Annotated in this window: 89 protein-coding genes, 1 pseudogene and 1 other annotated feature (2 of these 91 running past the window's edge); of the genes and pseudogenes, 48 read left to right on the top strand and 42 right to left on the bottom strand. The window is 41.8% G+C overall.

All coding sequences use genetic code 11. The features are described 5' to 3' along the window. Positions 1-11, bottom strand: partial view of a histidinol dehydrogenase gene (gene hisD / locus QS795_RS05200; protein ID WP_318626988.1) — the beginning only. The gene continues 1,306 nt to the left of window position 1, outside the view; 11 of the gene's 1,317 nt are visible here — the first part of the coding sequence; the start codon lies at positions 9-11; the stop codon falls past the left edge of the window. Between the two features lie 6 nt (positions 12-17). Continuing rightward, complete coding sequence (gene hisG / locus QS795_RS05205; protein ID WP_036952018.1) at positions 18-917, bottom strand: ATP phosphoribosyltransferase; 900 nt, start codon at positions 915-917, stop codon at positions 18-20. 40 nt (positions 918-957) lie between these two features. Continuing rightward, positions 958-1,085, bottom strand: a sequence feature (His leader region). Between the two features lie 252 nt (positions 1,086-1,337). On the opposite strand from hisG, the gene QS795_RS05210 reads away from it, so the two are divergent. Continuing rightward, the gene (locus QS795_RS05210; RefSeq protein WP_286272186.1) at positions 1,338-2,162 is read left to right on the top strand and encodes an SDR family oxidoreductase; all 825 of its coding nucleotides are present in this window, start codon (positions 1,338-1,340) and stop codon (positions 2,160-2,162) included. Positions 2,163-2,203: 41 nt separating this feature from the next. Here the strand turns inward: QS795_RS05210 and QS795_RS05215 are convergent, their stop codons facing one another. After that, entirely contained in the window at positions 2,204-2,827 is a 624-nt protein-coding gene (locus QS795_RS05215) for a glutathione S-transferase family protein (protein WP_154604335.1), read from the bottom strand. Between the two features lie 277 nt (positions 2,828-3,104). Here QS795_RS05215 and QS795_RS05220 point away from each other — a divergent pair, with 277 nt between their 5' ends. Further along, positions 3,105-4,310 carry a serine hydrolase gene (locus tag QS795_RS05220; RefSeq protein WP_318626991.1) on the top strand — a complete coding sequence of 402 codons (1,206 nt, stop codon included), beginning with the start codon at positions 3,105-3,107 and terminating at the stop codon, positions 4,308-4,310. 270 nt (positions 4,311-4,580) lie between these two features. Continuing rightward, a complete protein-coding gene (locus tag QS795_RS05225) occupies positions 4,581-6,155 on the top strand; it encodes a coiled-coil domain-containing protein (RefSeq protein WP_286272191.1) in 1,575 nt (524 codons plus the stop codon). A gap of 107 nt (positions 6,156-6,262) precedes the next feature. On the opposite strand, the gene QS795_RS05230 is transcribed toward QS795_RS05225, so the two are convergent. From QS795_RS05230 to QS795_RS05245, 4 genes are all read right to left on the bottom strand, one after another. Next, positions 6,263-7,630 carry an L-serine ammonia-lyase gene (locus QS795_RS05230; protein ID WP_286272193.1) on the bottom strand — a complete coding sequence of 456 codons (1,368 nt, stop codon included), beginning with the start codon at positions 7,628-7,630 and terminating at the stop codon, positions 6,263-6,265. A 154-nt stretch (positions 7,631-7,784) separates the two neighbouring features. Next, on the bottom strand, positions 7,785-9,101 hold the full coding sequence (locus QS795_RS05235; protein WP_286272195.1) for a serine/threonine transporter: 1,317 nt from the start codon (positions 9,099-9,101) through the stop codon (positions 7,785-7,787). A 904-nt stretch (positions 9,102-10,005) separates the two neighbouring features. Further along, positions 10,006-10,614: an undecaprenyl-diphosphate phosphatase gene (gene ybjG / locus QS795_RS05240; protein ID WP_181478191.1), complete on the bottom strand. Its 609-nt coding sequence runs from the start codon at positions 10,612-10,614 to the stop codon at positions 10,006-10,008. 418 nt (positions 10,615-11,032) lie between these two features. Beyond that, the gene (locus QS795_RS05245) at positions 11,033-11,296 is read right to left on the bottom strand and encodes a GrxA family glutaredoxin (protein WP_006657693.1); all 264 of its coding nucleotides are present in this window, start codon (positions 11,294-11,296) and stop codon (positions 11,033-11,035) included. Between the two features lie 192 nt (positions 11,297-11,488). On the opposite strand from QS795_RS05245, the gene QS795_RS05250 reads away from it, so the two are divergent. From QS795_RS05250 to rlmC, 3 genes are all read left to right on the top strand, one after another. After that, positions 11,489-11,845, top strand: a complete 357-nt coding sequence (locus QS795_RS05250) for a YbjC family protein (protein ID WP_154604330.1) — start codon at positions 11,489-11,491, stop codon at positions 11,843-11,845. Positions 11,846-12,013: 168 nt separating this feature from the next. Beyond that, entirely contained in the window at positions 12,014-12,532 is a 519-nt protein-coding gene (locus tag QS795_RS05255) for a YbjN domain-containing protein (protein WP_286272202.1), read from the top strand. Between the two features lie 7 nt (positions 12,533-12,539). Further along, positions 12,540-13,667, top strand: a complete 1,128-nt coding sequence (gene rlmC, locus QS795_RS05260; RefSeq protein WP_286272204.1) for a 23S rRNA (uracil(747)-C(5))-methyltransferase RlmC — start codon at positions 12,540-12,542, stop codon at positions 13,665-13,667. A gap of 24 nt (positions 13,668-13,691) precedes the next feature. Here the strand turns inward: rlmC and QS795_RS05265 are convergent, their stop codons facing one another. The 7 genes from QS795_RS05265 to QS795_RS05295 all read right to left on the bottom strand — a co-directional run bounded on the left by QS795_RS05265 (position 13,692) and on the right by QS795_RS05295 (position 20,727). Then, positions 13,692-15,092: a hypothetical protein gene (locus QS795_RS05265; protein WP_286272206.1), complete on the bottom strand. Its 1,401-nt coding sequence runs from the start codon at positions 15,090-15,092 to the stop codon at positions 13,692-13,694. 194 nt (positions 15,093-15,286) lie between these two features. After that, on the bottom strand, positions 15,287-15,955 hold the full coding sequence (artM, locus tag QS795_RS05270) for an arginine ABC transporter permease ArtM (protein WP_036951879.1): 669 nt from the start codon (positions 15,953-15,955) through the stop codon (positions 15,287-15,289). Then, positions 15,952-16,692: an arginine ABC transporter permease ArtQ gene (gene artQ / locus QS795_RS05275; RefSeq protein ID WP_036951876.1), complete on the bottom strand. Its 741-nt coding sequence runs from the start codon at positions 16,690-16,692 to the stop codon at positions 15,952-15,954. The genes artM and artQ overlap by 4 nt, the downstream gene beginning before the upstream one ends. Positions 16,693-16,704: 12 nt before the next feature. Continuing rightward, the gene (artJ, locus tag QS795_RS05280; protein ID WP_132494435.1) at positions 16,705-17,448 is read right to left on the bottom strand and encodes an arginine ABC transporter substrate-binding protein; all 744 of its coding nucleotides are present in this window, start codon (positions 17,446-17,448) and stop codon (positions 16,705-16,707) included. An 18-nt stretch (positions 17,449-17,466) separates the two neighbouring features. Continuing rightward, complete coding sequence (gene artP / locus QS795_RS05285) at positions 17,467-18,195, bottom strand: arginine ABC transporter ATP-binding protein ArtP (protein WP_154604327.1); 729 nt, start codon at positions 18,193-18,195, stop codon at positions 17,467-17,469. A 99-nt stretch (positions 18,196-18,294) separates the two neighbouring features. After that, the gene (locus tag QS795_RS05290) at positions 18,295-19,776 is read right to left on the bottom strand and encodes a DUF2867 domain-containing protein (RefSeq protein WP_286272213.1); all 1,482 of its coding nucleotides are present in this window, start codon (positions 19,774-19,776) and stop codon (positions 18,295-18,297) included. A gap of 51 nt (positions 19,777-19,827) precedes the next feature. Then, positions 19,828-20,727, bottom strand: coding sequence for a LysO family transporter (locus QS795_RS05295; RefSeq protein WP_036951864.1), 900 nt, complete (start codon positions 20,725-20,727; stop codon positions 19,828-19,830). A 428-nt stretch (positions 20,728-21,155) separates the two neighbouring features. Here QS795_RS05295 and QS795_RS05300 point away from each other — a divergent pair, with 428 nt between their 5' ends. The 7 genes from QS795_RS05300 (at position 21,156) to QS795_RS05330 (ending at position 30,535) form a co-directional block, all read left to right on the top strand. Continuing rightward, a complete protein-coding gene (locus QS795_RS05300) occupies positions 21,156-22,820 on the top strand; it encodes a DUF2813 domain-containing protein (protein WP_154638967.1) in 1,665 nt (554 codons plus the stop codon). A gap of 108 nt (positions 22,821-22,928) precedes the next feature. Then, positions 22,929-24,038, top strand: a complete 1,110-nt coding sequence (macA, locus tag QS795_RS05305) for a macrolide transporter subunit MacA (protein WP_154604324.1) — start codon at positions 22,929-22,931, stop codon at positions 24,036-24,038. A gap of 2 nt (positions 24,039-24,040) precedes the next feature. After that, complete coding sequence (macB, locus tag QS795_RS05310) at positions 24,041-25,984, top strand: macrolide ABC transporter ATP-binding protein/permease MacB (protein WP_154604453.1); 1,944 nt, start codon at positions 24,041-24,043, stop codon at positions 25,982-25,984. Positions 25,985-26,446: 462 nt separating this feature from the next. Continuing rightward, positions 26,447-27,793, top strand: coding sequence for a purine-cytosine permease family protein (locus tag QS795_RS05315; RefSeq protein ID WP_318626994.1), 1,347 nt, complete (start codon positions 26,447-26,449; stop codon positions 27,791-27,793). Between the two features lie 10 nt (positions 27,794-27,803). After that, on the top strand, positions 27,804-28,637 hold the full coding sequence (locus QS795_RS05320) for a nitrilase-related carbon-nitrogen hydrolase (RefSeq protein WP_154604322.1): 834 nt from the start codon (positions 27,804-27,806) through the stop codon (positions 28,635-28,637). After that, positions 28,634-29,380: an IclR family transcriptional regulator gene (locus QS795_RS05325; RefSeq protein WP_154604321.1), complete on the top strand. Its 747-nt coding sequence runs from the start codon at positions 28,634-28,636 to the stop codon at positions 29,378-29,380. The genes QS795_RS05320 and QS795_RS05325 overlap by 4 nt, the downstream gene beginning before the upstream one ends. A gap of 222 nt (positions 29,381-29,602) precedes the next feature. Then, positions 29,603-30,535, top strand: coding sequence for a DUF1177 domain-containing protein (locus tag QS795_RS05330; protein WP_154604320.1), 933 nt, complete (start codon positions 29,603-29,605; stop codon positions 30,533-30,535). 122 nt (positions 30,536-30,657) lie between these two features. On the opposite strand, the gene cspD is transcribed toward QS795_RS05330, so the two are convergent. Further along, a complete protein-coding gene (gene cspD / locus QS795_RS05335) occupies positions 30,658-30,891 on the bottom strand; it encodes a cold shock domain-containing protein CspD (RefSeq protein WP_154604319.1) in 234 nt (77 codons plus the stop codon). A 409-nt stretch (positions 30,892-31,300) separates the two neighbouring features. On the opposite strand from cspD, the gene clpS reads away from it, so the two are divergent. Next, positions 31,301-31,621 carry an ATP-dependent Clp protease adapter ClpS gene (clpS, locus tag QS795_RS05340; protein ID WP_036951847.1) on the top strand — a complete coding sequence of 107 codons (321 nt, stop codon included), beginning with the start codon at positions 31,301-31,303 and terminating at the stop codon, positions 31,619-31,621. 31 nt (positions 31,622-31,652) lie between these two features. Beyond that, positions 31,653-33,938, top strand: coding sequence for an ATP-dependent Clp protease ATP-binding subunit ClpA (gene clpA, locus QS795_RS05345; protein WP_154604273.1), 2,286 nt, complete (start codon positions 31,653-31,655; stop codon positions 33,936-33,938). A 67-nt stretch (positions 33,939-34,005) separates the two neighbouring features. Here the strand turns inward: clpA and infA are convergent, their stop codons facing one another. The 6 genes from infA to trxB all read right to left on the bottom strand — a co-directional run bounded on the left by infA (position 34,006) and on the right by trxB (position 41,783). After that, positions 34,006-34,224: a translation initiation factor IF-1 gene (gene infA, locus QS795_RS05350; protein WP_004244560.1), complete on the bottom strand. Its 219-nt coding sequence runs from the start codon at positions 34,222-34,224 to the stop codon at positions 34,006-34,008. A 139-nt stretch (positions 34,225-34,363) separates the two neighbouring features. Then, positions 34,364-35,086 (bottom strand): leucyl/phenylalanyl-tRNA--protein transferase, encoded by a 723-nt coding sequence (gene aat / locus QS795_RS05355; protein WP_286272226.1) that lies wholly within the window; start codon positions 35,084-35,086, stop codon positions 34,364-34,366. A gap of 8 nt (positions 35,087-35,094) precedes the next feature. Further along, the gene (gene cydC, locus QS795_RS05360) at positions 35,095-36,837 is read right to left on the bottom strand and encodes a heme ABC transporter ATP-binding protein/permease CydC (protein WP_318626995.1); all 1,743 of its coding nucleotides are present in this window, start codon (positions 36,835-36,837) and stop codon (positions 35,095-35,097) included. Positions 36,838-36,839: 2 nt separating this feature from the next. After that, positions 36,840-38,606 (bottom strand): heme ABC transporter permease/ATP-binding protein CydD, encoded by a 1,767-nt coding sequence (gene cydD / locus QS795_RS05365; protein WP_318626997.1) that lies wholly within the window; start codon positions 38,604-38,606, stop codon positions 36,840-36,842. A 321-nt stretch (positions 38,607-38,927) separates the two neighbouring features. Beyond that, positions 38,928-40,601, bottom strand: coding sequence for a DUF7057 domain-containing protein (locus QS795_RS05370; RefSeq protein WP_286272231.1), 1,674 nt, complete (start codon positions 40,599-40,601; stop codon positions 38,928-38,930). Positions 40,602-40,820: 219 nt separating this feature from the next. After that, positions 40,821-41,783 (bottom strand): thioredoxin-disulfide reductase, encoded by a 963-nt coding sequence (gene trxB, locus QS795_RS05375; protein WP_132494451.1) that lies wholly within the window; start codon positions 41,781-41,783, stop codon positions 40,821-40,823. 553 nt (positions 41,784-42,336) lie between these two features. On the opposite strand from trxB, the gene lrp reads away from it, so the two are divergent. The 5 genes from lrp (at position 42,337) to serS (ending at position 50,388) form a co-directional block, all read left to right on the top strand. After that, positions 42,337-42,831: a leucine-responsive transcriptional regulator Lrp gene (gene lrp / locus QS795_RS05380; protein ID WP_004918089.1), complete on the top strand. Its 495-nt coding sequence runs from the start codon at positions 42,337-42,339 to the stop codon at positions 42,829-42,831. Positions 42,832-43,243: 412 nt separating this feature from the next. Then, positions 43,244-46,915, top strand: a complete 3,672-nt coding sequence (locus tag QS795_RS05385; protein ID WP_286272243.1) for a DNA translocase FtsK 4TM domain-containing protein — start codon at positions 43,244-43,246, stop codon at positions 46,913-46,915. A gap of 86 nt (positions 46,916-47,001) precedes the next feature. Next, positions 47,002-47,622 (top strand): outer membrane lipoprotein periplasmic chaperone LolA, encoded by a 621-nt coding sequence (gene lolA / locus QS795_RS05390; protein ID WP_272521259.1) that lies wholly within the window; start codon positions 47,002-47,004, stop codon positions 47,620-47,622. 24 nt (positions 47,623-47,646) lie between these two features. After that, positions 47,647-48,990: a replication-associated recombination protein A gene (locus tag QS795_RS05395; RefSeq protein WP_181478275.1), complete on the top strand. Its 1,344-nt coding sequence runs from the start codon at positions 47,647-47,649 to the stop codon at positions 48,988-48,990. A gap of 105 nt (positions 48,991-49,095) precedes the next feature. Beyond that, positions 49,096-50,388 carry a serine--tRNA ligase gene (gene serS / locus QS795_RS05400; protein WP_154604265.1) on the top strand — a complete coding sequence of 431 codons (1,293 nt, stop codon included), beginning with the start codon at positions 49,096-49,098 and terminating at the stop codon, positions 50,386-50,388. A 137-nt stretch (positions 50,389-50,525) separates the two neighbouring features. Here the strand turns inward: serS and QS795_RS05405 are convergent, their stop codons facing one another. The 5 genes from QS795_RS05405 to ycaO form a co-directional block, all read right to left on the bottom strand. Further along, a complete protein-coding gene (locus QS795_RS05405; RefSeq protein WP_286272248.1) occupies positions 50,526-51,377 on the bottom strand; it encodes a BPSS1780 family membrane protein in 852 nt (283 codons plus the stop codon). A 206-nt stretch (positions 51,378-51,583) separates the two neighbouring features. Continuing rightward, entirely contained in the window at positions 51,584-52,318 is a 735-nt protein-coding gene (pflA, locus tag QS795_RS05410; RefSeq protein ID WP_286272266.1) for a pyruvate formate lyase 1-activating protein, read from the bottom strand. A 172-nt stretch (positions 52,319-52,490) separates the two neighbouring features. Then, positions 52,491-54,773, bottom strand: a complete 2,283-nt coding sequence (gene pflB / locus QS795_RS05415) for a formate C-acetyltransferase (protein WP_154604263.1) — start codon at positions 54,771-54,773, stop codon at positions 52,491-52,493. A gap of 88 nt (positions 54,774-54,861) precedes the next feature. Then, positions 54,862-55,719 carry a formate transporter FocA gene (gene focA / locus QS795_RS05420; protein WP_154604262.1) on the bottom strand — a complete coding sequence of 286 codons (858 nt, stop codon included), beginning with the start codon at positions 55,717-55,719 and terminating at the stop codon, positions 54,862-54,864. 374 nt (positions 55,720-56,093) lie between these two features. Continuing rightward, entirely contained in the window at positions 56,094-57,848 is a 1,755-nt protein-coding gene (gene ycaO / locus QS795_RS05425; RefSeq protein ID WP_154604261.1) for a 30S ribosomal protein S12 methylthiotransferase accessory factor YcaO, read from the bottom strand. 235 nt (positions 57,849-58,083) lie between these two features. Here ycaO and ansB point away from each other — a divergent pair, with 235 nt between their 5' ends. Beyond that, on the top strand, positions 58,084-59,127 hold the full coding sequence (gene ansB / locus QS795_RS05430) for an L-asparaginase 2 (RefSeq protein ID WP_154604260.1): 1,044 nt from the start codon (positions 58,084-58,086) through the stop codon (positions 59,125-59,127). A 176-nt stretch (positions 59,128-59,303) separates the two neighbouring features. On the opposite strand, the gene QS795_RS05435 is transcribed toward ansB, so the two are convergent. The 10 genes and pseudogenes from QS795_RS05435 to ybfF form a co-directional block, all read right to left on the bottom strand. Next, positions 59,304-59,825, bottom strand: coding sequence for a bactofilin family protein (locus tag QS795_RS05435; protein WP_230086708.1), 522 nt, complete (start codon positions 59,823-59,825; stop codon positions 59,304-59,306). A 432-nt stretch (positions 59,826-60,257) separates the two neighbouring features. Beyond that, positions 60,258-60,704 (bottom strand): ferric iron uptake transcriptional regulator, encoded by a 447-nt coding sequence (gene fur, locus QS795_RS05440; protein ID WP_154604258.1) that lies wholly within the window; start codon positions 60,702-60,704, stop codon positions 60,258-60,260. Between the two features lie 228 nt (positions 60,705-60,932). Then, on the bottom strand, positions 60,933-61,460 hold the full coding sequence (gene fldA, locus QS795_RS05445; protein ID WP_036951795.1) for a flavodoxin FldA: 528 nt from the start codon (positions 61,458-61,460) through the stop codon (positions 60,933-60,935). Between the two features lie 155 nt (positions 61,461-61,615). Continuing rightward, complete coding sequence (gene ybfE, locus QS795_RS05450) at positions 61,616-61,909, bottom strand: LexA regulated protein (RefSeq protein WP_036951793.1); 294 nt, start codon at positions 61,907-61,909, stop codon at positions 61,616-61,618. A gap of 173 nt (positions 61,910-62,082) precedes the next feature. After that, positions 62,083-64,173, bottom strand: a complete 2,091-nt coding sequence (locus tag QS795_RS05455; RefSeq protein ID WP_286272253.1) for a type I secretion system permease/ATPase — start codon at positions 64,171-64,173, stop codon at positions 62,083-62,085. 3 nt (positions 64,174-64,176) lie between these two features. After that, on the bottom strand, positions 64,177-65,505 hold the full coding sequence (locus QS795_RS05460) for an HlyD family type I secretion periplasmic adaptor subunit (protein ID WP_286272256.1): 1,329 nt from the start codon (positions 65,503-65,505) through the stop codon (positions 64,177-64,179). A 17-nt stretch (positions 65,506-65,522) separates the two neighbouring features. Beyond that, positions 65,523-66,509: pseudogene (locus tag QS795_RS05465) on the bottom strand (peptidase domain-containing ABC transporter); the annotation flags it as partial. A 9-nt stretch (positions 66,510-66,518) separates the two neighbouring features. Beyond that, positions 66,519-67,687 (bottom strand): IS3 family transposase gene (locus QS795_RS05470; RefSeq protein WP_166685554.1). Its coding sequence is split into 2 segments (ribosomal slippage): positions 66,519-67,438 and positions 67,438-67,687, totalling 1,170 coding nucleotides; the frame shifts between segments, so codons are not numbered across the junction. A 59-nt stretch (positions 67,688-67,746) separates the two neighbouring features. After that, on the bottom strand, positions 67,747-68,868 hold the full coding sequence (locus QS795_RS05475) for an ABC transporter transmembrane domain-containing protein (protein WP_286272710.1): 1,122 nt from the start codon (positions 68,866-68,868) through the stop codon (positions 67,747-67,749). Positions 68,869-69,089: 221 nt separating this feature from the next. Continuing rightward, positions 69,090-69,866: an esterase gene (gene ybfF / locus QS795_RS05480; RefSeq protein ID WP_318627009.1), complete on the bottom strand. Its 777-nt coding sequence runs from the start codon at positions 69,864-69,866 to the stop codon at positions 69,090-69,092. Between the two features lie 222 nt (positions 69,867-70,088). On the opposite strand from ybfF, the gene seqA reads away from it, so the two are divergent. The 13 genes from seqA to kdsB all read left to right on the top strand — a co-directional run bounded on the left by seqA (position 70,089) and on the right by kdsB (position 85,317). Beyond that, entirely contained in the window at positions 70,089-70,637 is a 549-nt protein-coding gene (gene seqA, locus QS795_RS05485; protein WP_154604253.1) for a replication initiation negative regulator SeqA, read from the top strand. A gap of 112 nt (positions 70,638-70,749) precedes the next feature. Beyond that, positions 70,750-72,384 carry a phosphoglucomutase (alpha-D-glucose-1,6-bisphosphate-dependent) gene (gene pgm / locus QS795_RS05490; RefSeq protein ID WP_286272715.1) on the top strand — a complete coding sequence of 545 codons (1,635 nt, stop codon included), beginning with the start codon at positions 70,750-70,752 and terminating at the stop codon, positions 72,382-72,384. Between the two features lie 292 nt (positions 72,385-72,676). Further along, positions 72,677-73,765: a 3-phosphoserine/phosphohydroxythreonine transaminase gene (serC, locus tag QS795_RS05495; protein WP_286272716.1), complete on the top strand. Its 1,089-nt coding sequence runs from the start codon at positions 72,677-72,679 to the stop codon at positions 73,763-73,765. Positions 73,766-73,873: 108 nt separating this feature from the next. Beyond that, complete coding sequence (gene aroA / locus QS795_RS05500) at positions 73,874-75,151, top strand: 3-phosphoshikimate 1-carboxyvinyltransferase (protein ID WP_286272718.1); 1,278 nt, start codon at positions 73,874-73,876, stop codon at positions 75,149-75,151. Positions 75,152-75,341: 190 nt separating this feature from the next. Then, complete coding sequence (gene cmk / locus QS795_RS05505; RefSeq protein WP_036951769.1) at positions 75,342-76,025, top strand: (d)CMP kinase; 684 nt, start codon at positions 75,342-75,344, stop codon at positions 76,023-76,025. A gap of 173 nt (positions 76,026-76,198) precedes the next feature. Beyond that, a complete protein-coding gene (rpsA, locus tag QS795_RS05510; protein WP_006662163.1) occupies positions 76,199-77,872 on the top strand; it encodes a 30S ribosomal protein S1 in 1,674 nt (557 codons plus the stop codon). A 54-nt stretch (positions 77,873-77,926) separates the two neighbouring features. Continuing rightward, positions 77,927-78,214: an integration host factor subunit beta gene (ihfB, locus tag QS795_RS05515; protein WP_006657810.1), complete on the top strand. Its 288-nt coding sequence runs from the start codon at positions 77,927-77,929 to the stop codon at positions 78,212-78,214. Between the two features lie 294 nt (positions 78,215-78,508). Further along, positions 78,509-80,821, top strand: coding sequence for a DNA internalization-related competence protein ComEC/Rec2 (locus QS795_RS05520; RefSeq protein ID WP_286272721.1), 2,313 nt, complete (start codon positions 78,509-78,511; stop codon positions 80,819-80,821). A 35-nt stretch (positions 80,822-80,856) separates the two neighbouring features. Beyond that, positions 80,857-82,605: a lipid A ABC transporter ATP-binding protein/permease MsbA gene (msbA, locus tag QS795_RS05525; protein ID WP_154639094.1), complete on the top strand. Its 1,749-nt coding sequence runs from the start codon at positions 80,857-80,859 to the stop codon at positions 82,603-82,605. Beyond that, positions 82,598-83,572: a tetraacyldisaccharide 4'-kinase gene (gene lpxK / locus QS795_RS05530; protein ID WP_318627012.1), complete on the top strand. Its 975-nt coding sequence runs from the start codon at positions 82,598-82,600 to the stop codon at positions 83,570-83,572. Before msbA ends, lpxK begins: the two co-directional genes overlap by 8 nt. A gap of 456 nt (positions 83,573-84,028) precedes the next feature. Further along, positions 84,029-84,244, top strand: a complete 216-nt coding sequence (locus tag QS795_RS05535; RefSeq protein WP_036951758.1) for a cold-shock protein — start codon at positions 84,029-84,031, stop codon at positions 84,242-84,244. Between the two features lie 142 nt (positions 84,245-84,386). After that, the gene (locus QS795_RS05540; RefSeq protein ID WP_036951756.1) at positions 84,387-84,566 is read left to right on the top strand and encodes a Trm112 family protein; all 180 of its coding nucleotides are present in this window, start codon (positions 84,387-84,389) and stop codon (positions 84,564-84,566) included. A 4-nt stretch (positions 84,567-84,570) separates the two neighbouring features. Beyond that, positions 84,571-85,317: a 3-deoxy-manno-octulosonate cytidylyltransferase gene (gene kdsB / locus QS795_RS05545; RefSeq protein WP_154639096.1), complete on the top strand. Its 747-nt coding sequence runs from the start codon at positions 84,571-84,573 to the stop codon at positions 85,315-85,317. A 62-nt stretch (positions 85,318-85,379) separates the two neighbouring features. Here the strand turns inward: kdsB and elyC are convergent, their stop codons facing one another. Further along, entirely contained in the window at positions 85,380-86,186 is an 807-nt protein-coding gene (elyC, locus tag QS795_RS05550; RefSeq protein ID WP_286272726.1) for an envelope biogenesis factor ElyC, read from the bottom strand. 183 nt (positions 86,187-86,369) lie between these two features. On the opposite strand from elyC, the gene cmoM reads away from it, so the two are divergent. The 13 genes from cmoM (at position 86,370) to QS795_RS05615 (ending at position 106,046) form a co-directional block, all read left to right on the top strand. After that, entirely contained in the window at positions 86,370-87,158 is a 789-nt protein-coding gene (gene cmoM, locus QS795_RS05555) for a tRNA uridine 5-oxyacetic acid(34) methyltransferase CmoM (RefSeq protein ID WP_108478905.1), read from the top strand. Next, the gene (gene mukF, locus QS795_RS05560) at positions 87,155-88,480 is read left to right on the top strand and encodes a chromosome partition protein MukF (RefSeq protein WP_132494492.1); all 1,326 of its coding nucleotides are present in this window, start codon (positions 87,155-87,157) and stop codon (positions 88,478-88,480) included. Before cmoM ends, mukF begins: the two co-directional genes overlap by 4 nt. Continuing rightward, on the top strand, positions 88,461-89,189 hold the full coding sequence (gene mukE, locus QS795_RS05565) for a chromosome partition protein MukE (protein WP_036951742.1): 729 nt from the start codon (positions 88,461-88,463) through the stop codon (positions 89,187-89,189). The genes mukF and mukE overlap by 20 nt, the downstream gene beginning before the upstream one ends. Next, positions 89,186-93,625, top strand: a complete 4,440-nt coding sequence (mukB, locus tag QS795_RS05570) for a chromosome partition protein MukB (protein WP_132494494.1) — start codon at positions 89,186-89,188, stop codon at positions 93,623-93,625. Before mukE ends, mukB begins: the two co-directional genes overlap by 4 nt. Before the next feature lie 197 nt (positions 93,626-93,822). After that, complete coding sequence (locus QS795_RS05575; RefSeq protein ID WP_318627017.1) at positions 93,823-95,040, top strand: Contact-dependent inhibition of growth factor CdiA; 1,218 nt, start codon at positions 93,823-93,825, stop codon at positions 95,038-95,040. Next, complete coding sequence (locus tag QS795_RS05580) at positions 95,037-95,276, top strand: hypothetical protein (protein ID WP_286272734.1); 240 nt, start codon at positions 95,037-95,039, stop codon at positions 95,274-95,276. The genes QS795_RS05575 and QS795_RS05580 overlap by 4 nt, the downstream gene beginning before the upstream one ends. Before the next feature lie 123 nt (positions 95,277-95,399). Then, positions 95,400-95,768: a hypothetical protein gene (locus QS795_RS05585; RefSeq protein WP_286272735.1), complete on the top strand. Its 369-nt coding sequence runs from the start codon at positions 95,400-95,402 to the stop codon at positions 95,766-95,768. After that, positions 95,769-96,050: a hypothetical protein gene (locus tag QS795_RS05590; protein WP_154604242.1), complete on the top strand. Its 282-nt coding sequence runs from the start codon at positions 95,769-95,771 to the stop codon at positions 96,048-96,050. It abuts the gene before it with no gap. Between the two features lie 331 nt (positions 96,051-96,381). Then, on the top strand, positions 96,382-97,095 hold the full coding sequence (aphA, locus tag QS795_RS05595; protein ID WP_154604241.1) for an acid phosphatase AphA: 714 nt from the start codon (positions 96,382-96,384) through the stop codon (positions 97,093-97,095). Positions 97,096-97,461: 366 nt separating this feature from the next. Further along, complete coding sequence (gene ldtD / locus QS795_RS05600; RefSeq protein WP_286272738.1) at positions 97,462-99,189, top strand: L,D-transpeptidase; 1,728 nt, start codon at positions 97,462-97,464, stop codon at positions 99,187-99,189. Between the two features lie 314 nt (positions 99,190-99,503). Then, a complete protein-coding gene (mepK, locus tag QS795_RS05605; RefSeq protein WP_286272740.1) occupies positions 99,504-100,052 on the top strand; it encodes a peptidoglycan L,D-endopeptidase MepK in 549 nt (182 codons plus the stop codon). Positions 100,053-100,091: 39 nt separating this feature from the next. Then, a complete protein-coding gene (locus QS795_RS05610) occupies positions 100,092-100,739 on the top strand; it encodes an MBL fold metallo-hydrolase (protein WP_132494500.1) in 648 nt (215 codons plus the stop codon). A 219-nt stretch (positions 100,740-100,958) separates the two neighbouring features. Continuing rightward, on the top strand, positions 100,959-106,046 hold the full coding sequence (locus QS795_RS05615; RefSeq protein WP_286272744.1) for an anthrax toxin-like adenylyl cyclase domain-containing protein: 5,088 nt from the start codon (positions 100,959-100,961) through the stop codon (positions 106,044-106,046). Positions 106,047-106,049: 3 nt separating this feature from the next. On the opposite strand, the gene QS795_RS05620 is transcribed toward QS795_RS05615, so the two are convergent. Next, a protein-coding gene (locus QS795_RS05620; RefSeq protein ID WP_166685554.1) for an IS3 family transposase occupies positions 106,050-107,218 on the bottom strand; the annotation gives its coding sequence in 2 pieces (ribosomal slippage) (positions 106,050-106,969 and positions 106,969-107,218; 1,170 coding nt in all). A gap of 46 nt (positions 107,219-107,264) precedes the next feature. Here QS795_RS05620 and QS795_RS05625 point away from each other — a divergent pair. Next, positions 107,265-109,265 (top strand): calcium-binding protein, encoded by a 2,001-nt coding sequence (locus QS795_RS05625; protein WP_318627020.1) that lies wholly within the window; start codon positions 107,265-107,267, stop codon positions 109,263-109,265. 66 nt (positions 109,266-109,331) lie between these two features. On the opposite strand, the gene QS795_RS05630 is transcribed toward QS795_RS05625, so the two are convergent. From QS795_RS05630 to pncB, 4 genes are all read right to left on the bottom strand, one after another. Beyond that, a complete protein-coding gene (locus tag QS795_RS05630) occupies positions 109,332-110,522 on the bottom strand; it encodes an amino acid aminotransferase (RefSeq protein WP_286272624.1) in 1,191 nt (396 codons plus the stop codon). Positions 110,523-110,848: 326 nt separating this feature from the next. Continuing rightward, on the bottom strand, positions 110,849-111,988 hold the full coding sequence (locus tag QS795_RS05635) for a porin (RefSeq protein WP_286272625.1): 1,140 nt from the start codon (positions 111,986-111,988) through the stop codon (positions 110,849-110,851). A gap of 610 nt (positions 111,989-112,598) precedes the next feature. Then, on the bottom strand, positions 112,599-113,999 hold the full coding sequence (gene asnS, locus QS795_RS05640) for an asparagine--tRNA ligase (protein ID WP_154639102.1): 1,401 nt from the start codon (positions 113,997-113,999) through the stop codon (positions 112,599-112,601). 234 nt (positions 114,000-114,233) lie between these two features. Then, on the bottom strand, positions 114,234-115,343 hold the 3' portion of the coding sequence (pncB, locus tag QS795_RS05645) for a nicotinate phosphoribosyltransferase (protein ID WP_286272626.1). The gene runs 105 nt beyond the window's last position; only the last 1,110 of its 1,215 coding nucleotides appear in the window; its start codon lies off the right edge, out of view — the gene reads right to left on this strand; its stop codon occupies positions 114,234-114,236.

Here is a 115,343-nt window from a genome sequence, read left to right on the forward strand (position 1 = left end):
CCCAGTTCCATGGCGAATTACTCCATCATTTTTTCAATTGGTAAAACAAGAATTGAACTTGCGCCCAAGGATTTCAGTTTTTCCATGGTTTCCCAGAATAGAGTTTCTGAGCTGACCATGTGCATGGCAACACGGCTTTGGTCACCTGCTAATGGCAGAATAGTTGGGCGCTCGGCTCCCGGCAGCAGTGCGATGATCTCTTCGAGTTTTTCACCTGGAGCATGCAACATAATGTATTTTGATTCGCGCGCTTGGATAACCCCTTGAATACGGGTCATCATGCGGTCAATTAACTGTTGTTTATCGGCGGACATTTCACCGTCACGCTGGATTAAGCATGCTTTTGAGCGGTAGATGACTTCCACTTCTTTTAAGCCGTTTGCTTCAAGGGTTGCGCCTGTAGAAACGAGGTCACAAATGGCATCGGCTAAACCAGCGCGTGGCGCGACTTCTACAGAACCGTTCAGTAAGCAAGATTTAAATGTCACGCCTTTTTCATCAAAATAGCGTTTTAGTAGGTATGGGTAAGAGGTGGCGACACGGGAACCATTCAAGCATTCTGCCCCGGTATAATTGAAGTCTAATGGCGCAGCTAGAGAGAGGCGGCAGCCACCAAAATCAAGGCGACGTAATGTTGTAAATTGTGGGTTTTCACCGCGAGCTTGGCGGCTTAATACTTCTTCTTCCAGTACGTTTTCACCAATAATACCGAGGTCAACAACACCGTCCATTACCAGCCCCGGGATATCGTCATCACGTACACGAAGTAAATCAATAGGCATATTTTCTGCATAAGCAATCAGTCGCTGCTGTTGTAAATTGATTTTAATGCCGCAGCGAGCGAGTAGCTCTCTTGACTCTTCGCTTAGACGTCCTGATTTCTGTATTGCGATACGTAAACGTGATTTGTCCAACATAATTTTGCTCCACATCCCAAAAATATCTTTTTGATTAATAATAAAAAAACCCTCGGAAGATAATCTTCCGAGGGTTTTCTCAATTCGCATTTCAGCCACCGGAAGAGTCGTTGATCGTCTTCCAGCACACATCGCCCGAAAGACTAATCAGGATGATGGTGATGATGATGGTTGCGTGAAATACGAGTCATAATAGCTTCCGTTTAGTTATTTGGATAATTGCTTAAACATTCAATACTAATCAAGCTATCCGATTTCATACTATGAATGCAACCCTTTTTTTCAAAATAACTCATAATAATTAGTTCCCGGTTTTTTATAGTGATTAATCCCTTGGAAAATAGCTTCGGAAGTTGAATGATTTTCAGCTAATCTATGAGGCAATGAAGTCATCACTTTCTCAGTATGCGGGACAGTAATATGAAAAAAATTGCCATTATTGGTTTAGGTTGGTTAGGCGTTCCTTTAGCGAGTCGTTTGATGGCGCAGGGAATGACGGTCGCGGGAACGAAAACGAGTTTGGACGGTGTTGAAGCTGCCAAAAGGGTTGGTATTGACTGTTATCAATTGCAACTGACGCCAGAATTACAATGCGATACTGATGATTTGAGCGAATTAATGGAGGGGGCGGATGTGATGGTAATTTTATTACCACCATCGAAAGTCAGTCTCTCAGAGTATATTGTCGCTATTGAGCAGTTAGTTGATAGCGCAATTAGTTATCAAATTCCTCGGGTTATTTTTACATCATCCACTTCTGTCTATGGTGATGTGGATGGTGTTATTGATGAAGGTGCGCCATTACTTGGCGAAACCGCCTCGGCACAAGCGTTAATTGCAGTTGAACAATGGCTTCATGACTTACCTAATATTCAAGTGGACGTGCTGCGATTAGCTGGTTTAGTGGGTGAAAAGCGTCATGCAGGACGATTCTTAGCCGGGAAACAGCAAGTCAAAGGGGCTAATCAGCCAGTTAATATGGTGCACCAAGATGATGTGATCGCCGCAATTCTGTTGTTGATCCAGCAATCCAATGGTGGGCATACTTATAATTTATGTGCTCCTGACCACCCGACTCGTCAGCAGTTTTATACCCAATCTGCAACGACTTTAGGCTTAACTCCACCTGAATTTGCGGTTGAAGAGAATGAAGCTGAAGGGAAAACAATCGATGGAAATCGTATTTGCCAAGAAATGGGTTTTGAGTATGAGTTTACCCACCCACTTTATATGCCGATGAGTTAAATAAAAGCCGTGGCGCTCAATACGAACGCCACGCTAAATGCTTATTTGATAGGTAACATCACAATTTCTTGGAATGCAGGGCGTTTGGCCAGTGTTTGATACCAGCGCTCTAAATGAGGAAATTCAGGGCGCTCTGTTACAATTTCATGCCATGGGTAGAACAGTGGCGCGATGGCGATATCCGCAATACCAAATTTATCTCCGCTAAAATAGGCCTGAGTCGCCAGAGCATCATCCGCAATTTTCAGCAGTTTTTCGATATTTTGATAAATGATTTTGGCTTGAGCTGGATCTCTATCCGCTTCAGGAACGCGAACGATTTTGTTCATCATCTGCTTGATATGGTCAAATAAATTAGCGCTACTCCAATCCATCCATTTATCTGCCGCCGCTTTTTCCTGTAAATCACGGGCTAACAATAGGTGAGAGTGATCATATTTTTCCGTAAGGTAACGTAAAATTGCATTGGATTCCCACAGGGTAAAGCCTTCATCCTGTAAAGTTGGAATTGTGCTGTTTGGATTCATTTTCTTATATTCAGGTGTATCAACACCACCGAATGGGCCACCAACATCTTTTTGATTATAAGGAATATTCAGCTCTTTCAAGCACCACAGTACTTTTTTTACGTTTGAAGAGTTAGTACGTCCCCAGACAGTTAACATTGGAATCTCCCATGACTATGTTTTAACTTAAAGACGGTATTTTTGACCTAAACAAGATAGATGAAATTAATGAATTGAGAAACTTTATTATTTATTAATTGCGGTGGTCATCATCACTTATTTTGTTTAGGGTATGGGGGGATTTTGATAAACGTAATATTTTGCAGTATCTCAATGAATTTGACTGCATTTTTGGTTTCTAGTGAATATTTTATTAAAAATGGTTTGATTGTGATGAACGCTTTGAATAGCACTACTAATAGTAAAGGAGTAACCAATGAATAAAACAACATTGTCCTCAGCAATTCGAGGAACAGGTATCGGGTTTAGTCTATTCGTTGTGATGAGCACCAGCAGTTATGCCGCTCAGACACCGGTTGCTCCACAAGTTGACGCAAAAGCGTTTGTATTAATGGATTATAACAGCGGTAAAATTTTGGCTTCAGGTAACCCTGATGAGCGTTTGGATCCTGCAAGTCTAACCAAGATCATGACTAGCTATGTGGTTGGGCAAGCGGTCAAAGCGGGAAAAATTACGCCGCAAGATATGGTGACAGTCAGTGAAGCTGCCTGGGCGACAGGCAATCCAATTTTAAAGGGTTCTTCCTTGATGTTCTTGAAACCGAAAGACCGCGTTTCGGTGTTGGATTTAAATAAAGGCGTGGTAATTCAATCTGGGAATGATGCCAGTATCGCCTTGGCTGAACACGTTGCTGGCAGCCAAGAATCTTTTGTTGACCTGATGAATGGTTACGTCCAAAAAATTGGTTTAACTAATACGCATTTTAAAACAGTACATGGTTTAGATTCTGAAGGACAGTACAGTACCGCTCGGGATATGGCTGTGTTAGCCCAAGCGCTGATCCGTGATGTGCCTGATGAATATGTATTGCACAAAGAGAAAGAGTTTACCTTCAATAATATCCGCCAACCTAACCGTAACCGTCTATTGTGGAGCCAAAACCTCCATGTCGATGGCGTGAAAACAGGGCATACCAGTGGGGCTGGTCATAACCTAGTGGCATCAGCAACTGATGGTCCTATGCGCTTGATTTCAGTCGTTTTGGGGGCGCCGAGTGACCGCGTTCGTTTTTCCGAAAGCGAAAAGTTACTCACTTGGGGCTTCCGTTTCTTCGAAACAGTGACTCCGATTAAAGGGGATGCAGTTTTACAGAAACAACGTGTTTGGTTTGGTGACATTTCAGAAGTGCCTTTAGGGGTCGAAAAAGATGTGGCAGTGACCATTCCAAAAGGTCAGTTACAGAATCTGAAAGTGGATATCAAATTGGATAATGATTCCCTTGAAGCGCCTTTAGCATTGAACCAAAAGGTGGGCACGATTAACTTTATTCTTAATGGTGAAGTGGTTGAGCAGCATCCACTGGTTGCAAAACAAGCCGTAGAGGAAGCGGGATTTGTAGGGCGTATTTGGGATTACATTATGAAAACCATTACTGGCTGGTGGAATGCTATTTTTGGATGATTAAAGCCTAATTATAAAATTAATATATATGGAGGCCTCTTTGTGAGGTCTCTTTTTTTTAGTAAATAACATTAAATAAACTTACAGATAAACTTCAATTGAAATGTTTTTAAATCAATTTAATAATCATTTTAATTGTTTGAGAGCTAACTATTTTATTGTTATTTAAATATCAATGACTGAAATTATCTCATTCAATTTCATAATGTATTTATTAATTTAATTAATTGAAATGGAGAATTATCAATGGGCATTTCCATGGAAGAAAGAATGCAACAGCTGTCCTTACAAAAAAATACGCAAGGGATTGGGGAAAACAGCGTTAATGGCGGTCGTGCAGATAACCGTGGTGAAAATAGTGGTGTGATGAAATCTGGCGATGCGACGGATTCTGGCAAAGGTGGTGGCTCTGTAACTGGTGGTAATACGTTAAACCTGCATACCAATAACCATATTATGGGCGGCGGTTCTGCGCGTAACGATGGCGATAATAATGGCGAAATTGAAGGGGGTCATAGCACCAACTTAGGTTTAAATAATAATGAGCTCAATGGGGGTTACGCAACGAATGAATTGGGTTCAGTGAACCATAAAAACTCCTTTATTAAAGGGGGTAATGCAGTTCGTGAATTACAAAGTGGTATTGAAAAATATCAAGGAATGCAAAAACAATTGGCGGATGCAAATAAAGAAATTATTCGTAAAAATAATGAATTATTAAACTTACAAAAGGAAATTGACTCTCAAAAACTAGAATTACAGAAGCAGCAGCAAGCGTTAGCAGAACAAGCTTTTCAATCGGAAGATATGCAAGGTAAATTGGATGTGGCGCAACAGCTTCTTGCACAAAGTGAAAAAGAAAAGCAGTCATTAAATAATGAACTGGTGAAGGCGAAAGGGGATGTGAGTCAACTTCGCTCAGATATGAAAGCGCAACGTGGCGAGATAGACAAACTCAAAGCTCAGGTTGATACGGGCAAGCAAGAGATCCAAGAGCTGGAAGTTAAATTAGATCAAGCGAATGGAGATAAAGAAAAGCTCGAAGAGCGTTTGAAAGTTCAGCAAGATCGTAATAAAAAGCAGGAAGAAAAAATTACTGAAATTCAAGGTAAGATTGATGGTAAGCAAAAAGAAGTAGTCGCTTTGAATGACAAGCTTGCAGATGAAGGAAAAAATCAAGCAGGTTTAAATGCAAAAGTTCAGCGTTTAGAAAAGGATATCGACAACTTAAAGGGCATTTTAAATAAGAAAGTTGAAAAAGAGTCGGAGTGCAGCTCTAAAGTCTCTCAACTGAAAGAAAAAATTGGTGTCTTAGAGATGGAGAAAAAAAAGCTAGATTCCTTATTGCAGCGCGAACTTCAATCTTATACCAAACTGGCTGAAGAATATCGTCTCTATAAGCTGTCCGTTAAAACAGACATGGAAACATTTAAACAGCTGAAACCGATGCTCACTAAAATAGGTGATTTAGCAAACCAAGGTGAAGATATCTTAAACGACCCATCTAAAGCGTCGACAGTGACATTTGAAGCAACCGTAAGCTCGCGTAAAACTGAACGCTCAGCAGGAAGCACATTAGGTGGTTCTGCACAAAATTCAGGGACTAATTTAGGTACAATTAATGGTGGAAATAGCACGAGCAACACTCAGATCACTGGCTTGGTTGTTGACGATAGTGCGGTTGAAGTTGCTGCAGATAAATTAATTGAAAATATGAGTAGTTTGATGGAAACCACCGAAGCCGTTATTAAAGATACGGGAGAGTCAGTAAAAGGAATGGTTGGAACGGCAGGGATGTTTGTTCAGACTCAAACGGCTCAACACATTAGCGGTATTGGTTTTTAAAATTTTGTATTAATTGATTATTGATTTTATTAGGAATAATAAAAGGCCTACGTAATATGTAGGCCTTTCTGGATAATGCTCACCAACGTTGCAATGTAAGCGATAAATTACTCGCAATGACCTAACTTAATCGCCAAACCGCCTTGAGAGGTTTCACGGTATTTTGCGTTGATATCTTTACCTGTTTCATACATGGTTTCGATCACTTTATCGAGACATACGCTTGGCGCACTCACACGGCGTAATGCCATACGAGCGGCGTTTACAGCCTTAACAGATGCAATCGCATTACGTTCGATACAAGGTACTTGGACTTGTCCGCCAACAGGGTCACAGGTTAAGCCTAAGTTGTGCTCCATGGCGATTTCTGCCGCGACACACACTTGCTCTGGGCTACCACCCATTAATTCTGCCAAACCAGCAGCAGCCATTGAACAGGCTACACCGACTTCACCTTGGCAACCGACTTCTGCACCCGAGATAGACGCATTCATTTTGTACAGCGTACCAATCACGCCTGAAACTAAGAAATAGCGGGTATAAGAGTTTTCGTTGACTGGGCGAATAAACTTATCGTAGTAAGCCAATACCGCAGGAATAATTCCGCAAGCACCGTTAGTTGGTGCAGTGACAACACGACCACCCGCGGCATTCTCTTCATTGACGGCAAGGGCATACATGTTGATCCAGTCAATTACCGCCATTGGGTCAATGTTGTTATTGTCAGAAGTCACTAATTGGCGACGCAGTGCCGCTGCACGGCGAGGAACACGCAGTGGACCTGGTAATAAACCTTCGGTGCTGACACCGCGTTCAATGCCCGCTTTCATGACATTCCACACCGCCGCAAGATATTCAGAAATTTCTTCTTTGCTGTGGAGGGCTAATTCGTTTTGCATCACTAATGCAGATAAAGATAGTCCCGTTTCTTTACAGTGTTTTTGTAAATCAGCCGCATATTTGTATGGGTAAGGGACTTGAACCGCATTTTCAGTCTCTTGACCGAAATGCTCTTCATCAACGATAAAGCCACCGCCAATGGAGTAATAATTTTTGGTATACAGAATGTTATCGCCATCAAATGCGGTAATTGTCATTCCATTTTCATGTAATGGTAAGTTGGTTGAATGGAAATTCATCCCACCTTCAGTTGGGAAATCAACTTCATGTTGGCCATTTGCCAGCATCAGCTTGCCTGTTTGCTCAACATTGCGCATAAATGCTGGGATAGCATCAATATCAATCGTATCGGGCAGATTACCCGCTAAACCCATAATAATCGCCATATCAGTGGCGTGGCCTTTACCTGTCAACGATAAAGAACCATAAACATCGACGGAAATACGCGTGGTTTTAGTGAGAAGATTTTGCTGGATGAGGTCATCGACAAACTGCTTACCGGCTTTCATAGGGCCGACAGTGTGTGAGCTGGATGGTCCGATACCGATTTTAAAAATGTCGAATACGCTAATCATATTCTGTCTTCCTATATTGAAGGATCCCCATCAAACTGCCAATTACAGGGTATTTGTTGTCAGTAAGATGATTATAGAAGATCCCTCAATTAACCAGATTGATATAGGTTAATTGAGGGCTTAGATTTACTTGATTATTTACTAATTTTTTTAATTAGAAGAATAACTTGTAAGTTGCAGCGGAGATAGCGACCAGACCCATGATGACAACGAAGATATTGCTGAGTTTACCGGAGTATTTACGCATCGCAGGAACTTTGCTGATTGCATACATTGGCATTAAGAACAGCAGGATTGCGATAACTGGGCCACCTAGACTTTCAATAATATCCAGTACACCAGGGTTCAGTGTTGCGACAAGCCAAGTCGTCACTAACATGAACAGTGCAGTACCACGGTTTAATTTTTTAACATCAATAGTTTTGCCTTTTGCACGATATGCTCGTTCAACTAAACCATTGAAACCTTCACGAGCACCTAAGTAGTGACCTAAGAATGATTTGATGATAGCGATAAAGGCGATGATTGCGGCAGCATACTTGATGAACGGCTGATCAAAGTAACCAGACAGGTAGTCAAGGATACTGATGTTTTGCGCTTTAGCAGCAGCAAGGTCCGCTGAAGACAGCGTGAATACACAGCTGATGACGAAGAACATGACAGTCAGAACCATCAGGATGTGCGCAGAAGCCAGAATGCGTGAACATTTTTTCTCAGCCGCTTCATCATACTCTTCACGTTTTGCCACAGAGAATGCAGAGATGATTGGTGAGTGGTTAAACGCGAACACCATCACTGGGATTGTTAGCCAGATAGTGATCCAAATGCTTTGTCCACCGGATGCTTTAGCTGCTTCAGTTACGCTGTCTAAAGATAATGTGCTCAGAACATCGGTGCTCCAATGTGGAACCATGTACAGAGAGAAAGCGACCAGTACGGCGATGAATGGGAACACCAGCATACTCATGACTTTAACAATGTATTTTTCACCGAATGCCACGATTGCCATGACGCCACCGACTAAAATCAGTGCCAGCAACCAACGTGGTGGAGCGCCAACGCCTAAAAGTTCAGTCAGGAATTTGTTGACGTTGTTCGTGATAGAAACACCATAAACTAACAGAATAGGATAAATAGCAAAGAAATAGAGCAGGGTGATCCAGTTACCTGCTGTACGACCAAAGTGTTCTTCTACAACTTCAGTGATGTCACCGTCTTTCTTTGAACCGGAAAGTACAAAGCGTGTTAAACCACGGTGAGCGAAAAATGTCATTGGGAAAGCAAGTACTAACATCAGTAATACTGGCAGTAATCCACTCATACCCGCATTGATAGGCAAGAATAAAACACCCGCGCCGATGGCTGTACCATAAAGGCCGAGCATCCACACGGTGTCTGTTTTACGCCAAGCGGTAGCATTCCCTGTTTGCGAGGCTGTTTTGTTGATGGAACCAACTTTTGTTGTATCCATAATAGTCTCCAAAAATAAAAGTCAAAAATAAAAATTGGGTGCCTATTTCACTAGGCTCTTAATCTTTTTGTACGATTAATCGACGGTTTAATCAGTGGTTAGTAAATAAACAATCGGTTAATACACTGTCTAGCCATTAATAATGGTTTTATACGTAACAATCTGATTGGAAATAAAACTAAGATGAATATGAAATTCATTTTCAATCAGTTTTGTAATTTTATAAGTAATTTTTAAAAGTGGATTTTGAGTGTGAGAATCTACATTTTAGCAGAACAAAATGCCGTGATCATTATCTCAAAAGAGAAATATCCCCCATCTTTATCAGGTCACAGTGAATTTTGTAAAATTGTTAATGGAATTTAACTTAGTGCTAGTTTTCATAGATTTTCGGCAATGTTCATAAAATGATTATTCGACAAATTTATTTATATAAAAATACAAAACATTAAAACCGTTATCATGTTAATAAAAAAATTAACGTCAATCAGATGATCAATGACTTGAAAATACGGATGAAAAAACCGCTTTATTCTTTAGAGAAATACCCAGCTGAATTTTATTTTAACATGTTGATATAAAATGGATTTATATCTTTACGTTAATTGATTAATAACGTGATTAATTTTTTTGGTTAATTAATGTTCTTGCGGAATATGTTAATTGTTTTAGGGGATTTAAGATTAGAAATAGAATACTTATTTTTTGTCGCAAAAAATAATAAGAAATAGTTACAAAATATTTGTTAATTAATTGTTTTAATATTTATTTGATAAATTCAAATAAAGTTATTACTGCTAAAAATAAATGAAAACAAACTTTGATTTAGCTCAATATTTAATGATGGGGAAAATGAAGGGAAAAGTACTGACACTGATAATAGGTCAGTACTTTAAATCACCAATTAAGGTTGCATCCATCCTTTACGAATGAGAGAACCAAATACGAGGTGGTAAAGACGAGTGATTGGTTGCTGAATAACACTGCCGCCCACAGCCCAAATCAGCTGAGATAAACCGCAAGAAATAGCACCTAAGATAAATGCACCGACCATGTCTAACGGCCAGTGAACACCAAGATAAATTCGAGACCATGCAATAACGATGGCAGGAACCATAAACACGAAGCCAACCCATGTTCTTAGCCAGAATAAGAAAGCAAAAACGAAAGTGAAGACAATAGTTCCATGGTTACTCGGGAAAGACGGAGTTGCGTCGTGATCTAAGAAATTAGAGCCAATGCCCATCACGAAAGGACGCTCATGGGGTGCAAAATAACCAATCAACCAAGAAATTACTAAGCCAATGACAATGGCGTAAGCCGTTTTGCAGGCAAAGGTACGTTGGCGAGTCATATTTGACTGCGCACCCCAAAACCAACACGCAACAGTAAATAGCGGGAAAATAAGGATCAAGCGTTTGGCGATCACTGTGGCTAACGCAATAGTACCACTTGCGGACTCAGGCGTTGCGTTGATCAGATTAAAAAGATCCAGATTTAGTTGTTCCAGCACGATCAGAGTACCTCGGACATTAGTTCTCAAGAAGACGGGACATAGCAATGGGAAGGGGTGAATTAAGACACGCTCTAGGCCTTGCTACTCAAGCTGACAAATTTACTTTTTGTTAAACATTAACTCAATCAATATTTGCTCAATAACAGTGATTTATCAGGGTAATGCAAAAGTTCTAGACACAAAAAACCCGATAGCATGAAAGAATCAAATGGCTATCGGGCTCCTCAATATGGGGACATCAAAGAAAAGCAGTGGCACTAATTAAGACTACAGCAAAGGAGGAAAGTTCTCTCGGTGATCAGAAAAAGTGCAATTTTTGATGAAAACATTTTTGCATAGCACAAAAAGAAAAAATAAAGCCCCAAATGAGAGGCTCATCTGGGGCTTTATAAAAGAAAATGTCTTGTAAGATTGATTACTTATACAGACTCAGATTTTCTTTAGCGTATGCTTCAAAATCGGTGCAACCACCGATGTGTTTTTCATCGATAAAGATTTGAGGAACGGTTTCTACAGTTTTACCAACGGTTTTGGATAAGTCTTCTTTAGAGATACCTTCCGCTTGGATATCAACATAGCGATAATCGAAGTCGTCACGTTCATTCTTCAGTTTTTCTGCAAGTTCTTTAGCACGAACACAGTATGGGCAACCAGGGCGACCAAAAATAACAGTGTACATAATATCTCCTTAAATTTAGAACTCAGATTCTAATGACTATTCAGATACAAAATAATAATGCCCAATACTATGCCAACATCAGCTTCTAAATAAAAGTTGAATTTTCCTTTCATAGCTATAGGCAGTCTATATAATTTGCTAGTGGTGGTGACGATACTGTCAATATAAGGTAATAAAACGAAGGAAAACATCATGGAACAACAGCAAAAACCCATAAAAGAGACTAAAGGGACGATGCGCTCACTAGCGGATATGCCAAAACCCGTTCTATTTCTTGAGGGTATCGGAATATTATTACTAATCACCGTATTACTTGCCACTAATGACTATATTACGCTGCCGGAATGGCTAGCCAGCTCTGGCGCGATTGTCTCAATGGTGCTGGTTGGAATGGGGTGTTTAATCCCAGCGATGATCAATATTATCTGGCGAGCCGTTCATGGCCTTACTTTTTTGGGCATTGATAATAAATCGGGTGGCGCGAGTCGTGATCGTCGTAATCAACCAAAAGAGGCGACACGAGATGATGATAAACCAGACGAAAAGTAGAGCAGGGCATGGTTTTACTGGTGTTTAGACTGGCTATGTGTGAAAATTGTCCGCTTTCTATTTGTTAGAATGAATTGTTAGAATGAATTGTTAGTATGAGTGCTTGGTTGGCACGAATATGGTTATTTTTGGTATATCGCTATTTTGAGTTGAAGAAGGTTATTGATCATGGATTCTATTTGTTACCCAGATATCTCACAACTGCGTGAGTGGTTAGACCAACTCAAAACCTCTTATTTCGAGTGTGATTCTTGTGCTGCTTTGCATCTCCCTCATATGCAAAATATTGATGGGATCTTTGATGCTAAATTAGACATTATTAATAATGTGTTAGTACTCTCAGCACTGGCGGAACTTAAACCTACCGCGATCATTACGCTGGTGGCAAATATTAGCCAAATTAACGCTAGCTCATTAACGGCAAAAGTTTTTCTCGAAATTAATAATGAAAACCTACCTAAGTTGGTGGTTAGTCAATCATTTTCGTTAGAGGCTGGGATTACCTATCGCCAATTTAGCCATTTCTTACAGCAAGCCGAAGAGCAAATTTCCGGTATTGTGTTTGAAATTTTCAGTAATAATCTGCTTTATGCTAATCAAGATGAGTATGAAGAGTTAGAGCCGGATGATAATGATGACGATACTGAATCCGACCTTGATGATAAACCTTCCGTGATTATTCACTAAATACCCTATGCATTGTGAAAAATATTTGGCAGGAGAATGTCGCTCCTGTCAGTGGCTAGAATTATCGCCAGAACAGCAAATTTCCCGTAAACAAGATAATCTGCAATCTTTATTGCCTTCTTTGGCGTCATTTTTATTTTTGACGCCAGTGACGGGGCCATTTGAAGGATTTCGCAATAAAGCCAAAATGGTTGTCAGTGGTAGTGTTGAAAAACCGATTTTGGGTATTGTTAACCGTGATGGAGATGCTGTTAGTTTAACGGAGTGCCCGTTATATCCCACTGAATTTTCAGAAATCTTCGCGCAGCTTATGCCTTTTATCGCGAGAGCTGGGTTAACCCCCTATAACATTGAACGTAAGCGCGGTGAGCTAAAATATATTTTGCTGACTCAAAGCTGGCATACCAAACAATTTATGTTGCGTTTTGTCTTGCGCTCCGATAAAAAAATTGAGCAATTACAAAAAGCATTACCTTGGTTACAAGAAAAATTGCCGCAATTGGCCGTGATCACTGCCAATATTCAGCCCGTACATATGGCTATTTTAGAAGGTGAGCAGGAAATTATGTTCACTGAGCAACATGTGCTGAGGGATGAGTTTAACCAAGTTCCTCTGTTTATTCGCCCGCAAAGTTTTTTCCAAACCAACCCTATTGTGGCTGCACAGCTATATCAAACAGCCAGAGAATGGGTCAAAGCGCTGAATATATCCAGCTTGTGGGATCTGTTTTGCGGTGTGGGTGGCTTTGGTTTGCATTGCGCGGATAAGACGATCAGGCTAACGGGAATTGAAATTAGTGCGCCCGCTATTGAGTGTGCTCGTCAGTCTGCCCAAGAGCTGGGTTTGCAGCATGTGGAATTCCAAGCATTAGATTCAACCAATTTTGCCACCAGTCGCCAAGATATTCCCGATTTAGTGCTGGTGAATCCACCTCGCCGCGGTATTGGTAAGAATTTATGCAATTATTTATCTGATATGCATCCTGAGTATATTCTCTATTCCAGCTGTAATGCCCAAACGATGGCGCAAGACTTTGAGTTATTATCAGGATACGAAGTTTGCAAAGTTCAACTGTTTGATATGTTCCCGCATACAGCACACTATGAAGTACTAAGCTTATTGAAGCGAAAATAGTGACTAAAATAGATAGGTTTGCGCCTATCTATGATGAATTTCTCCATATTCATCAATAGACAAATTACCTTTTTTGTTTTTTATTAATGGGAGCTTTTCAGCAACGGTTAATATCATCTTTTCAACATCCGTTTCAGTTGAGTAGATGTTCCATTTCCTCTTCAACCCCACAATCGACAATTGGGTTTCACTGTTTATTGAGTCATGGTGTTTTAGCTTCATTTTGAAATTCTCTGATAATGCAATTTCTATTTTGTTCTTTATTAGAGATTTTTTTATATTGTCTTGGATTTCATTATTGGTTAGTGAGAATAATTTTATTCTATTGTGACTATCAGTTTTTTTCTGAATAAGTCTGACATTAAGCAGAGTGTGACCAGCATAAGAACGCTCAGTTTCCCCATTGATATTAAACTCATTGAAAATTTGGAACAATTGATTGAAAAATTCGTAGCTATCTTCAGAAATTAAAATTCCTTCATTAGGATCAAAAAATTTATATATTACTTTTTGATGGCAACGCTGCGCTGATATGGCCATACAGTGATTTAGGCTAGCGAGAAGGCAGTAATAGTAGGCATTGTTTTTTATCGATTCATCGATATCAAGTTCAATTTGAGAGAGTGTTTTTAACTCGCCATCATGGTTAGTATTGTGTCTATCTTTTAGTGTATAGCTATTGTCATTGATTAATCCGGAATACACTTTCCTAGCCGCTGATATAAGGGTGATTTTGTCTACTTCATGTAGAAAAAACGAGGTTAGAATTAGCTTGGCGTCATTTATGGTTAATGGTTTTTTGTTCGATAATTTCTCGTTGATTTTTTCTACATTTTCACTGGATAAATATAAATGGTCAGTACTATCTTTATTCAATATTTTATTTATGTAATGCTCTATATTGGCAGAAAAATTATAGTCAGTGAGAAACGTATCGGGTTCATTTAATTTTTGAGTGATTTCGGGTATTTGAAGTAAGTTAACCAAATATTCAATATTTTCTTCCTGAGCACCTATCTCTCTAAGTGTGAAATTATTTATATCGATTGATAGATTATTTAATTCAGTGGCGTTCCCATAATCTATTTGCTCATTGATGGCTTGATGAATTAGAACGTTAAATTCTGCGAGTTTAATTTTTTTAGTTAAATTTAAAAGATATTCATCGAGTGTATCTTGAGGCTCTTCATAATGAGTTAGAGTATCGAAGGACTCATTTATCTTCTCTATATATTGCGTGCCACGGTTATTGTTCTCATGCATCAGAAAACAAGTGGAAAGACCACGGCAAATACCCGCTTGAATAGGACTAATATTTGAGACTTTGACAAGTTTATTTTCAAATAGACTGGGAATATTCGTTGCGATGTAATCAACAATAGACGCTTGTTGAAAAGGAATGGAAAATTTAACTTTTGTAATCATATAGATAACCTTATTTAATCAGTATTATTTTGCAATAATTCATGCTACCAATACAAAAAGGTTCTATCTTTCAAAAATCAATATATACAAAAGTAATTGGTTATGTATATTTTTCATATAAAAAAAGCTTGGTGTTGAATCAAGCTTTTTTATGTGTAAAAACAATGAGTTTATGGACGCAATGGTAAGCTAAATTAGCTACGATGTTCAAATGCCAGTGCTTTACGCTCAATCAGACGCATAATTAACGTCAGAATCGCGTTTACCACAAGATAGATAATCCCTGCCGCGACGAACGCCATGACATCCCATGTTTGCCCAAATACTTGGCTACTGTAGCCCATAATATCCAGCATCGTAATGGTACTGGCGAGAGAGGTACTTTTGAAAATCAGTACCACTTCGTTGGAATAGGATGAAAGTGAACGTTTAAACGCATAAGGGAGAATAATCCGCATGGTTTGCAGCTTATTCATACCCAGCGCTTGGCAAGATTGCCACTGACCCGACGGAATGGCTTTTACCGCACCATGGAATAACAGCGTGGAATATGCCGCACTGTTTAATGCCAGCGCCACCATCGCACAAACCCATGGCGTCGAAATAAACTCCCATAGCATTGGGTAATCTTGCAGTGACTTAAATTGGCTAGGCCCATTATAAATCAAGAAAAACTGCACCAATAACGGCGTACCGGTGAATAGGGTGATATACACCTTAACTGCTTGTGAAATGACGGGAGTTTTAAGGGATAAGATCAGCGTAAAGAAGATGGCTAAGATAAAAGCCACCAATAACGCACTGAAGGTCAGTGACAAGCTGGTCGGTAATCCCGGTAATATTTGTAGAATTAAATCGATCATTTCGCATCACTCCGTTCAAAACGTGTGGTGCGCAGTTCAATACGTTTTAGCACCAATTGGCTTAATAGGGTGATAGCAAGGTAAATCAGTCCCACAATGGCGTACCAAGTAAACGGTTCATGGGTACGGTTCACAATGGTTTTGGTCTGTAGCATTAAGTCATTGACGCTAATTAAGGAGACTAACGCGGTATCTTTGAGTAACACTAGCCATTGGTTACCTAAGCCCGGCAGGGCATGACGCCACATTTGCGGCATGATATAGCGAAAGAAAATGGTACGTTTGCTTAATCCAAGAGCCAATCCCGCTTCCCATTGACCATAAGGCACAGCTTTCAAGGCACCACGCAAGGTCTGTGAGGCGTAAGAAGCATATAACAGTGCAAGCGCAACCACACCACAGAAGAATGGCGTGTAGTCAAATTCGCCGCTGTCAGCAAAGAAAATGCTCGGATCAATTTGGAATGTACCTTGCCAGAAACCTAAGTTAATGGCGATACCATCACCTAACAGGTTAATGAGCTGGAGCGTTCCAAAATAGACAAACAGCACCACTAGTAGTTCAGGTAAACCACGGATCAGCGTGACCCAGCAGGTTCCTAAAAAGGCGAGAGGTTTGAACCGAACAGATTCCCATGCGGTAAATAGCATTGCGAGAACCAATCCAAGGACTAGCGCTAAAACGGCAAGGCCGACGGTAATACCGGCGGCACTTGCTAAAAAGAATAAATCATTCATTAATTATATCGACTACTGTTGAAACCATTTTTTATGGATAGCATCGTAGGTGCCATCGGCTTTAACTTCAGATAAGGCTTTGTTCATCTTATCAAGCAACTCTTTGTTGCCTTTACGAACCGCGATACCTAAACCAATACCAAAGTATTGTGGATCGGTCACTTTGTCGCCCACAGCCGCTAAGTTTTCATTACCTTTCGCTTTTAACCACTCATCAGCAACGGCAGTGTCACCGAAGACCGCATTAATACGACCGTTTTGCAGATCTAAAATGGCAGATTGGTAGTTATCATATGGGACAACCGTCATATCTTTATGTTGTTCCAGAATGTATTTCTGGTGTGTAGTACCGTTTTGTACCCCGATTTTTTTACCTTTTAACTGGTCAACAGCAGTAACTTTATCTTTTACCGCAATAAATTCAGCGGAGTTCGGATAGTAAGTTTCGGTGAAATCCACTTGTTGTTGACGCTCAGGGGTAATATCGATACCCGCCATTAACGCTTCAAAGCGACGGAATTTTAGGCTTGGGATTAAGCTATCAAAAGATTGGTGTGTGAATGTGCAGGTTGCATTCATTTTTTCACACATTGCATTTGCCAGATCCACGTCAAAACCTACGATTTGGTTGTTTTTATCAAACATTTCAAATGGGGCATAAGTGGCTTCAGTTGCAAAACGGATAGTCTCTTTTTCCGCCGCCGCCGCAGATAGGGTTACAGCGCCTAATAATGTAGCTAATAATAATTTTTTCATTGCTTAATCCTATATCTATTAGTGGGACAGATAATTTGCAAATGCTTCGGTTTGAGGTGCAGCGAAGTGGCTAGCATCTCCTTGCTCTACAATATGACCGTTTTCCATATAGACCACACGGCTTGCGGTTTTACGGGCAATTTCAACTTCATGGGTCACGATAACCTGGGTGATCCCCGTTGCTGAAAGTTCACGAATAATGTCCACCACTTGCGCTGTGATTTCAGGGTCAAGTGCGGCTGTTGGCTCATCAAATAACAGAACTTGTGGTTCCATCATTAAGGCGCGAGCAATCGCGACACGCTGTTGTTGGCCGCCGGATAAATGCAGGGGATAGCGGTCAGCAAATTGCGATAAACGTAAACGCTCTAATAGCTTAGCGGCTTTTTCTTGGGCTTGCTGTTTGGATAACTTCAAAACGCGGCATGGCGCTTCAATTAGGTTATCCATCACACTTAAGTGAGGCCAAAGATTATATTGCTGGAAAACCATGCCTACGTTTTGGCGCAGATCGCGAATAGCTTTCGCATCTGGTGCTTTGGCAAAATCAAAAGTATGGTTGGCAACATTGAGTTGACCTGAACGTGGCATTTCTAGCAGGTTAAGTACGCGCAGTAAGGAGCTTTTCCCTGCGCCGCTTGGCCCGAGTAATACCATGGTTTCACCAGCAGAGCACTCTAAGTTGATATCAAAGAGTGCCTGATGGTTACCGTAGAAACAGTTTATGTTTTTTAATTGAATGCTCATGCTTACCAATAATATCTAAATTAACTACCCGCGATATTAATCCTGCAAGCATATTTATGCAATGTTTTATGCATAAAAATTTGGTTTTTTACGCTAAATTTATTCTGGCTTATTGGAGCTATCTTCCGCTATCGGCGCTGTCACAAGCTTTTTGTCCCATTGAATCGCCAATTCACTAATACGCTTAGCCATGCCTTTAAAGATGAACAAATGAGCTGGCATCATCGCAAACCAATAGAGTAATCCGCTGAAACCCGCTGGGTGCCACCATGCACGAACATCAATTGAACGTAGATTTCCACTATCATGAATAGTGAAAGTCAATCGACCTAAACCGGGTGCTTTCATACCAAAAAGCAAGCTAAGTTGCTTATTTGGCTCCATATTAATGACTCGCCAGCCATCAACTTCATCACCAACCTGTAAGGTGTCACGATCAGGTCTGCCATATTTGACTTTATTCAACATCATATCATCCATAATGGCGCGTGTTTTCCAAAGGATATTGGCGTAAAAATATCCTTCTTTTCCACCAATTTGCTGGACGGTATGCCAGAGCGATTCTGTGGTTGCAGTGGTACTAAAAGTAAAGCCCGCTTGTTTAGGGTAGTAGCCGTAACCCGGTCTCCAGCGTTTTCTTACCTCCGGATCGTAACCCCAATCTGAGTTATCAATGGCGCTGGCTTCTTCCGCTAATGTGGTTCTGACCGCGTCATCAAATGAAATCAGCGTTTGCGGGATAAGTTCGCGAATGAGTTTATCGTCCGCAGGCAGGTCGTGTTGTAAGCCTTGGATCAACTCTTTGGCAATCGTGGGCGGCACAGAAGTTATCAAACTAATAAAGTGCACGGAGATCATACTGACAGGGATCGGAATTGGAATTAACAAACGGCGCTTTCCAGAGACTTTAATAAAGCGTTTGAAGAGCTCTTGGTAGCTTATGTATTCAGGGCCACCCGCATCTAATACTCGGCTTTCTGTAACGGGGAGTTGGGCTAATTGCGTGAGGTAATACAGGATATTTTCAAGGGCAATTGGGGATGACTTTGAACGAACCCAACGCGGCGGCGTCAAAATGGCGAGGTTATACACCATATCCCGCATAATTTCGAAGGCCGCAGAGCCTGAACCAACGATAATGGATGCACGGATCTCAGTCACAGGAATACCACTTTCGCGCAGAATTTCCCCTGTTAAGCGTCTGGCAATTAAATGCGGGGAATAAGTATGCCCGTGTTGCAGCGCGCTGAGATAAATCACCTGCTTGACGTTAGAGCCTTGTAGTGCATTTTGTACATTGCGCGCCGCTTCACGTTCACGTTCAATAAGGTTGGCTTGATCCGCCATGCTATGAACGAGGAAGTAAACAATATCCACCTCATCCATGATATTTTTCAGGGTTTCAGGCTGGTGTAAATCCACATAGATACAGCGAGTATCTGACCAACCTTGAGACAGCATCCAGTCTACACGTCGGGCAGCAGCAGTGACTTCATGACCTTCTTCCAATAATTTAGGAATTAAATTTTGCCCAATATAGCCACTGGCGCCTAGTACTAAAACTCGTTGTTTACCCGTCATGTTAATTTCCTGTGATACCTAAATTAACGGCTATTGTGACTGAAATTCTACTTATGTAAAGAAGGCCATAAGGATTGGCGTAATTAGACTTAAAACGAAGCCATGAACGATAGCGGCGGGGACAATCGACACGCCACCACTGCGCTGCAATACCGGTAAAGTAAAGTCCATAGACGTAGAGCCACAAATGCCCAATGCAGTAGAGCGATAGCGATTAATAATTAACGGGATCAACATGATGGCAGTCAATTCGCGCAATAGATCATTAAAAAATGCGGCGCTGCCCATCACGGGGCCATAGGCATCGGTAATTAAGATACCGGTGAGTGAATACCAACCAAATCCAGAGGCGATAGCTAACCCCATTTTGATAGGAAGCCCGAGGAAAAAGGCCGCGGCAGCCCCACCAATAAGGGCGCTAACTCCCATCACTAAGGCAATAGTGGTTCCTCGGCGGTTAATTAAAATTTGTCGAATATGCATTCCACTATTACGAAGCTGTACCCCAACCAGTAACAGCAGCAACATTAGCGCCACTTGGCTGCCTTTATCCGCATAATGTAAGAATTTAAATCCAGTTAATCCCACCAAAAAGCCAATGAGCAAAACACCACACAGTTGCAAGGATTCAAACACCATTTTGATACGTGAAGGTGGCTTTTCTTGCTTGTGCTGTGGAACTTTCCACGGATCAAGTTTATCCAGCAGAATTAAAGAAAGCGCATTGAGGCCAAAAATGCAGGCGAAGAAGGTCAGGGCATAAATTAAGATGGACACTAAATGTGCGCTAAGGTTTTCAAGCAAAGCAAGGGTAATACCCATTAAAAATAAAATGACGTATACCATCGAATTTAAAGACTGATGAACTCGATGAAGCACATTTTTATTTTTTATGGGTATCAAGTAACCCAGAAACAGAGGTAAAAGAATAATCAGCAAGCCAGAATACATGTTAGTGCCCTTTTATTTCATTTTGTTTTACTGCATTAACTACACTAATTTATGCAAATATAAACTTATGCCAATATAAACAACAGATTATATTTAAATATTCATGAACATTGCTATCGAAACATGAATATATTTAGCCTGTGATGCTAAATATCACGCAGGTGATAAATATTTTTCAATGGCTGATTAACTAAAAATAGGAGAAAAATGCTGGAAAATAAAGCATAAACATCCTATATCACCAAATAAATAAGCTCAATACAGGGACATGTATCGTAACGTGTTTTTTTTGTACTATGTTGACTCGTATAGTAATTAATCGGCTTAATGAGTAAGCTTTTATTTGCGATAGTTCAGGTTGTTTCACGGATCCTTGAGCGGTCAGGATGTTACAATCAAACTCAGTTTTCGATAGCAAGGAGAGAGATATGTATCTGGAACGTGTGGAAATATACGGATTTAGAGGGATCAACCGACTTTCTTTAGAACTCAATAATAATACCGTTCTCATCGGGGAAAACTCATGGGGTAAATCCAGTTTACTCGATGCTTTAGATATTTTGCTCTCTCCCGAACATCGCGAATACCAATTCACAGCTAATGATTTTCACCATCCAACAGGGGATGATGAAACACGTTTTCGTACTTTGCAGATTGTCTTAAAGTTCTGTGAGAGTCGCCCGGGTCGCCATCATTCATATCGTTTCCAAAATCTTGCTTCTGTTTGGGTTGATAATGGAGATGACTTAAAACATATTTTATTCCGAGTGAGTGCGGAGCTAAAAGACGATAACAGTGTTGCGGTAGATAAATGCTTCTTAAATTCCGGGGGAAATAAGTTATCCCTCGATAATGTGGGTAAGTATATTAAAGAAATTGTCCGTTTATATCCCGTAATCCGCTTACGAGATGCGCGTTTCTTAAATAGTATAAACCCCGAGACGATAGTCAGCGGAAGTAACAATTTCCGTGAAAACTTTAATCATCAGATTAAAGAATTGACCATGGCGCTGGTGAATAATCCGGAACGCTTAAGTGATAATGACCTTGAAGATGGGGTGGACGCGATGCAGCAATTGCTGAGCCACTACTTTTCAGGGAAAAGTGGTCATATGGTGAAAACGGATAATCCAATGATTAGTATCGAGCCTCGTAAGCGAGGTTGGCAGGCATTGGATAATATTAACCGATTAATTGCGAAGCCGAACCAGCGTAATATTCGCCTGATTATCCTAGGGATGTTTTCGTCATTACTGCAATCTAAAGGGAATATTGAGCTGGATAAACATGCTCGCCCAATTATTATTGTGGAAGACCCTGAAACACGGTTACATCCTATTATGTTGTCTATTGCGTGGGGGCTGTTTAGCTTGTTCTCCTTGCAGCGGATCACCACAACCAATTCTGGCGATTTACTTTCCCAAGCGCCAATTGATAGCTTATGCCGCCTTGTTCGTGATACGAATAAAGTATCTGCGTATCGTTTGAACCCGCAGGATTTAAGTGCTGAAGAGCTACGTAAAATCTCTTTCCATATTCGTTTTAATCGACCTTCCGCATTATTTGCCCGTTGTTGGCTACTGGTTGAGGGTGAAACGGAAATTTGGCTAATGAGTGAATTTGCGAGGCAGTGTAATTATTTCTTCGAAACAGAAGGAATTAAGGTAATTGCCTTTGCACAAAGTGGCTTAAAACCGTTATTAAAATTTGCCAATAAAATGGGCATTGAATGGCATGTATTAACTGATGGGGATGAAGCAGGGCGAAAATATGCCGCAACAGCGACGCATTATGCCAACAAAATTAATTCGCCAGATAGAGATCGGTTAACCATGTTACCAGCACCGGATATGGAACATTTTCTGTATCGCGAAGGGTTTCAAGGTTTGTATCATGAAATTGCAGAAATTCCTGAAAATGCCCGAGTATCCACTCGCCGTGTGATTTTAAAAGCGATTGCACGGACGTCAAAACCAGACTTAGCACTGGCGACCGTAAACCGTGCCGCTGAATTAGGCCCTGAAGCAGTACCATTGGCTCTGAGAAATATGTTCTCAAGAGTCGCATGGTTGGCGCGCGGTAAGGCGTATTGATATAAATTGCAGTTAATCTTAAATCTGTTTAGTGAAGAGTGATAATTATTCAGCTATCTTATTTTCAAGAGAGGGGAGGCCCTCTGATTGAAAATAGGAATAGAGTTAATGAAGGCAGTATCAAGAAAAAAATGGATTTATGGCATATTTGTCCTACTCGCGGCGCTGGTGACCGCATGGTTTTTTCTTGGTAACCAGCAGCCAGAGAGCTACCAAACAGTTGATGTGACTCGTGGTGACCTCGATAAGCGGGTTATGGCGACGGGTAAATTAGATGCTGTGCGTAAAGTGGATGTGGGGGCGCAGGTTAGTGGCCAGCTACAAACACTGTATGTCAAAGAAGGTGATACCGTTAAAAAAGGCGATCTGCTCGCCGTTATTGATCCGCAAAAAGCGCAAAACGAAGTCACTGAATCTCAAGAAACTATTCATGAGTTAGAATCCAATTTGGCATTGGCTCAGGCTGAACTAAAGCTTTCGCAAGTGACTTACCAACGTCATTTAAGCCTATCAAAAGTGCAAGCGGTGGCTCAGCAAGAGCTGGATAAAGCCAGAACTGATGTGGAAGTGAATAAAGCGAAAGTGGCTACGTATCAGTCGCAGATTAAACGTAATCGTGCCTCTTTAGATACCGCAAAAACGAATCTGAAATACACCCAAATTACAGCACCAATGGATGGAATTGTGACGTTTATCAAGACATTACAAGGGCAAACGGTGATTGCCGCTCAAGAGGCACCAACGATTTTGACGCTAGCTGATTTGGATACGATGTTGGTTAAAGCGGAAGTTTCCGAAGCGGATGTTATCTACCTCGAACCGGGACAAAGTGCGTCTTTTACCGTGTTAGGTGCCCCAGATAAAAAATTCGCGGGAAAACTGAAAGATATCCTCCCGACCCCTGAAAAAATTAACGATGCAATTTTCTACTATGCACGTTTTGAAGTGCCAAACCCTCAACATCTTTTAAAGCTACAAATGACCGCACAGGTGGTGATTGAGCTTGAATCCCATAAAAATGTGCTGCTCCTTCCATTATTGGCGTTAGGAAACGAAGTCACTCCACAAGTCTATGAAGTGGAAGTCTTGAATGACGGGATCCCGCAAAAGAGAAACGTTGAAATTGGCAGCCGCAATGATGTCTCTGTGGAAGTGATTAGTGGGTTAAAGGAAGGGGATAAGGTCATCGTCGGTCGCAGCAGCGAGACGGAATCGTAATGATGACGACTTTACTTGAGCTGCATAACATTACGCGGCGCTATCCTGCGGGTGAACAGGAGATCACGGTACTCAAAGATGTTTCGCTGAAAATAAATGCCGGTGAAATGGTGGCGATTATTGGGGCGTCGGGATCGGGAAAATCGACGTTGATGAATATTTTGGGATGCTTGGATAAACCCTCATCAGGGGAGTATTTCGTTGCAGGTCAAAATATTGCGACATTGGATAATGACCAATTGGCACAATTACGACGTGAACATTTTGGCTTTATCTTCCAGCGTTACCATTTACTGAGCCATTTGAGTGCTGAGCAAAATGTCGAAATCCCCGCTATTTATGCGGGAGCAGGCAAGTCTCAGCGCCAGGAACGAGCGGAACAATTACTTCAGCGTTTAGGCTTAGGTGAGCGAGTCAATTATCGCCCAAGCCAATTATCGGGTGGGCAGCAACAAAGAGTCAGTATTGCTCGCGCTCTGATGAATGGTGGACAGGTTATTTTGGCGGATGAGCCGACGGGTGCGCTGGATAGCCATTCGGGGGAAGAGGTCATGAAGATCTTAAAAGATCTTTGTGCCCAAGGGCATACGGTGATCATCGTTACCCATGACCCGAAAGTCGCGCAACAAGCGGAGCGGATCGTTGAAATCAAAGATGGCGAAATCATCAATGATTCTGGTGTGCTAGCAATGAAGAAAGTGGAGTTTCCGGCAAAAGTTGCGATGAAGAAAAATCCATTAGGGCAATGGATTAGTCGATTCAGTGAAGCCTTATTAATGGCGTGGCGCGCAATGGTGGTGAATAAAATGCGCACCTTGCTGACCATGCTGGGAATTGTGATTGGGATTGCTTCAGTGGTATCCATCATGGTGATTGGTGATGCGGCCAAAGGGATGGTATTGAATGATATTAAATCGATTGGTACCAATACAATTTCGGTGTATCCCGGAAAAGATTTTGGTAGTGATGACCCAGAAAATCGACAAGCGTTGAAAGCCTCTGATATTTCAGCCATTGCTCAGCAGCCTTATGTTCAGTCGGTGACGGGTTCCATTGATACCTCTGCTCGATTACGTAAAGGTAATTTAGATGCGGTGGCTAGAGTCGCAGGAGTGGGGGTAGGTTATTTCCAAGTTTATGGTAATAAATTCGCTGAAGGGATGGGATTTACTCAGGATATGCTTGATCGGCGTGCGCCTGTGGTGGTGATTGACGGTAATACGAAACGACGCTTTTTTCCGAACAAACAGAATGTCGTGGGTGAGATATTGCTTATCGGAAATATGCCCGCGACAGTAATTGGTGTCTTAGGGGAGCAAAAATCAATTTTTGGTTCCAGCAAAAGCCTAGAAGTGTTTTTACCCGATACAACCATTAACAGTAAGCTGATTAATCGTTCTTACTATGACAGTATTGTGGTGAGAGTGAAGGATGGTATTGATGCGAAAGTCGCTGAGCAGCAACTGACCCGTTTGCTGACATTGCGTCACGGTAAGAAGGATATTTTTACCTACAACATTGATACGTTGGTCAAAACAGCGGAAAAAACCACCCAGACTATGCAGCTCTTTTTGACTTTAGTCGCTGTCATTTCGCTCGTGGTTGGGGGGATTGGTGTGATGAATATTATGTTGGTGTCTGTCACGGAAAGAACTCGTGAAATTGGTATTCGTATGGCGGTAGGCGCCCGTACGATGGATGTGATGCAGCAATTTCTTATTGAAGCCGTGTTAGTGTGCCTTATTGGTGGCTTAATGGGAATTGGCTTATCTTATGGCGTCAGTTTGATTGCTCAAATGGCGCTGCCGGGTTGGACATTTGCTTTTGATCCTATTGCACTCGTCAGTGCATTTGCGTGTTCAACGGCGATTGGGATTATTTTTGGTTTCCTACCAGCAAGGAATGCGGCGAGATTAAACCCAATTGATGCATTAGCAAGAGAGTAATTTATCAATTCGTGATTATTTGAAAAGTTGTAGAGGGGATCTCTACAACTTTTTTCTCACCAAATACGCAATTTATTAAATAAAATAATCGGTGAATGGTTGTTTAGGTCGAATATTTTGTGCGATTAACTGCAATGAAAAGATAATTTACTCCATATTGGTGTGTCTAAATCAGAATTATCTATAGCTGATAACTCATTTTATGAAGTTTCTCTAATCAAATGCGGGATTTTTAACCTATTAATTTACAGCTTATTTTGTTTTTACTTCCTCCTATTTCTCCTCCTATTTAAATAACCGATAATAAAAAAGCTATCAAAAAGGTAAATTCTACTTGCGATTTGGTACCGATCGTGGATATTATTCGTCTTGTAGAATAAATGAAACCTAGTTCCACTAAATGGAACTTTAGCGAAAAGCCAAAAATCACAAGTAAAGACTCATACACAGCAGGCATAAAAAATGGCAAATAAAGCAGGTGAAGATTATTCTCTGACGCGGGTACCGCAAAGTGCTCGTCGACTGTTTTATGAAGTGTTGATCCTCCGTATCGGTTCACTCGCTTGCGTTTCGCAAGTGATGCTAGGTGCAGCGCTTGGTTATGGATTAACGTTTTGGCAGGCGTTTTGGGCCACAATGCTCGGTTCTGTAATTTTACAGGTCGTCAGTTGGGGGCTCGGAGCGGCAGCTTGCCGTGAAGGAATGTCAATCAGTCTACTGTCTCGGTGGTCTGGTTTTGGAAAACTAGGATCCGCATTAATTGGAGGAGCCATTGCTATCTCCTTAATGGGTTGGTTCGGTGTCCAAAATGGTTTCTTCGCGGATGGTATGTATAAAGCGACTAACGTGCTAACACCAGGGACCTGGTCGCTTATTACAGGCATTGCGGTGACAATTATTACGGTATATGGGTATCGCTTTTTATCTATTACCGCGAATATTTCAACACCGCTATTTTTATTCGCACTAGGTTGGGCAACTTATAATTTATTATCGGGACAGGACATTAGTTTATTAATTAATGCCACTGAACCTGCCGGGCCTTTAATGACAATGCCAGCTGCAATTACGATGGTTGCGGGTGGTTTTATTATCTCTGCTGTAACAACACCAGACATCAGCCGCTTTATGCATAAGCCGAAAGATGTGTTCTGGATGACATTGATTGGAACATTCTGTGGCGAGCTTTTCGTCAACATGATTGCGGTATTAATGGCTTTAGCATTACGTACAAGCCAAGTTTTTGATTTGATGATGGCGTTAACTGGGTTGCTAGGTGCATCGATTGTTATCTTCTCAACAATTAAAATGAATGATATCAATCTCTACTCTTCATCACTCGGCTTCTCCACACTGTTGAACGCTATTTTTAATAAGCGTTTTGACCGCCGTTATTTAACATGGATTATTGGTATTTTTGGTACCGTGGCTTCCATGTTAGGTATCTTAGATAACTTTATTAGTTTCTTAATTTATCTTGGTATTTCGATTCCGCCTGTCGCGGGTATTATGGTTGTTGATTATTACTTGTTAAAACGTGACAGAAAAGAGCTGGATATCACCCGAGAACAAGGCATTTTACCAACTCGCTGTGAAGCGTATAACCCTGTGACTTTAGTTGCATGGTGTTGTGCGGTTGTCGTCGGTTGGGGCACCTCTGCTCTGGGGCCTTTTGGTGCAGATATTGGCGTTCCAGCGTTGAACTCTTTACTGGTTGGTGCAGTGGCTTATTGGGTTGGTATGCGCTTATTAGCGGCATTCCGAGGCGAGAAAGGCACTCACTTCCGCCAAGTTTCTCATTTAGATTGAGGACAGATAGATGACCGATAACCAAGTGAAAGTAGCTCTGGCTCAGTTTGATTCTGAACTAGGGAATAAAATAGGTAACTTGCAGCGTATGGCGCAACTGTGCGAGCAGGCGGCATCTCAAGGCGCTAAGTTAATCTGTTTCCCAGAGCTGTCGACAACGGGTTATCGGGGCGATCTACTCTCCACTCAGTTATGGGATCTTAGTGATTTTGATGGCAGTGAAACATACTGCCTATTTAGCCAATTAGCTTCCCGTCTAGATATCACAATTGTGGCGGGATTTGCTGAGCGCGGTGAACGTCTTGGTGAAGTATATAACTCTGTAGGCGTTTGGAATCCGGGTTGTGAGAATATCAGCGGCGTATTTCGTAAAGTACATGCGTTTGGTATTGAAAAGCAGTGGTTCAAAAGCGGGGATACTTTCCCCGTGTTTGATACGCCAATCGGCAAAATTGGTGTGATGATTTGCTACGACATGGGCTTCCCTGAAGTGGCGCGGATCCTCACTCTGCAAGGCGCTGAATTGCTAATTGCACCTTCTGCGTGGTGTATTCAAGACCGAGATATGTGGAATATCAATACAGCGTGTCGTGCTTTAGAGAATGGCACGCATCTTCTAGCGGTGAATCGCTGGGGGCATGAAGAAGATTTACACCTATTTGGTGGCAGTAAAATTATGGGCCCGCGTGGGCAAGTTTTGTGTGAGGCATCTTGCGAACAAGAACAGTTGTTAGTTGGTGAGATTGATTTTCGTCTTCAGGCGCATACGCGTTTAAATGTGCCTTATTTAAGGGATAGAAAGCCTCTGGATTATGGCTTGCTGGTGCAGGAAACTCAGGTATGAGTATTTTAACAAGTGTTGTCGACGTGTATCGCTTATTTTTACGCTCAGGTAATGAGTTAACGGTAACCACGTTGGTCAATGAATTATCGATGCCGAAAAGCTCTGCTTCACGTCTGTTAAAGCAGATGGCAGAACTTGGGTTGCTCGAAAAGAAAAATAACGCGCCGATTTATCGTCCAGGTTTGTTGATTATGGAGATTGCCCACCGAGCTCGTGGCATGAACCATTTAATTGATATGGCGTTAGAAGCGTTAGACAGTTTGACGAAAGATACTGGGTTTACCAGTTATGTCTCTGCGTTAGATGAAGACAAAGTCCGTGTTGTTCATGCCAGAATTGGTAACAGTATGCTGCAAGTGATTACGCAGCCTGGAACGCGTTTACCTATTGGCGGTACATCAACGGGGCGCGCATTATTAGCACGATTGCCGATAAGTGAGCGCATAAACTTAATTAATTTAGAGCCTGAAGAGTCTCGAGCCAGTTTAAATGAGCGCATTAGCGTGATCAATGAACGCGGTTGGGAGTTTTCAGTCAATGAGTCAGTTGCCGGTGTCGCTTCTGTATCCAGTACAGTATATGACCCTTCACAAAATACATTATATGCGTTGTGTTTGAGTCTCCCAGAGTCACAAATGACCGATGAGATTATCGTGCAGCTGTCCCAAGATCTTTACCGTAAGGCTTCTTACCTAGGATGTATGGTTGGGGACCCTTACTGGTTAGAGCGTAGTACCAAGTAGTCAAAAAACCTTGTGATATAAAGCAGTATCAGCAGTAAAAGTTCAGTAATGAGTAGTTGCAGTAAATAATAATTAAATACCATTCAAAGTGCGTGAATACGCCTTCATCAGGAAATATACCCTTTGTCTTTAGTTAAGGGGTATTCAGAGTAAGCGGGTGCTCCTTTGGTGCCCGTTTACTCTAAAACTCTAAAAAAAATAATTAGAATTAAAGGAAGTACAATGACTCTAAAGCAAACTTTGTGCGTTTATGAGCTGCTCGATTGTGCGAATGTTAGTGGGCATGATGTTGTTCAGTTGTTCCAGGATTTCCCCGCAGTTCAAGTCATTTCAACGACTGTTGTCGATCAAAAAGGCCAAAGCGATTTCGTCAGAATCACCATTCCAGGCATACAAGGCAAGTCCCAAGGTAAGAATGCACCAACGCTAGGGATCATCGGGCGTTTAGGTGGTTTGGGTGCAAGACCTTCGCGCATTGGGGTTGTTTCTGATGCGGATGGCGCAATTGCTGCCATCACAACGGGATTAAAGTTGGCTCAAATGCAGCAAAGAGGGGACGCATTACAAGGGGATGTGATCATTACAACGCATATCTGCCCAAACGCGCCAACTCGTCCTCATACGCCAGTCGATTTTATGGATTCACCCCTTGAAGACGCTACGATGAATCTTCATGAAGGGATCCCAGAAGCGGATGCCATTTTATCGGTGGATACCACCAAAGGAAATCGCTTAATTAACCATAAAGGTTATGCGCTATCACCGACGGTTAAATCGGGATATATCCTACCTGTTTCTGAGGATCTATTGCGTTTAATGGAGTGGAGTAGCGGACAAAATGCGGTGACTTTCCCGTTATCTATCCAAGATATCACGCCTTATGGCAATGGGCTTCATCACCTCAATAGTATTATGCAGCCAGCGGTTTCAACAACAGTTCCGGTTGTTGGTGTCGCCATTTGCACTGAAACTGTTGTGCCGGGTTGCTCAACGGGAGCTAGCCATGAAGTGGACATTGCCGCGACTGTGAAATTCATGATTGAAGTCGCAAAAGCTTTCGGCGAAGGCCAATGCGCGTTCTATGATGAAGAGCAATATCAGCTATTAACTGAATTGTATGGTGATATGCATCATTTGCAGGCAACGGATGAGTAATAATATTTGTTGCAGACTGTCTTAATTTAGAGTGTTATTAACCTAAAATATCGCTAATTTGAAATAGCCACAGTTAATTATTTACCCCTTAAAAATAATTAACTGTGCTCTATTACCCTAACTTATTCTGCTTTTGCTTCACTACTTTCGATAATTGGAATAATGGCGGTAGCATGAGCGCCTTTAGGACCATCAATCATAAGCGTGTAGTTGACCTTTTGACCCGCTTTGAGAGTCCGGTAACCATCCATTTGGATTGTGGAATAATGTGCAAATACATCATCTCCGCCATCTTCTGGACAAATAAAACCAAAACCTTTGGCATTATTGAACCACTTAACCGTACCTGTATTCATATTTCCGTCCTTCAAGTTTGCTACTGACTGTTTATATACATGCATAAAATACACATGCAAACTAGGTATAAATACGAAGTTAATCGCGCGCATTTTATACTGTATTGAATAGGGATATCTGGTCAAGAGTCGGATTTTGGCTTTTTGAATAAACTGAAAATAATCCGATGAGCGTTTTTCGTGAATTTTTAAATTATTTGATGTTCGTCACAAAATTCAGGTGCTATAAGTTAGTCATCAGCCCATGGTACACTGAGATAAATTGAGAATTCAGTACCAAAATGAAGATAAAATATTTTTAATGGCTTAGCTTTATTGAATTGTTATTTAGTGAATAGATATCATTGATAATAAAGGCTATGCTTAAATTGAATTTCCACACTGAGTAATACGACTGAGCACGAAAGTAATGAGTGATTTTCTGGGCACATTTAAAACTGACACAATTTTTAAAGATGAAGTTGAAAAGACGCTGCAACCACCATCGATGTATAAAGTACTGTTAAATAATGATGATTATACGCCGATGGATTTTGTTGTTGAGGTGTTACAAAAATACTTTTCTTTTGATGAAGAACGCGCTACACAGATAATGTTAGATGTGCATTTTCAAGGTAAAGGTATTTGCGGTGTTTATACTGCTGAAGTTGCAGAAACTAAAGCCGCCCAAGTCAATGCTTTTGCAAGGGAACATGAATATCCTTTATTGTGTACTATAGAGAAAGTCTGAAGAGTCTTAATATCAATTTTGGGAGGTGCTTATGCTCAATCAAGAATTGGAGCTTAGTCTAAATGTTGCTTTTACCAGAGCGAAAGACAATCGCCATGAATTTATGACTGTGGAGCACCTATTGCTGGCATTATTGAGCAATATCTCTGCGCGTGAAGCTTTAGAGGCTTGTAAGGTCGACTTGGTTGCCTTGAGACAAGAACTCGAGCATTTTATTGCCCAAACCACGCCGCTATTGCCTGAGAATGATACGCGAGACACTCAACCGACTTTGAGTTTCCAGCGCGTACTGCAACGTGCTGTTTTTCATGTTCAATCATCAGGGCGCAGCGAAGTGACTGGCGCGAATGTGCTAGTGGCGATTTTTAGCGAACAAGAATCCCAAGCGGCTTATTTATTACGTAAGCATGATGTTAGCCGCCTCGATGTGGTTAATTATATTTCCCACGGTACCATTAAAGGTGAAGATTCTTCTTCATCGGAGGATGATGCCGCAAACAATACACCACCAAGTGAAGAGCAGCCAGTCTCAGAAGACCATATGGACAACTTCACCACCAATCTGAACCAACAGGCCAAGAAAGGGAATATCGACCCGCTGGTGGGACGTCAGGCTGAATTAGAGCGTACCATTCAAGTGTTGTGCCGTCGCCGTAAGAATAACCCACTATTGGTTGGGGAATCCGGCGTAGGTAAAACGGCGATTGCTGAGGGTTTAGCGTGGCGTATTGAGCAAAATGATGTGCCTGAAGTGATGAAAGATTGCACAATCTACTCACTGGATATCGGCTCATTGTTGGCTGGCACTAAATATCGTGGTGATTTTGAAAAACGTTTTAAAGCGCTGCTGAAAATGTTGGAAAAAGATCCGAAAAGCATTCTGTTTATCGATGAGATTCACACAATTATTGGTGCTGGTGCGGCATCGGGTGGACAGGTAGACGCCGCAAACTTGATTAAGCCGCTGTTATCAAGTGGTCGTATCCGTGTGATTGGTTCCACGACCTATCAAGAATTCAGCAATATCTTTGAGAAAGATAGAGCGTTGGCTCGACGTTTCCAAAAAATTGATATTGTGGAACCTACCCCTGAAGAAACCGTGCGTATCATTAATGGATTGAAACCGAAATATGAGTCTCACCATGATGTGCGCTACACCGCGAAAGCTATTCAGGCTGCAGTGGATTTATCGGTGAAATACATTACCGACCGCCATCTGCCGGATAAAGCCATTGATGTTATCGATGAAGCGGGAGCAAGAACCCGTTTAGTGGCGCCAAGTAAACGTAAGAAAACCATCGGTGTACCTGAAATCGAAACCGTGGTGGCGCGTATTGCGCGTATTCCAGAAAAAACCGTTTCCTCGAGCGATAAAGATCGTTTGAGAACCTTAGACTCACGCCTGAAGATGTTAGTCTTTGGACAAGATAAAGCGATTGAGGCACTGTCTGAGGCGATTAAAATGAATCGCGCAGGCTTAGGGTTAGATCATAAGCCCGTCGGCTCCTTCTTGTTTGCAGGGCCAACAGGCGTGGGTAAAACGGAAGTCACCGTGCAGCTGGCAAAAGCGTTAGATGTGAAACTGCTGCGCTTTGATATGTCTGAATATATGGAACGCCATACGGTTAGCCGACTGATTGGTGCACCTCCGGGGTATGTTGGTTTTGACCAAGGTGGATTGCTGACCGATGCCGTCATTAAGCATCCGCATTCCGTCGTGCTATTGGACGAAATTGAAAAAGCGCACCCAGATGTGTTTAACATTCTTCTGCAAGTAATGGATCACGGTACGCTAACGGATAATAACGGTCGCAAAGCAGACTTCCGTAATGTGATTGTGGTCATGACCACCAACGCAGGGGTGCAAGAAACTCAGCGCCGCTCGATTGGTTTTGCAGAGCAAGATAATAGTACGGATGCGATGTCTGAAATTAAAAAGACATTTTCACCGGAGTTCCGTAACCGTCTTGATGGCATTATTTGGTTTAATGCGCTGTCGATGGATATCATCACGCAAGTGGTGGATAAATTCATTGTTGAGCTGCAAGCACAGTTGGATGAGAAGGGTGTTTCGATTGAGGTAAGCCAAGCGGCTCGTCGTTGGTTGTGTGAGAAAGGGTATGACAAAGCAATGGGTGCCCGACCTATGGCGCGTGTCATTCAGGATAACCTGAAGAAACCATTGGCAAATGAACTGTTATTTGGTTCGTTAACGAATGGCGGCTCGGTGAGTATCGGGCTTGATGAAAAGAGTCACACACTGACATACAGCTTCAGTAGCGTACACAAGGCCTCTCCAGAGGATGCTGTAATCTGACAATAACTAGTACCACAGGTGTCTTAGGCACCTGTGGTCTTGTCAGGCCTTGCCTGAAAATCGAAAATCAGCGGCTACGGAAAATGATGCGGCCTTTGCTCAGGTCGTAAGGAGTTAACTCTACAGTTACCTTGTCGCCTGTCAGAATGCGGATGTAGTTTTTACGCATTTTACCAGAGATGTGCGCAGTCACGACGTGACCGTTTTCCAGTTCAACGCGGAACATTGTATTTGGCAGGGTATCCAAAACCGTTCCCTGCATTTCAATATTATCTTCTTTGGCCATCTAATCCTCTAAGTCTAATAACCGTGATTTTTTACGGGCAAGATAATGCCCAAAAACCCACACTAAGTAAAGAAGTGTCGCATTTTAAAGCGATCTTTCTTTAAAATAGTTGGGGATAAAATTACTGTATTGCCACTTTCTATCGCTTAAAAAGTGGTGATTTTTCAAATGATTGAGGTAAATCAATTGACTGTGGTAACCAGCATGCTGGGTCAATCCGCAGGTCACGCCACCGATAAAGAATATGCAGAAAATCCCTGCGGGAGATCTCCGTCGCGCCAAGTGAAGCGGTGTGGTGGTTAAGTACCTGACAATCAAAAAGTTGCCCATTATAGCGCAAAAAATGAAAATAGAATGTAATAAAAGCACATTTGGACGCATCATTCATTCTACTGAACATTGACTCCCCACAAAACAGGTGTCCCATGTTCACGCCATACAAACCGCCCACCAGCTGATCACCATGCCACGCCTCAATAGAGTGGGCGAGTCCCTCTTGGTGTAGTGCGAGATAACCCGCTTGTACAGAGGGCAGGATCCACGTGCCTTCTTTGCGTACAGCACAAGCCGCTATCACCTCTTTGAACGCATGATTTATGGTAATGTGATAAGGATATTTTTTTAATGTTTTGATCATGGAACGGCTGATATGCAAGTCGCCCACTCTCAAGACGGCTCGCGGATCGGGTGACCACCATAAAGGCACTTCACCGGGGTTAAACCACGGAAAAATGCCATCGTAGTATGCGGCTTGTAAGCGGCGAGATGATAAATCACCGCCGATCGCCAGTAACCCATTAGGTTCCCGCATCGCTTCAGACACGGGCGGGAACAGGTATGAATCATCGTCTAATTGGTACATGGTGCACCTCAGCGAGTTTGCTGAACCAAATGACGTTGACGGAATTGATAATAACGACCTTGCTCAGCTAACAATTGCGAGTGTGAGCCTTGTTCGATAATTTCGCCATTATCCATCACACAAATGGTATCCATCTGCTCTAAACCTTGCATACGATGGGTGATTACCAGCAGGGTTTTATCGGCACATTTTTGCTTGAGCAGGCTGAGAATTTGCTGTTCAGTGTGGGCATCTAACCCTTCTGTTGGCTCATCCATTAATACCAGCGGCGTATTGTGCAGAAGGGCGCGAGCGATACCTAAGCGGCGCTGCTCTCCTCCTGATAATTGACGACCGCCTTCACCCATCCATGCGTTTAATTTTAGCTGATTATCCAACAAATTATCTAAGCCAACTTGAGTCAGTACATCGCAAAGTTGCTCATCTGAGGCTTGTTCGTTGGCTAACAATAAATTGTTGCGCAGGGTATCGCTGAATACATGGACGCGTTGAGGAACCACGGACATCACGCCACGTAGCGCTTCTTCGCTGTAAGCTTGGATTGGCAGACCATTAATCGATATAACACCACTGTCCACATCCCAAGCGCGGGTGAGCAATTGCAGCAGCGTTGATTTACCGCAGCCCGTTTTTCCTAATAACGCGATGTGCTCGCCTTGTTTGATTGACAAAGTGACATTTTTTAGTACGGCGAAAGGCTGTTCTGGATAAGTGAACGTGACGTGATCAATGATTAAATTTTCTAGCGATTTTAGTTCATTACCTTGATTGACAAAGTTCACTTCCGGTTTCGCATGCATTAACTGAGAGACGCGGGTAGCCGATGCAATCACTTGCCCCATGTGTTGGAATGCGACGGCAACAGGCCCTAAAGCCTCAAACGAAGCTAATGCACAGAACACAAATAAGGCAATCAGCGCACCGGGTTGTGTGTTTCCGCCAACATGTTCAGCAGCCATCCATAGAAGCAAGGTTGCGGTAAGTCCTGATGCACACAGAATGATGGCTTGAGATAAACCTGTCAGTGCCGCTTGCTGCTGCTGGCGACCTTGCCATGAATTTTCGATGCTTGATAAGTGTTGACGAAAACGTTGAGTCGCGCCAAATAAGGCTAATTCGGCTTGGCCTTGTAATGCGGAAGTTAATACAGTGCGGTAATTTCCACGTAATTCAGTAAGCTCACGTCCAATCGGTTTACCGGCACGATAAAATACAAATGGCATCGTAAACAGCAGGAACAGCATGACGCCGCCTAATGTCCATGCAAGGCGAGGGTCAAGGAAGCTTAAACCAATGATCAGGACAAATGTGACAAAGAAAGCACTGACAATCGGCGAGAGAACACGCAAGTAAAGATGGTCTAGGGTCTCGACATCCGCCACCAGTCGATTTAATAGATCCCCTTGGCGGAAACGGCTGATCCCACCGGGAGATAGCGGTAACACCTTGCTGAAGGCGAACACGCGCAGATGGGCTAAGACTTTGAATGTCGCATCGTGGCTGACTAAGCGCTCGGCGTAACGTCCTGCGGTACGGAAAATAGCCGCACCACGAACCCCAGCCGCAGGCAGCATATAGTTAAAGAAAAAGATCCCCGGTGCACCCACGATAGCCGCACCGGCTAAGAACCATCCCGATAACGTGAGAAGGCCAATACTGGAAAGCAGCGTGACGATCGCCAGAATGATCCCTAAGGAAATCAAAAACCAATGACGGCGATAGAGGGCTAAGAAGGGGAGTAATACTTTCATTTTCAAAGCTCCTCTTGGCGATGAGCGAGTAATTGGGCAAAGGCACCTTCAGACTGGCTCAGTTGTTGGTAGTCACCACGCTGGATAATTTTCCCGTTAGACATCACCCAAATTTGGTCGTAATCCATGGTTTCTTCAAGTAAATGGGTCACTAATAACGTGGTTTGCTGCTCAGATAATTGATTCAATGTTTCCATCACGCGTTGCTCGCTGTGCGCATCTAAGCTGGCAGCTGGCTCATCTAATAGCAATAAGCGAGAAGGTTTTAAGAGTACGCGAGCGACAGCGACACGTTGGGCTTGCCCAACAGAAAGACGTGCGGCGAAATCACCTAAGCGGGTATTTAACCCATCCGGTAAGTTGGGCAGAAATTCCGCCACATAGGCTTTTTCGATAGCAGATTGAATTTCTGATTCAGTCGCATCGGGTTTACCTAGGCAAATATTTTCTTGCAACGTTTGTTCAGGCAAATGCGGGTTTTGCCCAACCCAGCCAACCAAAGCACGCCATTGTTCAGGGCATAATTGATTGAGCTCATTGCCATTAATAGTAATGGAGCCGCGATAAGGCAGGAAGCCAAGTAATAAGTTTAATAGGGAGCTTTTACCTGCACCACTTTGACCAACTAAGGCAATGCGTTGCTGCGGTTCAATGGTGAAATCGAGAGGACCTGCGAGGATAGTGCCATCATGGGAAAGAACTTCCAGTTGTTTGGCTTCAATGCGAATAGGTTGCTCATCAATCACCTTGTCGCCTTGTGGTAATTGTTCGTCACCTTGGCTTTCGAGTAAGGTCACCAGCGATTCCGCGGCGCCTACTGCTTGGGCTTTTGCGTGATAGTAAGTGCCTAGGTCGCGCAGAGGTTGGAAAAATTCCGGGGATAAAATCAGCGCAAGGAAACCTGCAAATAGTGTGACAGGTAGACCATAACTACCGAAACTTAACTCTCCAAGATAAGAGAATCCGAAATAAACAGCGACCACCGCAATGGAGATTGACGCGAAAAATTCTAAGACTCCCGACGATAAAAATGCCATACGCAGCACTTCCATGGTGCGAGAACGGAAGTCTTCAGTGGATTCACGAATTTGGGTGACTTCTGCTTTGCCACGGAAGAACAGGCGTAGGGTGTCTAATCCACGTAAACGGTCGAGGAAACTGCCACTCAAACGGCTTAAAGCAAGGAAGTTACGGCGGTTAGCATCGGCAGCACCCAGCCCAACCAGTGCCATGAAAATCGGAATTAACGGTGCGGTTGCAAATAAAATCAGCGCAGCTGCCCAGTTAAAAGGGAAGATGGCAATCAAGATCATGATTGGGATGATGGTGGCTAAATACATTTGCGGAAGATAGCGAGAATAGTAATCTTGCATATCTTCAATTTGCTCAAGAATAATCGTCGCCCAGCTTCCTGCTGGCTTACCTTTGACCCAAACAGGGCCTAATTCTTGCAGTTTATCTAACACCATGCCGCGGACTTGCTGTCTGACAACTTGTCCACAACGGTAGCCAGCGCGTTCACGAAGATAATGAACAACACCGCGTAAAATAAAGACACTAATTAATAACGCAAAGTCGGTGAGGAGTTGCTCGCGTGGAATACTCTCCATCATGAGTGCTTGTAGGATCACAGCGAGGAACCAAGCCTGCGCAATAATTAATAAACCGCTGACTATGCCTAATAGCATAGAAATTCGGAGCCAACGCTTAGCAGGAGCGCTGTGTTGCTTTAACCAACGCACCAATTCAGTCTGTCTTGATTTATCCATAATGATTTAGTTAGCAGGTGTAGTTTTCATGTTATTGAGTGCAGTTAAGATAGTTGACTTTGTCATCAAATCTAACCGAATTTTTGCCTATCATAACAGCTTCCATTCGATATGTTACATAATAAAAGCTAGTTATTTGAATAGAATAATTTTTGTTATCAATATGTTTTATAAAGGTAAATTATATTAAGCGTAATATAATTAAATTTGAACGAAGAGAGGATGTTACCGTTATTACAAAGAAAAAATAAGGTGGCTTAATTTATAATTGTTAAGCCACCTGCATTTTAGGTTGAAATAATTTTGGGGGAATTTCGTGTGTTATTCAGGAACAATTTGCAACCAGGTTTTTGGTTTCAATATAAACTGGTTGTTAAGTAGCTTATCCCATGCTGTTTTTTTGGATGGCATATCGTCGAATACCTCTCGTTGCGTATCGACTAATTTCCATGTGTTATCCATGGACTGCCAAATAGTACATTCATAATCAAGGGACTCGGGAATGGAGTAGCACATCACCACTTCGTTTGTTCCATCGTGGTTTGCATCGGCCATAAATCCAAGACATTCATAATTGCTGTAATAATTGGTGCAATTCCATGCATCGCGGATCCCGTCTTCCATATCAAACCAGTTTTGTGGCAATGGCTGGCTGCCTTTGGCGATGATAAGAACCTCTTTAAGCGGTTTAGGGACATCAGAGTAAGCGCCAACTTTGAGCTGTGCTTTCGTTTCAGGATCTTGCTCCAATTTTGCTAACGCTTCTTTTCCCCGCACTCCTAACTTCTCTAAGTCATAAGACAAATCGTAGTTAATTTTAATTTTGCCTTTCTCAACGGCCGCCATAATGCTGTTGACCGCAATACGTTGGAAATCACCAATAGGGCTGTTAATAACTAAGATAGTGGCGATTAAACCAAGAATAGCGACCTTATTGATAGCGCCGAGGGAGAATGCCCAGCGGTGTCGCTTTATAATGATTGCGATACTATAAGCTAAAATAATCAGGGTTAAGAATAGTGCAATAGTAAATGCATATAGCCTACTTACACTCCAGCTATATTGGCTAACACGAACGAAAATACCGTACAGAGAAAGTGCAGAAAATGCATTTAATAGAACGATGCTGATTAATACAAAGCCATTGATAATCGATTTAAATTGGAATTGTGTTGTGCCATCGCCATAAAGGGCATTAATAAAGATAATATTTAAAATCACAAAGCAGAGCATGGTGCCAGAACCCAGCTCTGAAGCCGTGTAATGCACACCAGTTAATATGGAAACCGCCAATCCGGCTAAGAAAATTACGGCGATTAAACTGAGTAAAGGCAGGAAAAACTGCGAGAAATATTTGGCGATGTTGTTCAGTTGCATCACCAATTTAGAACGCAAAAAGAGCAAGCTGGTATTAAAACCAACTAAAAAGGCCACCCAAAGGACAATGTAGTGACCAAGAAATTGGCTGAGTGTTGACAGATTGACAATGCCGAATAAAAAGCTGGCTTGTTTGACTATCAGGGCTAATAAGCCCCCAATGGCACAGGCGAAAAGACCAAATAAGGTGTTGCGGAAATAGTGCCCAACTAAGCAGCTGTAATTAGCTTTCCAAGTTCCTGTAGCCTGACGGTTTTGCATCCAAGGTAATATAAAAAAAATCAGGACAGTGAGCGTTGTAATCGAGAGGAATGCGTCATTGTTATCAGAAGTACCAATATCAAGGCTTTGCCAAGTATTGATCCAAAAAACAAGTACAACCGTTAGGATAATATTGAGATAAAACACGGCTTGCTTGGCATTGGTAATAAGAAAGCTGATAACCGAAGGGACAAAAATAGCCAATATTATGGGTAAATAAGCCCATGTAGGGCTTAATGGGATTTCTATGGAATAATCAAGAGTCGCAGTGATGACAATTCCTTGAATAACCGATAGCAAGATAACAATAAAATATGCCAGCTTATTAATGGGCTCTTTTTGCGTTTGAGGCTCCATGTCACTTCCTTATTTGAATGAACAAGATAATTAAATGAGTATAGGCATGGGATAAAAAGAGCAAAATAAACTTGCTCCTAATTCAGGAGGGAATAGCGCTTTATTTTTGAAACAGGAATAAATAAAAAGCCCCATTCTATTTCGCTGCGAACTTAATGAACGACAACGTAAAAATGAGGCTTCAAGGTATTTCAGATTAGCGATTTTTAGATTAAAAAACTATTTCTTGTCTGCTAACCCGTCTAGGTAACGCTCGGCATCTAATGCTGCCATGCAGCCAGTGCCGGCTGAGGTAATTGCTTGGCGGTAGATGTGATCCATCACATCGCCAGCCGCAAAGATCCCTTCAACAGATGTTTGAGTAGCGTTACCGTTGGTGCCGGATTGCACTTTAATATAGCCATTATTTAAGGCTAACTGACCGTCGAAAATCGCGGTATTAGGACTGTGACCGATAGCGATAAAGGCGCCCATGACAGCGACATCTTCGGTTTTATCGGTTTTGGTGCAACGTAAACGAACGCCTGTCACGCCCATATCATCGCCCAGAACTTCGTCTAATGTGTTGTCGGTATGTAGAACGATGTTCCCATTTTCAACTTTATCCATCAGGCGATTAACCAGAATTTTCTCTGCTCTAAAGCTATCGCGACGGTGAATCAAATGTACTTCAGACGCGATGTTAGAAAGATACAGCGCTTCTTCAACGGCAGTATTACCACCACCGACGACCGCAACTTTTTGGTTACGATAGAAGAAACCGTCACACGTTGCACAAGCAGAAACACCGCGACCTTTAAAGGCTTCTTCTGATGGTAGACCGATGTAACGAGCAGATGCGCCTGTCGCAATGATCAATGCGTCACAAGTATATTCTGTATCATCACCAAACAGGCGGAAAGGGCGCTGCTGAAAATCCACTTTTGTAATGTGGTCGTTGATGATTTCAGTTTCGAATTTTTCTGCATGGGCATGCATGCGTTCCATGAGTCCCGGGCCTGTTAAGCCTTCAGGATCACCCGGCCAGTTTTCAACTTCCGTGGTTGTGGTTAATTGGCCGCCTTTTTCCACCCCAGTAATCAGTGCAGGGTGTAAATTTGCGCGAGCTGCGTAAACGGCTGCGGTATAACCTGCAGGGCCTGAACCTAAAATGATTAACTTGCGATGTGTGGTTGTGCTCATGAATTCCTCTTTTTAGTCTCAAAAAAGCATAAGGACGATTGTAGGAGAAATAGGGGGGTAACAAAAGTGATTTAACCATTCATTGATGTGGAGGGAACAAATTTTTCTGATAGGCAATACCAATTAAGAGTTAAAAAATGAGAGGGAAAGTGCTTTAATCACGAAACGGTAATTTTAGGAATTATCTTGAATTGCGTCTGCGAAACGTTTTACTGAAAAAAAAACCGAAATCTTGTACTGATTTTTATTCATTTACTTTGACAATCGGCTGCGCATTTGCGAAAACATCTATCTAAGAGTTAATTATCTAGCAGGTCAATGGAAATGGCGCATTTTTGTTCTTACTGGAAAATTAACTTTACGTCACACATTCTGGCAATGTCGCGACGATTGTAAGCCGCTCCAAAGGTAAATATGTTTCGGTTTACGAGAACTTCAGTTATTACGAATAGAATAGGTTCCACGCCCGCTAGTCCGCTTAGGAAGACTGACGAATAGATGGCACCGTTTTATAAGATGTAGAAAATAACAATTAAAGAAAGAGAGATAAGAGATGATTGACAATAAAAAGCGTCCTGGTAAAGACCTTGACCGTATTGACAGGAATATACTGAACGAATTGCAAAAAGACGGGCGTATCTCTAACGTTGAGCTATCTAAGCGTGTTGGTTTATCTCCAACGCCATGTTTAGAGCGTGTTCGTCGTCTTGAAAGACAGGGTTTCATTTCTGGCTATACCGCACTGTTAAATCCACACTATTTAGATGCATCGCTGCTGGTTTTCGTTGAAATTACCTTAAACCGAGGAGCACCGGATGTATTCGAACAATTCAACACAGCAGTTCAAAAACTTGAAGAAATTCAAGAATGTCATCTCGTTTCCGGTGACTTTGACTATTTGTTGAAAACGCGTGTGCCAGATATGTCCGCATATCGTAAACTGCTAGGTGAAACTTTATTACGCCTTCCGGGTGTAAACGATACTCGTACCTACGTAGTTATGGAAGAAGTGAAACAAAGCAACCGTTTAGTGATTAAAACTCGCTAATTGTACTTTGTGTTCATCATTCCTGCACAGCAATCTGCATTGTTGTCGCACTGCTGTTTCAACGCTGGGTTTACTCAGCGTTGTTCCGTTTTTAAGTACTATAATTTTTCTCTTTAATTCTCCCAATGGTTCTTTTTCGAACATTCTCTCGTCACTGCCCGCGATAGACTCAAAATTAGTCAGAAATTTTCATTTCAATTTATTGATTTTAAAGCTATAAACAATTAAGAATTTTGACCTTAAATAGAGTTTGAAACCCTATTCGTAAGATGAAATACTGAGTCTTATGGTCTCTATGGTGTGATAATTTGTCTTAATCCCCTTAAAGCAGGCGCGTTTAGAGGATTAGTGTTAGAATAATCATAGGATAATCACGTATTAAGCAAGAACATCAGTCAGTAAAGAAACAATAATGAGCCAAGAATATACCGAAGATAAGTACATCAAATTTAAAAAGCTCAGTAGCGGAAGACGGCTATTAGAGGTGATTTTGTTGGCAATCTGCCTCTGTGCGATTTTTCTTATGGTCGCGCTATGGAGCTTTAATCCTTCTGACCCGAGTTGGTCACAAACTAACTGGGACGCCCCCGTTAAAAACTTAGGGGGAAGTATTGGCTCATGGAGTGCGGATATCCTATTTTCCGCATTTGGTATTCTCGCGTTTGCGATCCCGCCATTATTGTTACTCGGGTGTTGGGCAATTTATCACTATGAGAGCCAGCGCCGTTATATTGACTTTTTCTCGCTCTCTCTACGTCTCATTGGCGGGTTAGCGCTGATCCTTTCATCTTGTGGTTTGGCCGCGCTTAACTTTGATGATTTACCCAACTTCGCTTCTGGCGGGGTCATTGGTAGTGTATTCAGTAATGCAATTATGCCGTGGTTTAATTCATTGGGTGCAACCTTGGCGCTGTTGTTCCTCTGGGCAATCAGTTTTACCCTCTTCACGGGTTGGTCTTGGCTGACTATTGCAGAAAAAATAGGGGCAGGGATATTGCTTCCTATCACCTTGCTAACAAACCGTGCCCGTGGTGATGAGCTTGATGACTACGATTATGATGTTGAAGAGACCGAAGAGGCGCTGCAGCGTGCTCAAATCGCTGAGCATCAAGCAAATGATGAAAGCCAACAATTTGATGCGGATGATGTACTGTTTTCCGCGCCAACAGTCTCTGAGCTCGTTTCTGAAGATGTACAGCCTGCGGTTGAACCACTGGTTATGGCTGATCCTCTGTTAGCTTCTGAAGCGCAACCTGTTATTGAGCCAGTCCAGCCAAGCGCTTCTTTGGCAGAGCAGCCCACTTTTACTGCTCAACCAACGGAAAATACAGTTTTACCGACATTTTCCGCGACAGAAGAGCCTTCCGCAACTAAAGAGCCGCAAACTTACCATTTTGAAGTGCCTGATGATTATCAGCCCCAAGTGGCACCAACGCAGGCATTTTCTCCTGCACCTGTTATACCTCAAGAACCGACATTTACACCTGAGCCCGTTTTTGCTCCAGAACCTGTTTTTGAGTCCAAACCGGCAGCTCCAACATTTATATCGTCACAGTTTGCGCCTGTAGAGCCAACCATTGATATGGGAAGCCCTGACGTGAGTGAATCATCAGTAACTAGCCGTGTCGCCGACCCTGCTGCGCTAGCCGCTGCGGGCATTTCGATTGCAGCGATGGAACGCCACGCGCAAGTGAAAAAGAATCTGGAGCCAGAATTACCTCGTCCAAATCCGGTTCGCTTGCCGACTCGCCGTGAGCTGTATGGTATTCGTATTCCATCTCAGCGTGATGCAGAGCTTCAACGTCGTCAAGAAGAGGCATCTCAGCGTGAGCAGGTATATCAGCAATGGTCTGCGACTGAAGAACCTGAAAATGAAGTGAAAACTGATGATGAGCTAGAGCAAGAAAGGTTGTTGCGCGTTCAATTCTTAGAGCAGCAACGTCAACGCTACGGCGAGCCAGATACGGATATGCAGGAGTTTGACGCTGCATTCCAGGTTAACCAGCCTGCGGTTGATTCTGTTGCCGCTTCAGATATTGCGCCAGAGCCAGAAACTCATCAAGATTATATGCCTGCGAGTACGTTTACTCAGCCAGAAATTGAACATCGTTGGGCTTCTGCTCCTGCATTTACGCCAGCTTTTGAACCTACAAAACAAATAGAACCAACTTCATCTTCAGATATCCATCGCTTTACTGCCCATGCCGATGATGAGCATGAGCTGGATAATGATGCGGATGATTTTGAACCTAAAATTGATTTAAGTACGCCATTATCGGCATTTGAGCGTTTCTCGCCGGTAGATGATTTAGTTGATGATGAGCCAGCAGCGCCACTGTTTATGCCGTCATTTACCGAACCGCCAGTGCAAGCTCATTCGATAACGCAAGAACAGCCGATAGCGCCAGCACATAATGGAAATGAATTTGTTGCTCATTCTGCGGGGCAGCCTCAAACTGCAGCACAGCAGCCACAGCAGCCACAGCAGCCACAGCAGCCACAGCAGCCACAGCAGCCACAGCAGCCACAGCAGCCACAGCAGGATAGTTTATTCCACCCATTCTTAGTACGTAACGACCAACCGTTACCAAAACCGACGACGCCAATGCCATCTCTTGACCTGCTGGCGAGCCCACCGGAACAAGAAGAGCCAGTGGATATGTTCAAATTAGAGCAAACCGCAAGGCTAATTGAAGCACGTTTGAATGATTATCGGGTTAAGGCTGAAGTTGTTGGCTTCTCTCCGGGGCCGGTGATTACTCGCTTTGAGTTGGATCTTGCGCCGGGAGTTAAAGCGGCTCGAATTTCCACATTATCCCGAGATCTTGCGCGTTCATTGTCGACTACGGCGGTTCGTGTTGTTGAGGTGATCCCAGGTAAACCGTATGTTGGTCTAGAATTACCTAACGAAAAACGTCAAACCGTTTACTTGAGTGAAGTTTTAGATTGTGATGATTTTAGAAAAAATCCATCGCCATTGACAATAGTGTTAGGGAAAGATATTGAAGGTGAGCCTGTTGTTGCCGACTTGGCAAAAATGCCGCACTTACTAGTGGCGGGTACAACGGGGTCCGGTAAATCGGTTGGGGTCAACGCGATGATCCTCAGTATCTTATATAAAGCGAAACCTGAAGATGTTCGCTTTATTATGATTGACCCGAAAATGCTGGAACTTTCTATCTATGAAGGGATCCCGCATCTGTTAACTGAAGTTGTCACCGACATGAAAGACGCGGCGAATGCGCTGCGTTGGTGTGTCAATGAAATGGAACGCCGTTATAAACTGATGTCAGCTTTAGGTGTACGTAATCTCGCGGGTTACAACGATAAGATTAAAGCGGCAGCGGATATGAATCGCCCAATCCCAGACCCATTCTGGAAGCCGGGTGACAGTATGGATATGGAACATCCAATGCTGAAAAAAGAACCTTATATCGTGGTGATGGTGGACGAATTTGCGGACTTAATGATGACCGCAGGGAAGAAAGTGGAAGAGTTGATTGCTCGTTTAGCACAAAAAGCGCGTGCAGCGGGTATCCACCTCGTTTTAGCTACCCAGCGCCCATCCGTTGACATCATCACCGGGTTAATTAAAGCCAATATTCCAACGCGTATCGCCTTTACGGTATCGAGTAAAATTGACTCACGTACTATTCTTGACCAAGGTGGTGCAGAATCACTATTGGGTATGGGGGATATGCTGTATCTGCCACCAAACTCATCCATTCCTGTTCGTGTTCATGGTGCATTTGTCCGTGACCAAGAAGTTCACGCAGTTGTGAATGATTGGAAAGCGCGTGGAAAACCGCAATATATTGATAGCATCACAACGTGTAGCGATGATAGTGAAGGTGGCGGAAGTTCAGATAATGGTGATGAAGATCTTGACCCGTTATTTGACCAAGCTGTCGAATTTGTTGTTGAAAAACAAAGGGTATCTATCTCCGGTGTACAACGTCAATTCCGTATCGGTTACAACCGTGCAGCTCGGATTGTTGAGCAAATGGAAGACCAAGGAATTGTCAGTGAACCAGGGCATAACGGTAACCGAGAAGTATTAGCGCCACCATCAATGGGATATTAATATTTCATGTGCTAATTGCTGGTTTAATTCAAGGGGTGTATAAAGACATACGCCCTTTGTGGTATTAATTTTAAGGTCTTTTCTCGATGAAAAAAATGATGTTGTTAGGTGCATTAGCCCTGAGTTTAAACGTAGGTCAAGTATTGGCAGATGCGAGTCAAGACCTTCAAGATCGTCTGAGTAAAGTGAATAGCTTCCAAGCGAGCTTTTCTCAGAAAGTGACTAGTCCAGAAGGTGATCTTATCCAAGAGGGCGTTGGCGACTTGTGGATTGAACGCCCTAACTTATTTAACTGGAATATGACTTCGCCGGATGAAAGTGTTCTGGTATCAGACGGTAAAAATCTGTGGTTTTACAACCCTTTTGTTGAGCAAGTGACGGTGACAAATTTAGCCGATGCTACCCAAGATACGCCATTCCTGTTATTAACGCGCAATAACCCGAAGGATTGGAAGCAGTATTCTATTGTCCAACAAGGCAATACGTTTGATCTGAAACCAAAACAATCTAACGGTACATTAAAAAGCTTCTCTATTACGGTTAACCCACAAGGGACGATTGAGAAGTTTGCTGCGGTTGAACAAGACGGACAAACCAGCGCGTACCAATTAAAACAGCAGAAAAATGGCCCAGTAGATCCAAGTAAATTCAAATTTACGGTACCAAAAGGGGTCACATTGGATGACCAGCGTTCTCGCGCTCACTAATATCTAGGGGGTAAAGAGGGTCTCGTGGGTAACTTATCTCTCGATTTTTCACAAAATGAATTCCAACCTCTGGCTGCGCGTATGCGGCCGGAAACCCTTGAACAATATATCGGTCAAACGCATTTACTTGCCGAAGGTAAGCCATTACCTCGTGCGATTAAGGCGGGTCATTTACATTCAATGATCTTGTGGGGACCTCCGGGAACGGGGAAAACTACCTTGGCTGAAATTATTGGTCACTACGCACAAGCGGATATCGAGCGTATTTCGGCGGTAACTTCGGGGATCAAAGAGATCCGCGAATCTATCGAAAAAGCGCGCCAAAATCGCAGTGCGGGGCGAAGAACCATTTTGTTTGTGGATGAAGTTCACCGCTTTAATAAAAGTCAGCAAGACGCTTTTTTACCTCATATTGAAGACGGTACCATCACTTTTATTGGTGCGACTACCGAAAATCCTTCATTCGAACTCAACTCGGCACTGCTTTCTCGCGCAAGAGTTTATCTATTAAAATCCTTGGACAGCAGCGAAATTGAAAAAGTGTTATTACAAGCGCTGGGAGATAGTGTTCGAGGATTGGGTGGGCAAAATATCGTTCTCCCAGATAGCACCCGAAAATTAATTGCCGACTTGGTTAATGGGGATGCAAGGCGTTCATTAAATCTGTTGGAAATGATGTCGGATATGGCTGAAGCGGATAGTCAAGGCCAGCGAGTTCTAACCGCAGAGTTACTCAAAGAAGTGAGTGGCGAGCGTGCGGCGCGTTTCGATAATAAAGGTGACCGTTACTATGATTTGATTTCTGCGCTGCATAAATCAGTTCGTGGTTCAGCCCCTGATGCTGCGCTTTATTGGTATGCGCGAATTATTACTGCGGGTGGAGATCCTTTGTATGTAGCTCGTCGTTTATTAGCGATTGCCTCTGAAGATGTCGGAAATGCTGATCCTCGAGCCATGCAAGTGGCGATTTCAGCGTGGGATTGCTTTACTCGTGTAGGGCCAGCTGAAGGGGAGCGAGCGATTGCTCAAGCCATTGTTTATCTTGCGTGTGCACCGAAAAGTAATGCCGTGTATACCGCCTATAAAGCGGCTATCAAAGATGCTCAAATGCAGCCAGATTATGATGTGCCTGAACACTTAAGAAATGCCCCTACCAAATTAATGAAAGAGTTAGGCGTCGGTAAAGAGTATCGTTATGCTCACGACGAACCTAATGCTTACGCGGCAGGTGAAAACTATTTCCCAGAGCCGATGAAAGCGACGCAATATTATTATCCTACCGCGCGCGGGTTAGAAGGCAAAATTGCTGAAAAACTCGACTGGTTAGCCCAACAAGATCAAATTAGCACAACAAAACGCTATCGCTAATCGGGTCAATGCGGTAAGGTTATAACGCAATAAAATAATCTAAATATAACGCCGGAGCGCGTTATATTCGCTTTCACAATTGACTAACAAAATCACAGGACTAGCATGCTCGATCCAAATTTACTGCGTACGGAGCTAGACGCGGTTGCTACAAAACTGGCTCGCAGGGGTTTTACCCTTGATGTGGAAAAGCTGCGTGAATTAGAAGAACGCCGCAAAGTTTTACAAGTTGAAACTGAAACCCTGCAAGCAGACCGTAACTCGCGATCGAAAACAATTGGTGCAGCGAAAGCGCGTGGTGAAGACATTGAGCCATTACGTCTGGAAGTGAACCAATTAGGCGAAAAATTGGATGCTGCTAAAGCAGAGTTAGACAAACTGCAACAAGAAATCCGTGATATTGCATTAAGTATCCCGAATATGCCTGATGATGAAGTGCCTGACGGTAAAGATGACTCTGAAAACTTAGAAGTCTCTCGTTGGGGAACACCTCGCCAATATGATTTTGAAGTTAAAGATCATGTTAGCCTTGGTGAACTGGCTGGTGGTTTAGATTTTCCAGCGGCGGTGAAATTGACAGGTGCTCGTTTTGTTGTGATGAAAGGTCAAATCGCGCGTATGCACCGTGCATTAGCGCAATTTATGCTGGATTTACACACTGAACAGCACGGCTATCAAGAGCTGTATGTTCCTTATTTAGTCAACCATGACACGCTGTATGGTACTGGTCAGCTGCCGAAATTTGGTGAGGATTTATTCCACACTAAACCGTTGGAAGAAGAAGCGGATAGCAGCACTTATGCATTGATCCCAACTGCAGAAGTGCCAGTAACTAACTTAGTACGTGATGAAATTTTAGATGAAGATTCACTTCCTCTGAAAATGACGGCTCATACACCGTGTTTCCGTTCAGAAGCGGGCTCTTATGGTCGTGATACTCGTGGCCTTATCCGTATGCACCAATTTGATAAAGTTGAATTAGTGCAAATCGTGCATCCAGAAAAATCAATGGCGGCACTGGAAGAGTTAACCGGTCACGCGGAAAAAGTTCTGCAATTACTGGAACTGCCATACCGTAAAGTTCTGCTGTGCACTGGGGATATCGGCTTCGGTTCACGCAAGACTTACGATTTAGAAGTTTGGCTGCCGGCGCAAAATACATACCGTGAGATTTCTTCTTGCTCAAACATGTGGGACTTCCAAGCTCGCCGTATGCAAGCGCGTTTCCGTGGTAAGAGCGATAAGAAAACCCAACTGGTTCATACATTGAATGGTTCTGGTTTAGCTGTTGGCCGTACTCTGGTTGCTGTGTTAGAAAACTACCAGCAAGCAGATGGCCGTATTGAAGTTCCAGCAGTATTACGTCCGTATATGAATGGTTTAGAATATATCGGTTAATTGATATATTTGACGTTGAAGGCTGAGCTTGGTTTTAGACTGAGCTCAGCCTTTTTTATGAGCTCAACGTTATTGGCTATAATACAAATATTTGGAGCTAAATTTTCAAAGAAAAAATGGCTCCAAATCTGCCTTACTTACATAATCAATGAACTGGTCTGTGACTGTTTAGACTCGGTAAAAAAGATACTGCGGTACGTACTGTAGTAAGTTGCGTACATAATTGGCATTGAGATAAATAATCCTAAGCCGAATGGAATAATAGAAACAAACATGAGCACCATGGCAATCAGGAAGAATAAGAAACCGGGTAATAGGTTTTTCTTCACTGCCTGTAAGCTGGCGGAGATAGAGGTGCCAATTTTGAAATCATGATTCATGATAAGGGCAGGGGCAAACCACGTTAGTGCTGTGCCAAATAAGCTGGCTAATGCCATGACAATGCCTGCAAATACAAATGTTCCCGTTGATGCAAACAAGGCTGCATCTGAAATACCATCATATTGGTCAGCTTGCATCACTAAGCTAAAAATGGCCGAGCCAGCAATCAGAAATGCAATTAACATTCCGACCATATTGGCAGCAAAGTTTATGGCGCCGATGGCAAATAGCTCACCAAATTTCTTTTGGAACCCAGAAAAAAGTAAGCCGATATCCGCTTCGCCAGTTTTGCGTTGGTTTTCACAAATCGCAATGATCCCCCCGACGAAAACGGGAGTAACAAAACTCACAAACATGCTGACAAGTGGCAGAAAAGCCATGGCAAAGATAATCAGGAAAAAGACAATGTTGATCAGGATCCACATGCCTAATTTTTCTTTGACTAACGCCCACGCTTGGCTGATCCATTCAACGCCTTCTCCTGCTTGAACGGCGCGAGGTTCTGACGTAAATACGAAGCTATCAATGGGCTCTTGAGGTGATGATGTTTCAGGCGCTGGCGTTACAGGTGATATGTCGTTATCGACATGATCGTGTTCATTATTCATGGTAAATGACCTATTCGTAGTGATGAATCAGCAATGTTTATTATAGTGTTATGCTGCTATTGATTTATAAATTAAATTTAACTTGAGGATTATGCCTAAAAACTCAACATTATCAAAGCAGAGTAATCTGGTTGCTAGGAAATAGGTGGGATAATGTAGAAGGGGGGGATAATAAATGAGGCTCCCAAAGGAAGCCTCGTATTGAATTAGTACATGACTTTTTTGCCGTAGCTTTCGAGGATGCTTTTTACTCTTTCCATCACCTCTTTTGACGGTGGTCTCACACCATCAAGTTTGTATTCTTCACCCATGGTTTCCCATTTGTGTTTACCCAGCTCATGGTAAGGGAGCAGCTCAATTTTTTCGATATTATCCATATCTTTGACAAACTCACCGAGCATATGGACTGAGTGGTCATCGTCACTCCAGCCTGGAACGACGACATAGCGGATCCAAGTCTTTTGATTGCGCTTAGCGAGGTAGCGAGCAAATTCTAAGGTGCGATGATTGGAAACGCCAACGAGTTTTTGGTGGATCTCATCATCAAGCTGTTTTAAGTCAAGCATGACAAGATCAGTGACTTCCATCAGCTCATCAATGACTGGATCATAGCGACGAACAAACCCGTTAGTGTCTAAACAGGTATGGATGTTTTCTTTCTTACAAGCGCGGAACCAATCACGAACAAAATCAGCCTGTAAAATAGCTTCACCGCCGGATGCGGTTACGCCACCGCCCGTTGCATTCATAAAGTGGCGATAAGTGACGGCTTCTTTCATTAGCTCATCAACGGTGACCATGTTACCGGTATGGGTATCCCACGTATCACGGTTATGGCAATACAGGCAGCGCATTAGGCAGCCTTGGAAGAAGACAATAAAGCGGATCCCTGGTCCATCGACGGTACCACAGGATTCGAAGGAGTGAATTCGTCCAAACATCGCAGGTGGCGAAGTGGTTGAAATTTCAGTCGTTGGAATAGTCTTTTGCGTTGTTGACATAGCAGGAACTCACAGAATGTAGAATTATAATTTGTTATCTTTGACTAAGATAGAAAGGCCCCAATGGGAGGGGCCTTTTATTTATTTTACGTTATAGAATCTTAGCAAAGTCTTACAGAGTACTGGTGAAAGTACGAGTAATAACGTCTTGCTGCTGTTCTTTAGTCAGAGAGTTAAAGCGCACTGCATATCCTGATACACGGATAGTCAGCTGTGGATATTTCTCTGGGTTTTCCATTGCGTCTAACAGCATTTCGCGGTTCATAACGTTCACGTTTAAGTGCTGGCCACCTTCGATAGAGGATTCATGGTGGAAGTAACCATCCATCAGACCCGCTAAGTTAGTTTTACGCACTTCGTCGTCTTTACCTAATGCATTTGGAACGATAGAGAAGGTATAAGAAATACCATCTTTCGCGTAAGCAAACGGCAGTTTAGCCACTGAAGTCAGTGATGCAACCGCACCTTTTTGGTCACGACCGTGCATTGGGTTAGCACCTGGTCCGAATGGTGCACCAGCACGACGACCATCTGGGGTGTTACCTGTTTTCTTACCATACACAACGTTAGAAGTGATGGTCAGAACTGACTGAGTTGGTACCGCGTTACGGTAAGTAGGCAGTTTCTGGATTTTCTTCATGAAACGTTCTACTAAGTCACAAGCGATGTCATCAACACGTGGGTCGTTGTTACCGAATTGTGGGTATTCACCTTCGATTTCGAAGTCGATAGCAATACCATCTTCGTCACGAATTGGTTTAACTTTGGCGTATTTGATTGCAGACAGTGAGTCAGCTGCAACAGACAGACCTGCAATACCACATGCCATTGTACGGTAAACATCACGGTCATGAAGTGCCATCAGTGCTGCTTCATAGCTGTATTTATCGTGCATGAAGTGGATGCAGTTCAGCGCAGTGACATACTGAGTTGCTAACCAATCCATGAAGTGGTCCATTTTGTCCATCACGGTATCGAAATCAAGAACTTCGTCCATGATTGGAGCATGTTTAGGGCCGACTTGCATTTTCAGTTTTTCGTCCACACCACCGTTGATGGTGTACAGCATAGTTTTCGCTAAGTTTGCACGAGCACCGAAGAACTGCATTTGTTTACCAACAATCATTGGGCTCACGCAACATGCGATTGCGTAGTCATCATTGTTGAAGTCAGGGCGCATTAAGTCATCGTTTTCATACTGTACAGATGAAGTATCGATAGACACTTTTGCTGCGAACTTTTTGAAGTTCATTGGCAGTTTTTCTGACCACAGGATAGTCATGTTAGGCTCTGGAGATGGGCCCATGGTATACAGTGTGTTCAGGAAACGGAAGGTGTTTTTAGTCACCATAGTACGGCCATCAAGACCCATACCAGCCAGTGATTCTGTTGCCCAGATTGGGTCACCAGAGAACAGCTCATCGTATTCAGGAGTACGTAAGAAACGAACCATACGTAGTTTCATGACTAAGTGGTCAATCAGTTCTTGCGCTTGTTCTTCTGTGATTTTACCTGCTTCTAAGTCACGTTGGATGTACACGTCTAAGAACGTAGATACACGACCAAATGACATTGCTGCACCGTTTTGAGATTTAACAGCGGCTAAGTAACCGAAGTAAGTCCATTGAACTGCTTCTTGTGCGTTAGTTGCAGGACCAGAGATGTCGTAGCCATATTTAGCAGCCATCTCTTTGATTTGACCCAGTGCACGGTGCTGTTCAGCAATTTCTTCGCGCAGTTGAATAGTCATTTGCAGGTCTTCACCTTTCTCTAATCTTTCTTGCAGAGAGGTGAATTGGTTGAACTTGTCTTTCATCAGGAAATCAATACCGTACAGCGCAACGCGACGGTAGTCACCGATGATACGACCACGACCATAAGCATCTGGTAAACCAGTTAAGATACCTGATTTACGGCATTTTAAGATGTCTGGAGTATAAACATCGAAAACACCTTGGTTATGGGTTTTACGATAGTCAGTGAAGATTTTTTTCAGGCTAGGATCTAAAGTACGATCGTAAGCTTTACATGAACCTTCAACCATTTTGATACCACCGAACGGGATAAGACCACGTTTCAGAGGTGCGTCAGTTTGTAAACCAACGACAGTTTCTAAGTCTTTGCTAATGTAACCAGCATCATGGGAAGTGATTGTTGAAGCAACGTCTGTATCAAAATCAACTGGCGCGTGAGTGCGGTTTTCGATTTTGATCCCTTCCATGACTTTTTCCCACAGCTTATCAGTCGCTGGAGTAGAGCCTGCTAAGAAAGATTCATCACCTTCATACGGAGTATAGTTTTTCTGAATAAAGTCACGGACGTTGACGTTATTCTGCCAGTCACCTTGGCTAAAACCTTGCCATGCTAAAGCGAATTTTTCATTTAATTCGGACATGATACTTTTACCTTTTAACAATGGATCTTTGAGGGATCTTAATAAATCTTTGTGTACTTGTAATAACGATCGTATTAGCCAATTTCGATTAATGTTTTTCGCTATTACGTAGATGCATTAACCAGTAAATCAGGCCGACTAACACCGCGCCGCCAATAATATTTCCGATAGTTACTGGTATTAAATTTTCGGTAATAAAGTTTCCAACGGTTAAGTTAGAAAATTGTTCTGGTGCCATGTTGATATTTGACCAAAATTCAACAGGGGCAAATTCTTTAATCATGATAGCGAGAGGGATCATAAACATATTTGCAATACTATGCTCAAAGCCACTTGCGACAAACATTGCGATTGGTAGAACTAATACTACCAGTTTGTCAGTTAGGCTACGACCGGCATAGCTCATCCAAACTGCTAAACAAACCATTAAGTTAGCTAAAATACCTAAAAAAACGGCTTCAACAAAAGTATGGTGTAATTTGTAGTTAGCTGTTTGGAGAACGTTTAATCCCCACTGTCCATTCGCCGCAGCATATTGGCCTGCAAACCAAATAATAGCGACAAAAAACAGTGCGCCAATTAAGTTGCCAATATAAACGTTGAACCAATTGAGGAACATTTTTCCCCAAGTAATTTTGCCTGTTGCTTTAGATACGATGGTCAGAACAGTGGATGTAAATAAATCAGCACCGCATACAACAACTAACATGAGTCCAAGGGAGAAGCAGATACCGCCAATCAGTTTAGTAAAGCCGTAAGGAGCACTTGCTGCGCCTGTTGTTGCAGTAATATAGAAAACGAAAGCGATAGAGATAAAGATACCAGCAGTGAATGCTGACAAGTAGGTAATAGCTGGGTGTTTGTTCGTTTTATAAACACCTACATCATCAGCAACTTGTGCCATGACAGCAGGGGATAATAAATTAAAAGGGTTGTCAGCTTTCATACTAACACTCTCTTACAAAGTTGATTAATTATAGCACGCAATTATAGTAACAAACGGGTGTGACGATAAATTTGATGTGGATCATGAAGTGTTGAGAGAACGGGGTGAAAACAGCGCAAAAAACGTCAAAACTAAACATAACCATTTGATTTTAATGTAAAAAATATTTTTTAAATTTTATAAAAAAATTTTATAAAACGACTCAAAACGGTCTCGATAAGTAAAATGTTACAGATGATTGTTAATGAATCTCGATAATTATTATGTGATTGAAATTAAATATTGCTTAAGTAAAGATAAAAGCCCAGAGGCTTTTATCTCAAATCACCTTAAACCCCCACCAAACCTATGGATTTAGTGGAGGGCTTTCTTAATTAAGCATTAGCACGCTTAGCTTTTTGCAGCTTTTCGTAAGCTGCTAAAAGCCCTTGATGAGCTGGTAATGCTTTGAGCTCTTCATCAATTGACCATAATCCGTAGAAGCTTGATTCGCCAGCAATTGCTGCCGACGCTGCATCTACTGCCTCTTGCCCATACATACGAACAAATGCTTGATAATACTGAGCAGGCTCTCTCTCTTCTTCTTGAGAAAGCAGCAGCAGAGTGTGCAAGCAGCGGTAGTAGTTAGCGCGTTCTGGCGTGAAGACAGAACTGTTGAAGTCTTGTGTCCATTCAACCCAAGCCAGTGCTTGTTCAAGATCGCCACCCGCTAAGGCTAACATTGATTTCAATTCGCCAATGCGCAGGTTGCTCCAGCCGTTATCTTTACCAACAGCCAAACCTAACAGCTCGCGCACACGGGTAAAGTCATCTAATCCGTCGTCATCTAACTGTTCAATGAGAGCAAGATAATCTTCTTTTTCCCACTGACTATCAGGGAGGGACATAATGGTATCGCGCAGGTAAGCGCCCATCGCATTGTTGGCAATATGCAAATCTTCCACAGGATAGATATCTGACATACCTGGCACTAAGATACGGCAGGCATACACACCTAAATGGCTGTAATCTGCGATATAGACTTCTGCGTCAAGTTTGTTGAAGATTGCCATTAACGTTGCAAATTCTTCTGTCGTGGTGCCTTTAAAGCTCCAATCCGCAAATGGATAATCCGCATCGTCTTTAAACATATCCCAGCTGATTAAACCGCTCGAATCGATAAAGTGGGTTTCTAAGTTTGTGTGCTCACCGACTTCTTCATCGTCAAAAGTTGGGGCGTTAAACACGTCCAAATCTTTCAGTCCACGACCTTGCAGTAATTCAGTGACTGTACGCTCTAAGGCAACACCAAAATCAGGGTGCGCGCCGAAAGAAGCAAAACACGTTCCGTTCTGTGGGTTAAACAGCACAACACAGATAACTGGGAATTGACCACCCAAAGAGGCGTCGTAACAGAAGATAGGGAAGCCTTCGTTTTCCAGTGTTTCAATCGCGGCGACTACACCAGGATAGCGAGCCATCACATTGGCAGGGATCGTTGGTAAACTAATGCTTTCGGCAATAATTTTGTTTTTTACAAAGCGTTCGAATACTTCGGATAATCCTTGCACACGGGCTTCGTTTGCCGTGTTTCCGGCTGACATCCCATTAGACACATATAAGTTACCGACGATATTCATTGGAATATAGACGGTGCTGTTATCAGATTGACGTGTAAATGGCAGGGCACAAATACCGCGCTCTTCATTACCTGATTGCAGGTCAATCAGTTGGCTACCTGCGAGTGCATTGTCGGGATCATAAAAAGCAATCAAACGCTCATCCAGCAAACCGGCTGGCAGGCTATCATCTTCAGTTAACGGGAACCATTTCTCATTAGGATAATGAACGAAATCTCCTTCAGCGATGGATTTACCTAAATAGAAATCCGCGAAGAAATAGTTGGTGGATAAACGTTCAAAATATTCACCGAGAGCAGAGGCTAAAGCCGCTTTTTTACTTGCGCCTTTACCGTTGGTAAAGCACAACGGACACTCTTTGTCACGAATATGAACGGACCAAACATTTGGAACCGGATTCAGCCAAGAGGCTTCTTCGATATCGAATCCTAAATTTTTCAGTTTGGTTTGGAATGCATCAATGGAGTCTTCGAGTGCGGCATCTTTGCCGGGAATAAATGTTTGGCTCATTGTCAGTCACTTGTAAATGGCTTGTTTCAGATAGTGGCTATGATACGGGCTTTTTGCTTGGTGCTCACGCTTTTTATGTTGAGCTCACGCTTTTTATTCAAGACAGAAAAATAGCGAAAAATTAAAATTTACTAAAATGACAGAGTCGATCACAAAACTCTCAGATTAAATCCACATAATAACGTGAGTTTATTTTTAATATTATGCTCGTTAATTTTAGTTAAAGGAAAATAGGATGAAAAACCGAAATAAAGCGCTGTTAGCCACACTGGTTTCACTGTTTGCCGCATCCGCATTCGCACAACCGAATATTACGGTGTTGGCAACGGGAGGAACCATTGCGGGGGGTGGAGAATCAGCAACAGGTTCAAGCTACCAAGCAGGGAAGGTAGGAATTGATTCTTTACTTAATGCGGTACCAGAGACTAAAAAAATTGCTAACCTGAGTGGTGAGCAGTTGGTGAATATCGGTTCTCAAGATATGAATGACCAAGTTTGGTTAACTCTCGCCAAAAAAATCAATCAAGATTGTAATAAAACCGATGGTTTTGTGATCACTCATGGTACTGACACCATGGAGGAAACAGCCTTTTTCCTTGATTTAACCACTGCCTGCAAAAAACCAATTGTGATGGTGGGGGCAATGCGTCCTTCCACGGCTTTGGGCGCTGATGGACCATTGAACTTATATAATGCCGTTGTATTAGCATCTGATAAATCTGCAGGAGAGCGTGGCGTGCTGATGGCGATGAATGACAAAGTGATCCAAGGTCGCAATGTTATGAAAATGAGCACAACAGAAGTTCAAGCCTTTGATGCCGTGAATGCGGGGGCAGAAGGTTATATTCATGATGGTAAAGTGACTTACTATAAAGCACCGGAGCCTCGTGGTGATAAACCTGTTTTTGATGTCAGTAAGTTAGATAAATTACCAGAAGTGGGTATTGTCTATAACTATGCGAATGCATCTTCAGCACCAGTGAAAGCACTGCGCGAAGAAGGCGTTAAAGGTATTGTGAGTGCCGGTGTTGGTAACGGGAATATGTATAAAACTATTTTTGATGCATTAGCTAATGCAGCGAAAGAGGATGTTGTCGTGGTGCGTTCCAGCCGCGTACCGACAGGCTATACAACGCGAAACGCGGAAGTGAATGATAATGAATATGGGTTTGTAGCATCTGAAAGATTGAACCCACAAAAATCTCGTGTATTACTGCAATTAGCATTAACACAAACGAAAGACCCGAAAAAAATCCAAGAGATGTTTGAACAATATTAATATTTAATAATAGGCGGCAGAAATGTCGCCTTTATTCTATTTTTATTACGTATAAAACGCGTTCTTTTGGTGATAAGCGAATTTATATAATCAAAATAACTCGACAATAAATACCTATAAATAAGGTAGTAAAGTTATTATCGAGCAATTCAATATCATTTATTTAACAAATTTAATTACAGAGCACCCGCTTCAGGTGTGTGTGGTTCTGAATTTTCTTGTTTGGTTTTTTCTTTAAATACCGCTACGTTTCCCGTCGATTTCGTTGCAGATTTAACCTCAGCATGACCAGAAAATATTCCGCCTTTTTTAATGGATAAACTGGAATAGCGGATGATGCCATAAATTTCACCATTGGTATCAATGCTAATAGTTTCGGTGATGCATTCACCTTCCACTTTGCCGTTTACCCATAGCTCATTACTGGTTATATTGCCGGTAACATGCCCATTTTGCATGATTTTGACGGTGTTGTTTTTACCAGTAATATTGCCAATCACAGTACCATAAATATGCACTTGTTCATTGGAAGTAATATTGCCCTCAAACACGACATCTTTGGCAATAATGGTATTGGTTTTTTCTTCGCTAACGACTGCTGTAGATGTTTGCATTTTTTCCTCAGCAATTTGTTGAGTGATTTCTTCTTTATTGATAGTGGGAGTGGGCTCTGGTTTGTTTTGTTTTTTATTGAACATGTGACTAACCTTTTTGTAATTGAAGTATAGAACCAAACAAATGATTGAAGATATAAAGGCAACGGATGCCACAAAGGTATATCTAAAAAACCACGCTATCAAAGTAAGAAACCAGAAGAAAAAACTTATGTTCAAAAACAGATATGTTTTTTTCATCCTTTAATCTCTTACGCATAAATTTGATCATGAGTATAAATTAAAATAACACATGGCAAATTAAAGAATAGAGGATAATTTTAGTTTTATCTGAAGAAATAAAGCTATGTATTTTTAAAAAATAGTCGCTAATTTTCAGCTAAAGAGCAAAATAGGGGAATGTTAAGAATATATAAATAAAAATACCCACTAATAAACATTAAGTGGGTATCATCAATACGAAATCACTGATTAATTAAATCGCCTCATTTTTAATGAGACGATTTATGAATGTGATTATTTAGCTTCGTGGACGCTTTCATTTTCACGACAGTCACCTTCAGCGCAGTGGCCATATAGATATAAACTGTGGTTAGACAGTTTAATGCCGTGGCGCTTGGCGATGTCATGCTGACGTTCTTCGATTGATTCGTCAGTAAATTCGATAACTTTGCCACAATCTAAACAAATTAAGTGGTCATGGTGATGCTGCTGAGTCAATTCAAATACGGATTTTCCACCTTCGAAATTGTGACGAGTCACAATACCTGCATCATCAAATTGGTTTAATACGCGGTAGACAGTGGCTAACCCGATTTCTTCACCAATATCAATCAGCTTTTTGTAGAGATCTTCCGCACTGACGTGATGGCACTCAGGCTCCTGAAGTACTTCCAAAATCTTCAATCTTGGAAGAGTGACTTTGAGTCCTGCATTTTTCAATGCTTTATTATTGTCTGTCATGCGGGCTTGTCCTGTATTTTAAATCATAAATTTAACAATAATGAGACGTTTTTAACAAAAATCCAGTTGTCTTCTAAACTGATTTACAATTATAGGCATGGAAAATAAAAATAGAAACCATGCATTGTCTCATTATTTTGATTCGTTCTTAAAAGCGAGTCCATTAGATGGAAGGATAATCCATCATATCGAATGGCCCCCGCTTTTAATTGACAATCTATGTCATTATTAGCCAAGGATTTCAGCCAGAGACATCTCTTCAGAGATTTGTTTAACCCAAGCGTCAACACGCTCTTCGGTCAGTTCTGGTTGACGATCTTCATCGATAGCAAGACCGATAAAGTGGTTATCGTCCGCCATACCTTTAGAAACTTCAAAGTGGTAGCCTTCAGTTGGCCAATGACCCACGATCACTGCACCACGTGGCTCAATGATGTCACGGATAGTTCCCATCGCATCACAGAAATACTCTGCGTAGTCTTCTTGGTCTCCACAACCAAACAGTGCGACAAGCTTGCCGTCAAAATCAATTTCTTCTAATGTTGGGAAAAAGTCATCCCAATCACACTGAGCTTCACCGTAGTACCACGTAGGGATGCCAAGAAGTAGGATATCAAATGCTTCGATATCTTCTTTGCTGCATTTAGCAATATCGTGAACTTCTGCAACATCTTTGCCTAATCTTTCTTGGATCATTTTGGCAATATTTTCTGTGTTACCTGTGTCACTTCCGAAGAAAATGCCTATAACTGCCATAAAGTGATTAACCTCTTGTTTTTCTAGTAGAGAGTATAAATTACCGATTCTGCTAGAACTAAAATATAGAACGAAAATAGGTAAAATTTTGCGCCTTATTTTGGCGAAAAAAACAGTGTTAGTCTGTCAAATTTGTGTGATTTACCCAGATACGGCTAGCGGTCAATTGTCTCACTAACCTGCTCAAGTTGAGCCATCAAAATTTCTTCAATTAGCTCACTTCGGCTTATGTTTTTCTCTTCAGCTAATTGGTTTAAGACCGCGACAGCGTCTTCATTTAATTTCAGCTCAACTCGACGTAGCCCTTTGACTTTGTCTCGTTTTAGCTGATTTCGCTTATTGATTCGTAATTGTTCATCCCGCGACAACGGGCTAGTTTTTGGTCGCCCAGGCCTGCGTTCTTCTGCGAACAAATCCAGTGTGGTGCGGTCAGTTTGTTCTTTTGCCATATCTACTATTGCTAACGGAAGGGGTGTGCCAGTAATTCAGCGGGCAATGATACCCTAGCTGAATCCCTAGTACCATAGGTGCATACCCCGCTAATTCATCTAATAGATTAAAAAAAAAGCACTTTTAAGAAAAAAGCATCACCCAAAGAGTAAGTGATGCTTTTTTATTCAGGTTAATGTGTCTGTTGTTGCCATAAATTGGCATAAAGACCTTTTTGTTTTAGAAGGTTCTGATGAGTTTCGGCTTCGGCGACTTCACCATTTCGTATCACGTAAATTTTATCGGCGTTCATAATGGTATTGAGGCGATGGGCAATGCTAATCACCGTTCTGCCTTGTGTGATCAACGGCATATTTTTCATGATGGCGGATTCCGATTCGTAATCCAGCGCAGAGGTGGCCTCATCGAGAATTAAAATATCAGGTTCAGTAATTAAGGCTCGAGCAAGCGCAATACGCTGGCGTTGACCGCCAGAGAGATTTAATCCTTTTTCAGATAAATGATAATTAAAGTTTTCAGGCAGAGACATAATAAACTCATAGGCTCCCGCCAGTTTTGCCGCATGGATTAATTGCTGTTCGCTCGCTTGTGGGTAACTTAATCGGATATTTTCTGCAATTGTTCCTACAAAAAGAGTGCTTTCTTGAAGGACGACACTCATTCGACGGCGTAACGCGACGGTATCTGTTACCGCTAAATCCATCCCATCTACAATAACTTGCCCATGTTGAGGGATATATAGCCGCTGTAACAATTTGGTGAGGGTGCTTTTTCCTGATCCTGATGGCCCTGTGATACCAATAAATTCTCCGGCTTTGATGGATAAAGTCAGGTTACTTAGCACCTCAGGGGTTTCAGGTTGATAACGAAAACGGATATTTTGAAACTCAATTTCCCCTTGAATGGCGCTTGAACTGGCAATGCCTTGGCGTTCATTTTCAATAGGTTTATCAAGGATGTCACCGACACGGCGCAGAGAAATAATAGTATGTTGGAAATCCTGCCAGATTTGAGCAAATCGCAGAACGGGCTGAGTAACGTGAGCGCTTAACATATTGAAAGCGACAAGTTCCCCTGGCGTGATGTTTCCTGCCAAAACTTCATTTACGCCAAGCCAGAGTAGAATAGCGGTAGTGACTTTACTGACTAACGTCATTAATTGTGTTGCCACCACACTGCGCATGGATACTTTGAAGCCTTGACTCAATTGTTGACTGAGTAATTTTTGCCAACGTTGGAAAAAGTATTTTTCAGTTGCTGTTGTTTTTACGGTTTCGATACCAGTTATTGATTCAGTTAAAAATGTGAGCCCGTTTTCATCGGCTTGGTAGGATTTTTCCGTCTGCTGGCGGATGATAGGGCCTAAAATCATCCATAGAATAAAAAACACCCCCATAGAGCCTACCAGCGTCCATGTCATTAGGCTGCTATATGAAAATAAGACGGCGATAAAGAGGATCACAAAGATAAAGTCAATAAACAGCATCAGTGTTGAGCCAGTCAAAAACTGGCGGATATGAGCTAATTCACGGACACGCGCAATGATTTTCCCTGTGGGCCTTAATTTAAAGTAATTAAGCGGCAGTGCCATTAAATGGCGATAAATTTTCCCCGAAAGTTCAGCGCTAATTTGTGTGCTGGTATGACTGAAAATTTTATTACGAATAAAGCTGTAAACAGGCTCTGCAATAGCAATGGCTAAAATTCCTAAAGCAATAACATGCAAATTAGGCAAGCTGCGCCCGACAAGCACTTTATCGATTAAGTTTTGAAATAGGAGAGGGCTTACCAGTGCAAAAAATTGCACAATTGCGGCAAGAATAAAGACGTTTTTGAGTTTTAAACGTTGGCGAATAATGGATGGAATAAACCAACTGATACCAAATGCTCTTTTTTGTTCTTTCTCCAACTGCTCTTTAATTAAAATAACGGAGTAATTGTATTCGAGGGATTCATCCCATGGTTCCTCACCGTCCCCTTTGGGGGAGAGCACGGTGAGTGGTGAATTTTGGGTGATAATATGCCAGCGTTGATTAATCAACACCAAAGCAGGTAATGGGATATCCTGCATCTGTTGTCGAGTGAGATAGATGAGCTCTGTTTCATAACCAATAATCTGTGCACATTGTCTGATTTCAAAATCTGTGGGTGAATCATTCTGCATACCAATGGCATGCATTAATTGCCCTTGAGTGACATTTTTTTGAAAGTGACTAGCAATCCACACTAAGGCTTCCAAGCCATTATTACTTTGCTGTTCCATCGATTACTTCTCTCTCATGGCTGTGGCGGTATATTCGTTAATTGGGCTTAATAGGTAATCAATTAATCGCCGTTTATCTGTTTTTATTTCAGCAACAATGGACAAACCTGGCGTCAATTCAATTTGTTCGCCTTCCACTAATAGTTGTTTGCTGCTTAAACCAATTTGCGCTAAATAAACGAGACCTAGATTGTCATCTTGTGTGCTATCACGGGAAATGGACAATACCTCACCTTCGATAGTCCCGTAGCGGGTATAAGGGAAGGCATCAATTTTGACATCCGCTTTTAAACCTTCTTGGATAAAACCGATATCTTTATTGAGTATTTTGACTTCAGCTAATTGCACGTGATTATTGGGCACAATAACCATCAATTGTTGTGCTGGTTGCAATACAGCCCCAAGGGTATAAACCGCAATTTGTTGTACGGTTCCATCCACTGGCGCGCGAATAATTTCAAGTTGATTTCTTTCTTGGTTTTTAATCAGTTCCTGTTCAAGAGAAACAAATTTAAATTTAGCTTGCTGATATTTCTCATGCCACTCTTGGTGTTTTTGCGCATTAATCCTATCTTGCTTTTCGAGCAAAGCGTGATGTTGGCTATTTAATATAGAGAGTTCGGATTGTTTGGTGGTTTTTTCTTTTCTTGCGAGTAGTAATTCACGCTCCTGTTCTAAAAATTCTTTTTGACTGATTAACTGTTTTTGGCTTAGTGCGGTATGCGCATCGAGCCGTTTTTTAATGTTATTCATTAAGACATTGATGTCTTTTAGTTCTCGTTCTCTTGCTTGAAAGTTAACGCGATTAAGCTGAATTTCATTGGTTATTTCGTTGAGTAAGGTTTCATACTCTTTTTTAATGGTTTGATAGCTGAGTTGTGCTTGATCTTGCTCGGTAGCTGATAGTTGGCTGTAATAAGCAGAAATTTCAATGGATTGCTGGTTGAGTAGGGCATGGTGGATCATTTCTTCACTGGCGTGAAAGTTTTTTTGGTAGTGTTGGCTAAGGATATCTTGGTCTACTCCTAATACTTTAACACTCAGTAATGGATCTCCTTGCTTGACCTGTTGCCCATCTTCAACGTGAATTTGCTGTAAGCGGCTTAACTCAAAAGCTTGAATGGTTTGGGTGCGCCCCGAAACAATAAGTTTTCCTTGAGTTGTCGCTTGAACATCTAACTTGCCAAAATAAGACCAAGCGATAGCGATAAAAATACCCAGACTAATACTGATGGCCATGGTAAATGCCAAATAAGAAGGTGGCGTTTTTAAAATAGCCAAATGGGCAGGTAAAAAGTTGTTATAGCGAGAGAGCTCTGATTTTTTTTTCATGGGTAACATCCGTGTCATTATTTAAGAGACTGCTGAAGCGTCCATAAATGTGTATAAAATTGATTGTTCTCGATTAATTGTTGATGGCTACCTTGCTCAACAATTTGCCCTTGTTGCATCACGATAATTTTCTGGTGGTTACGGATTGTCGAAAGACGGTGGGCAATCGTAATTACGGTGCGACCTTTGGCTATTTCTTGCATATTTTCTTGAATGATAGCTTGGGATTCATCATCTAAGGCGCTGGTGGCTTCATCGAAAATAATGATTTTTGGATCCGACAAAAGTGTTCTGGCAATGGCAATGGCGATGCGTTGGCGTTGGCCTCCAGAAAGAGAAGAGCCGCCTTCGGCTAAAATCGTGTCATAGCCCATCGGCAATTTAAGGATGAAATCGTGGGCTCCCGCCATTTTTGCAGCATTCACAACCTCATCCATTGAGGCATTAGGGCGAGTTTGAGCAATATTGTCGAAAACAGATTGATGAAATAAAAAATTCTCTTGCAAAACAATACCAATTTGCTGCCTTAGGGAAGCAAGGCTAAGCGCTGTAATTGGCGTTCCATCAAGATAAATTCCCCCTTGTTCTGGGGTGTATAAACGCAAAATTAGCCGAGCTAGAGTGCTTTTTCCTGAGCCTGATGTGCCTACAATACCAATAGTTTCTCCGGCTTTTATTGAAAGGTTAAAGTTATTGAGGACGGTCGGCATATTGGGTTGATAACGAAAGCTAATGTTATGTAATTGAATATTACCACTCAGCCGAGATTCGTTTTCTTTCTTGCTCTGTTCTTGCGGAAGATTAATGATTTGTGACAGCTTTTCTACTGCCACTTTGGTTCGAATATAATCTCCCCATAATTTGACCAGTTTGACGAGAGGCTGGTTTGCATGATTGACCATCATATGAAAGGCAATAAATTGCCCAATAGTCAATTGCAGAGCCAGAACCTCAGATGCGCCAACCCATAGAATGATGGCGCTTGTCACCTTTTCAATGACCATCTGTAGTGGTCAACTAAAATTGGCCACGGTTTTAGAGTTTTTCCGGTATTGGTTTTCTGATTCGTTTGGTGGTAATCCACCGTTATATTCATGCGGCCTGACTTCGCTGTAATACCCGACGATATAATCCGTTATTGCATGGGCTGCTTCACTGAAGCTGATGTAGCCGGTCACCGGCACCCACTCATTTTTCAGACTTCTGAAGAAGCGCTCCATCGGGCTGTTATCCCAGCAGTTACCACGCCTACTCATACTTTGTTTTATCCGGTATCGCCACAGTAACTGTCGGAACTGCCTGCTTGTATAGTGGCTACCCTGATCACTGTGGAACATGAGCCCGGATGGCTTATTTCGTATTTCCCATGCCATTTTCAGCGCTTTGGTTGTCAGTTTGCTGTCCGGAGAAAATGACATTGCCCAGCCCACGGGTTTCCTTGCGAACAGGTCGAGTACAACGGCCAGGTATGCCCAGCGTTTACCGGTCCAGATATACGTTACGTCGCCGCACCATACCTGATTGGGCTCTGTCACTGCGAACTGTCGCTCAAGGTGGTTCGGGATAGCAATGTGTTCATGACCGCCACGTTTATACCGGTGAACAGGCTGCTGACAGCTCACCAGCCCCATCTCCTTCATTAGCCGTCCGGCAAGCCATCGTCCCATCCGGAAGCCCCTGTGTGTTGCCATTACAGCGATACTTCTTGCACCTGCTGAGCCATGACTGAGGCCGTGCAGCTCCTGAACCTGACTACGTAATACGGCTCTCCTGCCGTCCGGATTGTCAGGCCGGTTTTCCCGGTATCTATAGCTGCTGCGGTGAACTCCGAACACGCAGCAAAGAGTGGCCACAGGATAATGCGCTCTGAGTTTCCCGATCACCGAGACCTGTTCAGGGAGTCTGACATCAAGAGCGCGGTAGCCTTTTTTAATATTTCGTTTTCCATTTCAATACGTTGAATTTTTTTCTTCAGCTCACGTATCTCAATTTGTTCCGGCGTGATAGGGGATGCTTTCGGTGTTTTGCCTGCCCGTTCGTCCCGTAATTGCTTTACCCACCGCGTCAAGGTGGAAAGCCCGACATTCATGGCTTTCGCGGCATCTGCAACTGTATAGTTCTGATCCACAACCAGCTGGGCTGATTCACGTCTGAATTCTGCACTGAAATTTCGTTTTTTCATTAAGGCACCTGTGTTGTTCTGAGGTGAGCATATCACCTCTGTTCAGGTGGCCAAATTTATTAAACCACTACAATCACAATATGTTCAGAGCGTGAACTGATTTGCCCAGATACAAAATTGGTTTGGCTCATATCTGCCGTTTGTTTATCCCAACGACGGGTAAAGCTCGGTTCAATGGATAAGCTCTTGGCAGTTTCAATCCCATTAACGCTTTCTGTTAAGAATGAGGTATTCACCGCAATATTGGCAAACTGTTGCTGAGCCGCAGCTTCAATTTTCGGTGTTAGCCACCATGCGACCAATAAATAACAGGGAATAGAACAGAGGAAAAGTAAGGTGAGGGTGCCGGAAAGCAAGTTCATCACATAGATGAAGACGAACAAAAACAGAACATCGACACATAACGTGAAAAAGCTACTGGTCAAGAATTCTCGGATAGTTTCCAATTCTTTAACTCGAGTAACAATGGCACCAATTTGTCGATTTTTAAAAAATGAAATAGGTAGGTGCAATAAGTGATTAACTAACTTTAATCCTAACGTCATATCGATACGATTAACGGTATGATTATAAATATATTCCCGTAGCCCTTTTAATATAACCTCAATAATCGCAGCGACGATTAAACCGAAAATTAAAACATCCAAGGTGGATAAACTATTATGAATAAGCACTTTATCCATAATAACCTGCATCACAATGGGGGAGGCTAGCGCTAATATTTGTAAAATAAAAGAGAAAACCAATACCCAAGTGATGATTTTGCGGTACTTCATAAATTCCGCTTGGAACCATGAAATATCGAATTTCCCTTGTTTCACTTTGACGTGAAGCCAATCCCCATTCCAATTTTTTTGTAGCTCTTCATGGCTCCATATTTCAGGTGTAGGATGACCAAAACGCTGAATGAGCACTTGTTCTTGATTATGATTAGCCAGCAGAAAAGCGTGACCATCATTATCATAAAGAATGGCGGGTGACGGTAGTTTTGCAATGCCTTTATCGCGCCGATGCTTATTCTTGCATTTAATCTGATAATTATCTTTTATTGTTTTAATATAATTTTGAAATTGATTTATATTCTCTATTTTCTGTTTGAAATCATCATAATCAATTTCGCCAGAAAGTTTTGCAATAACGCCAATAAAATATAATGTTGATTGTGTTTTGACACTTTCCATTGTGTATATTCATCATCCTGTATATTTAATAATGTCTGTGTATATATCGATTTGAAAAATATGATTATTTAATCGAGGTAGATAATACAGTCATCATAATTACAAGTGTATTGAAGTTCGTCTTATTATTTGAATATGAATATATTTAATGGATGTGTTTTATCCTGATATTGACGATTTGAATATTCAATATCAGGATTGCGGGAGTCAATGCGGTTAGATCAGTCAGGAATAGCTAAAAAGCGGTGAATCGCTCGTAATACATGCTCTGGTTTTTCGGCATGAACCCAATGTCCGGCATCGGCAACCACCCAAGCTTTGGCTTGAGGAAACTGTGTAGCAATGTCGTCGCGGTATTCGGCTTGCACATAGGGCGAATTTCCGCCGGGGATCAGTAACACGGGTTTATCCCATTTTGGCACAGTTTTCCAACCGATGATTTTTTCATAGTTAGCTTTGATTGCCGAAAGATTGAATTTCCACTCACCTTGTTTAAAGGATTTTAGTAAGAATTGAATGACACCTTCTTCGGGAATGAATTCGCGCATAATGCCGCTAGCCTCTTGGCGGGTTTTAGCGTGCGCTTGAGTTGTTGCTTCTAGCGCAGCAATAATTTCGTCATGGCGGCGAACGTTGTAAGCGACAGGTGCGATATCGATGGCCACAATTTTTTCGATGAAATCAGGCGCTATCTCACTGGCTGCCATGGCAATTTTGCCCCCCATGGAGTGCCCAATAAGAATGGCATTGTGGTAACCAAGGGATTTTACGAGCGAAATCACATCTTCGGCCATCTGTTGGTATTCCATTTCGTTAGAACGAAATGAGTCACCATGATTGCGTACATCGATTTGAATAGTATCGAAATAATTTTGTAAATCACGACCTAAAACGCCTAAATTATTCAGGTCACCAAAGAGTCCATGGATCAAAACGACGGGGGTGACGGTGATCGGATTTTCAGGTTTATGGATTGTATAATTGAGTAATTCGGTCATATTTGGACTACGATTGATATTGTTTGCCAGATTGGTGACTTATCATGGCATGGTGATGCTAAAAAACCAAATCTGTATAATCAGAACAAGGTAACCTACTGAAATCCCATGAAACTTAACTCGTTGTTTGTTTTAAGTTATTGAAATTTTAATTGTTTTGTTTTTTTTAATTCTGGCTTATAATCTGGCGCGAATTTTAGTTTAAGAAAGTACTGGGAAAAAATGAAAACGATAGAAGTTGATGAAGAGCTTTACCGCTATATTGCAAGTCACACACAGCATATCGGTGAAAGTGCATCGGATATTTTACGCCGTATGCTAAATTTCAAATCCGCGCAGCAGCCAGTACCCGCAAAAGAAGTGAGTGTAGCACCGTTAGCGCCACAAGATGCGCCGGTGATGAATACCAAGGTGGTTGCTCAAAACCCTGTGAGAGTGATCAGAGAATTATTATTATCTGATGCTTATGCAGAAAAAAATAAGGCGATTGATCGCTTTATGCTAATTCTTTCAACGCTATATAGCTTAGATGCGAAAAGTTTTGAGAGCGCAACAGAGTCCATGCATGGCCGTACCCGTGTTTATTTTGCTGGTGATGAGCAAACACTATTGGCTGCGGGCAAGCAATCAAAACCTCGCCATATACCAGGCACGCCGTATTGGGTGATCACTAACACCAACACTAATCGCAAGCGCAGTATGATTGATGCGATTATGCAAGAGATGAACTTCCCAGCGAATGTCATCGAAAAAGTCGGCAATACGATTTAACTTTGGTAAATACTATCTAATCTTAGTAATGCTATCTAACCTTGATAGTCATCTAAACATTGTGAAGTCACTGGTGTTTCACGCTAAGCATCAGTGCTTTGGGAGATAACAAGTGGCAATTCATGAACGAGCAGGGCAGCTTCCATTTCAAAGTGATTTGATTAACGTTGCTCAGTTAACGGCTCAATATTACACCCAACAGCCAGATCCCGATGTGTCTTCTCAGGCCGTCAAGTTTGGGACTTCTGGGCATCGTGGTAGTTCGCTGCGTAAAAACTTTAATGAAAACCACATTCTGGCAATCGCTCAAGCGATAGCTGATCTGCGTAAGCAGCAAGGGGTATCTGGACCTTGTTATGTGGGTAAAGATACCCATGCGCTGTCAGAAGCGGCTTTTATGTCGGTGATTGAAGTATTAGCAGCTAACCAAGTTCATGTTATTGTTCAAGAAGATAACGGTTTTACCCCAACTCCGGCTATCTCCCACGCAATTTTAAGCTATAACAAAGCGCATCAAGATGTTGCTGACGGCATCGTAATCACTCCATCTCATAATCCACCGGAAGATGGTGGAATTAAATATAATCCTGCTAACGGTGGTCCTGCGGATACAGATTTGACATCGGTTATTGAACAGAATGCTAATCAATTACTTGCAGCAGATCTTGATGGTGTGAAGTGCTTAGATTTTGCCGATGCAATGGCGAGTGGTTTTGTGACAGAGCAAGATCTGGTGATGCCATACGTTCGCGCACTCGGCGAAGTTGTGGATATGCAAGCTATCCAAAAATCAGGATTAAAAATCGGCGTCGACCCTCTGGGCGGTTCCGGTATTGAATACTGGAAAAAAATTGCAGAGTATTATCAGTTAGATATTGAAATTGTTAATGACCAGCTTGACCAAACATTCCGCTTTATGCCATTAGACCACGATGGTGTGATCCGCATGGACTGTTCATCCCGTTGGGCGATGGCTGGCTTGCTGGGAATGAAAGAAAAGTTTGATTTAGCATTTGCGAACGATCCGGATTATGACCGCCACGGCATTGTTACTCCAAGTGGATTAATGAACCCTAACCACTACCTTGCTGTTGCGATTGACTATCTATTTCAACATCGCCCTCAATGGGGCAAAGAAGTTGCTGTAGGTAAAACGTTAGTTTCCAGCGCCATGATTGACCGTGTTGTTAATGATATTGGCCGTGAACTCATTGAAGTGCCTGTTGGCTTTAAATGGTTTGTGGATGGCTTATTTAATGGCAGCCTTGGTTTTGGTGGCGAAGAGAGTGCTGGTGCTTCATTTTTAAAATTTGATGGCACACCATGGTCGACAGATAAAGACGGCATTATTTTATGTCTGCTTGCTGCAGAAATTACAGCAGTAACAGGGGAAAACCCGCAGCAGCGTTATAATAAACTCGCTGAAAAATTTGGCGCACCAATCTACAGTCGTATCCAAGCAAAAGCGACCCACGAGCAGAAAGCTAAGTTAAGCAAATTGTCGCCAGAAATGGTATCAGCGGACACACTAGCGGGTGATAAAATTACTCAGCGTTTAACGGCGGCTCCGGGCAATGGCGCATCAATTGGCGGGTTAAAAATCATGACTGACTATGGTTGGTTTGCAGCTCGCCCATCAGGCACTGAAGAAGCTTACAAAATTTACTGTGAAAGTTTCCGTGGTGAAGAACATCTTCACTTGATTGAGAAAGAAGCGATTGAAATCGTCAGTAAAGTGATTAGTTAGTTTTTGTCTTTAAAGCGGGTGGTTATTGCCCGCTTTTCATCATTAAATCCCCAACTGCAAAATAAAGCAGATTCGAGATTTTATCTCCTTTTTAGTACACATTACTTCATAAAATTGTGGTAGCGGATTCTGTGACGCTATTAACAAAATTGTTTTCTTTTTTTACCCTTCAAATTTGACCTTTTGTTTTTGCTATCGATACGTAATAACCGTTGCAGCTAGTGGCTCGGAATGATACAACTTTAGGTATCTGAGTGATGTTAACTAACAATATTGAAGGTAGGTAAGGTCAATGAGTCAGGTTTATAATTTCAGCGCAGGGCCGGCAATGTTACCCGTTGAAGTCATGCGCCGTGCAGAGCAAGAATTTTGTAACTGGAAAGGTTTAGGGGTTTCTGTGATGGAAGTGAGCCATCGCGGGAAAGATTTTATTGAAGTTGCGAAAGAAGCAGAACAAGATTTACGCGACTTATTAAATATTCCTGATAACTATAAAGTTTTATTCTGTCATGGCGGTGCTCGTGCTCATTTTGCCACACTGCCAATGAACCTGTTAGGTGATAAAACGACAGCAGACTACATTGTCAGTGGCTATTGGTCTGAATCAGCTGCTAAAGAAGCTCAAAAATATTGCACCCCGAACGTGATTGATGTCGTTCAAGAAAATAACGGCGTTGTTAGCATCAAACCAATGAGTGAATGGCCATTAAGTAAAGATGCAGCCTATGTTCATTATTGCCCGAATGAAACCATTGGTGGCTTAGCTATCCATGAAGAGCCTGATTTCCCAGCGGACAAAATTATTGTTTCTGATTATTCATCTGCGATTTTATCTAAACCTATCGATGTAAGCCGCTATGGCGTGATTTATGCTGGCGCACAGAAAAATATTGGTCCAGCAGGCTTAACGCTGGTTATCATTCGTGAAGATCTGCTCGGCAAAGCTTCACCTCAAACGCCATCTGTTTTTGATTACACTGTACTTGCGCAATATGAGTCCATGTTCAATACTCCGCCAACTTTTGCTTGGTATTTAGCGGGTATGGTTTTCAAATGGTTAAAAGAGCAAGGCGGATTGCAGGAAATCGCAAAACGTAACTATGAAAAATCACAATTGCTGTATAGCGCAATCGATGACAGTGAATTCTATATTAACCGCGTCGCGGTGGAGAATCGCTCTTGGATGAACGTACCATTCCAAATGCAAAACCCTGCATTGGATACAACATTTATCGAAGATGCTAAAAACCAAGGGTTATTATCACTAAAAGGCCATAAGGTTTCCGGCGGAATGCGCGCATCTATTTACAATGCGATGCCGCTGGCGGGTGTTCAGGCGTTAGTTGACTTTATGGCTGATTTTGAACGTCATCATGCCTAATTTATGATGTACTAGTTGTTAGGCCGATTTGCTCAGGAAGAGTGAGTCGGCTCATTCATTTAAATAACGATAAAAAAGTAGCAAATCACATCGGAGAAATCACTTTTCATGCAATCCCTGACATTACAACCAATTTCTTCAATTAATGGCACCATTAATCTGCCGGGGTCAAAAAGTGTCTCCAACCGCGCACTTCTCTTAGCCGCTATGGCAAAAGGCACTACGGTACTCACTAATTTATTAGACAGCGATGATATTTGCCATATGCTGAATGCATTAAGCCAGCTAGGTGTTAAATATCAATTATCTGAAGATAAAACTCGTTGCCAAGTTGAAGGGATAAATGGCTGTTTATCTCATCAAGGCGAACTTGAGATCTTTTTAGGTAATGCGGGCACCGCAATGCGCCCATTAACGGCCGCACTGTCATTATGCGCAAATAATATTGTATTAACGGGCGAACCGCGTATGAAAGAGCGCCCGATTGGTCATTTAGTGGATGCCTTAAGAGAAGGCGGCGCTAAGATTGACTATCTTGAACAAGAAAATTATCCACCGATGCGTTTAAATGGCGGCTTTGTTGGTGGGAATATTTCCGTAGATGGCTCTGTTTCAAGCCAATTCTTAACTGCATTATTAATGGCGGCGCCTTTGGCTTCTCAGGACACGGTGATTACGATTGCAGGCGAGCTGGTTTCCAAACCTTATATCGACATTACGCTGGCATTAATGAAAACCTTCGGTGTGGATGTTGAAAATCATCAATACCAAAAATTTGTGATCAAAGGTCAGCAACATTACGTATCTCCGGGTGAATACCTTGTTGAGGGGGATGCATCTTCCGCTTCCTATTTCCTAGCCGCCGCAGCGATTAAAGGTGGCGTCGTTCGAGTCACCGGGATTGGCCGCAATAGCTTACAGGGTGATACGAAATTCGCTAACGTTTTGGAAAAAATGGGTGCAATTATCCGCTGGGGGGATGATTACGTTGAATGTGAGCGTGGAACTCTGAACGGCATTGATATGGATATGAACGCTATTCCCGACGCAGCGATGACTATCGGAACGGTTGCTCTGTTTGCAAAAGGTGAAACAGTCATTCGTAATATCTATAACTGGCGCGTGAAAGAAACGGATCGCTTATATGCTATGGCAACTGAGCTACGTAAAGTGGGCGCGGAAGTAGAAGAAGGGCATGATTTTATCCGTGTCGTGCCACCAGCCCAGCTAAAACATGCTGAAATTGAAACCTATAATGATCATCGTATCGCGATGTGCTTCTCGTTGGTGGCACTCTCAGATACCCCGGTAACGATTTTAGATCCGGGTTGCACAGCAAAAACTTTCCCAGATTATTTCCAACAACTCGCGCGATTAAGCCACTAACCGAATTAGATTGGTTGATTAACATCAATGTGTTATTAACCAATCTTTTCCTTTCATTTTCCTTATTTTCACCTATTTTTATTTGTAACAAACCCACCTGCGTATTTCACAATATCGATGAGTAGGTATAATATCCCCACAGATTTTAATTGCGGGTAGCAGAGGCTATTTGCAGGAAAGGAGATTTTTTATGGTGGCTATCGCCCCTGTAATCACCGTTGATGGACCAAGCGGAGCGGGTAAAGGTACTCTTTGCCAAGCATTAGCAAATGAATTTGGATGGCAATTATTAGATTCTGGTGCAATTTACCGCGTATTAGCGCTAGCGGCTCTGCATCACCATGTCGATATTCAATCTGAAGATGCTTTAGTGCCTTTAGCTGCAAATTTAGATGTGCGTTTTGTACCTGAAGAAAACCGTTTAAAAGTCATTCTCGAAGGTGAAGATGTGTCTAATGAAATTAGGCAAGAAACCGTCGGGAACACCGCATCTCAAACAGCCACGTTCCCGCGTGTGCGAGAAGCCCTGTTAAGACGCCAGCGCGCATTTAGAATGATGCCGGGTTTAATTGCCGATGGTCGTGATATGGGAACAGTAGTTTTTCCTGATGCACCAGTGAAAATTTTTCTGGATGCCTCCGCTGAGGAGCGAGCTCATCGCCGGATGAAGCAGTTGCAGGAGAAAGGGTTTGATGTTAACTTTGAGCGACTTTTGACCGAAATTCAAGAGCGCGATTATCGGGATCGTAACCGTCCGGTTGCTCCTCTTATTGCCGCTAAAGATGCGTTAGTGCTGGATTCCACAAGTATGTCTATTGAGGAAGTTATTGAAAAAGCACGTACCTACGCGAAAAAAATTCTACAATTATCGTGATAATAGGCTTTATTTTAGCTTATAATTAGATAATATACGCAATTACCTCCATGCTGGTTATTTTCTAGCATGGTTAAAACCTTGCGACAAGGAATGTTGTGGGGTATGTGAAACAACCCCATTTGGCGGGATGCTAGATGGACGTTAATATAAGACACTTGAAGATCATTAATATGACTGAATCTTTTGCTCAACTCTTTGAAGAATCCCTGCAGAATATTGAAACTCGTCCTGGTTCTATTGTACGCGGTACAGTAGTTGCTATCGATAAAGACGTAGTCCTGGTAGACGCAGGTCTTAAATCAGAATCTGCTATCCCAGTAGAACAGTTCAAAAATGCTCAGGGTGAGCTGGAAATCCAAGTTGGCGACGAAATCGATGTAGCTCTGGATGCAGTAGAAGATGGTTTCGGTGAAACTATTCTGTCTCGTGAGAAAGCTAAACGTCATGAAGCATGGCTGATGCTGGAAAAAGCTTACGAAGAAGCTGAAACTGTAACTGGTGTTATCAACGGTAAAGTTAAAGGTGGTTTCACTGTAGAACTGAACGGCATTCGTGCGTTCTTACCAGGTTCACTGGTAGATGTACGCCCAGTTCGTGATACTACTCACTTGGAAGGCAAAGAGCTTGAGTTCAAAGTAATCAAGCTGGATCAGAAACGCAACAACGTTGTTGTTTCTCGTCGTGCTGTAATTGAATCTGAAAGCAGCGCTGAGCGCGATCAACTGCTGGAAAATCTGCAAGAAGGCATGGAAGTTAAAGGTATCGTTAAGAACCTTACTGACTACGGTGCATTCGTTGATCTGGGCGGTGTTGACGGCCTGCTGCACATCACTGACATGGCTTGGAAACGTGTTAAACACCCAAGCGAAATCGTCAACGTTGGTGATGAAATCAATGTTAAAGTTCTGAAATTCGACCGTGAGCGCACTCGTGTTTCTCTGGGTCTGAAACAACTGGGCGAAGATCCTTGGGTCGCAATCGCTAAACGTTACCCAGAAGGTACTAAACTGACTGGTCGCGTTACTAACCTGACTGACTACGGTTGCTTCGTAGAAATCGAAGAAGGCGTTGAAGGTCTGGTTCACGTTTCAGAAATGGATTGGACTAACAAAAACATCCACCCATCTAAAGTTGTTAACGTTGGTGATGTTGTTGAAGTTATGGTTCTGGATATCGATGAAGAACGTCGTCGTATCTCCTTAGGCCTGAAACAGTGCAAATCTAACCCATGGCAGCAATTTGCTGAGACTCACAACAAAGGCGACCGTGTTGAAGGTAAGATCAAGTCAATCACTGACTTCGGTATCTTCATTGGTCTGGACGGCGGCATCGATGGCCTGGTTCACCTGTCTGACATCTCCTGGAACGTTGCAGGCGAAGAAGCAGTTCGTGACTACAAAAAAGGCGACGAAATCGCAGCTGTTGTTCTGCAAGTCGACGCAGAGCGTGAGCGTATCTCTCTGGGCGTTAAACAGTTAGCTGAAGATCCATTCAACAACTACCTGGCAGCAACCAAGAAAGGCGCAATCGTTACTGGTAAGGTAATCGCAGTTGATGCTAAAGGTGCAACTGTAGAGCTGACTCTGGGCGTTGAAGGTTACCTGCGTGCATCAGAAGCTTCACGTGACCGTGTTGAAGATGCAACTCTGGTTCTGAACGTTGGTGATGATGTTGAAGCTAAATACACTGGTGTTGACCGTAAAAACCGTGTAATCAACCTGTCTGTTCGCGCTAAAGATGAAGCTGATGAGAAAGACGCTGTCGCAGCTGTGAACAAGCAAGAAGATACTGCATTCGGCAACAATGCAATGGCTGAAGCTTTCAAAGCAGCTAAAGGCGAATAATTAAGTGGGGGTAACTTCGGTTACCCCTTTGTATCGGTAGTTTAGGGAGGTACTATGACCAAGTCTGAATTAATTGAAAGACTGGCTAGCCAGCAGTCTCATCTTTCAGCGAAAACCGTTGAGGAAGCTGTAAAGGAAATACTTGAGCATATGGCTGATACGTTAGCTGAAGGCGAGCGTATTGAAGTCCGTGGATTCGGCAGTTTTTCTCTTCACTACCGTGCTCCACGCGTTGGCCGTAACCCAAAAACAGGTGATAAAGTGGAACTGGAAGGTAAATACGTTCCCCACTTCAAACCAGGTAAAGAGTTACGCGATCGTGTAAATATTTACGGTCAATAATCGACTGTAAATCTTAATTATTACTCTAAAACAGCGCCTATATTGATATAGCGCTGTTTTTTTATGTCTGTAATATCCCCATTCTGCTTTTCTTAAATTACCTTCTAATATTTTATTAAATGCATCACTTAAGGCTATTTTTGCGAAGCGCTTCGCAGCTCAATTTTTTAACTCTTTTGCATTGCATATAGTTTTGGAATAACGCTTTAAATTTTCTAATTACAAGGTTATTGAATCACTCTGAATATCTTTAACTTATCTGCACAGAAATAATCGTAGGTAGGTTTAAGGTCGATGGGAAAATTTAGCCGCCACTATCAAGATAAACTCTCTTATACAGAAGTCGCTATTGCATTGATTATCGGTATGCTTCCGTTGCTTTTCTTGCCGAATCTTCCTAGTTCTAGTCACTACTTAGTGGTTGGTATTATTCTGTTAGTCACTCTGATGGTTATTTGGCGCAATAAGCGCATTCGATTCTTGGCATTAATGGGAATGAGCTGGCTTTGGGCTTGTTGGCATGGTGTTGAAGTGCAGAAAAAAATCGATTTTTTAAGTAGTTCTCATCGTCAATGGGATATTACGATTGTTAGCATTCCACTCAATCAGGACGATGTAAAAAAGAGAGTAAGGATAGACAGAGTCGATGGAGTACGAATTTTTCCTCCGCTCTATGCATCATGGAATTTAAAACAGAATAAGCATGAAAGAATATGCGCAGGGCAGAAGTGGAATGTCGTTGGCAAGCTAAATCCAGTTCATGCTTCTTTGAATGAGGGCGGATTTGATCTGCAAAGGCATTTCATTGCTCAACGAGTTGTCGGTACACTAAAAATCAAACAAGCAGTACAAATAGGCCAGCAATGTTCTCTACGGCAAAAAATTATCGACCAGTTCGGCGAAACACTTTCGACACGACAAAATCATGGAATTATTTATGCACTAATGTTTGGGGAGAGAGGGCGGCTTTCTACGGAACATACACAGTTATTGCAATCAACAGGATTGACACACTTGATCGCAATTTCTGGATTACACATTGGAATTGCCTATTTAATTGGTTATTTATGCGCTCGCTTATTGCAATTTTTCCTACCCGTTAAATGGATAGGGGAGAATTTACCATTATTTTCAGGCGTTATATTTGCCATTCTCTATGCTTGGTTATCGAATTTTGCGATCCCTGCAACTCGAGCTGTATTTGCATTGCTACTTTGGATTTATATTCGTAAGCAGCCATTTTTCTGTTTTCCGTGGCAATGGGCGTTATGGAGTATTTCTGGGATTTTATTGTTTGATCCGCTTGCTATCCTTTCCGATAGCTTTTGGTTATCTAGCTTTGCTGTATTAGCTATTCTGTATTGGTTTCGTGTTTTTCCCATTTCATCTACGTTGAGTTGCCATCCAATTATGGGAAAAATAATGCCGCTAATTCATCTGCAAATTGGTTTATTGATTTTACTAATACCTATTCAAGTATTGTTGTTTAACGGTGTTAATATTATGAGCTTATTTGCAAATTTATGGTTTGTGCCGCTTATTACTTGGGGAGTGGTGCCCGTTATTTTTAGCACGCTATTGTTACCTATAAGTGCTTGGCATAATGTTGCTTTCGGGTTAATTGATAGTATCCTCGAGTTTGGGCTAGGGCCATTGATATATTTAAGCGGCTTTTGGACTGAAATTAACACAATGCCTATTTATAGCGTGTTTTTTTGTTGGGCATTTGCTTTTATTATCTTATTTGGTTGGTATAAAAATTATCTTGGTTTATTAAGTTGTATTGGTATTTTATTATTTTTCACTAAGAGCCAAAGCCAGCACGAAGAGCATGACTGGTGCTTAACCATGCTGGATATTGGGCATGGACTTGCCGTGGTTATGGTGCAAAATCAACAAGGGGTTTTATATGATACGGGAAACCTCTGGAATGGTGGAAGCAACGCTAAACGGCAAATTATTCCTTTCTTAAAGCATCATCAAGTCACACCTATCAACGCAATCTTAAGTCATAATCACCTTGATCATACTGGTGGTATCTCTGATTTAATTGAAGCATATCCATGGTTAAGCCTACGTAGTAGCTTTGGCCAACCCAATCATCTTCCTTGTTATCAAGGACAACGCTGGCAATGGGGGATGTTAAGGTTCGAAGTATTGTGGCCAGAGAAATTAGCTGAGATATCGCATAATAATGATTCCTGCGTGATTCAGGTTAGTGATGGGTATCGGCGACTATTACTTACTGGGGATTTGGAAAAGCAAGGTGAAAAAAGATTAGCATTACAAAATGATGGGCAGCTTAAAGCGGATATTTTATTTGTTCCTCACCATGGAAGTAATACATCTTCAACACCTTTATTTATACGAAAAGTACAACCAACGTTCGCATTAGTTTCCTCTGCGAGATATAGCCCATGGAAAATTCCATCAGATAAAGTCTATTTGCGCTATGCTAAAAAGAATATTCAGTGGCTAAATACGGCGGAGGAAGGTCAGGTAACAATATGTTTTAATAAAGAAAAAATGGAAATCTTACGTTACAGGAAAGAAATTAATCCACGTTGGTATCATCTGTGGTTTGGTGTTAGCCAATTTCCCTTGTAGAATAGTGCGCTTACATTAAGTCTGGTAATAAAAGCATGAATGATCAAGACCTATCGACAAAGCAAACATTTAAGCGCCTATGGCCAACCATTGCGCCTTTTAAAATTGGATTAGTTGTTGCAGCAATTGCTCTTATCATCAACGCCGCAGGTGATGCGTTTATGATTTCTTTACTGAAACCATTATTAGATGACGGTTTTGGTAAAGCGGATAACAACACACTGAAGTGGTTACCACTGGCAATTTTGGGCTTGATGGTCGTGCGTGGATCTTCAAGTTTCGTCTCTACATACTGCGTTTCTTGGGTGTCAGGAAAAGTAGTGATGAGTATGCGCCGCAAATTATTTGGTCATATGATGGGAATGCCGGTGAGCTATTTTGACCAGCAATCGACAGGGACTTTATTATCGCGTATTACCTATGATTCAGAGCAGGTCGCATCTTCGGCTTCCGGTGCTCTCATTACCATTATTCGCGAAGGCACTTATATCATCGCGTTATTTGGTATTATGTTTTATAACAGCTGGCAATTATCATTAATTTTGATCGCTATTGCGCCAGTCGTTTCTATCACTATTCGGGTTGTTTCTAAGCGTTTTCGTAAAATCAGCAAAAACATGCAAACGGGTATGGGGCATGTGACGACGAGCGCTGAGCAGATGCTTAAAGGGCATAAAGAAGTCCTTATTTTTGGTGGTCAGAAAGTTGAAACTGAACGTTTTGATAAAGTCAGCAATAATATGCGCCGTCAAAATATGAAGATGGTTAGCGCCTCCGCTATTTCTGACCCTATTGTTCAGATGATTGCCTCTTTTGCATTAGCATTTGTTTTGTACGCAGCAAGTTTCCCTGAAATTAAAGAGCAATTATCACCAGGTACGATTGGTGTCGTTTTCTCATCCATGTTTGCGTTAATGCGCCCACTTAAGTCTCTAACTAACGTGAATGCGCAATTCCAGCGCGGAATGGCAGCATGCCAAACGTTATTTGCGATTTTAGATACTGAAAAAGAGAAAGATGAAGGAACGAAAGTTCTGACTCAAGTGAAAGGTGATATTGAGTTCGACTCAGTGACGTTTACTTATCAAACCAAAGAGCATCCCGCACTAGAGGATGTTTCTTTTACGCTGCCTGCTGGTAAATCAGTTGCTTTAGTGGGGCGTTCAGGTTCCGGTAAATCCACCATCGCTAACTTAATAACCCGCTTCTATGATATCGATAAAGGCAGTATCCGTATTGATGGTCATGATATTCGTGATTACACCTTAGAATCTTTACGAAGCCAAGTCGCTCTCGTATCTCAGCATGTTTATTTATTCAATGATACTGTTGCGAATAATATTGCCTATGCGACAGACGGGCGTTATAGCCGAGCAGAAATTGAAAAAGCTGCAGAAATGGCATACGCCATGGACTTTATCCAAAAATTGGATAAAGGCTTAGATACGATGATTGGTGAAAATGGCGTGATGCTTTCCGGTGGTCAACGTCAACGTATTGCGATTGCTCGTGCATTATTACGTGATGCGCCAATCTTGATTTTAGATGAAGCGACATCAGCATTAGATACTGAATCAGAGCGTGCAATTCAAGCCGCGTTAGACGAATTGCAGAAGAATAGAACTTCGCTTGTGATAGCTCACCGTTTATCCACTATTGAAAATGCGGATCAAATCTTGGTTGTACAAGATGGGCATATCATTGAACGTGGTGACCACACAACGCTACTAGCCCAAAATGGGGCATACGCGCAATTACATAGGATCCAATTTAAGAATGATTGAGCGAATTTGGTCCGGTAAGTCATGGCTCTATATTTTGTTGCTTCCGTTATCCTTTTTGTATGGATTGATAACGTTAGTACGTCATATCGGCTATAAAACTGGACTTCTTCGCTCATGGAAAGCCCCTGTACCTGTTGTGGTTGTAGGGAATTTAACGGCAGGGGGAAATGGAAAAACCCCTGTGGTTATTTGGCTAGTTGAATCGCTCATGAAACAAGGTGTTCATGTTGGGGTTGTTTCTCGTGGATATGGCGGGCAGTCTGACCATTATCCGTTAGTACTAGACCAGACGACAACCACGGCAGTTGCAGGCGATGAGCCAGTTTTAATTTATCATCGCACTCATGCGCCTGTTGCAGTGGCACCAAAGCGTAGTGATGCAATTAAGGCATTACTCGATAATTTTCAATTAGATATTATTGTTACAGACGATGGTTTACAGCATTACGCATTGCAACGTGACTATGAAATTGTCGTCATTGATGGGCAGCGTCGTTTTGGTAATGGCTGGTGGTTACCTGCGGGGCCAATGCGTGAACGTGCAGGGCGATTAAAAACAGTCAATGCCTTGATTGTAAATGGTGGTGTTCCTAACGCAAATGAAACACTGATGTCCCTAGAAGGGGATATGGCAGTGAACCTCATTTCAGGTGAAAAATGCTCGGTCACTGAGCTTAACAATGTGGTTGCGATGGCGGGAATTGGTCATCCACCTCGTTTTTTCTCTTCTTTAGAAAGCAAGGGATTAACGCTTGTTAATACCCATGCGTTTTCCGATCATCAAGCTTATAGCCAGCAGCAACTCGTTTCTTTAGCAGAAAAAAATCAAAATTTGCTAATGACTGAAAAGGATGCGGTCAAATGTCATTCCTTCGCACAGGACAATTGGTGGTATCTTCCTGTGGAAGCGCAGTTTGATAAAATAGGCGAAAAACGAATCTTAAGTGAAATAAAATCACTTATCTGAAATAAAACCGCTTGCTTTTAGGATTAATTTCAGATAATAATACCTGCAATGTGATGCAGATCTACTTATTATGTACCAAGTTGCAATACATTAATAAGTGGATTATTTGCTAGCTTTAATTTTACGACCCGTTCTTGAGTTAGTCACTTATCCTCGCAATACACTACTTACTCTACTATTTCGTGTTGTCATCATAATGTCAAAATAGACTGTTAAGTTCACGGTAAATGTGTGGTGCCTGAAACCTACACTTGGGTCGTTATAAGATATGCATAAACATTTGATGCATAAATTGGTTAAGTTAATTACTCTTAATTATGTTAATAGATTGGCTTGAATAGATAGGTCAGAATGAACTGATCGAAATAAATAGTTCAGCAAAATAAATGGAATAACGTGTAGAGAGTAATGATACAAATATAAAAAATTGTTCTCGGAACAAGAAGGAGTTTCAATATGAATTTTCAATTACATATGGGCCAAGTTAAATGGTTTGACGCAAAAGAAGGTTACGGTTTTATTTCACCTCGTAATGGTGGCGATGATATCTTCGTAACAACCAAATCAATTGCGAATAAAAAAATCAAATCTTTATCTGAAGGTCAAAACGTCGAGTTCTCTGTTACTCGTAATTCAGATGGCATAACGGCAAGAGACGTTATCGCTTACTAATTGAATTCTTAACATAAATATTTCTCCTGCACTATCCTCTCATTCTTCGCAGGAGATCTTAATAAGCAAGAATAGAGTTAACGGTGATACCTGCATGTGATATCCTGACGCCAAGTGAGTTTAAATCCATTTGGGAGAAAACATGGATCACCGTTTACTTGAAATTGTTGCTTGCCCATCCTGTCACGGCAAACTAAGTTACAACAAAGAAAACCTCGAATTAATCTGCAAGTTTGATCATCTCGCCTTTCCTGTTCGCGATGGCATCCCCGTTTTACTTGAGAACGAAGCGCGTAAAGTTGCTTTAGACGAAGGACTGTAATCCTATGTTTACCGTCATTATTCCTGCGCGTTACGCTTCAACACGATTACCGGGTAAGCCTTTAGCAGATATTCACGGTAAACCGATGGTTGTTCGAGTCATGGAGCAAGCGATTAAATCAGGTGCTAGCCGAGTCATTATTGCAACTGACCATCCAGATGTCGCTGCCGCGGTCATTGCAGCGGGAGGGGAAGCTTGTATGACTAACCCCGATCATCAATCTGGTACGGAACGTTTGGCTGAAGTGATTGACACTTACGGCTTTTCCGATGATGAAATTATTGTCAATGTGCAAGGTGATGAACCGCTGATCCCACCTGAAATTATTCGCCAAGTCGCTCATAATTTGCAAGGTAGTCAGGCAAATATGGGAACACTCGCCGTCCCCATTCATAGTGCACAAGAAGCCTTTAATCCGAATGCAGTGAAGGTGGTAATGGACAAAGACGGTTATGCGCTCTATTTTTCTCGAGCGACAATTCCGTGGGATAGAGACCAATTTGCAAAGAGCAAAGAGACTATTGGTGATACTTTCTTGCGTCACATTGGTATCTACGCTTATCGCGCGGGTTTTATTCGCCGTTATATCGCTTGGGATGCCAGCCCATTAGAGAAAATCGAGATGCTAGAGCAGCTTCGCGTGCTTTGGTATGGTGAAAAAATTCATGTGGCGGTTGCTGAAAAAGCACCAGGCGCAGGAGTGGATACACCAGAAGATCTTGAATTGGTAAGACAAGAATTTCAGCCATAATTTCCGGTGTGAATAATGGTCTGATAAAACACGGGGAAGCTGAATAAGTTTCCCCTTTTGTTTTACTCGGCCTGATTATCTTCAATTGTCTGGGTATTATCGGGCTTTAAGTGCCACCAAATTGAACCAATGAGCTCATACCATGCTCGTTCGCTGTGACTAAAATAGAATGCGGAAGGAATGTAACGCTCCCAAGGATTCAAATCACTGGTGATCACCAATTGATTGGCTGGCGCTGGATAAGGCTGCATTCCACGACTGGTAAACATTTTCACCGCGCGGGGTAAATGATTCGCTGAGGTCACTAACAAGAACGGCTGCTTACCAATAATTTTTTCCACTTCATACGCCTCTTCTTGCGTATCTTTCGGTTCGGTTAGCGGGATTGTATCTGTCGCTGGAACCCCTAAAGATTGAGCGACCATAGATGCGACTTCAGCGCTACTGATTGGGCTACTGGCTTTACCTCCAGTAAAAATCAATTTGCTACCTGGATGTTGCAGATAAAGACGTACCCCTTCAGTGACTCGAGGCAAGCTGTTACTGAGCAAATTCGAACTAGGACTCCAATCAGGGTTATAGGTAAATCCACCTCCCAAAACCACAATATACTTTATCTCTTTAGGTGGATTGGTGGTGATAAGCTCATAACGTTTATCATACGGGCCTTCAACGGGCGCCAGTAACCTATCAGAAATAGGTTGTAGCCCTAATAGCGCGATGATAACAAGGCTTAATGTCACTAAGGATTTTCCACTTTTTTGCCAACGGGTAAACCATAATAAAATCAGCCCAATTACCCCAATAATCAATAATAAGGGCAGAGGCATTAACAGCGAGCCAAGGTATTTTTTAAGCAGAAATAACATAGAAAGCCTGTCATGAAGATAATGTAAGCGAATAGGGTCAAATGTAGCTGCATCAGTAATAAAATGCTATGCAAAATAAATCGGATACAAAATAAAGTACTATGCAAAAACAGCTAGATTATCTGTTATAATTCCTGGTTTTGATATGCTGTAAATAACTCATGATAGGTAACTGGAACGCAGATGGCAGACCGCAACTTTGATGATATTGTCGATAAATTTGCAAAAAATATTTATGGAACGACAAAAGGAAAAATTCGCGAAGCGGTAGTTTGGCAAGATCTTACCCAGTTACTGGAAACGCATTTTCAAGGCCAAACATTACGTATATTAGATGCGGGCGGCGGAGAAGGGCATTTTTCTCGTCAATTAGCCGCAATGGGTCATCAGGTTATTCTTTGCGATTTATCCGAAGAAATGTTAGAACGGGCATCGGTGCTTGCTGATGAACAAGGAATTAGCGAGAATATCAGCTTTGTTCACTGCGCCGTTCAAGATATCGCTCAACACCTTGATGAACCAGTTGATTTTGTCTTGTTTCATGCGGTACTTGAATGGATTAGCGACCAGAAATATGCATTAGAGCAATTGGCAGAGATTATCAGACCGGAAGGCATATTTTCTGTCATGTTCTATAATGCAAATGGCTTGGTGATGCGTAATGCAATTTTAGGTAATTTTCATCTCGCAACTCCTCATATCCAGCGTCGTCGCAAACGTTCATTATCGCCACAGAACCCGCTTTTCCCTCAACAGGTTGATGAGTGGCTTATTGGTTGTGGTATGGATATTTTAGGCAAAAGTGGCGTCAGAGTGTTCCATGATTATTTGCAAAGTAGACAATTACAACAAAAAGACTTTCCAGCGTTATTGGCGCTTGAACAACAATATTGTCGTGAAGAGCCCTATATCAGTATGGGGCGATATATTCATGTCATGGCACGCAAACAAACCCAAAAGGACGATTTATGAGTGATTTTTCCCAGACCGTCCCTGAACTCGTGTCTTGGGCACGAAAAAATGATTTTGCGATTTCCCTACCCGCAGAGCGCCTAGCATTTTTGCTGGCCGTCGCAGTACTTAACAGTGAGCGGGTTAACGGTGAAATGAGTGAAGGGGAGCTGGTGGATGCGTTTCGAGAAGTGTGCAAAGGCTTCGAACAAACCACCGAATCACTGGCAGTCAGAGCGAACAACGCCATCAATGACATGGTTCGCCAAAAAATATTTAACCGCTTTGCCAGCGACATTGTCGAAGGAAATGCGATTTATCGTCTAACGCCACTCGGTATTGGCATTAGTGATTACTATATTCGTCAACGCGAATTTTCGACATTAAGATTGTCGATGCAGTTATCGATTGTGGCGGGAGAGCTACAACGTGCAGCGGAATCAGCCGAAGAAGGTGGTGATGAATTTTATTGGCACCGTCATGTTTTTGCGCCATTAAAATATTCAGTCGCTGAAATTTTTGACAGTATTGACCTGTCACAGCGAATTATGGATGAGCAACAAAACAGCGTTAAAGATGATATTGCTGCACTGTTAAACCAAGACTGGCAGGCGGCAATTGCTAACTGTGAGCAGCTACTTTCTGAAACGTCCGGCACATTAAGAGAATTACAAGATACTTTAGAAGCGGCTGGCGATAAGCTACAGGCAAACTTACTACGTATTCAAGAAGCTAACATGAATGCGCCGCAGTTCTCGGAAATGGTCGACCGACTAATCTTTGATTTGCAAAACAAGCTAGACCGTATTGTGAGCTGGGGGCAGCAATCCATTGACTTATGGATTGGTTATGACCGACATGTTCACAAATTTATCCGTACAGCGATTGATATGGATAAAAACCGTATATTTTCCCAACGTTTACGTCAATCTGTACAGCAGTACCTCGATAGCCCTTGGGCACTCACCTATGCCAATGCGGATAGGCTTTTTGATATGCGTGATGAGGAGCTGGCACTTCATGATCAAGAGGTGATGGGGGAACTTCCACCTGATCTAGAATTTGAAGAGTTCAGTGAACTTAATGACCAATTAGCGGCGTTAATCGAAGCGCAACTTGCGTTCTATAAAACGGATAACAAACCGCTGGATGTCGGTCACGTATTACAGAGTTATCTGACGCAATACCCGCAGAAACGCCATTTTGACGTTGCGCGTATTATTATCGATCAGGCTGTAAAACTAGGTATCGCAGAGGCTGATCTGGCGGGATTACCGGCAGAATGGCGCGCTATTAATGATCACGGAGCCAAGGTACAGGCACATGTCATCGACAAATATTGAACAATTTATGCCAGTTAAACTGGCTCAAGCACTAGCTAACCCTATTTTTCCTGAGCTGGACAGCCAACTGCGTGCTGGTCGCCATATTAGTATTGATGACCTTGATAATCATGCATTTTTAATGGATTTTCAGGAATCGTTAGAGCAATTTTATGCTCGTTATAATGTTGAACTGATCCGGGCGCCAGAAGGCTTTTTCTATTTGCGTCCCCGCTCAAGCACCTTAATTCCCCGTTCTGTTTTGTCTGAACTGGACATGATGGTGGGTAAAATTCTGTGCTACCTCTATTTGAGTCCTGAGCGTCTAACCAACCAAGGGGTCTTTACCTCTCAAGAGCTGTTTGAAGAATTATTGTCGCTGGCCGACGAAAGCAAATTACTGAAATTTGTTAACCAACGCTCCACAGGTTCAGACCTCGATAAACAAAAATTACAGGAAAAGCTAAGAACCTCCTTAAACCGTTTACGTCGTTTAGGTATGGTCTATTTCCTGCAAAATGACTCCAGCAAATTTATTATTAATGAGTCTGTATTCCGCTTTGGTGCGGATGTGCGTAGTGGCGATAATCCACAAGAAGCACAATTACGCATGATCCGTGATGGTGAAGCGGTCTCTCTTGAAGGGGAATTATCGCTAAGAGACAGCGATGAAGACGAAACGGATGAGAGTCAAGATCTGGCTGACAGTGAAGAGGATGAACAAGAATGATTGAACGCGGAAAATTTCGCTCACTGACGCTGGTGAACTGGAACGGCTTTTTTGCTCGTACTTTTGACCTTGATGAATTAGTCACCACCCTGTCTGGGGGTAATGGTGCGGGTAAATCCACCACCATGGCGGCCTTTATTACCGCCATGATCCCTGACTTAACATTACTGCATTTCCGTAATACCACAGAAGCTGGGGCCACTTCAGGCTCCCGTGATAAAGGTCTACACGGAAAATTGCGTCCCGGTGTCTGTTATGCCGTGCTGGATGTCTTAAACTCTAAACATCAACGCGTTATGGTCGGTGTTCGCTTACAGCAAGTAGCAGGACGCGATAAAAAAGTCGATATCAAACCGTTTATGATCCAAGGCGTGCCATTAGCCACAGTGCCAACGGAAGTATTAACGGAAGTGTTTGAAGGGCGCCAAGCTAAGGTTATTCCGTTGAATGACCTGAAAGAGCGCGTAGAAAAACAAGAAGGCATCCAATTTAAGCAATTTAACTCGATCACGGACTACCACTCAGTATTATTTGAATTGGGTGTGCTGCCAAAACGTCTACGTTCAGCGGGCGACCGTAGTAAATATTATCGTTTGATTGAAGCCTCCTTATATGGTGGTATTTCCAGCGCGATCACTCGCTCACTGCGTGATTATTTATTACCGGAAAACAGTGGCGTACGTAAAGCATTCCAAGATATGGAAGCGGCATTACGTGAAAACCGTTTAACGCTGGAAGCCATCCGCGTAACACAATCTGACCGTGATTTATTCAAACATTTGATCAGCGAAGCCACAGACTATGTATCTGCGGACTATATGCGCCACTCAAATGAACGTCGAATTCACTTAGATGCGGCATTAGCCGCCCGTAACGAACTGTATAGCAACCGCAAACAGCTGCGCGTTGAACAAGTTCGTAGTGTGGAAATGGCGCGTGAATTAAATGAACAAAACGAAGCGTCGACGGAAATCGAAGCGGATTACCAAGCGGCAAGTGACCACTTAAATCTAGTGCAAGCGGCGTTACGTCATCAAGAAAAAATTGACCGCTACCAAGCCGATATTGAAGAGCTGACTTATCGTCTTGAAGAACAAAGCGAAGTCGTCGCGGAAGCCACAGAGAAACACGAAGAGCTTGATGCCCGTGCGCAAGCCGCTGAAATTGAAGTGGATGAGCTGAAAAACCAGCTTGCAGATTACCAGCAAGCGCTTGATGTACAGCAAACTCGTGCGATTCAATATCAACAAGCTCTTCATGCCTTAAACCGTGCTCGCGAACTCTGCCAATTGCCTGACCTTACCATTGAAAATGTCGATGAATGGCTGGAAACCTTTGAGGCCAAAGAGCAGCAAGCCACTGAAGCTTTACTCGCATTAGAGCAAAAAATGAGCGTGGCGGATGCAGCTCATAGCCAGTTTGAGCAAGCGTATCAGCTAGTTAAAACTATGTTAGGCGACGTAAGCCGTGGGGATGCGTATACACAAGCGCGTTCGTTACTGCGTGACTGGTCATCGCAACAACATTTAGCTGAGCGTGTTCAGCCACTGCGTATGCAATTATCTGAATTGCAACAGCGTTTAGATAGCCAGCGTAATGCCGAAAAATTACTGAGCGAATTCTGTAAACGTTATGGTCAAAGTGTTGAGCCCGATGAGCTTGACGCCTTGATGGCCGAGTTAGAAATTCTGCAAGAAGAGTTAAGTACTGGCGTTAATGAAAGTGGCGAAAAACGCATGCAAATGCGCCAAGAGTTGGAACAAATTCGTCAGCGTATCAGCCAGCTTTCCGCGAAAGCCCCTGCGTGGATTATGGCGCAAGAAGCACTGACTCAACTCAATGAACAATCGGGTGAAACTTTCGAAAATAGCACTGAAGTGACTGAGTTTATGCAGCAACTTCTTGAGCAAGAAAGGGAAATTACGGTTGAACGTGATGAAGTCGCAGCCCAACGTCGAGATCTTGATAAGCAAATCGAACGTTTAAGCCAGCCAAGTGGTGCCGAAGATGGGCGCATGCTGGCACTGGCAGAGCGCTTTAATGGCGTGCTGTTATCTGAAATCTACGACGATATTACTATTGAAGATGCGGCGTATTTCTCTGCGTTGTACGGTCCAGCGCGTCACGGTATTGTGGTACAAGATTTGGCTGTGGTTCGCGAGCAGCTAGAAAATTTACAAGATTGCCCTGATGATGTGTATTTTATCGAGGGGGATCCATCCTCATTTGATGACAGTGTTTTTGATGCTCAAGAGTTTGAAAATGCAGTATTAGTCCGTTCATCAGAGCGTCAGTGGCGTTATTCTCGCTACCCAGAATTACCGTTATTTGGTCGAGCTGCCCGTGAAAGCCATTTAGAGTCACTGAGTGCTGAGCGTGATGAATTGGCGGAGCGTTATGCGACCTTGTCATTTGACGTGCAAAAAATTCAGCGTGCTCATCAAGCATTTAGCCGCTTTATTGGTCAGCATATTTCAGTGGCATTTGAAGCGGATCCTGAAGCTGAAATTCGTACATTAAATCAAAAACGTACTGAATTAGAGCGTGGACTGAACCAATTTGAAGAGCAGACCCAGCAACAGCGCCAACAGTTCGCTCAAGGCAAAGAAAACTTACTGGCATTAAACCGTTTATTGCCGCAAGTGAATTTGTTGATGGATGAAACGCTGGTGGATCGCGTTGAAGAGATCCGCGAAGAACTTTCAGAAGCTGAAGAAGCGGCACATTTCATCAATAAACACGGTAATAATCTGGCGAAGTTAGAGCCGATTGTGACGGTATTACTCAGTGATCCTGAGCAACATGATCAGCTGCGTAAAGATTATGAATTGGCGAAACATACCCAGCAAAATGCGAAGCAACAAGCATTTGCCTTGGTGGAAGTGGCTCAACGTCGCGCGCACTTTAGCTACAGTGATTCGACGGGGATGGTCAATGAAAATGCGGACTTGAATGAAAAACTGCGCCAGCGTTTAGAACATGCAGAAGCAGATAGAACTCGTGCCCGTGAGCTATTGCGTCAGCAACAAGCGCAAAGCACGCAATATCACCAAGTTCTGGCATCGCTGCGCAGTTCATTCGACACCAAGCAAGAGATGTTGAAAGAACTTGAAGCAGAAATGCAGGAAATGGGTGTGAAAGCGGATCCTGATGCGCAAGAGCGTGCCAGCATTCGTCGTGATGAATTACATCAATCTGTTATGGCAAACCGTAGCCGCATTAACCAGTTAGAAAAACAACTGACGTTATGTGAAGCGGAAATGGATAACTTGCAAAAACGCCTGCGTAAGCTGGAAAAAGATTATTACCAAATCCGTGAGCAAGTTGTGATGGCGAAAGCAGGTTGGTGTGCGGTGATGCGCTTGGTAAAAGATAATGGCGTTGAGCGTCGTCTGCATCGTCGCGAATTGGCTTATACCGATGGTGATAGTTTACGTTCGATGTCGGATAAGGCGTTAGGAGCGTTGCGTTTAGCGGTAGCAGATAACGAACATCTTCGTGATGTACTGCGTATGTCCGAAGATCCTAAACATCCTGAACGTAAAATTCAGTTCTTTATCGCAGTTTACCAACATCTGCGTGAGCGTATTCGCCAAGATATTATTCGAACCGATGATCCAATCGATGCGATTGAGCAGATGGAAATTGAGTTAGCGCGTCTGACTGAAGAGTTAACTGCCCGTGAGCAAAAACTGGCAATTAGCTCGAAGAGCGTGGCGAACATCATTCGTAAAACTATCCAGCGTGAGCAAAACCGTATTCGTATGCTGAACCAAGGCTTACAAGCGGTGGCATTTGGTCAGGTTAAAGGGGTTCGACTGAATGTGAATATTCGCGAAAGTCACGCCTTATTGTTGAGTGTGCTATCCGAAGAGAGCGAACTGCACCAAGACCTGTTTACGAGTCAACGTTTAACCTTCTCTGAAGCGATGGCGAAACTGTATCAACGCCTGAACCCACAAATGGATATGGGGCAGCGTCTGCCGCAAACCATTGGTGAAGAACTGTTAGATTACCGTAACTACTTAGAGTTAGAAGTTGAAGTTAACCGTGGCTCCGATGGTTGGTTAAAAGCAGAAAGTGGCGCGTTGTCAACAGGTGAAGCGATTGGTACGGGGATGTCTATCTTAGTAATGGTCGTCCAGAGCTGGGAGGAAGAAGCCCGCCGACTGCGTGCGAAAGATATCATTCCATGTCGCTTGCTGTTCTTGGATGAAGCGGCGCGTTTGGATGCCAAATCTATCGCGACTCTGTTCGAATTATGTGACCGACTGGAAATGCAGCTAATCATTGCAGCGCCGGAAAACATTAGCCCAGAGAAAGGAACCACATATAAACTGGTGCGTAAAGTGACCGGTAATACAGAACATGTTCACGTCGTTGGGTTGAAAGGTTTTGGTCAGGATAATCCTGCTCCGCAAGCATTACCTCAATAATTGATTTTTGTTTTTAGATAATAAAACCGACATAGGAAACTGTGTCGGTTTTTTATTTACTACGACAATAACTTTAATTTTTATTAATTCTATAAAGAAGTTAGTCATTATAATTTCAATATTCATTCTTAGTTGACTATAAAAATTTTAAAATTTAATTTCTTTGCTGTTTTTAAATAACAACAAGGATGTTAATTATGCTTTATACAGATACGATGGTTGTTACAGCTTCACCTCTACCTCCTAGAGATAATTATGGTTGGGATGAATGGAACAGTAGTTTTGGTGGGCACAGTATGGATAACCGTGGTGACTTAGAGGCTTATTTTCATGTACTAATAGATGAAAGTCTTTTTTTTGAATATGGACCAGAATACGATATTTTGGAGGTTGATGAATCGATTTTTGCTAATTCAAAAGATTCAGAAGAAAAAAGAATAAGGATGCAAACAAAGCTAAAAGAACATATTGAAAAACAAAAATTAATGCTAGAGCGTCTCGAAGATACAGAGGAATGGAAGTTTCTTGAGGATCCTGAAAAAAGCCCTTATATACAATACACTAGTGATCGTAATGGAATTGAAGAAAAAAAGTATAATACGACAGACTATAAAGACTATCTTATAAGTGATAAGTTTGATGATTCTAGGGATAATAAGGGAGATTTCTTTGATACCTCAGCAAGAGAGAATTTACTTCAAATTCAGCAAGCACATAGTGATCTGACTCATGCAATTAAGGTAAATGAAAATAATCTGAGTAGAATAGAAATTGCACAGAGCAGTGTTTTTTCTCTCCCAGTTCGAAGAGTTCCAGTATTACCAAATGGAGATAACTCCGATTTTGAATCAAAAAATAATAGCAATCTTGGTCAGGCACTTGAAAATAAATTTAAGGCTGCTGGCGATAAACTAGCAGAAACATTTGAATGCACCTTTGGATTTGCTTGCGCATCTGATTTAGATAAAGCAGCTAAAAATCCTAATCTTGGAAAAGATCTTTCGAATTCAGATAAAGTTGAATTAGGTGGTACTAGTTCGGGGGCGCCTAATGGCTGGGGGCCTCAAGATGAAGAAAAGTTTAGAAATAATCCCGAGCAGACTGTATTTACAGAAGATTATTTGATTTCATCTGCTAATAAGCCTATTAATAATCAAGGCCTATCAGCGGCAGCACGAGCGTGGGAAAAGCATGCAGGAAGACCTAATGGTATATTTGATCCATTAGCCGGTAATCCAATACAGAAAAATGCTGTGGCAGAGCAATTCATAAAAAGTGTACTGAGAGATCCACTGCGAGTGAAAAATAATTTATCTGGTGGTGCATTTGAGTATCGTTTACCTAATGGAAAAGGTATTCGTTATAATGCAGATGGTTCATTTAATACAGTATTAGACCCAAAGGTAAAAAAATGAAAGAAAAAAAGTTAGAATTATTTTTTTCAAGTCCTATGGAATATGAAAATTTGACACTAGAAGTGCAATTAGGATGGCAAAGGATCGCTGAAATAAATCAAGATAAAGGAACGGAAAATTTAGAAGTTGAATTGTTTGGTTCTGATTCATCAAATAATTTTATTGCAAAGATGCCATTAGATGACTTGATATCTATTTTAGTTGAAGCGCGTGATGCGCTTAAGAATAAAGGATAATACTGAATTATTCTCATTTTGAAAGTTTTTATTTATAAATTCTTTATGTGAAGTAATTTGAGTTTCAATTGAAGAGCCTAGTCCTTATAGGCTCTTTTTATACGCCTTGATTGCGCATCTGATTTGGATAAAGCAGTTAAGAATCCTAATCTTGGAAAAGATCTTTCGAATTCAGATAAAGTTGAATTAGGTGGTACTAGTTCGGGGGCGCCTAATGGCTGGGAGCCAGATAATAGTACCAATGAAGGAAAATTGAGTGTCTCTGATCGACGGTCGATCAATTCGCTAAGGGAGCAAATAAGATCACATGAAGAAAAACTAGTAGCTTACAGGCGAAATCCGGAAGCTTTTGATAATCAAGGATACCTTAAAAATGCACCTAATGATAAAATTAGACAACGGATTATTGATGGAAGAATTAGACATTTAGAACAAGAAATTAAAACGTTTCAAAAGAATATAAATCAGATTAATAATACGAAAGGGCAATAGATGGACATAAATCTCAATGTACTTGAAGATGCAATTCATTCGATTTTTGAAGAGATGAAAAAGAATGACATAGAGAGTGTCAAACTGGATTCGGATTTTTATTGGAATGTTCCTTCAGATGCTCTTTATGATGTTTATAATGAGCCTAAGTTAGATGTAGGACAGTTGGAAGATGATTATGACGCTTTACTTAAAGCCAAGGAGAACGAAATTTTAGTGCGTTACAACTTAAAAAATATCGCCGCTATCCTTCGTTATTTAGCAGAAAAAGAACCTAACTAATTTAGTCCATATATTAGCGAGAGCCTAAATCCCAATAGGCTCTTTTTTATTATAGTTACTGAACATGGTGTGTAGCGATTTGATTGGTACCGCCTGTTGACTGTGGTGGTTAACAAGCACTTGGTGGTGAAACACCTCTACATGCCAGATAAGGAAAAGTGGACAGTATTACCTCATGCTCGATTCTTTGTTTTTATTATCTTCATTTCCCTTTAAATCATTAATAGATGACTGCAATGAGATTTGAATCTCATTTTTATGTAATGAAAACTTTTATCATTGCAGCCCGTGAGGAGTTAATCACGAAATAAAACTATTATAAGGATCGAACATGAAGAAAATCACACTAACGTTAAGTGCAATTGCATTAGCGCTGAGCTTTACGGCAACATCTCAAGCCAAAATTCCAATGCCAGAAACAGTCAGTACTGGAGTCACTGTTGCGGAATTAGCGGCACAACAACCAGTTCATTGGGTCTCTGTTGAACAAATTAAACAGAGTTTAGAAGGCAAAGCGCCAATGGCGGTCGGCTTTGATATCGATGATACCGTTTTATTCTCAAGCCCTGGTTTCTACCGTGGAAAACTTGAATTCTCCCCAAATGATTTTAGCTATCTGAAAAACCCTCAATTCTGGGAAAAAATGAATAATGAGTGGGACAAATTCAGTATGCCAAAACAAGTGGGCATCGATTTAGTTAAAATGCACTTAGAGCGTGGTGATAAAGTTTACTTTATTACAGGCCGTACACAGACTAAAACTGAAACTGTGACTCAATATGTGCAAGAAGGATTAAGAATTCCTGCAGATAAAATGAATCCAGTCATTTTTGCTGGTGATGAACCCGGCAAAAATAATAAAGTAAGCTGGATGCGTGACCATAAATTAACTATCTATTATGGTGATGCAGATGCGGATATTGCTGCGGCTCATGAGTTGGATATTCGTGGGATCCGTATTCTCCGTGCATCAAATTCTTCTTACCAACCGTTGCCGAAAGCGGGGCGCTTTGGTGAGGAAGTGGTTATCAACTCAGAATATTAATATTCGATAACAAGTTAGTTAAAGGCGATTATTCGCCTTTAACTAACAAAATAGTGTTTATTTCTTGATGACGCATTTCAGCGATTTAATATAACTTATATTAAATTAACTCTATTGAAAGAATAAAAACGTCAATATTTGATATGTTATATCGTTTAGCTTTGGTGGAAAACGCAAACAATTCTATTTCTCATACTGTCTTATAAATAGCACTTATTTCGGATCACCTACCTCAATAACTTTTTTCATCAATAAAGACAAAATTAGTCAATTCCTATAACATTCTTCTCAGAGTTAAATATAATCAAATAGTGTCACTATAATAAAAAAATAATGTTATCCATGTAGTAACTTTAAGGTGGATGTATGGCAAAGAGAAGAGTGAAAGCTCTGCAGATCTCAGTATTATGTGGGCTGATGGCGATGCAATTCCCGGCATTTTCCACAGCAGAAAATACGCAGCAAAGCAGTATGGAAATTCAACAACCTCAATCAGTTGTCGCTGAAGAGGTGAGTAAAGTTACGACAAAAGAGAGCTTGGAAAAGCTTAACGCTTCTTTACCATCAGAAACTAAACTGGTGTTTGCGGAGCAGTTGGCGAAAATTTATGCCGACAGGCAAATGCAATTGTTATGGCAAGATGAAACAGCAATTAGCCAGTTTCAACAGCAATTAGCTGAGCTTGCTTTAGCTGGTTTCCAACCTCAATTTAGCGAATGGTTAGTTTCATTGGAAAATAGCCAGCTGAGCGAAATGGGGCGAGATGCTATTTTATCCGACGCTATGTTGGGTTATTTACAATATCTGTCTTCCGTTGAGTCGACGGGGCAATATTGGCTATACACCAGCCGCCCTTATAAAATTATCGCACCGACCGCGGCACAAATGAAACCATGGTTAGAGGCTGAATCTGAACATCGTTTGGGTGAGTGGGTGAAGGCTCAAGCACCGAAACACGCGATGTATCAACCGATGCGCAAAGAGATGCTAAAACAGCTCGCGTTACCAGAAGATACGTTAGAAATTACGGGTACGAAAGCATTAAAACCGGGTCAAGCCAGCGATGATGTCATTACGCTCCGTGAGATTTTAGTGCGTGATGGATTGTTGGAAGCTGCTGCGGTCGGTGAGGCCGTTGATGCATCCGCACCGCCAGAAGAGATCAATAAAGTCACCGCCAATGCCCGAGTGTATAGTGATGACTTAGTGGATGCAGTGAAAAAATTTCAGCTTCAATATGGTTTAGAGGCCGATGGTGTGATTGGTAAAGGCACGCGCGTTTGGCTCAATATGCAGCCAAAACAAAAAGCGGGGCTGATGGCACTGAATATTCAGCGTTTACGGATTGTTCCTGAAAGTAGCGGTACAGGAATCTTGGTGAATATCCCTGCGTACACATTGGATTTTTATCTGAATAACGACATCATTTTGGATTCGAAAGTGATTGTTGGGCGTGCAGATCGTAAAACACCAATTATGAGCAGTGCATTGAATAATGTGGTGATTAATCCACCTTGGAGTGTGCCAACCAGTTTGGCGCGCAAGGATATTGCACCGAAAGGTAAAATGGATCCAAGCTACTTTAGCCGTAAAGGATATACGGTTTATTCAGGCTGGGGGCAAGATGCCTATGAGATTGACCCTTATTCAATCGACTGGGAAAATATTACACCTGCAAATTTCCCTTATCGCATTCGCCAAGCGCCAGGCTCAAGTAACTCTTTAGGGCGTTATAAGTTTAATATGCCGAGTTCAGACGCGATTTATCTCCATGACACACCAAACCATAGCCTGTTTAATAAAAACGCTCGAGCCATTAGTTCTGGTTGTGTTCGTGTGAATAAAGCGAGCGAGTTAGCAACGATTTTATTAGGTGATGCAGGTTGGGCACAGACTCGTATTGATGGGGCATTAAAAGAAGGTTCAACGCGTTATGTGAATATTCCTGACCGTATTCCTGTATATCTATACTATCAAACCGCGTGGATTGATAAAGATCAGCAACCGCAATATCGGGCGGATATTTATCAATATGATGGCAGTATTGATAACGCTGAAAAATATCTTCCTGCAATCAAAGCGATTTTAAAATAGTGATTATTAATCGAGGGGCTTAGGCTCCTCGATGCTATTTTTTGCATTAATTCCTAAATCTTCCTAATAATTCCGTTTTAGTTCATTTGCACATCGAATGCATTGTGCTTATATATAATCATCGGCAATGAGTTGGGGCCGTCTTAAGTCGGTGCGTATAAGTGATTTCACTCACCTTTTTGCATAAAAGTGATGAATTTTCCTTAATTTACGCAATTCTTTACATAATTATACATTAAAGCTAAATATCCTTTGCTAGACTGATGAAGTTGAAATGTATATTTACTGAATAATTAATACCTGAGTTATCACCTATGGATATGATTGATCAAAACCGCAGAAAGTGGTTGGGAATTGGTGCAGCCGCAATCGGTCTGGGACTATTACCTAATCATGTATTCGCTGCAATGAGTACGCCACGCCCAAGAATTTTACGTTTTCAGAATTTAAATACGGGTGAATTTTTAAAGACCGAATTTTTCGATGGTCGCCGTTATAATAAATCTGAATTAGCTCGCTTAAATCACCTTTTCCGTGATTATCGCTGCGATAAAGTGAAAACCATTGATCCTAAATTATTTGACCAAATTTATTTGCTGCAGATGATGATGGGAACCAATAAACCTGTTCAGCTGATTTCGGGTTACCGTTCATTAGAAACCAATAATGAATTACGTCGTAAAAGTTCCGGTGTAGCGAAACAGAGCTATCATACCCGTGGGCAAGCGATGGATTTCCATATTGAAGGCTTGCAGCTAAGTAACATCCGTAAAGCGGCATTAAAAATGAGTGCTGGCGGTGTGGGCTATTATCCGAAAAGCAATTTCATTCATATCGATACAGGTCCAGTGAGAACATGGTAATCTGTGCATAGGTGACACAGATTATGGAGTGATTGTTCGATGAAATATACTATTATCCCAGTAACCCCGTTTATGCAAAACTGCCAGGTTATCTGGGATGAAACCTCAATGAATGCAGTGATTGTTGATCCCGGTGGTGAGGCTGAAAAGCTGATTGCCGCTATTGAAAGCCGCGGATTAACATTAACGAAAATCCTACTTACCCACGGTCATTCTGACCATATTGGCGCCTCAGCCCCCCTTGCAAAACATTTCGGTGTACCGATTTATGGTCCGCAGAAAGAAGATGCTTTCTGGATTGAAAATCTCGCTGAGCAAAATGCGATGTTTTATATCGGTGATTGCCCTGATTTCACACCAGATCATTGGTTAGAAGAGGGGGATAGCATCACGTGTGGAAATATTCAATTTGATGTGCTGCATTGCCCTGGCCATACACCCGGTCACATTGTTTTTGTGAACCATGCTGACAAACTCATTTCCATGGGAGATGTGTTGTTTAAAGGTGGCGTTGGGCGCAGCGATTTCCCTCGAGGCAATCATCAAGATCTTATCGCATCGATTAAAAACAAGTTGTTGCCTCTCGGTGATGATTACCACTTTATTCCGGGGCACGGTCCGATGTCCACATTAGGACATGAACGGATTAGTAATCCTTTCTTGCAGGATGAATTACCAGTTTGGTGATTATTCCATAGAGGCTTATATTATTTTTTAATAAGGAAACCCCGATAAGGGGTTTTTTTATGTCTATAAAATAGCGTTAATATAAATTGATATTAAAGTCTGTCTTAATTGTATTTAGTCTATCTAGCTAATTTTTATTTATTTGATATTTTTAATATGGTTCTAATTTAAATTGTAATTAAATCATTTTATAAATCACTATTTTAAAAAAGGGAATTTATGAAAAAAAATCATCTTTCCGTGAGTTTTAATCAGAGAGACTTTATCAATTATTCTACTGATACTAGAAGTCAATGGCAGAAATTATTTTTTAAAAGAAAAAATGCAATAAATATAAATAAAATGACTGCAGTCAATGGCATAAATTATGCAAGCTCAGGAGGGTACTGTTATGGGTTTTCATATGCCTTTTTAGCTTACAGCACGATAGATGAAAATGAAAAATATTTTAATAAAATGAATGAGTTACTATTGATAATTAATAGTAACTCTGAAAGTGAAAATCCAATTGATAAAGTAAAAAATAAAGCCTTAAAGATGCATTCTACAGTGTTATTTAATGAATTAATGAGGGATGTGATATTCACTCAGGGCATTGAAATGAATTCGGGCATTGAGGGAGATTTACTCAATAAAGGATTTGATTACCCCATAGAGGGGGATTCATTGATAAGTTATATGAGTAAATCAATTGAAAAAAATAAAATAGCATATGGAATTTATTATCGAAAAAATGAGGTGGCCAAAAAATATATTGATTATATGTATGAGTTGCAAAGAATAAAAATTAATGATTTCTATAATGCACTTAATAAAGAACCTGTATTTTTTGAGAGAGGTAAAGGCGCAGAGCTATTGTCAGATCCTTGGTTTATGTCATTTTATAGAAAATTTCATAGTAAAAAAGATGTGATAGCAAATGACTTTACACTTGATGATGCCAATTTTTTTAGAGAAATGGTGTCTAAGAGTATTCAGTGGGAGAACTATCATCAACAAGAACGATTCAATTCAAATCATGGGATAAAGCTTAATAGTTACCATCATAGTTACTTTGATAGATCTAAAGCTAGAACAGAAATAACCGTCACTAAATTTATAGATAAAATAAAAAATCATACTAAGATGAGTAGAGAACAACTATTATTTGAGTTCTCTAGCCCTAATCACACAATGGCAATATCCATTAAATATAATAAGAAAACTCGGTCATGGGATTATATGTTCTTCGATCCTAATATAGGGATAATAAAAAATTATAACCAGAAAAATTTTGGCGAATTTCTTCATCAATATGTTAGTGAAAGAGCAAGATTTTACTTATTTAAAAGTGAAAGCGACGATTTTTTGATTGAATTTAGCCAGTTCGACAATGTTAAATCTATAAAAAAAACCTTAAAAGGAATTAACATTAATGACCTTCATATGACGGAAACTTTACTCCTCACTGAGAATGGGGAGACACTTTATTTGGATGAAAATAGAGAGAATAAATTAAAATATAAAAAACTATTTTTTGATAGTGAATTTGTTAAGGTTAAACTGAATCTAAAAAATAAATCAAAATATATTTATACCGATATACTTGATGTGACAGAGTTAACTTCACTTATCAATACAAATTTGGATTCACTATCAGAATTATCAGGGGATATCGTGATTTCACAAAGTGGTAGTAAGGTTTATTCGGTTGATAAAAATTTTGATGTTAGTAGATTAAACAATATATCAATAAAAGAAAATCAACGAGATTTAATTAGCAAGGATTATACTAGTGTTAATTTACATTTAAAACCATTAACAGACAAGAAACCTTCGATTCTCTCAGGGATTCCTGCTTCTCATCAACATTCTATTAATCAAGTTGCGAATGACGAAAATATTATTATTGGTATTCGTCCTGTCGATCTTAAATCAACAAATTTAATTGAATCAGGAAATTACAGTAGCAAAGGTTTAGCTATCAAAGGAAAAAGTTCTGATTGGGGACCTCATTCAGGGTTTATTCCCATCTCTCAACAGTTTGCTAAGAAATCAGCGAGGGAGGATGTTGATAAATACAATCAATATATTCAAAAATCCCTTAATGAGGAAGTTGCTCATCCCGTTGTGCTTGAGATTTCCTCTGAAAGAGTCAATGAGCTATTACAGCATAAAGCTATTTTGCCCTCGAGAGGTATCAATGGGCTTGGGTATAGTGAGGTAATATCATTACTTGATGGAAAAGAGATAGCTTTTTACCTAAAAAAATCGCCCCTCGAAGATGGCGGGCTTTGGCAAGTTTATCATCAGGAAGATGGGGAAATAAAACCATTCTATGTTGTTGGTGATCCGAAAACCGGAAAAGCGATGACGGCTGATTATGATCTTTTTAGCATTATTTTTCCAATATCAGAACTAGAGCATTATGCCAAAGTGTCAGAAATGCCAAATTGGAATGATTGGAAGTCTGGCTTAAATTATGAGGAATTAACACCACGTGAAAAAATGCTTTACGTAAATGAAGCTGAATACAATAAACAAGAAGGCCGAGATAACGGTATAACAAATAAAAAAATAAAAGAGATAAAAAATAAATTAAATAAAAAGCTAAATAGAATGGATGGAATGGAGCTAATCCATCATGGTTCTGATGATGCGAACCCTGCCAGTATAATGAAAGATAATTTTCCACTCACTTTCTTTTTGCCAGAAAAGTTAAAGGGAAAAAATAGATTACTAGGATCATCTGAATCTATTGATAGTTATTTTCCTATGAATAAACAAGGCGCTATCATTATTAATGATGAGGCGCAACTTTCTAATTTTATACAGCTTTTGATTAATCAAGGTTATCGAGCGCCTTTGAATAAAAAATGGAGTGAGGGTGATAATGGGCAGTATTTTGATCCTAAAAGAAAAATTTCAGACAGCTTTATTGAAGGGCGTATTGAGATAGCAAGAAAGAAAAGTTTAGCGAATGATCTAAATGACCATTTTAGGAATGACGAGACTCTCAAAAGTGACAGCGCTTATGATAAACAAATAGAACATATTCTTGGTAAGCCGATCGCTCAACTAGATGAGGGATTCGATGATATCTATTTTGCTGGACTAAAACAGCATAGTGCGTCTTTATTAGCAGGGGAGTCATCTCTAGCCACTGACTCAATTGATACATGGTTAGACCCAATGTTGAAATATCGACTTGCTAGAGCTCAAGATGCGGAAACAACAAGAACCATAAAGCCAACAGAATACAGCTATAATGTGATTATTCAGCTTGAGGGGGATGATGCGTCAACAAATGCAGTAGCAAATGCATTTTCTAAACACCCAGATGACTCAATGGTTATTCAATTCAATTTGAAAACGAAACAATACAAGATTTTGTACGGTGATGTTTCCAAATTAGATTCTGGAAAAGTGAGATGGATAACGGTGGGGCATGGAGATTATTTTGGGAGTAACCAGCCAACATTATATGCCAAAGTGAATGCGAGGCAGTTTTCTGATTCGATTCATTATTTACAAAAGAAAGTGCTAAATAATACTAAACCATCCAAACTGGTATTAATGGGGTGTAATTTAGGACGTGGTGGAATTAATGAAAATTTCGCATTAAGTGTAACCTCAGCATTATCTGAACATAATTTGAATATGCCAATTACTGCCTATAATCGACTACTTAAAAACATCTATTTAGGAAATAAGTTTGTTAAAGTTGATGGGGATAGTAATGATTCTGTCAGCACGAAAGGGTATAAATTTATTTATCAGTTTAATACTGATACCCAGCAAGTCAGAATAAATAAGAACTCATCAACTTTGTATTTCATCAATGAATTACGTCGTGGTGAAATTACATTATCACAATTGAATAATAATCTTGATCTTGATCCGCTAGGTGCATTTAGAGATGCGGATACACGACAGCTTGATTTTGATTTGATTAAGAAAGTGGCATATAACCCAAAGGCCTATGAGTTATTTGTTAGCGAATTGAAACAGCATCAAGGTGTTTTACCTGACAGCTTTCATCGTCATTTTTCTAAGCGACTCAATGAACTTGGGATGAAATCTATTCCAATATGGAAAATGGTGAATACGACCAAGATACAGCAAATTGCAGCGACTCATGTCGTCACTGAAGATGCTCCATTATCTGTTGTTATTCGTGTAGTCGGTGATCCTAAAGGGAGACAAATAGCAGAACAAATAGCCGCAAAAAATGAGAAAAATACCATTATTTTTCAGATGGATGTCGACAATAAAAAGTGGACTATTGAATATGGTGAGTCCGAGATACCCTCGTTAATTGAAAGCCAAAAGCCCGTAAAATGGACGGTTATTGGGGATGCTGAGGTTATTAGAAAGCCAACACAAAATTTATTAGCAGGGTTGGTTGCGGTAAAACAAAAATACCCAGTGATGTCACCGGAAAGTATTTTCTTCCATTCTATTGGCCCTCACACGCTCACAACAAGTGCTGAACACCATCAGTTTGCAGCAGATTTATCTGCTCATTTAAAGCAGCATGGCGTGAATGCTTCGGTCATAACCCAGTTTACCCGTGAAACCGTTGTACCCACTAATAATAGGTCCTTTATCAATTCAGATAGCTCAGTGCTTAGCCAAACTAATCATCAAAAGGTGCAATCTTTACTCGAGCGCATTGCTTTAAAAGAAATTGATGTGAATAGAATTCAACTCACTGAGCATCCTTATATGGCGGCGTATTTTGGGGACGAGGCTGGAGGGATAGATGCCAATAAAATTAAAATTGCGATTAATGATCCATTACTCAATGTGCAGATAAATCGTTATCTTTCCCATGAGTTAACAGAGAACAAAGTGGATTTTGATGCGTTATTTTATTCGCCTACGGCCGCGACATTGCAGGGGCAAGCCGCTGAACTAAGAATCATTTTGCAAGGCTTACATCATGACCCAACCATGATTAGTCACTTAAGCGAGCGTTCTCTTGCACAATTAAAAGTACTGTACCCTTCAATATATGGGCCTAATCGTAGTGAAATAATGGCATTAGTGACAAACACCAATGCCTATACACGGCTTAATGATGAATTATTAGCGCTCAGTAATCTTCAGGTTGATAACCTTGATAAGGGCGGTTTAACGAATTTATCTCTCGAGCAGGCATTGCAACTCTATCGAGATGGTCAACGGCAAAAACATCAACAATTTAGCAAGCTTATTAATCAAAGGAATCTTCATCCAGATGGGGGGCAAATTAATCTAATTAATCATGGATGGCTAAGATACGGAGACTATTCTTCTGCATTCGATCAAAAGATAGGACTGTAGTGGTCAACTAAAATTGGCCACGGTTTTAGAGTTTTTCCGGTATTGGTTTTCTGATTCGTTTGGTGGTAATCCACCGTTATATTCATGCGGCCTGACTTCGCTGTAATACCCGACGATATAATCCGTTATTGCATGGGCTGCTTCACTGAAGCTGATGTAGCCGGTCACCGGCACCCACTCATTTTTCAGACTTCTGAAGAAGCGCTCCATCGGGCTGTTATCCCAGCAGTTACCACGCCTACTCATACTTTGTTTTATCCGGTATCGCCACAGTAACTGTCGGAACTGCCTGCTTGTATAGTGGCTACCCTGATCACTGTGGAACATGAGCCCGGATGGCTTATTTCGTATTTCCCATGCCATTTTCAGCGCTTTGGTTGTCAGTTTGCTGTCCGGAGAAAATGACATTGCCCAGCCCACGGGTTTCCTTGCGAACAGGTCGAGTACAACGGCCAGGTATGCCCAGCGTTTACCGGTCCAGATATACGTTACGTCGCCGCACCATACCTGATTGGGCTCTGTCACTGCGAACTGTCGCTCAAGGTGGTTCGGGATAGCAATGTGTTCATGACCGCCACGTTTATACCGGTGAACAGGCTGCTGACAGCTCACCAGCCCCATCTCCTTCATTAGCCGTCCGGCAAGCCATCGTCCCATCCGGAAGCCCCTGTGTGTTGCCATTACAGCGATACTTCTTGCACCTGCTGAGCCATGACTGAGGCCGTGCAGCTCCTGAACCTGACTACGTAATACGGCTCTCCTGCCGTCCGGATTGTCAGGCCGGTTTTCCCGGTATCTATAGCTGCTGCGGTGAACTCCGAACACGCAGCAAAGAGTGGCCACAGGATAATGCGCTCTGAGTTTCCCGATCACCGAGACCTGTTCAGGGAGTCTGACATCAAGAGCGCGGTAGCCTTTTTTAATATTTCGTTTTCCATTTCAATACGTTGAATTTTTTTCTTCAGCTCACGTATCTCAATTTGTTCCGGCGTGATAGGGGATGCTTTCGGTGTTTTGCCTGCCCGTTCGTCCCGTAATTGCTTTACCCACCGCGTCAAGGTGGAAAGCCCGACATTCATGGCTTTCGCGGCATCTGCAACTGTATAGTTCTGATCCACAACCAGCTGGGCTGATTCACGTCTGAATTCTGCACTGAAATTTCGTTTTTTCATTAAGGCACCTGTGTTGTTCTGAGGTGAGCATATCACCTCTGTTCAGGTGGCCAAATTTATTAAACCACTACAACATGATGGATTTATCCTAACGAGTGAGTTACCTCAATTGCCCGTAGACACTTCATCTGTTTATCGCGACAAGCTATTCAATATCCATTATTTACAAGTTAATGATCAACTTCACCGTTCCGATAACAAAACTTTTTTGATTGATGAGGTCAAAGGCGAATTCGTTATTGATGGAAAGCATACCTATGTTTCCTCTACATGGGGAACGTTATTACCCTTGGGAGCGGCAAAAAATTTAACCTATAGAGGTAATGAAAAAAATAACATTGTTTCTCATGTTACGTCAGGCAGCCAAATAAAAGTGAGTCTGGGGCAAGATGCCTATCAAATTAGCCAATTAGACTACGAGCATGGGGATATTATTTTTGATTTCTCAGAAGTTAATCATCAATACACCGATCAGGATAAAGTCATTTTATTGTTGCCGGTTGTGAATGGCTATCAATTAAAAATGGAAGGCGCTCGGTTGGTATTAAAAGATAGATTTTTGCAGACACAACTGGCTATTCAATTTAAGCAGTTTAATGAAAAAACAAGCAATGCAGTTTTAATACAAGATAAACATGGTCATTTATTTACCGTTAATTTAAATGATGGGCAGGGAACCATTACACCATTAATAACGGTAGCTGAATCCACTGACGACAATGACAAAATTATTGTCCCTCATGGTTATATTTCTGAACAAAGAGTGATAGACGGTCAGGATGGGGATGATGTGATTATTGACAATAGTGTAATGAGCCATGTCCTGCTGGGTGGTGATGGCGATGATACCCTCAGAGCAGAAAACGGGCACAATGTTCTCTATGGTGGTGCAGGCGTTGATTTCTTGACCGGAGGGACGGGACAAGACTTATTGCTATCGGATCACGGAACGGATGTCTTGATGGGGGGAGCGGGTGATGACCATTATCTTATTGATGGAAACAAAAGCGGCGTCACTTACATCGATGATACTCAGGGGAATAATCAACTATTTTTGCTTAATTTTGACGCTCATTTTCTCACTGAAACCGATGCTGATGGACATACTTATCATATTTATTTTTCGAGTCATGAACATTTTGTACAGATTAAGCAACCTAAAGAGGGCAGTGATAGCTCGGTGAAAGTTCATTTACTCGATGAACCTCCGGAAGCCTTTCAAGCGGCACTCAATAATGGATTTGAGTCATTGGCACAACATTTCGCTAATAAACTCACGACGGCACAAAAATTAGGCCTAGCAGAGGATTGGAAGCCAGCTAATGAGTTATATGTTTTACAGAAAAATATTCCTAAGCCTATTCAGCTAACATCACGTGTCGATATCTTGCATCTCACAAATGAGACTCCTAGAGGCCAATGGTTTATTGATGCGCTAGCGGATAATGATCTCATTAGTGATCAAAGTAAACAGGGCCGTATTGTCAAAGGTGGCGATGGAAATGACGTGCTGCTGATGGTAGGAGGGGAAAATGTTTTGTGGGGTGGTGAGGGTAATGACATTTTGCAAGGAGGAGAAGGGCAAGATGTTCTGATTTCAACTCGGGGCGACGATAGGCTTATGGGGGGAATGGGAAACGATCTTTATATTATTAATGGTAATGCACAAGGCAGTGTGACAATTGAGGATTACCATGGGGTGAATCAGGTGGTGTTGATTAATTTCAAACAGACGCCGAAGTTTACTAAAGTATCCGATGATATTTCTAAAATGATGTTTGAATCAGAAAATGGACGTAAGGTTTCTATTCTATTCAAAGAAAATCCAATGAATGTTACCAGTATGTTGGATGTGAAACATATTGATAATCACGCGGCTTTTTCTGCTCAAGAGATGGATAACACCTTTGATCTTTTAGTTCAACGACTCGTTGAACAGCGTGTCGAGTATGAACACAATTTTGATTTAGCCGCTTCGCCGGCACATAGGCAAAATCGTTGGGATACTGTTTTACATACTCAGCAATTTTTAAATAATTTCTATTAGGCTCGAGCATAAAAAAACACCCCAAGTTGGGGTGTTTTCAATGTATATAACTCTAAAAGTGAAATTTTACAGCACTTTTACGATAGCATCACACAGAGGAACCATGTTTTCCAGTGTTAAGCCAGCTACGTTGATACGGCCAGAGCTCACTGCATAGATACCAAATTCGCTACGTAGACGCTCTACCTGCTCTTTAGTCAGCCCACTGAAGGAGAACATACCATTTTGGTTGATGATGAAGCTAAAGTCTTGTTTAGCGCCTTTCTCTTCCAATGTTTTAACCAGCAGTTGACGCATACGTTTAATACGCTCGCGCATCGAAGTCAGTTCTTGGATCCACTCAGCTTTTAATGTTTCATCAGATAGGATAGTGGTAACCACCGCCGCACCGTGTGCTGGTGGGTTAGAGTAGTTCGCACGGATAACCGCTTTCGCTTGGCTAAATGCGCGCTCAGCGTTATCGCTATCTTTTGCGATGATGGTGCATGCACCCACACGCTCATTGTACAGACCGAAGTTTTTCGAGAATGAGCTTGCCACAATCATTTCTGGGTTATTTTTGGTGAAAATGCGTAAGCCTTCCGCATCTTCATCTAAACCTTTCGCAAAGCCTTGGTAAGCGAAGTCGAATACAGGTAATAACCCTTTTTCAGCACACAGAGCAGCTAGTTGAGTCCATTGCTCTGGCGTTGGGTCAATACCGGTTGGGTTATGGCAGCAGCCATGAAGAACAATCACATCACCAGCAACCGCAGATGACAGGCTGCTTAGCATGCCAGCAAAGTCCATACCGTGGTTGGCGGCATCGTAGTAATTGTAAGTCAGTACTTCTAAGCCAGCAGCTTCGAAAATATTCTTATGGTTAGGCCACGTTGGGTTGCTGATCCAAACACGCTTTGCGTTAGTTTGTTTAGCAATGAAATCGGCTGCGATACGCAGGGCGCCTGTACCACCAGGTGCTTGCGCTGTACGAGCTCGTTGTGAGCTGATGATTTCATGGTGAGCACCAAACAGCAGCGCTTGAGTGACACGACCAAACTCCGGCATTCCGCTAATCGCAAGGTAGTTTTTGGTATTCTCGTTGTCTAGCAGGAATTTCTCTGCTTTTTTGACGGTGTCTAGAACAGGGGTTTTACCTGATTCGTCTTTGTAGACACCGATACCGAGGTTGATTTTGTTATCGCGAGGATCAGCACGGAAACTATCAGCAAGACCGAGGATAGGGTCAGCTGGGGCAGAAATGATTTTCTCAAACATATTGTCGATTCCAAAACTCTGTGGTTTAGCTGAAAAGAGGTACAACGGAAAATGTCGAGCCATCAGAGTAACTTGGAAGAGGGTTTTTGCCAATTGTTTTACTAAAAATTGGTGTGATCTTGTGAGCTAGATAGCCATTACATCAAATTTAACCAAAAATTGAGTATAGACCAGTGAGTTAATCTAATTAGTGGAATTATTAACAAATAAGACGGTTAGCAGATTCGATAATGGGGAATATAAAATACCAGCAATAAAAAAGCAGCGCCGGAGCGCTGCTTTCAAAAACATGATTTACTGTTTTCAGATTATCAGTTAACTGATAATTAGAATTGGTAAACTAAGCCCAGACCAACTACGTTGTCAGTCATCAGACCAGTTTCGTTAGTGAAGTCGTTGTCTTTCAGCAGGTTGATTTTGTAATCAACAACTGCAGACATGTTTTTGTTGAAGTAGTAGTAAGAACCTACAGAGATGTATTTAACTAAATCTTGGTTCTCATATTTGTCACCAGCACGGCTAGTGAAACCTAAAGATTTACCTTTAGATTGGTTATAACCGATAGATGGTTTCAGACCGAAATCGAACAGGTATTGAGCCACTAATTCAACGTTTTCAGTTTTGTTAGCGATACGGTGATCTGAACCGTAGTGAGTAGTGTTCAGAGTTTGACCGTACATAGCTGCTAAGTATACGTTGTTAGCGTCAAATTTAGCACCAACGTTCCATGCTTCAGCGCGTTCGCCGCGTGCAGTAGAAGTCAGAGCTTTTTGAGCTTCAGTACGAGCAGAGTTAGAGTAACCACCACCCAGAGTTACGCCCCAACCTAAGTCGTAAGCTGTTGCGAAACCGTAACCGTCACCGTTGTCTTTGTAACCGTTAGACCAAACATCATTTTTGTCCTGTGCAGAAACACCTGATTTGTTAGAATCAGTGTTTTTGCCTTGGTATTGCAGGGCGAAGCTCAGGCCATCAACATAACCAAACATGTTGTTGTTACGGTAAGTAGCCAGGTTACGGTTACGTGAAGTCATGAAAGTATCAGACTGAGCCATGGTGTCGCCGCCCCATAATGGGAAAACGTCGGTCCATGCGTTCGTGTCATAGATAACACCGTAGTTACGACCGTAGTCTACAGAACCGAAATCTTTAAATTTCAGACCCGCGTATGCTAAACGGTTTTTGTTATCGTTGTTGTTTTCAGTTTTGTTTGTCTTAGTTTCCCACTCGAAACGACCAAAACCAGTCAGTTGGTCAGTGATCTGAGTGTCACCTTTAACACCTAAACGAACACGTGAATCGTCGCCGTCTTCGCCGCTTTCTGCGTTAGCGAAGTAGTGACGAACGTCAACTTTACCGTACAGGTCTAATTTGTTGCCGTCTTTGTTGTAGATTTCAGCTGCGTTTGCTGCACCAGCAGCTAACAGAGCTGGGATAACCATTGCAAGAATATTGCGTTTCATCATTATTATTACCCTCATTGGTGTTATTCGGACACCTGCCACTGCCAAAAATAATCCATAAATTTCTTTTGAACTATTTATGAGAGATTAGTGTCGTCTTTAGTCGGCGTCCAGTGTTCCATTGGTAGATAAATTTATCTACCCCCAAAATGCTACAAAAACGAAGATTCTGAAACAAATGGTAACAAGGTGTTTCAAAATGTAAAAAATAGAGCAAAAAATAATCACTCGTCTTACCAGTTGAAAAAATTTTACAAAAAAGAGGGAACTTTTTTGAAAGACAAATTGAACTTTTTTCGAACGATATCATTCATTGATGAGGGAAAAGTGTACTGACAAATAAGAATGGTAACACGCTCAAAGCAGATTATTCTTAGTCGGAATAGGAATCGTTAATAAAAAAGCAAAAAATAGGGCAATAAAAGAAAAACTGTGACGGTGCTCTCAAAATATTCAGTCAGGGCCAATAGCTAGCGATAAATCAGTATCAGCGACCTGCTTGGGTATAACGTTTTTGATAAAAAACGAGTGATAAACAGTGGGGATAAAAATATCGGGCCACTCAGTGACCCGATATGAATAACCATTTAAGCCGTATGATGGGCAATTGGCATTAGAATGCCGCGTTTCTTGGGGTACGTGGGAATGGAATCACTTCACGTACGTTGCTGACGCCAGTGACGTAAGCAATTAAACGCTCAAAACCAAGACCGAAACCGGAATGAGGCACAGTGCCGTAACGGCGCAGATCACGATACCACCAGTAATCTTCTTTATTCATGCCCATTTCTTCTAAACGTGCATCCAGTCTATCTAAACGTTCTTCACGCTGAGAACCACCGATGATTTCGCCAATACCAGGGGCTAAGACGTCCATCGCGGCAACGGTTTTACCGTCTTCATTAAGGCGCATATAGAAAGCTTTAATATCTTTCGGGTAGTTTTTAACCACCACTGGCGCTTTAAAGTGTTGCTCAGCTAAGTAACGCTCATGCTCAGAAGACATATCGACACCCCAGTAAACTGGGTTTTCGAATTTCTGACCGCAGGTTTCGAGGATTTTGATCGCATCGGTATAGTCAACTTGTGCAAAATCAGAATTCACAAAACGTTCCAGACGGTTAATCACGTCTTTATCAACACGTTCAGCAAAGAATTCAAGGTCATCACGACGCTCTGTTAATGCTGCTTTGAATGCATATTTCAGCATTTTTTCAGCCAGACCGGCGATGTCATCTAAGTTAGCAAATGCCACTTCAGGCTCTAACATCCAGAATTCAGCTAAGTGACGGCTGGTGTTGGAGTTTTCAGCGCGGAAAGTTGGACCAAAGGTGTAGATTTTGCTTAATGCAGTGGCATAAGCTTCACCGTTCAACTGACCAGAAACCGTTAAGAAGGCTTCGCGACCGAAGAAATCTTCGCTGAAATCCACTTCGCCTTTGTCATTACGCGGCAAATTGTTGTAGTCCAGTGTAGAAACACGGAACATTTCACCCGCACCTTCAGTATCTGATGCAGTGATGAGAGGGGTAGATACCCAAAAGAAACCTTGCTCATCAAAGAAACGATGCAGAGCTTGCGCTAATGTGTGGCGAACACGTGCAACAGCACCGATTAAGTTAGTGCGTGGACGCAAGTGAGCGGCTTCACGTAAAAACTCGACGCTGTGGCGTTTGGCAGCCATTGGGTAAGTGTCAGGATCTTCAACCCAACCAACGACTTTTACTGCCGTTGCTTGCAATTCAAAAGATTGGCCTTGACCTTGAGATTCGGTCACGACACCAGTGACTTCCACAGAGCAGCCTGTGGTTAAATGCAGGACTTCGTCATTATAATTAGATAAATTATTATTGATGATAGCCTGTAATGGGTTAAAGCATGAACCGTCATAAACGGCGAGGAAAGAAAAACCAGCTTTTGAATCTCTCCTTGTACGTACCCAGCCTTGAACGGTGACTTCAGAGCCCACCGCCACACGGCCTTGCAGTACATCGACTACAGGCGCAACGATCATAAAAATTACTCTCTTTTAAATAATATTAACGATATGAGATGACGGGTATGCGTTATTGGGGTTGACTGCTTAAGGGTTTACGAAGAAACACTATATAAGAAGAAAACTCACGATAAGAAAAAGCGATAACCCGACATCTTTTCCGAAATCCCATATTTCAGGGGTAATCTGCTATGTTACTTGCCATTTGGCAGGAAACAAGTAAAAAATCGCTATCGGGTTATTAATTTGTTTTTAGCAGGCTTTTTCCATTTTAGGAAGGTCAAAGGCTTTGCGTAGCTGATTCACAAATTCATCATCTTCACAGATGGTTTTTCCGGGGCTATCGGATAATTTAGCAACGGGTTTGCCATTACATTCTACCAGCTTGATCACAATATTCATCGGAACCACATTCGGAATGTTGCAAGTGAGCCTTGTGCCAATGCCAAACACTAAATTGATCCGTTTATGGAAATAGTGGTATAGCTCTAAGGCTTTTTGCAGGTCTAAATTATCGGAGAACACCAATGTTTTACTCAGTGGGTCAATACCCAATTTCTGATAATGGGCGATGGCTTTTTCACCCCATTCAATAGGATCCCCAGAATCGTGGCGTAATCCTTGGTAACGATTAGCAAACTCGCGGTCAAAATCACGCAGGAATGCATCCATCGTAATACAGTCGGTCAGGGCGATACCTAGATGATTTGGGTACTCATCTAGCCAGCTTTGTAGGGCTTCACGTTGGCTATTGGCGAGTTCAGGGCTTATCTGTTGATGAGCTTGGAACCATTCATGCGCTTGAGTACCGACAGGCATTAAGCCCAATTCGCGAGCCAATTTGTAGTTACTGGTTCCCACTAAATAAGGGAATTCTTGCTTGAGCATGCCCACGATAGCCGCTTGCACTTCATAGGAAAAACGGCGGCGAGTACCGAAATCCATCAATTTAAAACCGGATAGATTCAATTGGCGTTCGCTGGCTTCTTGATAAAACAGTTCCAGTAACTTGTGAAGTTGGTTAACGGCATCATTAGCGGTAATGGTAGAGTGTCTGTCACGTTGAACAATCTCACTCACTAACGCTAATAGTGGCACTTCCCACATAATGACTTCGCGCCATGGGCCACTGATGCGCATGGCCAGTTGACCATTATCAGCGACGCTTACGACAACTTGATCAGGATTAAAGCGGAATGTTTTTAGCCACGAAAGGTAATCTTCGGTGAAAAAGGGCAGAGTACGTAGGTACTGATATTCATCATCCGAAAGAGAAAGCTGTGCCATCAATTGGATCTGTTGTTCAATCTCATTGGCATAGGCACCTAAAATATCACTGCTACGGCAACGAAATTCAGCGAC

This window comes from Providencia zhijiangensis, from assembly GCF_030315915.2.
GTDB lineage: Bacteria > Pseudomonadota > Gammaproteobacteria > Enterobacterales > Enterobacteriaceae > Providencia > Providencia zhijiangensis.

Coding starts and splice junctions, on each gene's coding strand:
- hisG (WP_036952018.1), bottom strand. CDS start 917: ATGTTGGACAAATCACGTTTACGTATCGCAATACAGAAATCAGGACGT.
- QS795_RS05210 (WP_286272186.1), top strand. CDS start 1,338: ATGAAAAAAATTGCCATTATTGGTTTAGGTTGGTTAGGCGTTCCTTTA.
- QS795_RS05215 (WP_154604335.1), bottom strand. CDS start 2,827: ATGTTAACTGTCTGGGGACGTACTAACTCTTCAAACGTAAAAAAAGTA.
- QS795_RS05220 (WP_318626991.1), top strand. CDS start 3,105: ATGAATAAAACAACATTGTCCTCAGCAATTCGAGGAACAGGTATCGGG.
- QS795_RS05225 (WP_286272191.1), top strand. CDS start 4,581: ATGCAACAGCTGTCCTTACAAAAAAATACGCAAGGGATTGGGGAAAAC.
- QS795_RS05230 (WP_286272193.1), bottom strand. CDS start 7,630: ATGATTAGCGTATTCGACATTTTTAAAATCGGTATCGGACCATCCAGC.
- QS795_RS05235 (WP_286272195.1), bottom strand. CDS start 9,101: ATGGATACAACAAAAGTTGGTTCCATCAACAAAACAGCCTCGCAAACA.
- QS795_RS05245 (WP_006657693.1), bottom strand. CDS start 11,296: ATGTACACTGTTATTTTTGGTCGCCCTGGTTGCCCATACTGTGTTCGT.
- QS795_RS05250 (WP_154604330.1), top strand. CDS start 11,489: ATGGAACAACAGCAAAAACCCATAAAAGAGACTAAAGGGACGATGCGC.
- QS795_RS05255 (WP_286272202.1), top strand. CDS start 12,014: ATGGATTCTATTTGTTACCCAGATATCTCACAACTGCGTGAGTGGTTA.
- rlmC (WP_286272204.1), top strand. CDS start 12,540: ATGCATTGTGAAAAATATTTGGCAGGAGAATGTCGCTCCTGTCAGTGG.
- QS795_RS05265 (WP_286272206.1), bottom strand. CDS start 15,092: ATGATTACAAAAGTTAAATTTTCCATTCCTTTTCAACAAGCGTCTATT.
- artM (WP_036951879.1), bottom strand. CDS start 15,955: ATGATCGATTTAATTCTACAAATATTACCGGGATTACCGACCAGCTTG.
- artQ (WP_036951876.1), bottom strand. CDS start 16,692: ATGAATGATTTATTCTTTTTAGCAAGTGCCGCCGGTATTACCGTCGGC.
- artJ (WP_132494435.1), bottom strand. CDS start 17,448: ATGAAAAAATTATTATTAGCTACATTATTAGGCGCTGTAACCCTATCT.
- artP (WP_154604327.1), bottom strand. CDS start 18,195: ATGAGCATTCAATTAAAAAACATAAACTGTTTCTACGGTAACCATCAG.
- QS795_RS05290 (WP_286272213.1), bottom strand. CDS start 19,776: ATGACGGGTAAACAACGAGTTTTAGTACTAGGCGCCAGTGGCTATATT.
- QS795_RS05295 (WP_036951864.1), bottom strand. CDS start 20,727: ATGTATTCTGGCTTGCTGATTATTCTTTTACCTCTGTTTCTGGGTTAC.
- QS795_RS05300 (WP_154638967.1), top strand. CDS start 21,156: ATGTATCTGGAACGTGTGGAAATATACGGATTTAGAGGGATCAACCGA.
- macA (WP_154604324.1), top strand. CDS start 22,929: ATGAAGGCAGTATCAAGAAAAAAATGGATTTATGGCATATTTGTCCTA.
- macB (WP_154604453.1), top strand. CDS start 24,041: ATGACGACTTTACTTGAGCTGCATAACATTACGCGGCGCTATCCTGCG.
- QS795_RS05315 (WP_318626994.1), top strand. CDS start 26,447: ATGGCAAATAAAGCAGGTGAAGATTATTCTCTGACGCGGGTACCGCAA.
- QS795_RS05320 (WP_154604322.1), top strand. CDS start 27,804: ATGACCGATAACCAAGTGAAAGTAGCTCTGGCTCAGTTTGATTCTGAA.
- QS795_RS05325 (WP_154604321.1), top strand. CDS start 28,634: ATGAGTATTTTAACAAGTGTTGTCGACGTGTATCGCTTATTTTTACGC.
- QS795_RS05330 (WP_154604320.1), top strand. CDS start 29,603: ATGACTCTAAAGCAAACTTTGTGCGTTTATGAGCTGCTCGATTGTGCG.
- cspD (WP_154604319.1), bottom strand. CDS start 30,891: ATGAATACAGGTACGGTTAAGTGGTTCAATAATGCCAAAGGTTTTGGT.
- clpS (WP_036951847.1), top strand. CDS start 31,301: ATGAGTGATTTTCTGGGCACATTTAAAACTGACACAATTTTTAAAGAT.
- clpA (WP_154604273.1), top strand. CDS start 31,653: ATGCTCAATCAAGAATTGGAGCTTAGTCTAAATGTTGCTTTTACCAGA.
- infA (WP_004244560.1), bottom strand. CDS start 34,224: ATGGCCAAAGAAGATAATATTGAAATGCAGGGAACGGTTTTGGATACC.
- aat (WP_286272226.1), bottom strand. CDS start 35,086: ATGTACCAATTAGACGATGATTCATACCTGTTCCCGCCCGTGTCTGAA.
- cydC (WP_318626995.1), bottom strand. CDS start 36,837: ATGAAAGTATTACTCCCCTTCTTAGCCCTCTATCGCCGTCATTGGTTT.
- cydD (WP_318626997.1), bottom strand. CDS start 38,606: ATGGATAAATCAAGACAGACTGAATTGGTGCGTTGGTTAAAGCAACAC.
- QS795_RS05370 (WP_286272231.1), bottom strand. CDS start 40,601: ATGGAGCCTCAAACGCAAAAAGAGCCCATTAATAAGCTGGCATATTTT.
- trxB (WP_132494451.1), bottom strand. CDS start 41,783: ATGAGCACAACCACACATCGCAAGTTAATCATTTTAGGTTCAGGCCCT.
- lrp (WP_004918089.1), top strand. CDS start 42,337: ATGATTGACAATAAAAAGCGTCCTGGTAAAGACCTTGACCGTATTGAC.
- QS795_RS05385 (WP_286272243.1), top strand. CDS start 43,244: ATGAGCCAAGAATATACCGAAGATAAGTACATCAAATTTAAAAAGCTC.
- lolA (WP_272521259.1), top strand. CDS start 47,002: ATGAAAAAAATGATGTTGTTAGGTGCATTAGCCCTGAGTTTAAACGTA.
- serS (WP_154604265.1), top strand. CDS start 49,096: ATGCTCGATCCAAATTTACTGCGTACGGAGCTAGACGCGGTTGCTACA.
- QS795_RS05405 (WP_286272248.1), bottom strand. CDS start 51,377: ATGAATAATGAACACGATCATGTCGATAACGACATATCACCTGTAACG.
- pflA (WP_286272266.1), bottom strand. CDS start 52,318: ATGTTTGGACGAATTCACTCCTTCGAATCCTGTGGTACCGTCGATGGA.
- pflB (WP_154604263.1), bottom strand. CDS start 54,773: ATGTCCGAATTAAATGAAAAATTCGCTTTAGCATGGCAAGGTTTTAGC.
- focA (WP_154604262.1), bottom strand. CDS start 55,719: ATGAAAGCTGACAACCCTTTTAATTTATTATCCCCTGCTGTCATGGCA.
- ycaO (WP_154604261.1), bottom strand. CDS start 57,848: ATGAGCCAAACATTTATTCCCGGCAAAGATGCCGCACTCGAAGACTCC.
- ansB (WP_154604260.1), top strand. CDS start 58,084: ATGAAAAACCGAAATAAAGCGCTGTTAGCCACACTGGTTTCACTGTTT.
- QS795_RS05435 (WP_230086708.1), bottom strand. CDS start 59,825: ATGTTCAATAAAAAACAAAACAAACCAGAGCCCACTCCCACTATCAAT.
- fur (WP_154604258.1), bottom strand. CDS start 60,704: ATGACAGACAATAATAAAGCATTGAAAAATGCAGGACTCAAAGTCACT.
- fldA (WP_036951795.1), bottom strand. CDS start 61,460: ATGGCAGTTATAGGCATTTTCTTCGGAAGTGACACAGGTAACACAGAA.
- ybfE (WP_036951793.1), bottom strand. CDS start 61,909: ATGGCAAAAGAACAAACTGACCGCACCACACTGGATTTGTTCGCAGAA.
- QS795_RS05455 (WP_286272253.1), bottom strand. CDS start 64,173: ATGGAACAGCAAAGTAATAATGGCTTGGAAGCCTTAGTGTGGATTGCT.
- QS795_RS05460 (WP_286272256.1), bottom strand. CDS start 65,505: ATGAAAAAAAAATCAGAGCTCTCTCGCTATAACAACTTTTTACCTGCC.
- QS795_RS05475 (WP_286272710.1), bottom strand. CDS start 68,868: ATGGAAAGTGTCAAAACACAATCAACATTATATTTTATTGGCGTTATT.
- ybfF (WP_318627009.1), bottom strand. CDS start 69,866: ATGACCGAATTACTCAATTATACAATCCATAAACCTGAAAATCCGATC.
- seqA (WP_154604253.1), top strand. CDS start 70,089: ATGAAAACGATAGAAGTTGATGAAGAGCTTTACCGCTATATTGCAAGT.
- serC (WP_286272716.1), top strand. CDS start 72,677: ATGAGTCAGGTTTATAATTTCAGCGCAGGGCCGGCAATGTTACCCGTT.
- aroA (WP_286272718.1), top strand. CDS start 73,874: ATGCAATCCCTGACATTACAACCAATTTCTTCAATTAATGGCACCATT.
- cmk (WP_036951769.1), top strand. CDS start 75,342: ATGGTGGCTATCGCCCCTGTAATCACCGTTGATGGACCAAGCGGAGCG.
- rpsA (WP_006662163.1), top strand. CDS start 76,199: ATGACTGAATCTTTTGCTCAACTCTTTGAAGAATCCCTGCAGAATATT.
- ihfB (WP_006657810.1), top strand. CDS start 77,927: ATGACCAAGTCTGAATTAATTGAAAGACTGGCTAGCCAGCAGTCTCAT.
- QS795_RS05520 (WP_286272721.1), top strand. CDS start 78,509: ATGGGAAAATTTAGCCGCCACTATCAAGATAAACTCTCTTATACAGAA.
- msbA (WP_154639094.1), top strand. CDS start 80,857: ATGAATGATCAAGACCTATCGACAAAGCAAACATTTAAGCGCCTATGG.
- lpxK (WP_318627012.1), top strand. CDS start 82,598: ATGATTGAGCGAATTTGGTCCGGTAAGTCATGGCTCTATATTTTGTTG.
- QS795_RS05535 (WP_036951758.1), top strand. CDS start 84,029: ATGAATTTTCAATTACATATGGGCCAAGTTAAATGGTTTGACGCAAAA.
- QS795_RS05540 (WP_036951756.1), top strand. CDS start 84,387: ATGGATCACCGTTTACTTGAAATTGTTGCTTGCCCATCCTGTCACGGC.
- kdsB (WP_154639096.1), top strand. CDS start 84,571: ATGTTTACCGTCATTATTCCTGCGCGTTACGCTTCAACACGATTACCG.
- elyC (WP_286272726.1), bottom strand. CDS start 86,186: ATGTTATTTCTGCTTAAAAAATACCTTGGCTCGCTGTTAATGCCTCTG.
- cmoM (WP_108478905.1), top strand. CDS start 86,370: ATGGCAGACCGCAACTTTGATGATATTGTCGATAAATTTGCAAAAAAT.
- mukF (WP_132494492.1), top strand. CDS start 87,155: ATGAGTGATTTTTCCCAGACCGTCCCTGAACTCGTGTCTTGGGCACGA.
- mukE (WP_036951742.1), top strand. CDS start 88,461: ATGTCATCGACAAATATTGAACAATTTATGCCAGTTAAACTGGCTCAA.
- mukB (WP_132494494.1), top strand. CDS start 89,186: ATGATTGAACGCGGAAAATTTCGCTCACTGACGCTGGTGAACTGGAAC.
- QS795_RS05575 (WP_318627017.1), top strand. CDS start 93,823: ATGCTTTATACAGATACGATGGTTGTTACAGCTTCACCTCTACCTCCT.
- QS795_RS05580 (WP_286272734.1), top strand. CDS start 95,037: ATGAAAGAAAAAAAGTTAGAATTATTTTTTTCAAGTCCTATGGAATAT.
- QS795_RS05590 (WP_154604242.1), top strand. CDS start 95,769: ATGGACATAAATCTCAATGTACTTGAAGATGCAATTCATTCGATTTTT.
- aphA (WP_154604241.1), top strand. CDS start 96,382: ATGAAGAAAATCACACTAACGTTAAGTGCAATTGCATTAGCGCTGAGC.
- ldtD (WP_286272738.1), top strand. CDS start 97,462: ATGGCAAAGAGAAGAGTGAAAGCTCTGCAGATCTCAGTATTATGTGGG.
- mepK (WP_286272740.1), top strand. CDS start 99,504: ATGGATATGATTGATCAAAACCGCAGAAAGTGGTTGGGAATTGGTGCA.
- QS795_RS05610 (WP_132494500.1), top strand. CDS start 100,092: ATGAAATATACTATTATCCCAGTAACCCCGTTTATGCAAAACTGCCAG.
- QS795_RS05615 (WP_286272744.1), top strand. CDS start 100,959: ATGAAAAAAAATCATCTTTCCGTGAGTTTTAATCAGAGAGACTTTATC.
- QS795_RS05630 (WP_286272624.1), bottom strand. CDS start 110,522: ATGTTTGAGAAAATCATTTCTGCCCCAGCTGACCCTATCCTCGGTCTT.
- QS795_RS05635 (WP_286272625.1), bottom strand. CDS start 111,988: ATGATGAAACGCAATATTCTTGCAATGGTTATCCCAGCTCTGTTAGCT.
- asnS (WP_154639102.1), bottom strand. CDS start 113,999: ATGATCGTTGCGCCTGTAGTCGATGTACTGCAAGGCCGTGTGGCGGTG.